A 115,343-nucleotide genomic window follows, 5' to 3' on the forward strand; every position below is an offset into this window, starting at 1 on the left:
AATAAACCCAAACCAACATGGCATTGCGCGCAGCGCCTTCCGGCGCCATGTCCGCCATGAGCGCCTGGCAGCGTTCGCCCTTCCCACGTTCAGCCAGCCCATACAACAAGATGCCATACAGTGTTTGATCTGACGGTGCCAGCGGGAATCGCTCAAGGAGCAGGTCGCATACCGTGTCATAAGATTGTTGAGCCAGCAAAAACTGAAGTTCAACCTTCTGGAATCGCTTCATGCTGTCCGGCCGTGCGCGCCCAAGTACCACAGACGCGGAATCGTACAGCACGCGCGCGCTGTCAATGTCCATAGCGCAGAACTTCTCTATCAAGCTGACCAGCGTCGCCGCGAGATTCATCGCCACGCCATCAGCCATGTCCTGAACAATGCTTCGCTGCAAAATGCGAGTAGCCATCGCCTGCGCATCGTCAAGCTTGCCCAACTCAGTCACAATACGCAGATAATCAATACATACACACAACGGGATGCTGTTCTGTGCGCTGGCCAGCCACGCCTCGTGATCGCGATAAGCCCGCTTGATGTGCTGCAGGGCATCCTGCCATTGCCCACAGGCCATCGCCAACCGGGCACGTTCGACGCAAACCAGGCGCATTCCCGTGCCATCTTCCTCCGCGGTAGCCAGCCAGGCCTGTCCATCTTGTTGCTGCGGCGCTTGCCGGCATGCCTTCGCCATCAGCAGTGCAGCCGCATGCTCGCGGCGCTCTTTCTCTCCGATTGTGGCAACTGCCAGCGTACCCGCGGCAAGCACCTCGTCCCAACGAGCACTCGCCGCAAGCGCCCAAGCTCGAAACAAGGCATACAGTCCTTCGTCGGCCCGTATGCCATGCGTCCAGCGCCGAAATAACCGCCAGGCGGCATCCGCATCCGACAAGCCCTCATAACAGCGCAACAGCAGGCTTGTGATGGTGGTATCAGGCACAGGGTGCCAGCAATCGAGTCGAGCAAGCGTTTCCCGTGCTTGCATCCATTGCAGATCATCGATATATACACGTGCAACGGCCAACTGCAAGGGCTGGCACAAACGCTCATGAAGTGGTGACACGACGGCGCGCGCTGCGTCATGGCAGGCCAGCGCCTGCGCAAAACTCCCTCGCTGGCGCAAGCCCTCGACCGTCTCGACGGCGGCTGAAACAAATGCCATCGCCCCGGCATTATCACGCAACGCTGCCGATGCCACCGTCGCGCAAACCTCGCTGGCCTCGTCAAAGCGGCTGAGCTGCAGCAGCACACGCACGTAATCCAGCTTATCGCCTGGGGACATGGCTTGCCATGTCGGGTAAGCCCAAGAGAAATAGCAGAGTGATTTTTCCCATTGACTCTGCGCCAGCGCAAGCCTTGCCTGCTCGAGCATCCAGGCCTGTTCTTCAGCGAAGCTGGGCCGCAAAACGGACAATGCGTGCTCTGCTCGCGCGAAATCACCCTGTACACGCAGTGCTCGAACGTGATCCAAAGAGTCTGAAACTGTATGCTCGGCTTCAATCGACACGCAGGCGTCTGCCGCCTGTTCGCGCGCGGCGTGCCGAAATCCGCGAGTACTGCCAGCACCATCCTGATCGATATCCAGGACGTCCTGCGCCTGAGTCACTCCGGGAAATTTTTCCAGTATCTGAAGGTGTTCGGATATCAACGCACGCGCGGACGCATCGGTACTGTTCGCCTCGTCTCTGGGAAGCACATTCAGGAACCAGGGGCCAATCGCATAGGCCCTGGTTTCCGGGCTGACCAACTGCGTATAGACCAGGGCTGTAGAGGCGATACCCAGGATTGCCTTGGGCCGCGCCAGGCAGATCAACGGTTCGACTGGAAAATCCGTTTCCTGGAAAATAACGAATGGTTGGCTGCCATTTGTCACGCCGTCAATACGTCGCCTGAACGCCTGATACAGGGTTCGCCGATCTTTGTGATGCATTTTTATGAACACACGTGCGTTAAGACGGCTGCTTGCCAGTGCCAGCATGTTGACAAGCACATCGCAAAATGTCTCATCATTCACAGGATATCGTTGGCTCACGAACAGAATGTCGTTGCCGCCGATATCGTAATGATTTACCAATTGCCGTGTCCGATCGTCGATGGTCAAGCCGCCCGCATGAAGAAAAAATCGGGTCGCAATCCGATAGTTGAATACGCCATTGAGCAGCTCGGGAAAAGCAGCATAAACTCGATCGAAATCTCTAAAATAGCTCAGGGCCGGCAATAAGCTTCGGTAGCCAGGTACACAGCGCATGACCCCGCGTCGCCATGCTGCCCATACCGGGGCCGTATCATCGACAGCCGATAGGTTATGTCCGCGCGCATCAAGCTTGTAGGTCGCGGTCCCCTCCTCCACCAGACACATAGTGCAACCACGCTGCTTTGCAAGCGTTGCCAGTACAGCATAGTGCCGCTCGAAACTGAGCAGAAACACAGATCGAGGAGCTACCGTTCGAAGCAGGGTCTTGTAGATCCGTTTCATCACCGAAAGCTTCTTCAAGGCGATCCGATTGGGGGTTCTCGGAATCCTGACACGTGACACAGCACTGAACAGTTCTTTGTTCACTTGCTGTTCTATCAAGACGGGCATGTTCAAGTTTGCAGACGTATACAGAACAGCCAAATAGTTGCCCGCCAGCTTCTCGAAACGGATCAAGGCCTGAACCTGGCGCAATTGACCCACATGCGATACGACGAACAAGTTGTCGGCCGGGGTGTCTGCCGTACCGCGCAGGCCGCCATGCTTATTCCAGGCAGTGGCGGCTCGCCTGGTCAGTGTGCCAAACTGGACAGCAGCGCGTTGTGCCCACCGTACAAACCTATCCATGATTCATTCCTGTAATGGCGAAGGACCTGCCCACAACGCGCAAGCTTTTCAATGGATGTCTCAGAAAAACAGCAGGAAAAGCGAGGGCCAGTTTTGTTATGGAACAGCGAGCGGGTAGCACCCTGAGTTCGTTTTTTGGCTGCATCAAACGATGCTTCACGGTTTCCAGGCCGAACGCGGGATGTTGAACGTTCTCACGCAGCCAACGGCTGCAGGCTGCGGGCGGCCGCATGAAATCCACCTGCTCCGCTTGGACGATCAACCCACTATCCTGAAAATACTGATCATGACTACCCTCACTGGCATAGCCGCTCAACAAGTAAACGTTTTTTCTCAGAAGCAGGGCCTCGATGGCCGCGGAGCTCGATATACTCAAGCAAGAATCCACGATCTCCAACACACTGTTGACAGGCGCTTCAGTGAACGACATATTCACAGGCTTGCCGATATCGGCAATGATGCGGCAGAGCGCCTCGGGCACCTGCCTTGACCCTGGTTCGGCGGACCGCCCCTTGATCAAAAACATGCGATGCGGATTGCGCTCTGCGATGAGAATCAGATCTTGTGCCAGCCGCTGCCGTTCCTTCCTTCGGCATGGCACATACAACTGTTCGAAGAAGGCTGTCGATGGTAGAATGCCCACCACATCCTTTGCAGAACTGTTGTCAACCTGTCCTCCTGCGTGCGCTTCCAGCCAGGCCGCTCCGTACACAATCCCATTGTTCTGCAAGCCCAGCGCATGACAAACACGCCGGTATATGCCTGCATCCATTTCTGAATTGAGAAGCACGATATCGCATCCGGCGCGGGTAATGAACGCATCGAGCTGGCTGTCCATAACGATGCCGGGAAACAAAGCGACGGCTTTGATGCGGTCAGCCTTTCGACGCACCCGATCCAGCAGAGCATTCAAGTCTCGTCCGCCACAGCTGAAAACAATGACATCATGGACGGCAAGTGCGCGGCAGAGTGCATCAGCATCTTTCCAAGCTTGTAGATCAAAGCGCTTTGTCTTGCCAAAACGCTTGTCGTCATTCAGCGCCTGGCACAGAAACCGGGTCGCCTTTTCCTGCGCATACGTTCGAAAGACAACCGCAACCTGACACTGGTTCATGCCTGGACGTCCCCGTTCCGCAATTGAGCTCCCTTCTTGATGTCGCGGGCCGCATAGCGTCCCAGTAATCTATCGTAGTCCTCTGCGCTGAACGCTCCGGTGCCGGGCCGTTTGACCCATAGATTTTCCTCCGTGAGTAGTTCTCCGGCACGTATGTCTCTGTCTGCCACGACAGAGGCAAAGGCGAATTTGATGGTGGCCGCCTCTTCGGGCAGCGGCTGCTTCTCCCCGCCTCTGGCCAGGAATATCGCTTGCGACCCGCGAATCAACTGGGCCAACGCGGCAGGGTCCATCGAGCAAGCGATATCTGGACCTGGGCGGCACATATCGTCGGTAAAGTGGCGCTCCACAATGCTGGCCCCCAACGCAACAGCGGCGAGACAGGCATAATTGTCCACAGTATGATCGGACAAACCCACAACAGCGTCAGGAAAAGCTTCCGCCAGACGCTGAAGGGCGCCAAGCCGAACCAGATGATAGGGTGTAGGATAGACATTCGTGCAATGCAGCAGCGCAAAGGGCACATTGGCGGCGCGAAGTATCTGCACCGACTTTCCCACGCTGGCCAGATCGTTCATCCCTGTCGACAGGATAATCGGCTTGCCGAACGAGGCAACCAGCCGCAGCAAGGGATAATTACTGCACTCCCCTGAACCAATCTTGTACGCCGGGACGCCCATGCGCTGTAGCCTGTAGGCGGCCGCGCGCGAAAAAGGCGTGCTGATGAAAATCAGCCCTTTCGCTTGCGCATATTTCATCAACGCGGTTTCGTCCGCTTCGCTCAATGCGCAGCGCGCCATGATGTCAAAAATAGAAACTTCGGCATTGCCGGGCACAACGTCGCGTGCCTCCACCGACATTTCATCTTCGACAATATGCGTTTGGTGCTTGATCACCTCTGCGCCCGCCCGCTGCGCGGCGTCAACCATGGCAATGGCCGCGTCGAGACTGCCCTCATGATTGATACCAATTTCGGCGATCACCAAGGGTTCATGCGCCGGCCCCACTGGCCTGCCCTGAATGCTGAAGGATGGAAGCATGTGTTACCTCCCCGCCAGCATATGCGCGATGAACAAGTCTTGCTCTGTATCGATATCGAGAGATCTGGAGACAGGCATTTCAAAAAATTCCAGTTTAGGTACAAAAAATGTACGAGCCGACAATAACGCCGACATCTTGTTGATATACAGCGCGCCATTCACTCTGTACGCAGCAGGCAGGTGTTGACGCGGCACCTCCATCGCTGACAAGTCATCCAAGGGCACCAGACCTTTGTCGTGCGAGTGTCGGATAAAGGTTTTGTAGGGATGGTGCTCGCAGGGGCATACGGAAACCACGGAGTTCGCATCAGCGCGACGGCGCAGCTCAATGGCATCGGCCACATCCCTGGCAGTGCGTAGCGGGCTGGTTGGCTGCAGCAGCACACACTCGCCATCTTGTATGCCTACGGTCTCCAACGCATGACACACCACATCAATGGATTTGGCTGTGTCGCTTGCCAGCAGTCCAGGTCGCCACACTACACGGGCGCCCTGCCGTATGGCCTCGCAGGCAATTTCATGTCCATCGGTGGACACCACCACCTCATCCACCACGCCCGACTCGAACGCCGCCCGGATCGCGTGTTGCAGCAACGTATACGGCCCGACTTTGCGTAGATTTTTACGCTTTAGTCCCTTCGAGCCCGCCCTGGCGGTAATGACGGCAAGCACTGTCATGCTGAGTCCTGTAGCATCGTCTGGTGCATGAGATTCGCATGGTAGGCCGGTGCGGCCAGCGGTTTGGCGAAATCCACAAAGGACTTCTGAACAGGCGTGCGCCAGAACGAATCCGTAGTGATCGCTTGCTTGAATTTTCTCACGCTGTCCCCGTCCCCAAACCAGGCCGAAGGCGCGCAACGCTTGAGGTGCTTGACCTTGTCTATGCCCTCCAGAATCGCTTCAATGCGATAGTCTGTGCTGACAATGGCGCCAATGCGCGATCGCCTATGTTGCCGGGTGCCGACATTCACAGCGGGCACACCATAGAAAGGCGCCTCTCTGACGCCGGCGCTGGAGTTGCCCACGATGTAAAGCGCATGCTTTAGAAACGTAAGAAAGTATTCAAATCTGATTGATGGGAAAATTCGGAAACGGTCGCAGTTTCGGTACCCGTGCAACGTATCGAGTATTTCCTGGCTGCCAAGATCATTGTTGGGATAAATCACAATGTACCGATCCCCGGATCTGGATAAGGCCTCGAAGAACCAGCGCGCATAGTCTTGTATGTGTGAACGCTCGGTAGTTACCGGATGAAAAATAGCCAAGGCATAGGCGTCGAATCCTACGTTGTAGCGCGCCTTTGCATCACACAGGGAAGGCAGATCGGCCGCGCTCATGGCATCCAGGTCCGGCGAACCGATGATATAGATATGATGCGCGTCCTCACCCATCTGTATCAAACGGGTACGCGCCTCTTCGTTCGCAACCATGTGAAGATGAGACAGCTTGGTCACCGAATGCCTGATAAGGTCATCCACAGTGCCCGATAGCTCGCCGCCTTCTATATGACACACCAGAATACCCGTCAGGGCGCCCACGGTTGCGCCCGCCAATGCCTCAATACGATCACCATGAACAACAATCAGGTCGGGCTGTACCTCGTCAACCAGCCTGGACAGCATAGAAACCGTGTTTCCCAGCACAGAACTCATGGGCTCGCCTGCATACTGGTTACTGAACAGATATACGTGTTCAAACTGTTCTCGCCTGACTTCCAGATAAGTGGCGCCATACAGCTTCAGCATGTGCATTCCCGTCACCGCAACATGAAGCTCCATGTCGGCACGGCCTTCAACAAACCGCATGAGCTTCTTCAGCTTGCCGAAATCGGCACGCGTCCCCGTGAGGAACAGAATCTTCTTCATAAGACCTTCAATCAAGAATAAATCGTGTTTGCGCCATGAGCGCCTTCTGTTCCAGGCGCCGGGCCACCTGGACACGCGCCGTGCGAATCCTGTATTGCCAGAGACGTATGGCTCGCATCTGTCATCGGAACAAGATGCCGCGCATCAAGACATGCAGCTTGCCCAACTGGCGATGCACCACGCTTATGGGCCATAACCACAACCGGCCGCTGCGCTCCACGGCCATTCGCGTTGCCACAATGCGGTGCAGGACTGCCTCGCACGAGGTGACACCTTGCAGCTCCCAGTCCCAGTACAACGGATATCTCAGGAGCACGCCCGCCACCAGCGCATCGATCGAAAGTACTTTTCGTCGACGCGCGATTGCGATCTTATCGTCGGTCAGCCCCCACCCTGCGTAAAACGCGCGTCCGTATACTGTCACTTGTTTGCCGCGCAACAGCGCATCGAATCCGCTCAGCGATGTCATGGTGTGCACAGCGTCACAAGCCTCGATACAAGCGACAACACTGCGATCCCGCTCAATATGATCTGCGTAGCTGCCGGCTGCGCTCATGGATATCTTGCCCGGACGATTGCCCGCCATTACATCTGGGTGTGGCTTGTAGACGATCCAGGCATCGGGATGGCTACGCCTCACAGCCTGCAACAATGCCAGGTTGGTATTGATTTCATCACAGCCGGCTGACACTGATGCGTCGTTTTCAACCTGGCCGGGTACCAGAATGACGACTCGACCTTGCGTATTCCAGCGGACAGGATCCCGGCGACCTGTGTTGTACTTGGACAAGCCGTGCGCAACAATGAATTCACGCACGCGCTTGGCACGCGCCAGCTCCGCGGACGAAAACACCGCCTCGTTGAGTATCAGCTCAAGGTCTGACTCCCGGCAGGGATCAAAATAGATGCCTGACTGATCCAGCACCAACGACAACGGTCGCACAAAATCGGAACCCAGACCGACGGATCGGACGAATCCGTCCTCTACGCGGATCGTACTGGCTCCTGTACGCTTTGCCAGCGCCTCCACCCCCGCTGGCGCTTGCAGGCCCCAGTATGCGATATCGTCATTGGCCGAAGGCATCAAGGCGGCAGCCCTCGCTGCATTCGGTGCGAAAGCAACTCCGCCAGTCGCGAACGATAGCATCGGCGCCAGCTGGCATGCCTTCCAGCGCCGAAAGCCAACACATATCAAGCGCCGCCCTGCTTGCTGCGATGCCGCGCTGCGCTGGCGTATCAACCATTCAATGGCGTCGAACACCGTCCCGCGGCGGCCCGTGACAGGATCCAGATAGCGGGTGTAATGAATATAAGCGGCCGCGAACAGCGCTCTCACGCTGCGCTGCCGCGTGCGCCGCTGGTATAGCTGGCGGTCATCCGTGACACCCCATCCGCCATACCAGGGCATTCCGAAGCATGACACCTGCTTTCCAAGCATCAGCGCCTCAAACCCAAGCTGAGACGTGACGACATACACCCGATCCACGTAGTCCAGCAGCACAAGGGGGTTCACATTTCCACGTATCACCAACGTTCGGTCATCATCCAGAATCGTGTCGAAGTAGCCCTTCTTGCGTCCTGAAATCACCTCCGGGTGCGTCTTGATGCATAGGAGTGCACCGGGGTTCTCCTGACGCGCCGCCTGCAGCATGCTGGCGAATGTTGCCGCCGAGCCAGCGCCCAGCGCTATACTCGAATCCCCCAGGGTTTGATCGACCACAAGAACCCGACGACGGCGATCACTATCTCGTTTGGGCAATGCCCATGGAATGTCCGCTGCTCCATCGTTGTATTTGCTCAGCCGATATTCACGAATCAATGCCATCGCACGACTCACCTGACCATCAATACCTTCGAGCACGTCAGTGGACGACTGAAGCAGCGTTTCCAGATCGGATGGCCGACTGCTGTCGTAGTAGATGCCCGTGCCATCAACCACCATGGAGATGGGGGGAAAACGTGGGCCGGTTCCGAAAGCACGCAGAAACCCGTCTTCCAGGCTCAGATAGGGCAGTCGACACTTGGCCGCCAAGGCTTGAGCCTGCCTGCTCGACGGACGCATGCCCCACCCCGCCACCGCGGTCATTCGGGAGTTTCGCCGCCAAAGCCAAGAGCGACAATGCCTGACAGGCTGACCAAGAAAAACATCAAGAAACGGAATGCGCAAAATTCCTTTGGACAGAACACCTATCATTTACTTTTTCTCGTCCATGGTTTGATAGGCGCGAATGCCAGCCTCGATATCATCGTACTGAGCAATCTGCCCGTGCTCGAGCAGCAATACGGTGTCGCACATATTCCTGACCTGCCCCATGCTGTGGGTTACAAGTATCAACCTGGCCTTGTCCATGCGTTGGCGAAATGCATGATCAGCCTTGCTGCGAAAACTGGCATCCCCAACCGACAGCGCCTCATCCACAAGGTAGTAATCGAACTCAAATGCCAGACTCAGGCCAAAGGCAATTCTGCTGCGCATGCCCGAAGAATACGTCTTGACGGGCAAATCAAAATAGTCGCCAATGTCGGCAAAGGCCTGAACGTAGCTCACCAGATTTCGTATTTCATCTGTGCGCTTACCCTGCACACGACACACAAACTTGATGTTTTCCCTTCCGGTCAACGAGCCCTGCAGGCCGCTTCCCAGCCCCACCGGCCAGGATATCCGTTTGTCGGTGAGCACCTGCCCGCTATCGGGCACATCCAGCCCGCACAACAGGCGCATCAATGTACTTTTACCCGCTCCGTTCTTTCCGATCAGTGCAATGTTGCGATTTTCTGGCACCGTAAACGACAGCCCTCGAAAAACGAACCGGCGCCCTCCCCGAGGACACAGATAAGACTTGACAACATTGCGCAGCACAATCATAGAGCGAGCAATCCACGTCGCTGTATGCGGTACAGCATCAGTGCCGTCCATAGCGCCAGCAGCGAGACGGCCGCGGCATATCCCAACCCTATGCCGGTGACCTCCGGATAGTGCTGAAAAACCGATGCACGCAAACTGTCGATAACATGTACAAAGGGATTCCAGGTCAGCCACGGCAAGAAGTGCGCCGGCACAGCCCAAACTGGAAACACGACACCGGAAATCAGATACAGAAGCATAAAGCTCAACTTGATGAATGTTTTTAAGTTCGGCATGACATGGACAGCCATGCAACAGATCATCCCCAGGGCAAACGAAAGTGCGACGCCCACGGCAAGCGAGGCCATCCATCTCAGCGGGCGATGCACCGCGATCTCGTAGTCCAGCCATATCCCCATCGCCGCGAGCGTAATCAGGTATACGCATGAAAACAGTGCAAGTTCAACCACTGCCCGCGCCACGAAGGTGTCGAAAGGCTTTATGTTCGGATAGGCGAACAGAGCTTGATTGGCAGAGACCGCTTCCATCAGTTTGAGTACGATGTTGCGCATCAGAAAAAACGGCACGACGCCCGAAAGCAGGAACACCGGATAGTCCATCGCGGGTGCATGAATATCCCGAACCAGGGAAACCAGCGAAACCATCATCAGCACATGCGCCATCGGCTCAAACACCATCCAGAACGCGCCCATTCGGCGCGCACCGAACCGCGTCTGCAGCTCGCGCAATATCAGCGCGAAGATGACACACATCATAATGGCCCCCGAAGATCGTTTAGCAGCAACCATCGCTTAGAATCCGTTCAGGTTTTGGCCTAGTACCATTACCTGCACAATGGGCGCGATCAGCTTCTGGAATTCGTGTGTGCTGGCGTGGGTGACATACACGGCGTCTTCAGGCATGATCTGAAACTGTCTTGCAAGAAAGAATGCTGCCGGGTTCCTCATATCCAGTCTGAACACCGTCGCCCGAGGCTTTTCGTCTTGGCCCGCTTCCAGTCTGAACACAAATACTCCGCGTGGATCAGCCGTCCTCTCGTTCAACCAGCCCACGGCGCCCAGCGCTTCAAGCAAACTGGGATTATCCGAAGGCAAATCCATCAAACCGGGCCGTCCCACCGCGCCCATTGCAACGAAACGCTTGCGCGCCCGTTCGACGATGATTTCGGAACGTGCTGGCACAGGCTGGTTCTCTCCGGCCAGCAGCGCTGAGTAGCTGAAACTGTGCGCAGCATCCCCGGTTCGCAAAACCACTGTCGTCAAATGCGGCTCTAGTGTTACGCCACCGGCCATATTGATCGCGTCGAGCAAAGTCAGCGGCCCTTGCAAGGTAGAGAATCTACCCGGAGCGTGGACAGCTCCCGCCACCAGCACAGAACCAGAAAGATCGCCTTCAAGTTGCACCCGCACTTGTGGATCGCTGGCCAATCTACGAACTCGCTCGCGTATGGCGTGCTCAACCTGAAACAGTGTGAGGCCTGCAACCGGTGGTCGCCCCACGTAGGGGAGTGAAATTCTCCCCTGCGCATCAACGCGCACGCGATCAAATACTGTTCCGCCTTGCGACAATGGCGCAAAAAGCCCGCCCTCAGCCGCGCTGTCAGATATCGTCACGGTCAACACATCACCTGGAATCAGTCGCACCTCTCCTACAGCAGTAGGCGATACACGTTGAGAAGGTGCTGCATTGGGCATACGCATATAGCGGCCGATCGTCTCGGCAGACAGTGAAACCAGGGTATAGCCCGAGCCAACGCCGGAGCCTGCCTCGGCCTGCGCAACGATATGATGTGCAGCAGGGCCGGCACCAGACAGAACACTGCCGCAACCCGACTGGCTTATGGCAGTGCATAACCACAGTGAGGGCCACAGAATCCTGCGCGCAACGCCTATCCTGCGCGCCCTCCCCATCAAGAAACGGCAAGCCGCACGTGTTGCGGACGGCCAGCTAACAACAAACAACAAAACCAGCCGGCTAATCACGATGATCCTCGACGGCAGCAACAACAAAACGCACAACGCCATAGGCCAGGAGCAAACAGACAAAGATCGTGAACAAGTCATGCAGTCTGGCGGGATAAAGGGGTTCTTCAGGCGTGTTGGGTGAAACAACCACAATCAGGCTTCGTATCTTTCTTCCCGCCTCGATACGCGCAGTACTCGCAGCAATGGTTGCTGCCTTGTAGCCCTCTTCAGCCATCTGGAGTTCATGCCTAAGATCCCGATACTGATCGGCGATCACATTCAAAGCGTCTCCCTTTGGCGATTCCGACGAAAGTATCGTCTTCTCCGCATGGATCTGCCGGTCAAGGGCCTGAATGCGGCGCTGCTGCTGCTGCACTTGAGGCGTGTTGTCGTCCAGCGCGCCGCGCAGGGTGTTAAGCGTGGCGTAGGCTTTGGCCCTGTCTGTTTCCAGCAGGTTAATAATTGACGCCCGGGACTCGGCAACCGCCTGCCCATCCAGCAAACCGTGAAGACTCTGAAAGGCCACCAGCGCTTGCCGCCCCTGGTCATAGCGATGGCGCGAATGCTTGAGCTCTGACTGCGCGAAGACCACTTGTGCGTGTACCAATGCCTGCGACAACCTATCCATGAAACGTTCGCTTTCTTTCAGAATCACATGCATTGTTTTTTCCGCGAACGCTGGCGTGAGCGCCTGCACCGTCACCGTCAGCAATCCCGTCGTCTCGTCATAGTGAGCACGAACCATGCGTCTGTAGAAGCGCAGGGTTCTTTCCCTTGCATCGTCGTGGTTGATCCAGATGAGCGGGTCGCGGCGTTGTGCTGCAAAGTGCGCGCGCCATTGCAGTTTGTCTTCAAGCACCGCGAGCATATCGTTCGAAACGATATGCTCGCGCAGGTAGAGCGTTTCGCTGCGTAAAGCGGGGCCTGCGCCAACGGCCACCGCTGGCGCCAGGCCAGCAAACTTGCCGACACTGTCGGTACCCGCCTGCAGAACCACAATCTGCGCACTACTCACATAGCGATCCACACTGAGTACAGCGTAGTACAGCACTGCTGCTATCGTCGGCAGCACAACCATGCACCACGAAAGACGCTCGAATCTGAACAGTTGTTTGAGGGCCATAGAATATTCAAGGACGCCTGCCCATGCGCATCGCGAACGCATATCCGTCACGAGCAGACCGGACGCCATCGTATAGTGCGACGTCATGCCACAAAGGTCCGAACTGGGCCGTAAATACCGCACTGTCACACCGAACTTGACGGCACATCAGATGCGTTAATAGCGCGGTCATTTCATCGTCAAGGTAGTGTGGCCAATGCCGACAAGCGCTGACACGGCATCATCGAAATCCACACACCACACCACAGAGAAAACATGGGAAAACGCGTCGCGGTAGTCGGGCTATCTTTTCGGCTGCCAGGTACAAGTGCCGAACATTATTGGTCCGATCTGCTCGCCGGCAAGAATCTCATCACTCAAGTCGATACACAGCGATGGTTGCCCGACACTTATTTGCATCCCGGAAAATCCCATCCCGGCACGTCCTACACCTTTGCGGCAGGCTCCATCACCGACGCCCTGGCGTTCGATGCCGATTTCTTTGGCATATCGCCGCGCGAAGCCGCCTTTATGGACCCTCAGCAGCGCTTGCTTCTGGAGATGTCCTGGGAAGCAATCGAACATGCAGGCATACCGGCTGACCAGCTTCAAGGCAGTGATTGTGGCGTGCACATTGGTCTTTCGTCGGTAGACTATCTGCATCGCCTTGTCGACGACCCAGGCCTGGCGGATGCATCCATATCCACCGGCAATACTGCCAGCATTGCGGCGAATCGAATCTCCTATTACTTCGATTTGCGTGGTCCGAGCATGGCCATCGATACCGCGTGTTCGTCTTCACTGGTTGCTTTCCACCAGGCTTGCCAAGCCATACGCAGCGAGGAAACCCGTTTTGCCATTGCAGGCGGAATCAGCCTGCACTTTCACCCGTTTGGCTTCGTAGGCTTTTCCAAAGCCACCATGCTGTCACCCAGCGGGAAAAGCCATGTGTTTGATGAACGATGCGATGGTTATGTTCGTGCCGAAGGAGGCGGCGTCTTTCTACTGAAGAATTATGCACAGGCGCTCGCGGACGGCGATCGAATCCTGGCAGTCGTTGCCGCATCAGGCGTCAACACGGATGGCCGAAAGAACGGTTTGACAGTACCCAGATGCACCGCCCAGACGGAGCTCATGCGCCAGACAATAGCCCAGGCGGGTCTCACAGCGGACGAGCTGGACTACGTGGAAGCGCACGGAACCGGAACGCCCGTCGGAGACCCCATAGAAGCGCGTGCGATCGGCATGGCTTTGGGGCAGCCGCGTGCTGCGGGGCCGTTACCAATAGGTTCGGTAAAGAGCAATATGGGGCACCTGGAAACCGCTTCTGGCGTTGCCGGGCTCGTCAAAGCCATTCATAGCCTGCAACACCGCATGGTGCCAGCCACCATCGGCATCGAGCAGCCCAATCCCAACCTTTTGCTTGCCGACTGGAATATAGAACTCGTCACGCGCAATATGCTGCTTAAACCGGAAGGCACACTAAACATAGGCGTGAATTCATTCGGCTTTGGTGGCGCCAATGCCCACGTTATTCTGCAAAGCGCTGAACAGCGCCATGCGCCTGCGCAAGACACACTCAAGAATGAGCATACGTGCTGCCCCCTGATTGTCTCTTCCAGAACCAAACACGGCCTCAAGGCGAACGCATCGGCACTGGCTTCATACTTGCGCAGACATCCCGGTTTGAATATTCATGATGTGGCTTGGCACAGCGCGTTCCGGCGCACATGGCATGAACACAGGGCGATCGTCGCGGCACAGAGCAGCGCAGAGGCTGCGATTGCGCTGGAAAGCATTGCACAAGACGATGATCAACCCAACGCCACGATAGACACCGCTCTGGAAAACGCAAGCGGACCCGTATTCGTCTATTCCGGCAACGGCTCGCAATGGGAAGGTATGGGCGTGGCGCTGTTGCAGCATCCGGTCTTCTCCGACGCCATCGATGAGGTAGACCGTCATTTTCAAGCACGCACAGGCTATTCCCTGCGCAATGACCTTTTTGTCTGCTGCGAGCCGAGCCGCTATGCGCATACAGACGCAGCGCAACCCGCCCTCTTCGCGCTGCAAGTAGGCATCACCCTGATGCTGCGGGCAAACGGCATTGTGCCGCTGGCGGTGGTTGGCCACAGTGTCGGAGAAGTCGCGGCTGCCTGGGCTTGCGGAGCGCTGTCTCTGGAACAAGCGGTCGACGTCATCGTGCACCGCAGTCGTCAACAGGAAACCACGAAAGGTCTGGGCCGGATGACTGCGGTTGGCCTGGGCGCGCGTGAAATGGCCGCATTGCTGGAAACACTGGGGCCAGACCTACAGGTGTGCATCGCATGCGAAAACAGCCCTCATGGCTGCACGCTGGCCGGTCCGCTGACTGCGCTGGAGGCCGTCGAGCAACACCTGGCCGCGCGTAATATACGCAGCCGACAACTGGATCTGGACTACGCCTTCCACAGCCCTGCGATGGACGCCACCGAGCAAGCCTTGTTGCATGCGCTGTCCGAACTGACTCCGGGGCCAGCCCAAACAACCATGATATCCACTGTGACGGGTGCGCCGATTCAAGGCACAGCGCTGCACAACACTTATTGGTGGCACAATATTCGACATCCTGTAAGGTTCGAGCAGGCAATAGGCAGGCTGTTGGATCAGACAGCTAACCTTTTTGTCGAGATAGGACCTCATCCTGTTCTTTCTGGCTATATACGCGAAGCGCTCGCGGCCAGAGACCAACAAGGACGCATCATTGCCACCCTCAAGCGGCTCGACGGACGGCCGGAACTGATACAGAACGCCGCTCACAGAGTGTTGTTGGCCGGCACCGCCGAAAACTGGAAGGCCTTTCGCTCTCCTGCGGGAAAGTTCACAGACCTGCCCACCTACGTTTGGCAAAAGCACGAATACTGGCACCCTACTTCAGTTGAATCACCGCAGAGGCTCTTCCGACGCAAAGTGCATTACTTGCTCGGCTATCCCAGCGCGCATCAAGACAACCAATGGGAAAACCAGCTCGACACCCTTCTTTATCCCACACTGAGCGACCATTCCATTGGCGGCGCCGTTCTGTTCCCCGCGGCCGGCTACACAGAAGTCTTTATCGCCGCTGGGTTGCAGACATGTCCGGGCGAATACGTCGAGCTTGAAGACCTGTCCATCAGCACCCCTCTGCTACTGTCGACTGAACCCTCGATACGCATACGTACATGCCTGGACAGCACGGATGGCCGGTTAACGCTCGAAGGCAGGCCGCTTGCCGAGGCCAAGCCCTGGACGCTACATGCCTCGGCACGCTTACGGGTCGAACCCAGCAATCAATTGCTTCAAAATCGAACAGCCTCCCTTCCAACGCGCGAGGCGGATGGCACGGGGCACGAACACTACGCCCTTGCCGAGGCAATCGGTTTGGCATACGGCTCCGCCTACCAGACCATAGACAAATTCTGGTTTGAGGGTAACGACAGCGCCATAGCGTCGTTGACCATGCCTGCCAGCATCATTGAAGAGGTAAGCGCCGGACAAGTACACCCAGCGCAACTGGACGCCGCCTTTCAGCTAGTCGTTCAGCTGTGCAAGAATGATCCTGACATTCCGCCAGGCATGGCGATGTTGCCCATCACTATCGAGCGCGCAGCATGGCGTGCAGGATGTGACGGGCCTGCGTATGCGCGGGCGTCCATTGTCTCTCGCCATGCCCGTTCGGTGCAGGCGCAGCTGAGCCTGCATGATCGCAAAGGCGGGCCTATCATCGTGCTCACTGGCGTGAGATTCCGCCGTGCACGGCTAGGCAAGGCGGCCAGTGCATCATTTCGCTTTCTGGACTATGTTGCAACGCCTCGACCATTGGCGCACTGTGTGGCATCGCCAAACGCCGTCATTGAGCGTGCTCCTGGATCACAGGCAGCCCACAGAAACCTGGTCGATGGCGACGCCTTGCAGGCTTCGCTGAAAGAATTTTCCCTGCAGGCCCGAAGCACAGGCATATTGTCACGCTATACCAAAGAGCTGAATCCGTTGCTGGGTTGTCTTGTGATCAGCTACGCGCGCCAAGCCCTGCTGAAACTGTCGGACAACAGTGGACAGCTGGATCTCGACACTATCGCAACGCTGCGGCAAACGGGACCGGAAGCAAGCCTGTTGTTGGATTTTCTGCAGGAGCAGCTCATCCAGGACAGCGCCCTCTGTGTCGGCAACACAGGCTGGAGACTCATATCATCACAAGAAGAGGCGTCACCAGACGATCTTTGGCGAACCCTGCTGCGTGACTATCCAGAATACACCCTGCCCATATTCGCCGTTGGTCGTTGTGGCATGCACATCGAACGGATACTGCGCGGCATCGGGCGGTGGGCAGATGGTTGCCCCAGCGAAGCATCCTGTGGCGCAATCTCGCGGCAGTTGCTGGGCACCAGGCTGCATGCAGACATAGCTGCCTTGTTGCGTCATGCCGTTGCGTCCGCTCAGGCCGCTTTGCCATTGGGTCAACGGCTAGGCATACTGGAAATCAGCGCACATGCGCCATGGTTCGGCCAGGGATGCTGCGCCAGCATCGATTTCGGAAGCGCCGATTACACGTTTGCCAGCACCCGCCAGGATGCCATTGATACCGCACACGGCCTGCTCGATGCTTTTCCGGACGCCAACACGGTGCTGATCGAGACTGGCGCATCCTCGCCCTACCCTCAAACGGGGAAGGCGAATCTCGTCATTTTGCTGGGAGACTTCCCTACCCGCTCAGAACTGCATGCAGCGCTGGATTACGTTCGCGACAACATCGCAGCAGATGGAGAAGTCATCATCGCATCACTGCCCCCTTCGACATGGTGCGATTTTATCTGGGGAGCATTGGACAGGACGCGAGGCAAATGGGAGGCATGCCTGCACCCCTACGTTGCCTGGGAAGCCGCCTTGGCGCAGCGCGGATTCACGTGCAGGCCTGAACATCAACTGTCAGATAGCGCAGAGTGCGGCCCCTATATCATTTCAGCGCACCTTCTTGAGACCTCGCCACAGACGCAACAAACACTCGGGCACGAACCACGCGCTTCTGCCTCAACAAGCCTAGCCGACAACGCCGAAACCTGGGCGTTGGTAACCGATGCTGGTGGCATATCTCGTCGACTGGCTGAACTGCTTCGTAACCAGTTGGCCGCGCCGTATCGGCATGTTCAACTGATTTGCCATGACGACCACACGGCAGTGGCGGACGCGCTGAGCAACGCCCACAAGTATTATCCCCTGCGCCATGTGATCATGCTGGCCGGCCTGAGCGCCAATCAGAACCCGCATACGTTGCCAGCAGGTGCTGCGTTGCTTGCACAACAGACAAAGCGCTGCGCATTGGCGGCAGGCGCTGTACGCGCTTGCGATCAGATAGGCGCCCGGACAGACATATGGCTGATCACCGCAGGCGCAACCGCCTGCTTCATGCCGCCGACAGGACGAGTGCAGGATATTGTCACCACGGTTCCATTCGACGACGCCGCATTATGGGGCTATGCGCGCAGCCTGATGAACGAGACCCGGCACTGCACACTGCGCGCCATTGATCTCCCCTCGCAGTGGCCAGACAGGCTGGAGACGACTGCCGCGCGGCTTCTGGCGGAGTTCAGCGCAGATGACAACGAGCAGGAGATCATGCTCACCGGCCATGGCGGACGCCTGGCGCCACGCCTGCGCGAGCAACCAGGGCCGTGCACACCTCCAACAACTGCTCATCAGAGCCCTACCGCACATGCCTCATCGGTGACGGGATTGCGGCTAGGCTTCGAGCACGCAGGCCAGCTCCGCACGCTGCGCTGGGAAACCGTCAGCCTTGCCCACCCCGCTTCCGATGAAATCGAGGTCGCGGTAGAAGCCACTGGCCTGAACTTTCGCGACGTCATGTATGCGATGGGAATGTTGTCAGACGAAGCTGTGGAGAATGGCTATGCCGGACCATCGCTCGGGCTTGAATTCGCCGGCCGTGTGTTGCGCACAGGCGATTCAGTCAAAGGGTTCGCACCAGGAGACCGCGTGCTGGGATTTGGCGCCCACAGCTTCGGCACGCATACCGTGGCAAAGGCGTTCGCGGCCGTGCCGATTCCGGACGGCATGACTGCGGAAGCGGCCGCCACCATCCCCAGCACCTTTTTTACCGCGTATTATGCCTTGCGTCACCTTGCCCGCCTTGAGCCGGGCGAGCGGCTGCTTATCCATGGCGCCGCAGGCGGTGTAGGCCTCGCAGCCATACAGATCGCCCAGCATGTTGGCGCCGAAATTCATGCGACTGCGGGGTCTGAAGAAAAGCGTGATTTTCTTAAACTGTTGGGCATTCAGCATATCTACGACTCTCGCTCATTGTCATTTGCAGACCAGATTCTCGCCGCCACGGCGGGCGCAGGTGTGGATGTTGTGCTGAACTCCCTGGCCGGGGAGGCTATCAATCGCAACCTGCGCGTTCTGAAACCATTGGGTCGCTTCCTGGAACTGGGCAAGCGCGATTTCTACGAGAACACCCGCATTGGGCTGCGTCCATTTCGAAACAATATCAGCTACTTCGGCATCGACGCCGATCAGTTGATGTGTCTTCATCCCGCGCTGACACGCAGCCTGTTCAAACAGATGATGCAGCTGTTCCAAACAGGAACGCTTGCGCCACTCCCGCTGCGCAGCTTCGATGCCAATCAAGTGGTAGATGCTTTCCGGTATATGCAACAGGCACGTCAGATCGGAAAAGTCGTTGTGACCTACTACCAGCCCATACACGCGCCGCTGCGCGGCGCCGCAAGCCAAGGCGATACATTGTCGCTTTGCTCGGCGGCGAGCTATCTGGTTACCGGTGGCCTGGGCGGGTTTGGGCTTCGCACCGCGCAATGGTTGGCCGAGAAAGGCGCCCGTCATTTAATCCTGTTGAGCCGCCGTGGCACTAACGCGGACGAAGCGCAAACAGCCATGGCCGAGTTGACAGCACGCGGGGTCAACGTGCTTGCGTTAGCCTGCGACATCACCGATCGCCGCGCACTCGAAGCGGTGATCGAACAAACCAACGCCACAATGCCACCGTTGAAAGGTATCGTGCACGCGGCAGCCGTCTTCGAGGATGGTCTGGCGGAAACCATGACCCCTGAACAGATCGAACGTGTGCTGGCACCCAAAATTCTGGGCGCACTCCATCTTCATGAGCTTACCTTGACAACGCCACTGGATTTTTTTGTTCTTTATGCTTCGGCCACCTCGCTGTTCGGCAATCCCGGTCAAAGCAATTATGTTGCGGCCAACACCTGGCTCGAAGCTATGGCGGGATATCGGCGGCACCAGGGGCTTCCGGCGCTGTGCGTTCGCTGGGGCGCGATCAGTGATGCCGGTTTTCTCGCCCGCAATGAGAAAATCAAAGACGCCTTGTTGAACCGCATGGGTGGTACCGCCTTGCCATCATCCCGAGCATTGGAAATCCTGTCGAGCCTGCTGCAGGCCGACCGCTCTGGATTGGCTGTCATCGATATGGATTGGCGTCGCGTACAGCGCTACCTGCCCGTTGCCAGTACGCCGAAGTTCAGTGACTATGCCCGGCGCCATCAACATAGCTGGCAAGAAGCGCCTGACCAGGAACATCTTTCAGAACTGATCGCCTCAATGGACGACGCCGAACTGCTGCACTATGTTCAGGAAGCCGTAACCCAGGAGTTCGGAGACATCCTGCGTCTGCCCGCGACGCGCATCGATATCCATCGGTCAATTTTTGATATGGGCCTGGATTCCCTGCTTGGCGTCGAGTTGACACTGGCCCTGGAAACTCGATTTGGCGTGCGCATACCGGCCATGACCCTGGGCGAAACGCCGACGATTTCCGCCTTGTCCAAACGTTTGGCCGCCTTGCTGCGCGGTAACGGCAATGAGCCGGACAACGCCGACGCTTTGCTACAACATACAAGCCATCTATTGCAGCAGCACGGCGATGGTTTGCAAGACGAGGAAAGACAGCAATTGACGGACAACCTGACGTCTGCGCTGACCGACACTTCTCAACGCATCATTCAGTAACACCATGCCGTCTGACGCCTCAAATTCTTTTGGCATTAGTGCGCAATTGAAGAACAAACTGATTCAGAAATCACTTCAACGCAGGCTCAAAAGCCAGACACAGAACCTTTCGGATCACGGCATGCACGCAAGCCATCGCTTGCCCAGCCACGATCACGATCCGGCTTGGCGCAGTCCTGCACCTTCCATCGGTATACCCGCGGCGTACTACAGCTTCAGCGAAATGCCGGCATACCAGCAACTGCGCATCATGCACGAAAGCGGCATGCGCCTGAAACTCGCAAACCCATTTTTCAAGGTGCACGAAGGCCTGGGAAGCGGTGAAACCGTCATCAATGGGCGTACGCTCATCAATTTTGCCTGCTACGATTATCTCGGCATGTCTGCCGATCACTGCGTGCAGACGGCAGCAAAGTCCGCCATCGACCGCTACGGAACCTCTGTGTCGGCAAGCCGTATTGTTGCTGGTGAACGCCCTGTTCACCGTGAACTTGAAGGCGCACTGGCCGCAATCTACGACACTGAAGACGCCATCGTTTTTGTGAGCGGTCATGCCACCAATGTCTCCGTGATCGGTCACTTGTTCGGGCCACGCGATCTGATACTGCACGACGAGTTCATCCACAACAGCGTGTTGATGGGTATCAAGCTGTCAGGCGCTCAGCGTCTGCCTTTTTCGCACAACGACTGGCAAGAAGTCGACCAGGTGCTGCAACGCCAGCGCCAGCAGTTCGAACGGGTTCTGATCGTGATCGAAGGCCTGTACAGCATGGATGGCGACATTCCCGACCTGCCACGGTTTGTGGATATCAAAAGAAAGCATTGCACTTTCCTCATGGTCGATGAGGCGCACTCGTTCGGTGTACTGGGTGAAGAGGGGCATGGCATACGTACGCATTACGGTCTTAACGGCAGCGATATTGATATATGGATGGGCTCTTTAAGCAAAACACTTGCAGGTTGCGGCGGTTATATTGCGGGATCCACGGCATTGGTTGAACATCTGAAGTTTCTTGCGCCCGGCTTTCTGTACAGTGTCGGGATGGCGCCCCCGTTGGCTGCCGCATCGCTCGCGGCTTTGCAACGAATGAAGGAAGTGCCGGAACGTATCGTGCGACTGAAGAAAAACAGCCGGAGTTTCCTGGAACGGGCCAAGGCAATTGGCGTGAACACCGGGCTGAGCGAAGGCCTCGCGGTCATACCAGTGATCACTGGCAACACCCTACAAGCCGTCAGGCTTTCTGATGCACTTTACCAGCAAGGCATCAATGTTCAACCCATCTTTTACCCTGCTGTGCCAGAAGCATCCGCCAGACTCAGATTCTTCATGAGCTGTCTGCACACTCAGGCCCAAATAGACTTCACCATTCAGACGCTCAAGTCTGCCATGCAGGCCATATAGTCAGCTGGATCTGATGCCGGCTGCGGCCAGAAATGCAGTCGACAATTGATGGGCACTTAGATCCGTCACAGTTCTCGCCAGGTTAGCGCTACGACGAGCACGCAGCGGCTCGTTGGTCCAGCAAAAATAATCTGTGCTTTGCTCAGGCTGACCAAGCCGCGCATACACTGTTGGCATGATAGGCACATGATCCCCAAACACGCATAACGCCGCCGCCTCGCGCTGCCCCGCCAGTGCCTGAGACACCGTTTTGATCATGCGATCCGCGTTAGCGATATGACGGGCATAGGCAACGAGATCCCGGCATCCATCAGGCAGGCGTTCAGAAAAATAACTGAACGACTCTGTCTGGTCGACGGCTTCCCACTGCAATGGTCCATGATTCTCCATGGTGATGGCGTAAATGAACAGCGGCTGCCTGCGCGCGTGGCCCAACAACGCCACTATTTTCTGCGCCACCGCCTGATCAGATATATAAGAGCCGAAACGCGGTGCGTGGGCAAAGGCATCCAGGGAAAGAAATTGCTGAAAACCCATTGCCGGCATGGCTTTGGATCGGCGATAGAAGGTAGGTGCGTAGGGGTGTACGCAAATGGTCCTGTAGCCAAGCTCGCTGAGAAATGTGGCAAGCGTGGGAACAAGATGCTGCGCAAGACGACGATAAGGATTGTATTGGTGAGCTTTCAACAAGACAGGATCAATGCCGGACAGCACTGCATATTCGGTGCGCACCGTGTTCGCGCCCCATGCAGGCACGTGCAATCGACCCGACAAAAGTGATTGCGCGCGGCATTGGTCAAAGGATTGCAGAATATCTTGCCGCACTGTTGGAAACGTACGCCGCAAGTCAAAGAAAGACTCGCACTGCAAAAACACGATATCCGGCAACTGCGCGTCAGGCCCGGTATTATCGGCGTACACCGTCCCCTTTCCCGCTCGAACATGAAAAGGCGCTTGCGCACTCAACACCAGTGGCTTTCTTTCTTCCTGCCGATAGCGCCACCAACAATACAATAGCCCCAGCGCCGACTGATCCCGATTTGCATCAAATGTCAGACCGACAGGCCGTCTTCCTGCCAGCCAAAGCAGGCCTGCCCCACTGCCCATCAGGGAACATGCCAGCAGCAGTGATCCTGCCATCCAGCAGGGCAGGTACGCCAGTGTCGTTGACGATACGCCTTCACATAGCCATTGCGGCGTTGCGGATGGCTCGAGATGGAGTCCCGCAAACAGCATCAACAGGTACCCTGCTGCGCCCAGCAGGGCGTTGCGCACGCCAAAAAATGGCAAATACAAGCGCGGGTGCCTGATGGCATCCGAGAAGTATTCAAAATCGGTATAAATAAATGGCTCGCGCAGGGTAGCGATCTTGACCTTGCCGATGATGATGAGCAGCAGCAAAAACCCAAGGAGGTTGGCGATACCCAGCCATGGTCGCTGGAAAACAAACAGGACCAATCCAAAGCCCATAAACCAAATGCCCAGATGTGCCAGCGTTGCCTGCCATCCACGCCGCCAGGGTCGCTGTGGACGAGGCTGCGCAGCCATCTCCAAGATGAATGTGCACAGCAACCCCGTCAGGCAAGGCAGCCAGACCTGATCCCACATGCCGTTAACCGCCGTAACCCAGACGCCGCAGTATCCAACCCGACAGCGTTGGAGGCAGCGCCCCGAGCAGCCAGCACCCCAGGGCCAGGGGGAACGGAAAAGTGATGCGCGCCCGGTTGGCATGCAAACTGAGCCTTATTCTCTGTGCGGCTTTGTCCGCCGACCAGAGGAATGGCTTAGGTCCAACCATCGCATGGCACATCGGAGATTCGACATAACCCGGCATGATGACACTCACCCTGATGCCCTCCGGCTTCAACCAGTCGCGCAAACCCTCACCGTATGCCCGGATCGCAGCCTTGCTGGCGCTATAGGAAGGAGCAATAGGCAAGCCACGATAGCCGGCCAGTGAACTCATCAGTGCGATCTGGCCCGATCCCTGAGCCCGCATGGTTGGCAATACAGCTTGCACAGTGGCCAGCGCCGCCTTAACATTGACATCCAGAAGGTATTGGATATCTGCCCAGGTTTCGCCTCGTCGATGCTCGCCACCCTGGATGTTGACCCCCGCATTGACGATGACCAGATCCAGGGTGACCTTGCGCGAGATATCGTGCAGCCAGGCGATCAGCGCCTCGGTATCCCTTACATCCAGACTTTGGGTAATGACTGTGCTGCCCTTCCGTTCACATAAGCAAGCAAGCCTGCTCAGGCGTTCGGGATCGCGCCCGTGCAACACCAAGGTGATGCCCGGTGCGGCATAGGCCAGCGCCAAGGCATTGCCGATGCCGCCCGATGCCCCCGTAATCAGGACGGCCTGGATAGCGGCGGTGCTCATGTCAATTGCTCCACGGCAGAGCGTTGTGCCATTAAGCGACCAAGCGAATTTTCAACCGCCATCTCAATGCCCTCGTTGGAATAGAATCCACCATTGACTTGCGTGGTGTGTATCACCACATTGCGAAAGCAATGAAACAGGGCCATGTCTGGCGGCTGATGTTCCCGCCAGAACCTATCCAGCCCGCCCTGGAAGGTGAGCCCTGGCATACGGTAGATCGCCGCACCCAGGGCAATCAACGGCCTGGCGTGCCATAGGGCTGACCCTCCCACGGTGCTGTTGACAGTGACGACCGCTGTGGCATGACTCAATAGCGTAGGCAGATGGCCGCTCTCAAGAAACACTACCCTGTCGCGGATATCAAAAGACTGCGCCAATGCGCGGGTCGTGATTTCATGGCGAGCAAGCCCAGGATCCAAGGGATGATTCTTCACGACCAGCATGGTGTCTGCCGGGGCGTGCAAGGCAAACGATTTCATGGCTTGCGCCAGGAGATCGGCCATATTCTGGAAACCGGAATGCAATCGTATCTGACTATCGCTATCGAGTTGCAAAGGCAGAAGATAAAAGCGGCGGCCATCACGCAGCAAATTGGCAATGACGCTGGCGTCTACAGACCTTCGACGCACCATGCGCAGGCCACGACACGCATAGGCACGATATTCGTCCCAGGCGGCATAAGGAGAATGACCCACGTAATGAGGATAACGCCAGCGATTGACCAGGTTGCATAGTTGATACGCAATATCGTGCCAGGCTCTATTCCTGAAAGACGAAGCAAATGTACGCCCATTCCGGTAGCCAGGCACCTTTCCGCCCAGTTCGCGATACCAATCAGGATCCGCAGGCAACTGTGAGTTGGCATTGACGCCCTCGCGCTCCAGCGTTACCCAGTACGGCCGAAAATACCCTTCTTCATAAACATGCGTTCGTATACCGCTTTGTTGGGCCTGAACAATGGCCGGCCTGTGCACAGGGCGCTGGTCACCGAAGAGTACGATATCCGTGACAGCGTGACGGCGGAAATGATCTTGGTAAAACGTACTGAATGCGTTGATGGGTTCAGTGCAGGACGCGGCGTTCCCCGCACGCCATTGCGCCGTGTCGCCCATATTGAAATTGATGCGGGCCACGTGCTGGCCATGTGATTTAAGCCGACGGCCCAGTCGGGAAAAGAAGGGAGAACATACCCCCTGGAGAAACAGAAACGAACGCGCCATCAAGTATCGCTGAAATCTGCCGCACTGCTCGCCAACCTTGATCTGGCGGCACAGGCAGCCAGCCGCGACAGGCAGGACAGATACAAGTAGACATTAAAGATACATATTGTATCAAACAGCGAGGCTCGCGCGTTCGACCATGCCTTTTGCCCATCGATCAGCGACTACCGGCGAGGCGACGCAGCAGGCATGCTCGGTGACCACGCGCACAGCCCTTTCGAGCAATTGAATATCGGCTTCGTGCTGCCGGGCCACATGAGGGTCTTCAAAGAAAATAACGCGGTGGCAACGTTGCTCGAGAACGAGTTCTGCAATTTGCGCATCACCGCCCAAGGGGCCGCTTAGATAGGGTTGTACCCACTGCGTTTCGCGTGGCCAGCCCTTGGACCATGCAAGTTCATTCAGGCGCCCGCCGGTCGTGCCGGTAGCGACCCGCGCAGCGAAAAGTGAGAGCATATCGAAATGCCGGTCGGCAAAGTCTACCATCTGATCCTTGAGCGCATCGTGTGCGATCAGGGCCAATGTCTGGCCGGAGACTTCGAAAACATCCTGTACCGATGGATCTGGCTGGTATCCGCGATGGATGCGTTCGATTTCGACCCATTCCACCGCCCCCATCAACGTTGAAACAAAGGGCCTGCCATGCGTAATACATTGCCGCTTCAGGGCCAGGGCTTCGGGGAAAATGGAAGAAGGATCAACCGGATCGATGAGATAGATGGCGCCATCAAACGGCACCGTCCCGTCTCGCCCCTCTGTGACGCGGGCAACAAGCTTCATTAACCCGCCTTCGCGACCATAGGGGTAGCGTATAAGGCCCGCATGCCCAGACAGCAGCCCAGATCGCGCGATTGCGTCGTAGGTTCGGCCCACCGTATAGAGTTCCATGCCGAGCTCGCGTATGCCCGCCGCAGAGCGTTTCAGCCACTTGAACAGCGTGGCATCCTCGCCTTCGTGATGGAGCCTGTTGGCGGCGAGCCCAAAACGAAGCGTTGCGTCGTCCTTCACGCAATCAAACCGTGAAGGATTCGCCGCAACCGCAGCTGGCTTTTTCGTTGGGATTGGAAAAGCGGAAACCCTCGTTCAGGCCTTCGCGCCCGTAGTCGACTTGTGTGCCATCCAGAAACGGCAGGTTTTTGGGATCCACAAATACCTTGACCCCGTGCTGCTCGTATACGAGATCGTTTCCGTTTGCGTCGTCGACATAATCCAGCTTGTACGAAAGGCCCGAGCAGCCTGTCATGCGCACGCCCAGACGCAGGCCAATGCCGCTGCCCCGTTTCTCGATATAGCGGCTGACATGTTCGGCCGCCCTTTGCGTAAGCGTAATAGCCATGATTAATCCTGATGCTTGCTTCTGTAATCCTGAACCGCAGCCTTGATGGCGTCTTCGGCCAGAATGGAACAGTGAATTTTTACTGGCGGCAGGGCCAGTTCCTGTGCAATATGTGTGTTCTGGATGCCCAATGCCTGATCCAGCGTCTTGCCCTTGATCCATTCGCTGACCAATGAGCCGGATGCGATCGCACACCCACATCCGTAGGTTTTGAACCGTGTATCACTGATGATACCCGATTCGTCAACCTTGATTTGCAGACGAGTGACCTCGCCCAGCGCTGGCGAACCTACCAGCCCGGTGCCGACCGACAGGTCGGACTGATCGAACCCGCCTACGTTGCGTGGATTCTGATAATGATCCTGCACTTTTTCGCTATAAACCATATTGCTGTACTGCCCTTTGCCCTAATGTGCGGCCCACTGTACGGAATTCAAGTCTATACCCTGCTGCGCCATTTCCCATAGCGGTGATAAATCACGCAGTTGGGTGACGCTTTCGCTGATGACGCTGATGGCTAAAGCGACGTCGTCGGCGGTGGTATAACGCCCCAGAGACAATCTGAGCGAACTGTGGGCAAGCGCATCGCTGCGCCCCAGCGCCCGCAATACATAGGAGGGCTCCATACTTGCGGACGTGCAGGCGGATCCGCTTGAGACCGCGAGTTCGCGCAGCGACATCAGCAAGGCTTCGCCTTCAACATAATCGAAACTCATATTCAAATTATGAGGCACCCGATGTGTCATGCTGCCATTCACATAGACATCAGGCAAAGCTGACAAACCTTTCAGCAGTTGATCTCGCAAGCCCCCGATCCGTTTATTTTCCGCATCCATCTCAAGCCCGGCAAGGCGAAAGGCTTCTCCCATGCCGACAATCTGGTGGGTGGCCAACGTTCCCGAACGAAGGCCTCTTTCGTGGCCGCCGCCATGTATCTGCGCCGTGAGCCTGACACGAGGCTTGCGACGCACATAAAGCGCACCGACGCCTTTGGGGCCATATGTTTTGTGTGCGGAGAACGACATGACATCGACGTTCAGCGACTGCAAGTCGATGCTTACCTTGCCGGTAGCCTGCGCGGCGTCGACATGAAAAGCAACCCCCTTTTCCTTGCAAATGGCACCTATGGCTGCAATATCCTGAATGACGCCAATTTCGTTGTTGACCAGCATGACTGACGCCGCAACCGTATCGGGCCGCAAGGCAGCTCGAAACACATCGAGATCGAGCATGCCATCTTCACTTACATCAAGAAAGGTGACTTCATATCCCTGGCGCGCCAGCTCATGACACGTATCCAGCACTGCCTTATGCTCAGTCTTGACCGTGACAAGATGCTTGCCGCGTGTCTGGTTGGCATCGGCCAATCCTTTCAGCGCAAGGTTGTTGGATTCGGTTGCGCCGGATGTCCAGATGATTTCCCGGGGATCGGCATTGACCAGGCCGGCGACGTTAACACGGGCCTGCTCCACGGCCTCTTCGGCTTCCCACCCCCAAGCATGGCTGTTGGAAGCTGGATTGCCAAAATGCTCGTATAGCCATGGAGTCATTTTATCGACAACGCGCGGATCCACGGGGGTGGTCGCGGAATAATCAAAATAAACGGGACGGATTGCCATCTGGGATGCTCCTGTAAAACCGCTAAGCCCGCATCGGCCCCATCAAGGCAACTTCGGATGCCTGCCCCAGCGGCGCTGTCCGTGCCTGATTTGCTTCCTGCAATTGGCGCATACGCTGCTGGTCCACGAGATCCTGAAGGGACACCGAATCGAGATAATCTACCATTTTACGATTAAGGTTGGCCCATAGCTCATGGGTCATGCATTTTCCGGTAGCGCCATTGCGCCCGATGTTGCAGTTTTCCTTGCCCCCGCAACTGGTGGCGTCCATCGGCTCGTCAACGGCAAAAATGACGTCGGCCACCGTAATATTGCGTGCTAGGCGCGCCAGGGAATAGCCACCGCCCGGCCCGCGCATGCTATCCACAAGCTTGTGGCGACGCAGCTTGCCGAACAGTTGCTCGAGATAGGATAAAGAAATGTTCTGGCGCTTGCTGACTGCTGCCAGCGTAACAGGCCCACTATGCTGCCTGAGCGCCAGATCGATCATGGCGGTGACCGCAAAACGTCCTTTGGTGGTTAATCGCATGGTGTTTCCTTGCCGGTGACATGAACAAAGGCCGGGATACCAAACCCGCAGGGGCTGAGCGAGAGCGAAAATCCTCAGTCTTTAATACCCGACCAATTAAGTCGAGTTTAACAAATTCCCGACTAAAAAGCTAAGGAATTAGACCGAAAAAAAACCGCGCCGCTCAGTTCACGGCACGGTTTTTTATGCTTGAAGCGATCTGGGAGAATTAGGCAGCTTGATACTGAAGCGCGCGTTTGCGCACAAGTTCAAGCACCCCCTGACAGGCGTCTTCGAGATAATCGAGCACCTTCCCGAAGCCTTCGGGGCCCCCATAATAAGGATCGGGTACGGTTGCCTCTTCGAATTCGTTGGCAAAGCGCATCAGCAGCATCAGTTTGTGCTGATAAACCTTGGGACATTGCTGCTGCAATGCGGAAAGGTTTTCCCAATCCATGGCCAGAATGAGATCGAACTCTCGAAAATCCTCGGGAGTGATCTGCCTGGCCATGCAATCGGAAATCTCGTAGCCACGCTTGCGCGCGGCTGCCTGCGCTCTCGCATCCGGAGCTTCGCCGATATGGAAGCTGTGGGTGCCAGCGGAGTCGACGCCAATTACGCCAGAGAGCCCTGAATCTTCCACCATATGGCGGAAAACGCCCTCTGCGCTCGGCGAGCGACAGATATTACCCATGCAAACGAAAAGTACCTTAGTCATAATAGGCGAGAGTGTGAGGGAAAACCCGTTGCAAGGCAAGACTTTTTGCAATGCCCAAAAATATCCGCGAGCGACAGTTGACAATGCAAGAAAGCCAGGCCTGTAAACGATTTAGCGCCGGAAAATGGCTGCCTTCAAGACAGAGAAAAAACAGGCGAAAAATGCTTGCAGGGCCACTATTCATGCAATGCAACATAGCCTTGTAGCAGTGCAATAAGACCCCAAAACATAATGGTAAACCCTAGTACCAGGTAATGCAATATATAAAGCCGATGCGTGCCTGGCCCGCCTTGCGGGTTTATTAAAAAAAGCCAAGATGTTGGTGTTTACCAACATTTTTTGGACATTTTTAAGAAAAATAACAGCAAGACCGATACCTGATCAGACTTTCCCAGGTATGGTCAGTTCCCTGCTCATGAAAGCAAGGCTTTTTCCTTGAGCCTGTTCAGCGCATCTCGCGCCGCAGCCGCCTGCTCGAACTCGAGATTCTTGGCGTGATCCATCATCAATTTGGAAAGACGGCGCATTTCCCTGGCCAAAGACTTGTCGTCCCGCAGCACCTCCGCAGGAATATCGTCCTCGACTGCAGTTGGCCGCGGTGCGCCCATGACACCATCAATCAATTCGCGCACCGCCTTGTTGACCCCACGCGCAGTAATGCCATGCTCAGCATTAAAAGCCAATTGTTTTGCGCGCCTTCTTTCTGTTTCGTCCATGGCGCGACGCATTGAATCGGTAATACGGTCAGCATAGAGAATAGCGTGTCCATTAATATTGCGCGCGGCACGGCCTATGGTTTGAATAAGGCTGCGCTCAGATCGCAAAAAACCTTCCTTATCGGCGTCCAGAATGGCGACCAGCGATACCTCAGGAATATCCAGCCCCTCGCGCAGCAGATTAATCCCGACCAGCACATCGAATACCCCCAGGCGCAGATCTCGAATAATCTCCACGCGCTCCACGGTGTCAATATCGGAATGCAAGTAGCGAACCTTAACCCCGCTTTCGGCAAGATAATCGGTCAGGTCCTCGGACATTCGCTTGGTCAGGGTGGTCACGAGAATCCGCTCGCCAGCGCCGACACGGAGCTTGATTTCTCCCAGTAGATCATCCACCTGCGTCTGCGCCGGACGCACCTCGACAACCGGATCAACCAGGCCTGTGGGGCGCACGACCTGCTCTACCACATTATCCGCATGCTCTTTTTCGTAATTGGCGGGCGTGGCAGATACAAATATGCACTGTCGCATGCGGTGCTCGAACTCCTCCAGTTGCAAAGGCCGATTATCCATGGCCGAGGGCAACCGGAAACCGAATTGCACCAGCGTGGATTTGCGTGAGCGATCCCCGCGATACATGGCGCTCAACTGCCCCATCGTTACGTGGCTTTCGTCGATGAACATCAGGGCATCCGCGGGCAGATAATCGATCAGTGTCGGCGGCGGCTCGCCGGGCGCCGCGCCGGAAAGATGGCGGGAATAGTTTTCAATACCCTTGCAGAACCCCAGTTCCTGCAGCATTTCAAGGTCGAAGCGGGTACGCTGCTCCAGCCGCTGCGCCTCCACCAGCTTGCCTTCCTGCGTCAGGAGCAAGAGGCGCTCACGCAGCTCATCCTTAATGGTTTCGATGGCGCGCAGTACGGTTTCACGCGGCGTGACGTAATGCGAGCTGGGAAAGACGGTAAAACGCGGCACTTTCTGGCGCACTTTCCCCGTCAGGGGATCGAACATTTCGAGCGATTCGATTTCGTCATCAAACATGGTAATGCGAACAGCCAGTTCCGCATGCTCAGCCGGAAAGACATCCACCACCTCGCCACGCGCGCGAAAATTCCCGCGGGCAAACTCGACGTCGTTGCGCTCGTATTGCATCGCCACCAGGCGGCCCAAGAGCTCCTGGCGCGGAATGCGGTCGCCCGTACGCAGCGTCAGCACCATGGCATGGTAGTCACCCGGATTGCCAATGCCATAGATACAGGAAACGGTGCCAACAATAACGGTGTCACGCCGCTCCAGCAGGCTTTTGGTTGCCGACAGGCGCATCTGTTCGATATGCTCGTTGATGGACGAGTCTTTCTCGATGAACAGATCGCGCGCGGCCACGTACGCCTCGGGCTGATAGTAATCGTAGTAGGAAACAAAATACTCGACAGCGTTGCGCGGGAAGAATTCGCGCATTTCGGCATACAGCTGGGCCGCCAGCGTTTTGTTGGGCGCCAGGACGATGGCCGGACGGCCGCATTGCGCGATCACGTTGGCCATGGTGTATGTCTTGCCCGACCCCGTCACCCCCAGCAAGGTCTGGTACATCAGCCCATCTTCAATACCTTCTATGAGAGCATTGATGGCTTCCGGCTGGTCGCCGGCGGGCGGATACGGCCGATAAAGCTTAAATGGGCTGTTCGGGTATTCAATAAAACCGGGAGCGGGTGCATTCATGCCGGGCCTGTTACTGGACACTTGAAGGTTAAGCCCTTTATTATCACACTATTGTCAAAAGTTTCTCTTACCACACGTTTCCTTCCCCCATGACTTCTCTTTTCGAATCCGTCGAGCTCGCACCGCGCGACCCCATTCTTGGCCTTAACGAGCAATACAGCGCAGATACCCGCAGTCACAAGGTCAATCTCGGTGTTGGCGTTTACTACGATGACGACGGGCGCATCCCCTTGCTCGACGCCGTACGCAAGGCTGAAGAAGCCCGCGTTCAGGCTCATGCGGCGCGCGGCTACCTGCCCATTGACGGCATCCCCGGCTACAACACGGGCGCGCAGGCCCTGTTGCTGGGCAAAGACTCTCCCCTGTCCAGCTCCGGCCGCGTACTCACGGCCCAGAGCCTGGGCGGCACAGGCGCGCTCAAGCTGGGGGCAGATTTCCTCAAGCGCCTGCTGCCCAATGCCAAGGTTGTCATCAGCAATCCCAGCTGGGAAAACCATCGCGCCTTGTTCGAGGCGGCTGGCTTTACCGTCGACACCTATCCCTACTACGATGCCAGCACGCATGGCCTTGATTTTGCGGGCATGCTCGAGGGCCTCAAAGCCCTGCCGGCAAAGACAATTGTCGTGCTTCACGCATGCTGCCACAATCCTACGGGGGTGGATCCCACGCTTGAGCAATGGGAACAGATTGCCGATATTGTCCGCGAACGTAACCTGGTGCCATTCCTGGATATCGCCTATCAGGGCTTTGGCGATGGCCTCGAAGAAGACGCAGCCGTGGTTCGCCTGTTTGCCGCGCGCGACGTCACCATGCTGATCAGTTCGTCTTTCTCCAAGTCGTTCTCGCTGTACGGCGAACGTGTTGGCGCCCTCACGCTGGTATGCTCGTCTCGCGAAGAGTCCAGCCGCGTCCTGAGCCAGCTCAAGCGCGTTATCCGTACCAATTACTCCAATCCTCCCACGCATGGCGGCATGATCGTATCGTCGGTGCTCAACACGCCCGAGCTCTTTCAGCGCTGGACAGACGAATTGGCGGGCATGCGTAACCGCATTCGCAGCATGCGTACTCAACTGGTCGAAAAACTCAAGGCCAATGGGGTGCAGCAGAATTTTGACTTTGTGCTCTCACAGCGCGGCATGTTTTCGTATTCTGGCCTTACCTCCGCGCAGGTCGACCGTCTACGCGACGAACATGGCGTCTACGCGGTAAGCAGCGGGCGAATCTGCGTGGCTGCACTGAACAGCCACAATATCGATGGCGTTGCCAAGGCCATTGCTGCCGTTATGTGATGCAGCCACAGGCCATGTCCGGCAGCGTCTTCCGCGACCAGGCTTGATCTTTTCCGCAAATTGTTGCAGAATCCAGACTGTATATAAATACAGTCTGGATCATCATGGCCGTTAAGCTCACAGCACGTCAGCAGCAAATACTCGATCTCATCCGCAGCGACATCGCGCGCACAGGCTTTCCGCCCACCCGCGCCGAAATCGCCCGCACGCTGGGCTTCAAGTCTGCCAATGCCGCCGAAGACCATCTCAAGGCGCTTGCCCGCAAAGGCGCCATCGAGCTCACGGCAGGTGCCTCCCGAGGCATACGACTAACAGACACCATCTCCGGCACGCCCTACCCTCAGTCTCAAGCACTGCCCGCTCTCTCTCAACTGCTGGTACCGCTTGTCGGTCGGGTCGCTGCTGGCAACCCCATACTCGCGGCCGAGCATGTAGAGCGCGAAATCGGCATCGAGCCCGCCTTGTTTAGCCAAGTTCCCGACTATCTCCTGCGCGTGCATGGTTCCAGCATGCGAGACGCAGGCATCCTCGATGGCGACCTGTTGGCTGTACGCAAATCGCCCGAAGCGCGCAATGGGCAGATTGTTGTCGCCCGGCTGGGCGACGATGTCACCGTCAAGCGCTTCGCACGCCATGGCCAACGCATCGAATTGCTTCCTGAAAACCCCGATTTCCAGCCTATCATCGTCACGCCTGAAGACGACTTCTCACTTGAAGGCATCGCGGTCGGGCTAATCCGCAGCACGCCACTGCATTAGGCATCTACGCCAGGCGCTGCACAAAGCACTGCCCCCATGTTGGGATTACCAGCATGGGGGCAGTGTTTTTTTGTACCGCAGTTCAAAAGTGTTGACTTGTCAGCTACCGGAGCCTGCCACGCCCAAGACTTCTTGAGCGTGGCCGCTCTTGGCTGATTAATGCCTTAAACCATCAGAGGTTTCGCCCGGATTTTTTGCAGTGGCCACCGCCTCTGCCGCCAAGCGAGCCACTTCTTCGTCTGACAGCGGCGTAGGCATGTTCTGCAATGCTACTTCAAGCACCCGATCTATCCAACGCACTGGGATAATTTCCAGTTGATTCTTGACGTTGTCAGGAATCTCGGCGAGATCTTTCACGTTTTCCTCGGGAATCATCACGGTCTTGATGCCACCGCGATGCGCGGCCAGGAGTTTTTCCTTGAGGCCACCGATACCCAACACTTCACCGCGCAGCGTGATTTCGCCTGTCATGGCGACGTCGGCACGTACGGGGATTCCGGTGAGTGCCGATACCATAGCCGTGGTGATGGCGATACCGGCAGATGGTCCGTCTTTTGGGGTTGCCCCTTCAGGAAAGTGCACGTGCAGATCGCGTTTCTCGAATGAGGTGTTGACGATACCCCATTTCTGGGCGCGAGCCCGCACCACCGTGCGCGCAGCCTCGACCGACTCTTTCATGACATCACCCAGGGAGCCGGTGCGAAGCACCACACCCTTGCCAGGCATATCAGCAACCTCGATCGTGAGCAGATCGCCGCCGACTTCCGTCCAGGCCAAGCCGGTAACCTGGCCAATCTTGTTTTCTTTCTCGGCATGGCCGAAATTGAAACGGCGCACACCCAGGAAATCATCAAGGTTCTCAGACGTAACGACGACATTCTCGATAACCTGAGCGGGCGCGGCCTTGCGGCCCTTGGCAACGCCCGTCGCGTTCTTGCCAAGCAGCTTCTTGACAACTTTGCGGCAGATCTTGCTGATCTCGCGCTCGAGCGCACGGACACCGGCCTCGCGGGTGTAATAACGCACGATGTCGCGAATCGCGGACTCTTCGATCGTAAGCTCGCCATCCTGCACGCCGTTGTTCTTCATGAGCTTGGGCAACAGGTGGTCGAAGGCAATGTGTACTTTCTCGTCTTCGGTGTAACCAGAGAGCCGGATAACCTCCATACGGTCAAGCAAGGCCGGCGGAATGTTCAAGGTATTGCTGGTTGCCACAAACATGACATCGGAGAGGTCGAAATCCACCTCGATATAGTGATCCTGGAAGGTATGGTTTTGTTCGGGATCCAATACCTCCAGCAGCGCCGACGATGGATCGCCCCGGAAATCCGCGCCAATCTTGTCGATTTCGTCGAGCAGGAACAGCGGATTGCGCACCGACACCTTGGCCATGTTCTGCAGAATCTTGCCAGGCATGGACCCGATATACGTACGACGGTGACCGCGTATCTCGGCTTCGTCCCGAACGCCCCCCAGAGCCATGCGCACAAACTTGCGGTTGGTGGCACGCGCGATGGACTGCCCCAATGACGTTTTACCCACGCCAGGAGGGCCTACGAGACAGAGGATGGGCGCCTTGAGCTTTTCGACCCGTTGCTGCACCGCCAGATACTCGACAATGCGTTCCTTGACCTTTTCGAGGCCATAGTGATCGGCGTCCAGCACCTGTTCGGCATTTGGTATGGAGTTGTTGATGCGGCTCTTTTTGCGCCAGGGCAAGCCAATGAGCGTATCAATGTAATTGCGCACTACCGTAGCCTCGGCGGACATCGGAGACATCAGCTTGAGCTTCTTGAGTTCGGAGTCAGCCTTCTTGCGGGCGTCCTTGGGCAGATGCGCAGCTTCGATTTTCTTTTCGAGCTCTTCGATATCGGCGCCGTCTTCGCCTTCGCCCAATTCTTTCTGGATGGCCTTGACCTGCTCATTCAGGTAATAATCGCGCTGGCTTTTTTCCATCTGCTTTTTGACTCGGCCGCGAATCCGCTTTTCGACCTGCAGAATGTCTATTTCGGATTCGAGCTGCGACAGCAGCTGCTCAAGCCGCGCGGACGTGCCGGTAATTTCGAGCATCTGCTGCTTTTGCTCGAGCTTGAGCGGCAAGTGTGCGGCAATGGTGTCCGCAAGGCGGCCAGCGTTATCAATACCCGTAAGTGAGGTGAGGATTTCTTGCGGGATTTTTTTGTTGAGCTTGACGTACTGCTCGAACTGCGCCACAACTGCCCGGCGCAAAGCTTCGGATTCGGCCCCTTCTTCGGTTTCGGGCTCGACGGCGGAAACAACCGCCATGAAATGAGTATCAGCATCTGCGACACTCTTGATGCGGGCGCGCTGCACCCCTTCGACCAACACCTTGACGGTGCCGTCGGGCAGTTTCAGCATCTGCAAAATACTGGCGGCGCAACCGATCTCATAAAGATCATCGGGGCTGGGATCATCCTTGCTGGCAGACTTCTGAGCGACCAGCATAATGTTGTTGCCGCCTTCCATCGCCAGCTCGAGAGCCTTGATGGATCGCGGACGACCAACAAACAGGGGAATCACCATGTGCGGAAATACCACCACATCGCGCAAAGGCAGCAGTGGGAGGTCCGTGGGTTCAGCAGAAAGAATCTGGCTCGCAGACATAGTAATTTCCTTAAAATTTACCTTGAGATAAAAAAGGGAAGCCGAGGCCTCCCTTTTCAGCTCTACCTGTAGGTATAAATAGAGGCGATTGCCAGGTTTTCAAGGTTAAGCATACATGGCTGCTTGCAAAAAGACGATGCGCGTAAATCCTAGGCCGCAGCGTCTTTAAGCTTTTTGGCTGGCGTCGACTGCCGTGAGCCTGGTTCGGCCTCGTCCTCATAAATGAGAATAGGCGTGCCTTGCCCGGTAACGGCGTTTTCGTCCAACACTACCCGTTTGACATCCTTCTGGGAAGGAAGTTCGTACATTGTTCCCAGCAAGGCCTGTTCCACGATGGAACGCAACCCCCGCGCGCCGGTGCGACGCTTGATTGCGCGCTTGGCAATGGCGGCCAGGGCACCAGGCCGGACATCGAGTTCGACTTCTTCCATTTCAAACAGTTTCTGAAACTGCTTGATCAGGGAGTTCTTGGGTTCGGTCAGGATGCGAACAAGGGTGTCTTCCTGGAGCTCTTCCAGGGTTGCGACGACCGGCAGGCGACCGACCAGCTCGGGGATCAAGCCGAACTTGATGAGGTCTTCGGGTTCGACTTCGGCGAAGAGCTCCCCAACCCCGCGCTCTGTCTTGGCCCGTACCGAGGCGGAAAACCCAATGCCGGATCGCTCAGTGCGATCGCGGATGATTTTTTCGAGCCCGTCGAAGGCACCGCCAACAATAAACAGGATATTGGTGGTGTCGACCTGCACGAAGTCTTGGTTTGGATGTTTGCGACCGCCCTGGGGAGGCACGGAGGCAACGGTTCCCTCGATAAGCTTGAGCAGCGCCTGCTGTACGCCCTCTCCGGAAACATCCCGGGTAATGGAGGGATTGTCGGCCTTGCGCGAGATCTTGTCGATCTCATCAATGTAAATAATGGCACGCTGGGCTTTTTCGACGTCGTAATTGCAATTTTGCAGCAGTTTCTGAACGATGTTCTCGACGTCTTCGCCGACGTAGCCTGCTTCGGTAAGCGTGGTGGCATCAGCCATGACGAAGGGAACGTCCAGCATGCGGGCCAAGGTTTGCGCAAGCAGCGTCTTGCCGGAGCCGGTTGGCCCGATCAGCAGAATATTGCTCTTGGAAAGTTCGACATCGTCGCCCTTGATTTGCCCGTAGCGTATGCGCTTGTAGTGGTTGTAGACCGCGACGGCGAGATTGCGCTTGGGCATATCCTGTCCGATCACGTATCCATCAAGAAATGTCTTGATTTCCTGCGGCGTGGGCAGTTCGTTGCGTATGGCGTCGCGCGCGGCTTCCTGGCTTTCTTCGATGATGATGTCGTTGCACAAATCGATGCACTCATCACAGATGAATACCGAGGGCCCGGCAATGAGCTTGCGAACCTCATGCTGGCTTTTATTGCAGAATGAGCAGCGCAAGGTCTTTTCGTCCGCCGATCCTTTTTTTTCGGGCATAAAACTCTTTCAGTCCAGTGGACAGGGCATGCACAATGCTGCCTGTCGAGTAATCACGACGGAACGTGATCCACATTCCGTCGACCTTCTGGCCCCTTACGCCTCGTCGGTGCGCGAGACCAGTACTTTGTCTACTAAACCATACGATACCGCATCTTCGGCCGACATGAAATTGTCACGCTCTGTATCAACAGCAATGCGCTCCACGGGTTGGCCAGTATTCTTGGCCAGGATCTCGTTGAGACGTTCGCGAAGACTGAGGATCTCGCGCGCCTGAATCTGGATATCCGACGCCTGCCCCTGCGTACCACCCGAAGGCTGGTGGATCATGATGCGGGAATTTGGCAAGGTATAACGCTTGCCCTTGGTGCCTGCGGACAGCAGAAAAGCGCCCATACTGGCAGCCAGCCCCGTGCACAAGGTAGAGACATCAGGCTTGACGAACTGCATGGTGTCGTAAATGGCCATGCCCGCATACACCGATCCGCCCGGCGAATTGATGTACAGAGAAATGTCTTTTTCCGGATTTTCTGATTCCAGAAACAAAAGCTGCGCGACAACGAGGTTGGCGGACTGGTCGTTGACCGGCCCGACAAAGAAAATGACGCGTTCACGCAGCAGCCGGGAATAAATGTCGTAGGACCGTTCGCCACGGCCCGACTGCTCGATCACGATGGGCACATAGCCCAACCCCGTCGGGGTTACCGAATCCCCGCCATACATGGATGCGTAAAAATCGGTAAATCGCGATGTCGTCATTTAGTTGGTCCCCATGAGTTCGTCGAAAGCGACGTCTTCGTCCGTAACCTTGGCATTGGCGATAACGTGAGCGACCACGTTGTCTTCGAGCACAATGGCTTCGATTTCGGCACGGCGCTGACGGTCGGAAAGATAGTAAGCAACAACCTGCGCGGGCTGTTCGTAGTTCTGGGCGAACTCTTCGATGCGTGCGCGAACCTGCTCTGGCTTGGCTTGCAGGTCGGCGGTCTGGACGAGTTCGGACACAAGCAAGCCAAGGCGCACGCGGCGCTCGGATTCCGCGGTGAACGCTTCGACCGGAATGGGCACCGAATCAGCGTTGGGCACGCCACGCTGCTTGAGCTCTTCGCGGGCGGCGACAACACGGCCTTGCGCATCGTTCTCGACCAGGGCCTTGGGCACATCGAAGGTGCTGGCGGCGGCCAGGGCGTCCATGACGCTGCCCTTGGTGCGGGCCTGTACCCGGGACTTGATCTCGCGCTCGATGTTGGCGCGGATATCGGCGAGCAGCTTTTCGACATCGCCTTCAGCCTGGCCGAGTGACTTGGCAAACTCTGCATTGACTTCAGGCAGCACGGCTTCTGCAACTTCGGTGACCGTGATGTTGAATTCAGCGGTTTTGCCAGCGACTTCCTTGCTGCCGTATTCTTCGGGGAAGGTCAGCGGAAAGGTCTTGGTATCGCCGGCCTTCAGGCCACGAACCGCTGTTTCGAATTCGGGCAGCATGCGGCCCTGACCAAGCACGAAGGGGAATTTTTCAGCGGTGCCACCTTCGAAGGCGACGCCATCGATGGTGCCGACAAAATCCAGCGTGACGCGGTCATCGTCTTCGGCGGCACGGTCTTCGCGCGGCTCGTAGGCGGCGCGCTGCTTGCGCAGAATATCCAGCGTGCGCTGCACATCGGCATCGGTGACATCGGCCTTGGCGCGCTTGACTTCGAGCGCGGACAGGTCGGGCACCTGCACTTCGGGATAGACCTCGAATGTGGCGGAGAAAGCCATGGTGCCTTCGTCAACGCCCTCAGACTTGGGTTCGAGGTTAGGCGTACCAGCGACGCGCAGCTTGGCCTGCTCGATGACCTTGTCCAGCGTACGGCCGACTTCGGCATTGATGACATCGTAACGAATGCCTGGCCCATGGCTGCGCTCGATCATGGAGAGCGGCGCTTTGCCGGGACGAAAGCCCTGGACCTTGGCAGTACGGGCGACGCGCTTCAGTTGTGCCTGGACTTGTTTTTCAATATCGGCGATAGAAATCGCGAGATCAACACGGCGTTCCAGGCCGGACAGAATTTCAACCTCGGGCTGCATTAGGGACCTATATAAATGAGAAATTGAAGAAGTAAACGGGACATTTTACCGGAAACTCGGATCGCACATCGGAGCCGGCCATCGAAAGCGAAGGACGCTGATGGCCCAGGACCAGGATCGGCGCTCTGGACACCGGGCAAAAGCAGGCGGGCGGGCGCTTTGCGCAAATTGCAGCCTGATAAAAAATAGTTATAATGGCAGGCTACCCCCAGCGAACGTGGCGGAATTGGTAGACGCACCAGATTTAGGTTCTGGCGCCGCAAGGTGTGAGAGTTCGAGTCTCTCCGTTCGCACCATGGGCTGGCTTGAATGACTCGGCAGGATCACCTCGATCTTCTTGTTCGAGCGGATGTAGGCATAGGCATCGGATGCGAGCACAGGCATTTTTGGCGTGCCTTAGTTTTGGCGCGCCTTAGTGCTTGAGCGCTTCGACACCATGATACATCGCCCTTTTTTTCCTCACTGGCCCGACTCTTTCACAACGATCTCTATGCTTTGATAGTACGCAGCCAGATCTTCGATGTCAGCGTCCGATAAATTGCCCGCCACCATGTTCATCATCTCGTTGGTGCGGGTTCCGGACTTGAAATCTTTCAATGCTTTAACAAGATAAATCTCGCTCTGGCCTGCGAGATTAGGTGCCTCAGGCAAGGTTGCCATGCCATGTGGGCCATGGCATACGGCACACTGCACTGATTTGGCTCGGCCTGCGGACACATCGGCCGCGGCCACCAAAGTCGCCGTGCCTGATGTGCCCAGAGCCAATGCAAACAGCACCATCGCCCGGAAGAAAGGCCTACTTGTCTCCATACGAGATTCTATAGATTGCGCCGGCATAATCGTCGGACACGAGCAGCGAGCCGTCGGGCAGCATCGCAACATCGACAGGGCGGCCCAGATATTCATTATTGGACGTCAGCCAGCCGTCAGCGAAAACTTCGGTCTGGTCAGCCGTACCGTCTTCCTTCAGGCTTGTAAACATGATTCGGGCGCCTATAGGCGTCGTGCGATTCCATGACCCATGCTCGGCCACAAAAACCCCACCCTGATACTGTGCCGGAAACATCTTACCCGTATAGAACGTCATGCCAAGATCAGCCGCGTGCGCAGCCATCTCGACCTGTGGAAACACGGCATCAACGGCGGGCTCATCATCTTTATACTCAACGGTGCGTACGTCTCCCCCACCATAATGCGGAAATCCAAAGTTCTGACCGATTTTGGTCGCACGGTTGAGTTCGCCTGGAGGAGTGTCGTCACCCATGCCGTCAACCTGATTGTCAGTGAACCACAACGTGCCGTCCGCCGGATTGAAGTCCTGGCCGACCGAATTGCGAACGCCGTACGCGTACACTTCGCGGTTTTTGCCGTCCCTATCCATACGAACAATTCCCATCATGCCGTACTTGTTGTACACCTCGATCTTTTCTTTAGGCGGTACGTTGTAAGGGTTGCCCATGGTGATATACAGCTTGTTGTCCGGGCCTATGCGACACGTACGGGCACCGTGATTAAAGCTTTCTTCTTCTACGGGGATAAGTTCTCCCTGGGGCACGACAACGTCAGCAGCAACGTCCGGACCGCCATAGAAAAATTCCGCAGCGGGATAGGCCAAGACCCGATTGTGCTCGACACTGTACAAAATACCGTCGCGCGAGAAGCAAACCCCATTAGGGACTTTCATGCTGACGGATGGCGCGAAACGAGTCACGGAATCTGCGACCCGAACTTTTGCACTATCCGTAACCGCCCACATTTTCGTTTTTCGGGTTCCCACAAAGACCACCCCTGTCGAGGGGCCGACTGCCATGTGGCGGGCGTCAGGAACTATCGCATACAAGCTGATCTTAAATCCGTCAGGCAATTTGACGTGTTCCAGATTGCGGGTCAATGCCTCTTGCCTGGCACCGGTTTGGGGCACAGACTCGAGTTCGAGAGGCGTGCCCGTAACTTCCATATTCAACAGCTTATTCACATTATTTTCTGCGGCATGGACCCCATACGACAAAGCAAAGCAGACCATACCCACAGCAAGGGACGAAACGCGTTTAGTCGCATTCATTTTATGTCTCCAGTTAGCTTGTTTTACTTGCCTTCCTGGTCGACAGGGCGGCATACAAATACTACTGCGATTCACCCTGCCTGAGTGCAATTTGCCGTCTGAATGCGGCCGGAGATTTGCTGTCGCAGCCTCAGGCTGCCCGGCATAGGCCAAACGGCCTATGTCCGGTTTGGCCTATGCGCGTGACAAACGATCACGGATAGCGCGGGCGTGGCTCACGTGCTTTGAGCAGGACAGCAGACGGCGAACAAGTCTCAGGACTGGCAGGTTTGCTCACCCGCCGGCCTGCGATCCTCTATAATTCTCCCTCTCGGGCAGGCCGGCCTACCTTCGAGCCTCCCGCTCGATCAAGAATGCTTGACTGTCGCATGCGTCTTTACGTATGAGTCGCCCGTGCCATTTTGGCTGGCCAATCGCGCGAAAACAGGGCCGACGCAGGGCCATTACAGCGACACTCCTGGGGGGAGTTCTTCAGAATGGCCGTGGCTCCCTGATCATCCTTTGATTTTGTTATTTATTGTCCATTAACGTAAAACCACTGAGCCTATGCGCATGCCCCCGTTCGCACGACAGATCATGGTTTTCGCGCCGCGGCGCGACAGCAGCGCCCGCGACGCCTTTTGTACGCGGCACACATGAATCCTCACCTGAGCACTCTGCAACCCTACCCCTTTGCCAAACTCCGGGCCTTGCTCGCCCAGGCACAGTCGCCTGCCGCGCATCTGGCGCCCATCAACCTGTCCATTGGCGAACCCAAGCACGCCACCCCGCCCTTTATCGCAACGGCGCTGCAACAGGCCACGGGAGGGTTGTCGACCTACCCGCCGACCAAGGGCGATCCCGCGCTGCGAACCGCCATTGCCGACTGGATTGCACGCCGTTACAGTATTGCGCGGCCCGACCCTGACACCCAGGTGCTGCCCGTGCTGGGCTCCCGCGAGGCGCTGTTTTCGTTCGCACAGGTAGTCGTTGACCCCGGGGCCGAAGGCGTCGTCGTCTGCCCGAATCCGTTTTACCAGATCTACGAAGGCGCCGCGCTGCTGGCCGGTGCCCGGCCCTATTTCATCAATGCGCAAGCAGAACGGGGTTTTGGTTACGACTGGCTTTCTGTTCCCGCCGAAGTCTGGCGCAAAACCCAATTGGTGTTTATCTGCTCGCCCGGCAATCCCGCGGGCAACATCATGTCGCTGGACGACTGGCGCACCCTGTTTTCGCTTTCGGACGAACATGGGTTTGCCATAGCCTCCGACGAGTGCTATTCCGAAATCTACTTTGACGAATCCAACAGGCCGCTGGGTGGCTTGCAGGCGGCAACGCTTCTTGGCCGGCCTGATTTTCGCAATCTCGTCTGCTTCTCCAGCCTGTCCAAGCGCTCCAATGTGCCCGGCTTGCGCTCGGGCTTCGTCGCTGGCGATGCCCGGCTCATTGAACACTACCTGCTCTACCGCACCTACCACGGCAGTGCGATGAGTGCCGTCGTCTCCGACGCCAGCATCGCCGCCTGGCAGGACGAAGCCCATGTGGTCGAGAACCGCAGGCTGTATCGAGAAAAATTCGAAGCAGTACTGCCTGTGCTTGGTCCCTTGATGGGCACCGGCTGGCCTGATGCGTCATTCTATCTTTGGGCACAAACACCAGGCAGCGATACGGATTTCGTGCGAGACCTCTATGGCGCCACTGGGGTCACGGCATTGCCCGGCAGTTTTCTGGCGCGCAGTGCCCACGGCGTGAACCCCGGCGCAGGCCGCATACGCATCGCGCTCGTCGCGCCTAAGGCTCACTGCATCGAAGCGGCCCAGCGCATCGCACAATTCCTGAATAAAGCCTGACGCGAAAAACCGCTCCGCAAGGCGCGCCATATTTGTTATCGTTCCGGTACTGGCAAAGCGAGTTGCCGGCCCCTTCTTTTTCAATTGCAACACATCACATCAAGACATCCATGACGACAGACCTGCAACCAACCATAGAACAGGCATGGGACAACCGTGCCCAGCTCTCGCCAACCTCAGGCCACGACGACATTTATGCCGCAGTACAGGCAACACTCGCCGGCCTGGACGCAGGCAGCTTGCGTGTGGCCGAAAAAACCGGCGGCCACTGGGTGGTTCATCAATGGATAAAGAAGGCCGTACTCTTATCGTTCCGTCTTGAAAACAACGCAATCCTGGGCCAGGCGCCCCTACAGTTCTACGACAAGGTTCCCACCAAGTTTGATCACTACGATGCAAAGGCCTTTGCCGAGGGCGGATTTCGCGTCGTACCGCCTGCCGTGGCACGCCGTGGCGCCTACATCGGACGCAATGTGGTGCTGATGCCGTCTTATGTCAATGTCGGCGCCTATGTCGACGAAGGAAGCATGATTGACACCTGGGCGACCGTGGGCTCCTGCGCCCAGATCGGCAAGAATGTCCACCTGTCCGGCGGCGTCGGAATAGGCGGGGTGCTGGAGCCTCTTCAGGCCAACCCCACCATCATCGAAGACAACTGCTTTATTGGCGCCCGCTCCGAGGTTGTCGAAGGCGTCATTGTCGAAGAAAACTCGGTGCTGGCCATGGGCGTCTTTCTGTCGCAAAGCACCAAGATTTTCGACCGCTCCACTGGCGAAATCACTTATGGCCGCATTCCTTCGGGATCCGTTGTCGTACCCGGCTCGCTGCCGTCGGCTGATGGCAGCCATAGCCTGGCCTGCGCAGTCATCGTCAAGCGTGTGGATGCGCAAACCCGTGCCAAGACCAGCATCAATGATTTGCTGAGGGCTTGATGTCGACGTCTTCTGTGCTGGCGCTTGCGCGCGATCTTATCTCCCGGCCCTCGGTTACGCCTGAGGACTATGGTTGTCAGCAAGCGCTCGCCGAGCGTCTGCAAGCAGCTGGTTTCGACTGCGAACACCTGATGTTCGGCAACGTCGCCAATCTGTGGGCACGACGAGGTACGACCGGCCCCCTGCTCGTATTTGCGGGCCACACAGACGTCGTGCCGACCGGCCCGCTGGAGCGCTGGGACAGCGATCCTTTTATTCCTACCGAACGGGATGGCAAGCTTTATGGGCGCGGCGCCGCCGACATGAAAAGCTCGATTGCGGCCTTTGTGGTCGCGGCGGAGGAATTCGTCGCATCCCGCCCTGATCACCAAGGCTCCATCGGTTTGTTGATCACTGCCGACGAAGAAGGCCCGTCCGTGGACGGCACCGTCAAAGTATGCCAAACCTTGGCCGAACGAGGGATAACGCTTGATTATTGCATCGTTGGGGAACCCACCTCGGTAGACCACCTGGGCGACACCGTCAAGAATGGCCGACGCGGATCCCTGTCAGGAAAACTCATCATCAAAGGAAAACAAGGACACGTCGCCTACCCGCATCTGGCCCGCAATCCCATACATCTGGCCGGGCCTGCGCTGGTGGCGTTGACTGCCGCACACTGGGATGACGGCAACGAGTACTTCCCTCCGACCACGTTCCAGATATCCAATCTGCACGCGGGCACAGGCGCAACCAATGTGGTGCCCGGCATTGCGGAACTGGACTTCAATTTCCGATTCTCCACCGCCAGCACACCGGACGCCCTGAAAGCCCGCGTGACGGATATCCTGGACACGCATGGCCTGGACTACGACCTGCACTGGACACTGGGGGGCGAGCCTTTCCTGACGCCACGCGGCGAACTGAGCACCGCAATGGCGGAGGCGATACGCGCCGAAACCGGCATCGACACGCAACTGTCCACCACCGGCGGCACTTCCGATGGGCGATTTATCGCCAAAATGTGTCCGCAAGTCATTGAATTCGGCCCCATCAATGCCAGCATTCATCAGGTGAACGAACATATCCTGCTTGATACCCTGGATCCGCTCAAGAACATCTACCGGCGCACGCTGGAACAGCTCCTGCCCTCGCGCTGACTGGAGAACGCATGTACGAATCCGCCAATACCGAGCTTTCTACGCTGCGCGACCTGATGCGCTATTCGGTCAGCCAGTTCAACGCTTCGCAACTCTCTTTCGGGCATGGCAGTGACAATGCGTGGGATGAGGCTGCCTATTTGCTGCTGCATACGCTGCATTTGCCGCTGGATACGCTCGAACCCTATCTCGATGCGCGCGTGCTGCCCGAGGAGCGCGAGCGATATCTGAGGCTGCTTGAACGACGCATCACCGAGCGCATACCCGCCGCCTACCTGACAGGCGAGGCCTGGTTGCAGGGCCACCGCTTTGTGGTAGACCCACGCGTGATTATTCCGCGCTCTCCCATCTCGGAGCTGCTGACCGACAGCCTGGCGCCCTGGGTTGCGGATCCCGATGACATTGATTTTGTGCTTGATTTGTGTACCGGCTCGGGCTGCCTGGCCATTCTGGCCGCGCTCGCCTTTCCCAACGCCCAGGTCGATGCGGTAGATGTTTCCGAACACGCACTAGAGATCGCCGACCAGAATATCGAGCTTTCCGGGCTGGACGGACGAGTCACCACGCATTGCAGCGACCTTTTCGACCAACTGCCACAGTGTGAGTACAAGCTGATCGTCTGTAACCCACCCTACGTCAATAATCAATCCATGGAGCGGCTGCCACTCGAGTACCGTCACGAACCCACCGAGGCCCTGGCCGGCGGCGACGACGGCATGGATTTGATACGCCGTTTGCTCGAAGAAGCGCCAGCCTTCCTCGCGCCCGAGGGTATGCTTGTGCTGGAGATTGGCAACGAGTATCAGAATTTCATCGCCGCCTTTCCTGACCTGGATCCTGTGTGGCTCAGCACTGAAAACACCGAAGACCAGATACTACTGCTGACCAGGGAGCAATTGACGCCGTGATACGTGCTGCAGGACTCACCTTGCGCCGCGGCGTCAAGGTTTTGCTGGATGAAGCGGATTTTGTGGTGAACCCTGGCGAGCGCGTGGGCATCGTCGGAAAAAACGGCGCTGGAAAATCCACGCTGTTTGCGCTGCTTCAGCATCGGCTTGATGCGGATGCCGGTTCCCTGGACATACCGCCCGGTTGGCGCATTGCCAGCGTCGAACAGGAAATCAGCGACAACGCAATGCCAGCCCGCGAGTTCGTGATCGACGGGGACACGCATTTGCGTGCACTGCAAGCCGAGCGCGCAGAAACGCCGGATACCGACGGACAACGCATCGCTGAACTGGAAACCGCACTGATCGAAGCCGATGCGTGGAGCGCGCCATCGCGGGCGGAGCAACTGCTTGCAGGACTGGGTTTCGCGCCCGAGCAGTGGATGCAGCCGGTACGCAGTTTTTCCGGCGGATGGCAGATGAGGCTGGCACTGGCGCGGGCGCTGATGGCGCCTTCCGATCTTCTGCTGCTTGATGAGCCGACCAACCACCTGGATCTGGACGCCATGCTCTGGCTGGAGCGCTGGCTGGGCGCCTACCAGGGTACGGTACTCCTGATTTCGCACGACACCGAATTTCTCGATGCCGTGGCGCGCAGCATTCTGCACTTTGACCAGAGCAAGCTTGTGCGCTATCGCGGCGGCTATCAGGATTTTCTCACGCAGCGCGCGGAGCGCCTGCGGCAGACCCGTATGGCCTGGGACAGGCAAACCCGTGAAACAGCGCGCCTGCAGAGCTTCATCGACCGATTCAAGGCCAAGGCGACCAAAGCCAAACAGGCGCAAAGCCGAGTCAAGGCACTGGCACGCATGGAAACGCTGGCACCCTTGCAGGCCGAGGCTGGGATCGACATACGCATCCCCGAACCACTCAGCATGCCTGATCCCCTCTTGACTCTGGACAAGGTAACAACGGGCTATCGGGACGAAGCCGAACAGGCCCTGCCCATTCTGAAGCACGTGGAACTCATGGTTCGCGGCGGCAGTCGCATCGGCGTTCTGGGCGTGAACGGCGCCGGAAAAAGCACATTGATCAAAACGCTTGCGGGAGAGCTTGCGCCGCTTGCGGGGGAACGTCTGGCCTCAAAAGGACTGGAAATCGGCTATTTCGCCCAGCATCAGCTCGATATGCTGGATACGGACTCCACCCCATTGCAACATCTTGCGCGCCTCGCCCCGCAGGCGCGCGAGCAAGAGTTACGCAACTATTTGGGCAGCTTTGGTTTCAGCGGCGACACGGTCAACAGCCGTATCGCCCCGATGTCAGGAGGAGAAAAAGCCAGACTGGCACTATCGTTAATCGTCTGGCAAAAGCCCAACCTGTTGCTGCTGGATGAACCCAGCAATCATCTGGACGTCGATACCCGCGAAGCGCTGGCCACGGCATTGGCGGAATTTTCTGGCAGTGTGCTGCTGGTTTCACATGATCGGCATCTGCTGCGAACCACTGTAGACAGTTTCTGGGTGGTTGCCGATGGGAAAGTATCCGAGTTCGACGGCGATCTCGAAGACTACCGGGACTGGCTGGCCAGCCGCAACGCCACTGTGCGTGCCGAGGCACGGGCGGAAGCACGCCAGGACGCGACAGACGCCAGTGGGATACCGCTGGATCGCAAGCAGCAGCGTCGCCTGGAGGCCGAGACACGCCAACGGCTGGCCGTCCAGCGAAAACCCCTGGAAGCAAAACTAGGCAAGCTCGAAACCGACATGGAGCGCACCCGCACGCGATTGACGACGCTGGATGCAACCATTGCTGATGCCAGCCTCTACGCTGATGAACGGCGCTCGGAGCGCCAGCAAGTGATGGCAGAGCACGGGGAGCTCAGCAAGCGCATGGCCAGCCTGGAGGAGCAATGGCTCGAACTCCAACTGGCGCTCGAGGAAATCGGCTAGCCTGCGCGCCGGGCGAAATCAGCCGAGTCAGCCGGCCAGCACGTCCAGCTTGGCCACACCCAGCGCCAGCGTTTTAGTGCCAACGTCGCGAAACTGGATTTGGGCCTGGGCATCCTGGCCAGCGCCGCTCAGTCCGATAACTGTACCGTCACCGAACTTGGGATGCCTCACGCCCGTGCCGATACGGAACTGCTTGTCGCCGACAATCACGCCACTGGTTTGCATGCGTGGCATGCGGGGCGCGATGCTTCCGCTATCAGGGCGATTGTAGGCATCGCCACGCCGAAATGCGCCGCTCCAGGTGTTCTCGCGAACAGGTGTGCGGCCTTCCTTGGGCGTGAGCCATTTAAGATGTTCGTCGGGGATTTCATCCAGAAATCGCGAGCGCATTGCATAGCGTGTTTGCCCATGCAGCATGCGGCTTTGGGCCAGTGTCAGATACAGGCGCTCGCGGGCACGGGTAATGGCCACATACATGAGCCTGCGTTCTTCTTCGAGCCCGGCCGCCTCAAGCAGGCTGTTCTCATGGGGAAACAATCCATCTTCGACACCTGTGATGAAAACGGAATCGAACTCCAACCCTTTGGCCGAATGCACGGTCATGAGCTGTATGGCGTCCTGCCCGGCCTGGGCCTGGTTGTCGCCCGCCTCCAGCGAGGCATGCGTCAGGAACGCTGCAAGTGGAGACATAGGGCCTACTTCAACCGCAGGCTGCCCTGTGGACGCCGAGATCGCTGCAATAGCGGGAGCTGTCTCCGACGAGCGCTCCGAGGCGGTAAACGGCATATTCCCGGCCGCCGCATTCGCAGCTGAACCGAAAGAACCGCTCGGGTCGGGTATTCTGCCTGCCGGCAAACCGTCGAAGTTTTCCTCAGCTGTAAAGGCCGCCGCGGCGTTGACCAACTCCTGCAGGTTTTCCAGACGTTCGGCCCCTTCCCTGTCGTTCTGATAATGCGCCAGCAAGCCGCTATGATGGATGACGTGCTCGACCATTTCGGGAAGTGTCAGAATCTGGGCCTCATGCGCCATTTGCTGGACCAGTTCGGCAAACTTGGCCAGATTGCTGCCCCCTTTTCCCGACATCAATGGCACGGCACGAAACAGGCTTGTGTTCTGTTGCCGGGCAACGTCCGCCAGTTGTTCGAGCGTACGCGCGCCGATGCCGCGTGTAGGAAAATTGACTACGCGCAACCAGGACGTGTCATCGTGCGGATTGTCCATTAAACGCAGATAAGCCAGCGCGTGCTTGACTTCCTGACGTTCAAAGAAACGCAGGCCGCCGTAGACTTTGTAGGGTATCCCTGCAGAAAACAAGGCATGTTCGATAATGCGCGACTGTGCATTGCTGCGATATAGCACAGCGATTTCGCGACGCAGCCGCCCGTCGTTGATGAGCGCCTTGATCTCGTCGAGTATCCATTGCGCCTCGAGCTGATCCGAGGGCTGCTCGACAACACGCACAGGCTCGCCCTCGCCTTGCTCCGTCCAGAGGTTCTTGCCTAGACGCGCCGTATTGTGAGCGATCAGCGCATTGGCCGAATCAAGAATATGGCCATAGGAACGATAGTTCTGTTCAAGCCGGATGACATTCCCTTGGGCGTAATCGCGTTCGAAATCGGCCATATTGCCGACATTGGCGCCACGGAAAGCATAGATGGACTGATCGTCGTCGCCAACCGCAAACACCGCTGCACCGTCGCCTGCCAAAAGCTTCAACCAACGATACTGCAGCGCATTGGTGTCTTGAAACTCATCCACCAGGATATGCTGAAAGCGACGCTGATAATGCTCGCGAATGGGCGCATTGCGCTGCAACAGCTCATAGGCTCGCAGCAGCAGCTCGGCAAAGTCTACAACGCCTTCGCGCTCGCACTGCTCCTGATAGAGGACATAAATGTCAATCATGCGACGCCGGTAGGCATCCCAGGCCTCGACATCGCCTGGCCGAAGGCCTTCTTCCTTGGCGCCATTGATGAAACGCTGAACATCGCGCGGCGGAAACTTGTCGTTGTCTATGCCTGCACCCTTGATCAGGCGCTTGATGGCCGCCAATTGATCGGCACTGTCGAGGATCTGGAAGGTCTGGGGAAGACCTGCATCGCGGTAATGGGCGCGCAACAATCGGTTGCAGAGGCCATGGAATGTGCCCACCCACATTCCACGCGTGTTGATGGGCAGCAACGCAGAAAGGCGCGTGAGCATCTCACGCGCCGACTTGTTTGTGAACGTGACCGCCATCAGGCCGTAGGGACTCGCCTGACTGGTTTGAATCAGCCAGGCCATCCGGGTGGTAAGCACCCTGGTTTTGCCGCTACCTGCGCCAGCGAGCACCAGCGCATGTTGGGGAGGTAGCGTTACTGCGACTTGTTGTTGCGGATTAAGACTTTCTATCATGCCGCGTAGCGGCGCAGCCGATACGCGAACTGCTCGAGGCTTTCAATGCCACTTTGCTGGGCACGCTGACACCAGGCTTGAAGATCGGCCAGCAGCTGCTCGCTACTGGCACTGGAGCTTTCCCAGACCCGGGCCAGGTCGCGACGCATCTGCACCAGGGTAGACAGCGACTGGTTATGCGCCAGAACCGAATCAACCTCTGCGCGCTGCTCGGGCTCGAGCGCATCGTCGCTTCGGCACAACCAACCCTTGCAGCGACGCAATACAGAGTAATTGCAGTTCGGGCTGCCTTTCTGACGAGTAGGCTTGAGCCGAGCAAGCTCCTCGGACGCAGCATGACGCACCATGTCGGCATAGCGGGCCAGGATCTCGTAGCGATGCGTGATCACGCCTTGCAGCGTGCTGGCATCCACCGCCGTCTTGGCAGGCTCAAGCTTGAGCTTGGGCGCCAGCTTCTTGACCTTGGCCAGACCCAATGCGCGCAGGATCTGGATATAGCACCAGCCCAAGTCGAACTCATACCACTTGGTGGAGAATTTGGCCGACGTGCCATAGGCATGGTGGTTATTGTGCAGCTCTTCGCCGCCAATAATGATGCCCCATGGAGATACGTTGGTGCTGGTGTCCGGGCTGGCATAGTTGCGATAACCCCATGCATGGCCCAGACCGTTGACGACACCGGCCGCCCAGAAGGGAATCCATGCCATCTGTACGGCCCAGATCGTCAGGCCAATGGCGCCAAACAGGGCGACGTCGATCACCAACATGATCAGGACGCCCAGCAGGCTGTGGCGCGTATAGACGTTGCGCTCCATCCAGTCGTCTGGCGTGCCATGGCCATAGCGCTTGAGCGTTTCGGGATTGGTGGCTTCGTCGCGATAGAGTTCGGCGCCGCGAAAGAATACCTTGCTCAGCCCAAAGACCATGGGCGAATGAGGATCCCCTTCGCGCTCCACCTTGGCGTGATGCTTGCGATGAATGGCTACCCACTCCTTCGTGACCATGCCCGTGGTGAGCCACAGCCAGAACCGGAAGAAATGCATGACGATGGGATGCAGGTCGAGCCCGCGATGCGCCTGGCTGCGGTGCAGGAATATAGTTACCGCGGCGATCGTGATGTGGGTAAGCACTAATGCGACCACAACAAGCTGCCACCACGAAAGGTGGAGAATGCCGCCAGCCACGAAATTAAGTATTTGGTTCATAAACCTTTTAAAGGCCTCATGTTATGACTAGAAAAGTTTAGCCCACTTGCCTCTCTTATGACAGGGAAATTTCAAATTAGTTTTAATATAAATCAAGGTTGTAACGGTAATCGCTCAAGAACTGCAGCAAAAAATCCATCTGTGCCATGGAGATCGGGACGCATCCTGAGGAACGGACCTTCGAGCGTTAGTTTTTTACAACGATCTGTTGCTATTTTGCACGCATCAAGCTGAATAAAGCCGGGATTTTCTTTTAAAAATCGCTCTACCTGCACTTCGTTCTCTTCGGGCAGGATGCTGCAGGTAGCATAAATCAGCTTGCCGCCCGGCGCGACACAAGCCGCTGCCTGCCGCAAAATGCTGGTCTGGGTATCGCGCAAGGTGTCGAGCGAACCCGGATGCTGCCGCCACTTCAGGTCGGGATTGCGACGCAGCGTGCCCAAACCGCTGCAAGGCGCATCCACCAATACGCGATGCGCCTTGCCACGCAGTCGCTTGACGCGCTGGTCATTGTCCGGGTCGATGACAACGGGAACAATGTTGGACAGCCCGCTGCGCGCAAAGCGCGGCTTGGCGCGGGCAAGGCGCGCGGCAGACACATCGAACGCATACAAGCGCCCCGTGGATCGCATCAAGGCACCGATCAGCAACGTCTTGCCGCCCGCGCCGGCACAATAGTCGATAATCATTTCGCCGCGCTTGGGGGCCACCAGCGCTGACAATATCTGGCTGCCTTCGTCCTGTACTTCGATCAGGCCTTTTTCGAACTGGGGCCAGCGATTGATGGCAGGCCGCCCCTTCAGGCGGATACCCCAGGGTGAATAAAGCGTGGGTTGCGGGTCGTAACGGGCGGCAGGCCCCTCCCGAAGCTGAGCGAGGATATCGTCCCTCTCCGCCTTGAACGGGTTCACCCTGATATCCAGTGAGGCGGGTTGGTTAAGCGCAGCAATCAGGCTGTCGCTGTCTTCCAGCGTCGACAACCGCTCATCCAGCCAATCCGGCACGCTGTGCCGTATGGGACGCGGCAGGCTCCCGGTATCGATGCTGAGGACATGATCCAGCCATTGCCGCTCGTTTTCTTCCAGGCCAGCATCCAGGACGGTGCGCTCCAGGACGGACGCCAGACCCAATACCGCCAGGCGCCGGGCGGCAGGGCCAAATCCGCTTTCGGCATATTGCCGATAGCGCCGTAGATGGCGCAACACATCAAAAACGGCTTCGGCCACTTCGCCGCGGTCACGCATCCCCAACTTGGGATGCGCCCTGAACCAGTGTGACAACACCGCATCGGCAGGGTATTCCCACTGAAGCGCTTCGCCCAGCACACTGCGCACCTGCTCAATACGCGCCGCACCCACGTTATACGGCCGACTGGCTGGCGCTTTTTCGGCGTCATTGCCCTGGCGACGGTTCACCTGCCTGCTATTTGACCCGGTACCCCTCTGGGGGCCCGCCGGCCGGCCAGAATGCGCCTGCCTGTTCCCGCGCGCAGCGCCTGCCTCGCCCGAACGGGCTCCGCCCTTGCGGGACTGCTGTTTATCACTCATTGAAATTCTTCCGATGAAACAACGCCCGCAGGCGTGAGAACGAAGGCGCGGCTGGCGACATCGCGAACGCGGACGCGCTGCATGGCATCCAGTTCAACCCTGCCCTCGATCAGCCAGCGTACCACGTCTGTGTAAAGGCGGTGCTCGACCCGCAACAGGCGTTCGGCGAGCTTGTCCGGCGTATCCTGGGCAAGCACGGGCACCATGCCTTGCGCCACGATGGGGCCGTGATCCAGCACCGGCGTAACAAAGTGTACAGTGCAGCCATGCCATTGCACCCCGGTGGCCAGCGCCTGCTGATGCGTGTGCAGCCCTGGAAAGGCGGGCAACAGCGAGGGATGTATGTTGATGAGGCGGCCATTGAACTGCTCGACAAAACCTGGCGTCAGCACCCGCATGAACCCGGCGAGCAAGACATAGTCCGGCTGCCTTGCCTCGATCGTGTCGGCCAGCGCCGCATCGAATGCCTCACGCGTTGTATAGTCCCTGTGCGGCACGACAACCGTTTCGATATCATGCGCCCGCGCCCAGGCCAACCCGGGCGCATCGGCCTTGTTGGAGACAACAGCGCAGACCTGCGCTGCACACCCCTGACGTCGGGCCGTGTTCACCGTATTGACGATGGCTTGCATATTGGATCCCCGGCCTGAAATAAGCACCACAAGGCGGCAACCGGGATTAATTTGAGCGTCCAAGACGATATTTCCTGAGTAAATCAAGACAAAATTGTAAACTCTCGGCTGTGAATAGCCCTTTGACCATCTACCGCACCCTGCCCCGATACAACACGTCCTGTCCCAGTGCCGTGACCATCGGCAATTTTGACGGCGTCCATCGCGGACACCAGGCGATCCTGCATCGCGTACGCGACGAGGCCGGCAAGCGGGGGCTGGCGCCGACGGTCATGACCTTCGACCCGCATCCCCGTGCCTACTTCGCCCAGCGTGGCCAACGGCCTGAACTGATCCCCACCCAGGTCAGCAGCCTTCGGGACAAGCTGACGGACCTCGCTTCGCATGGGATCAGCCAGATCGCGCTGGAACGCTTCAACCAGCGTCTGGCCGACATGTCTGCTGAAGACTTCATCGCGCAATTGCTGGTTCGCGGCCTGGCGACACGCTGGCTGCTGGTCGGCGAGGACTTTCGTTACGGCCACAAGCGCAGCGGCGACATCGCACTGCTGCGCGCCGCCGGCCAGCGCTTTGGTTTCGAGGTGGAAACCATTGCCGATATCGAAGATGATCATGGCCACCGGATTTCGAGCTCGGAGCTGCGCACAGCGCTTGCCGTGGGCCAGTTGCGCCATGCCGAACATCTGCTGGGGCATCGGTACCGCATCACCGGCCATGTCATCCATGGCCAGAAACTGGGCCGCAGCATAGGCTACCCGACCCTCAATCTCAGGGCCCCCGCCCGTTGCGCACTGCGTTCGGGCGTATACGTGGTGCGCGCCCACGGCCTGGGATCCAGCCCTATCAATGGCGTAGCCAGCCTGGGCGTGCGCCCCACCGTGATGCACGACGGGCGCCTGATGCTGGAGACCCATTTGTTCGACTGCCAGCTGGACGCTTACGGTAAACTCACGTCTATTGAATTTCTCGAGTACCTGCGGGACGAAGAGAAATTCCCTGACCTTCCCACAATGATCGCCGCCATCGACAACGATGCGCAAAGCGCTCGCGACTATTTCGCCCTCCATGGACTATAGAAACACCCTGAACCTGCCTGACACCCCTTTTCCCATGCGGGGAGATCTCGCCAAACGCGAACCCGGCTGGATAGCCGAATGGGAAGAAAACAAGGTATATGCCGCCATTCGCGCGGCAAGCAAGGGGCGCACAAAGTTCGTGCTGCATGATGGGCCGCCTTATGCGAATGGCGACATTCACATTGGTCATGCCGTGAACAAGGTGTTGAAGGACATCATCGTCAAGAGCCGCAATATGGCAGGCTATGATGCTGTCTATGTGCCGGGCTGGGATTGCCATGGCATGCCGATCGAAATCCAGATCGAAAAAAAATACGGCAAGCACCTGCCCGTTGCGGAAGTCCAATCCAAGGCACGCGCATACGCGCTCGAGCAGATCGACCGCCAGCGCAAGGATTTCAAGCGCCTGGGCGTCTTGGCGGACTGGGAACGTCCCTATCTCACCATGAATTACAGCAACGAGGCCGACGAGCTGCGTGTGCTGGCACGCATCATTGAAAAAGGATTCGTCTTCCGTGGCCTCAAGCCGGTCAATTGGTGTTTTGACTGCGGCTCCGCGCTGGCCGAAGCCGAAGTCGAGTACGCGGATCGCAAGGATCCCTCCATCCACACTGCCTTCGGCTTTGGCGACAAGACAAGGCTGGCCGAGGTATTCGGCCTGCCGGAGGTTGACGATGGCGCGATCGCCATCTGGACGACAACCCCCTGGACCATCCCGGCCAACCAGGCACTCAACCTGCATCCCGAGCATGATTACTCATTGGTCAGGCTCGACCAGCCCCGCGCCACAGGCTCGTTGCTGCTGCTCGCCACAGAGCGCGTCAAGCCTTGCCTTGAAGAATGGAAGCTCTCTGGCCAGGTGATTGCAACCGTCAAGGGCGAAGCCCTGTCAGGGCTCGAATTCAAGCATCCGTTGTACGACGCGCACGAGGGGTACCGCCGCCTGTCGCCTGTCTACCTCGGCGATTACGTCACGCTGGATACCGGAACCGGCGTTGTGCATTCGGCACCCGCCTATGGGGTCGAAGACTTTATTTCCTGCAAACAGCATGGATTGCAGGACGATGACATCATCAACCCCGTCATGGGCGATGGCCGCTATGTCGACAGTCTGCCTCTTTTTGGTGGGCTCAACATCTGGAAGGCCAACCCGCTCATCGTCGAAGCCCTCAAGCTTGCAGGCAACCTGCTGCACACCGAAATGGTCGCGCACAGCTATATGCATTGCTGGCGCCATAAAACCCCCGTCATTTATCGCGCAACCAGCCAGTGGTTCGCAGGCATGGATCGCGAGCCGGTAACCGGCGAGCGCACACTGCGCGAGACCGCACTCGAAGGCGTGGACAACACCGCGTTCTATCCCGCCTGGGGCCGCGCACGCCTGCATGCCATGATTGCGAACCGTCCTGACTGGACGCTGTCGCGCCAGCGCCAGTGGGGTGTACCCATGGCCTTTTTCGTGCATAAAGAAACTGGGGAACTGCACCCGCGCACAGTGGAGCTGCTCGAAGCGGTTGCCCAGCGCGTCGAACAGCACGGCATCGAAGCCTGGCAATCGCTGGATCCAGCAGAGTTGCTCGGCGATGAGGCCGGCCAGTACGAAAAGAACCGCGACACGCTGGATGTATGGTTTGATTCCGGCAGCACACACGCCACCGTACTGGGCGGCAAGAACCATGATCTGCATGGTTCGCATGCCGATGCGCTGCAATGGCCGGCCGACCTCTACCTGGAAGGATCGGATCAGCATCGCGGCTGGTTTCATTCCTCGCTGCTCACCAGTTGCATGCTCTACGGACGCCCTCCCTACAAGGCATTGCTGACTCACGGGTTTGTCGTGGATGGACAAGGCCGCAAGATGAGCAAATCGGTTGGCAATGTGATCGCACCACAAAAGGTTTCGGATTCCCTCGGAGCGGAGATCCTGCGGCTCTGGACCGCGTCCACCGATTATTCCGGCGAGCTTTCCATTTCCGACGAAATTCTCAAACGAGTGGTCGAGGGGTATCGGCGCATTCGCAATACCCTCAAGTTCCTGCTGGGCAATCTGCATGATTTCAACCCGGACCAAGATGCCATCGCGATTGAAGACCTGCTCGAGATAGATCGCTACGCGATCTGCATGACGGCAGAAATGCAGGCAGAGGTCCTCGATTGCTTCTCGCGCTACGAATTTCATCCCGCCGTCGCACGTCTGCAGATCTTCTGTTCAGAAGATCTGGGCGCCTTCTATCTGGACGTGCTGAAGGATAGGCTTTACACCGCAGGTAAAACCAGCGTGGCGCGGCGCTCCGCGCAAACCGCTATCCATCACATCACGCATAGCCTGCTCAAGCTGATGGCACCGGTGCTTTCCTTCACTGCCGAGGAAGCCTGGAAAAACCTTCATCCCGGTAAAGAAATCACTACGATTTTCACGGAGCTTTTCCACGAGTTGCCCCCGCTGCGGGACAATCAGCCCCTGACAGCCAAATGGAAACGTTTGCGTGAAATCCGGGCGGAAGCCATGCGCCGCATCGAAGAGGTCCGTACACGAGGTGATATTGGTTCGTCACTGGCCGCCGAAATCGATATTCATGCCAATGGCGACGACTTCGACCTGCTTGCCAGCCTCGAAGACGACCTGCGGTTCGTTCTGATTGTGTCGCGTGCGACGGTGCATCGTGCCGTTGGGGCGTTGCGGATTGATGTTCATCCAACCCAGGCCCAGAAATGCGAGCGTTGCTGGCATCATCGCGCGGATGTCGGCGTCGACAAAGAACACCCGACACTCTGCGGGCGCTGTGTCGAAAACCTCTTCGGACAAGGTGAGCCGCGCCAGTATGCCTGAGACCGAACACGATCGAGACACGTTGTCTGCGCCGTCCCGAGCATCCCGCAACACGGCGGCGCAGGGGATGCAACGGGATTCAACGCCGTCGGGATCTGCCGGCTCGCAACGCAGAACGCGGCTTTTTCTGGGATGGCTGCTCTGCGCGCTGATCATCATCATTCTGGATCAAGTGGTAAAAGTCTATTTCGACTCTACACTGGCCTACGGTGAGCGCTGGCACGTATTGCCGTTTTTTGACTTTACGCTGCTTTACAATCCAGGTGCGGCATTCAGCTTTCTGGCGGGCGGAGAAGGCTGGCAACGCTGGCTCTTCACTGCAATTGCCCTGGTTGCAACGGGGCTTATCCTGCATTTGCTGCGCCGCAATCCCGGCCAGTTGCTTTTCTGCGCGTCGCTGTCGTGCATCCTGGGCGGCGCCGTCGGCAACCTGATTGACCGCATCCTGCACGGCCATGTTATTGATTTTCTGTTATTTTATTGGCGTGAGTGGTATTTTCCCGCATTCAACATCGCGGATATTGCCATAAGCTGCGGCGCTATCCTGCTGGTGCTTGACGAACTCCTGCGCATGCGACGCGAACGCCGCAACGCACCCACATAATCCTGACTTTTCCTGCGCTCGAGGCGCATGTTTACATGGCGGAACTCGCAAATAAACGTATTGTATTGGGACTCACCGGCGGCATAGCCTGCTACAAGGTGGCCGAATTCCTGCGTCGCGCCCAGGATGAGGGGGTGACGGTAGATGTTGTCATGACCGACGCCGCCACTCGCTTCATCACCCCGGTCACCATGCAGGCGCTGTCCGGGCGGCCAGTCTTTCTGGACACATGGGACAATCGCGTACCCAACAATATGGCGCACATCAATCTGACGCGTGGCGCAGATGCCATCGTCGTCGCGCCCGCCAGCACTGATTTCCTCGCCAAACTGGCCCACGGCATGGCCGACGACCTGCTGTCCACGCTCTGCCTTGCCAAAGGGCTGTGTCCCTTGCTGGTCGCACCTGCCATGAACCGTGAAATGTGGCTGCATCCCGCCACGCAACGCAATGTGGCGCTATTGAAGTCCGATGGCGTCACCCTGCTGGGGCCGGCGGAAGGCGACCAGGCCTGCGGAGAAACCGGCAGCGGCCGCATGCTCGAGCCGCTGGAGTTACTCGAAGAACTCATTGCCTTTTTCCAACCCAAGCGGCTTGCCGGCAAGCGCATCGTCGTCACAGCGGGGCCAACCTCCGAAGACATCGATCCGGTACGCGTGATTACGAACCGCTCCTCCGGAAAAATGGGCTATGCCATCGCTCGGGCTGCTCGCGAAGCGGGTGCCGACGTTGTGTTGATCTCCGGCCCCACCGCACTGCCGCCCCCTTTTGGCATGCCGTGCATTGCGGTCCGAAGCGCCCGGCAAATGCACACGGCGGTAATGAATGAAGTCCAGGCAGCCGATATCTTCATCTCGGTTGCCGCGGTGGCCGACTGGCATGTCGCCAACGCCAGCACGCACAAACTCAAGAAGCAGGCTGGCCAAGCCCCTGCCCTCGAGTTCGCTCCCAACCCCGATATCCTTGCCGAAGTGGCCGCCATGCCGAACGGCCCCTGGTGTGTTGGCTTTGCGGCAGAAACCGACAAACTCAGGGAGCATGCCCAGGCAAAACGCCAGCGCAAAGGCGTACCCCTGCTCGTGGGCAATCTCGCGCAGATGGCCATGGATGCCGATGACACCGCGCTTGTTCTCTTTGACGACAAGGGTGAAGAATCGCTTCCCGCCCAACCCAAGCTGCAGGCTGCGCGACAACTGGTTCAGGCCATTGCCGCCAGGCTTCCACGCGCCGACGCACCCTGACAAACCCTATTCATGAACCAATACCTTGATCCTTTGTTGGCCTTTGTCGAGGCCAACCACGACTATGCGGGGCCGGTGCTCGCGCTGCTGACCCTGGGAGAATCCCTGCTGGTCATCGGCATTATCATCCCTGCATCGGTTGTCATGCTGGTCATGGGTGGTCTGATAGGCAGCGGCATGGTGGAAGCCGCCCCTGTGTTGCTTTGGGGGATTGCGGGCGCAATCGTTGGGGATGCCATCTCGTACTTTATCGGCCGCTGGCTGGGCCCCACGCTGCTGCACACCTGGCCACTGAACCGGCAGCGCCGCGCCGTGGCGCGCGCCCGGCTGCTGTTCATGCGCCACGGATCCCTGGCCGTATTTGCCGGACGTTTTCTCGGACCCTTGCGTTCGATTACACCCACCCTGGCGGGCATGATGAAGATGCGACAATCTCGCTTCCTGCTGGCCAACGTTGCCTCGGCCATTGCATGGCTGCCCTTGATGCTGCTGCCCGGCTATCTGACCGGACGCGGCATGCAGTCTGTAGACGACAGCCATTTCGGCATTGTGCTGGCAGGTGTGCTTTCCATCGTGTTGGCTGTGTGGGTCGCCAGAGCAATGATACGCAGGCGCCGACAAAGCCAGGAACCCTGATGGGGGGCCGCCGGTCACGCCACCACATTCACCCACACACTGAAAGAGTTGTAATCGTGAGAAAGATAGCGCTGAAAATCCTTGACCCCCGCATGAATGATTACCTGCCCGCCTATGCCACCAGCGGCTCGGCCGGGTTGGATTTACGGGCCTGCATGGATGAGCCGCTTCACCTTGCGGCTGGCGCGACAGAGCTCGTGCCTACCGGGCTCTCCATCCATATCGCGGATCCGGCCTACGCGGCGATGATACTGCCGCGCTCTGGGCTGGGACATAAGCACGGCATTGTGCTTGGGAATCTCGTAGGGCTGATCGATTCGGATTACCAGGGCCCGCTGATGGTTTCCGCATGGAACCGCGGAAGTGAACCGTTTGTGCTGGAACCCATGGAAAGACTGGCGCAACTGATTATCGTACCGGTGCAGCAGGTGGAATTCGACATCGTCGATGAGTTTGCGGACTCTACCCGCGGCACGGGTGGTTTCGGAAGCACGGGCCGCGCTTAGACCGCTTCTTCTTCGCCCAGGTAAGCCGCTCTCACTTTCGGATCGTCCAGCAAGCCGGCAGACGGCCCTTCGAGGATGATTTGCCCGGACTCCATCACATACGCGCGCTGGCTGATTTCCAGCGCCAGCCTGGCATTTTGCTCGATCAGCAAAATGGTGACCCCTTCAGCGTGGATGGTACGCACAACCTCAAAGATTTTTTCGACCATGAGCGGTGCCAGGCCCATCGAAGGCTCATCCAGCAACAAGAGGCGCGGGCGGGAAATCATGGCCCGCCCCATTGCCAGCATCTGCTGCTCACCACCCGACAAGGTGCCTGCCGACTGGTGCCGACGCTCGGCAAGACGCGGGAACAATTCGAAAACATGCTCTGTATCTCGCCTGACGGCGGCCTGATCCTTGCGTGTGTAGCCGCCCATGGCAAGGTTTTCAGCAATCGTGAGTTGGCCAAAGATCCCGCGCCCTTCCGGCACCATGACCAGACCCTTGCGTACCAGTTGATAGGGCTGGCCGCCGGCTATCGATACCCCATCGTAAAGAATATCGCCACCAGCCATCGGGACCAGCCCGCATACGGCGCGCAACGTCGTGCTCTTGCCGGCGCCATTGGCGCCAATCAGACTGACGAGCTCTCCTTTTTCAACCAGCAAATTGAGCCCACGCACGGCGCGTATGCCGCCATAGGCCACTTCCAGCTGGCGTACATCCAGCAAGGTTTCCTTGGCACTCATTGCAGTTCCTTGTCGTCGTTGGACGCATCCGATGCAGACCCAGTGGGCGCCACGGCAGCATCGCCGCCAGGAACCGTTGCGTGATTCCCTGCCCCGGCGCCCAGATAGGCCTCGATCACCCGTGGGTTTCGCTGTACATCCGCGGGCTTGCCTTCGGCCAGCACCTTGCCATAGTCCAGCACCAGAACGCGGTTGCAAAGCCCCATGACCAGCTTCATGTCATGTTCGATGAGCAGGACTGTAATGCCGTCGTCGCGGATTTTTTCTATAAGGCGGCGCAGCACCATTGTTTCTGATGCATTCATCCCGGCAGCGGGCTCGTCCAGCGCCAGAAGCGAGGGCTCAGTCGCCAAGGCACGGGCGATCTCGAGACGACGCTGGTCGCCATACGGCAGCGCACTTGCCAGATGGTTGGCACGGTGCCCGATACCGACATAATCCAGCAGTTCGTGGGCCTGTTGCTGAATCGCCCGCTCTTCCTCGCGTGTGGCGCGATTGCGCGTGATCGCGCCGAACACGCCCGCGTGCGTGCGAATATGTCGGCCTATCATCACGTTCTCTATCGCGCTCAAATTGCTGAACAGCCGGATGTTCTGAAAGGTTCGGGCAATGCCCGCGATGGCGATCTCATGAGGTTTGAGCCGCGTAAGCTGATGCCCCATGAAGTTGCACGTACCGGACTCCGGGATATACAGGCTGGTCAGCACATTGAAGAGTGTCGTCTTGCCCGCACCATTGGGCCCGATCAGCCCATAGATGTCCCCCTTGCAAATGGAAAAACTCACATCGGACAGGGCTTGAAGGCCTCCGAATCGCTTGCTGAGCTTGCTGGCGACCAGCAACAGATCAGGCATGGAACGGGCATCCGCGTTGACCGTTGCAGGTTGTGTGCTCATGCCTGCTCCTCGCTGGTGCCGGCGAGCTCACGGCGTCGCAGTGCCGACGGCCACAAGCCTGCAGGCCGGAAGATCATGACCAGCACGAGCGCGAAACCAAACATCAGCATGCGTATGCCTTCGGGATCCAGCAATACCTCGCCAAACACTGTTTGCTGCAAGGGCACGACGATGGCTCGCAACAGTTCCGGAAATACGGATAACAACACGGCGCCAAGAATGACGCCCGGGATATGGCCCATGCCGCCCAGCACCACCATGCACAGCACGATGATGGATTCGCTCAGGCTGAAGCTTTCGGGGCTGACAAAGCCCTGCATCGAAGCGAACATCGCCCCGGCGACACCGCCAAAGCTGGCGCCCATGGAGAACGCAAGCAGTTTGATATTGCGTGTGTTGATGCCCATCGCCTTGGCGGCAATCTCATCTTCGCGCACGGCTTCCCAGGCTCTGCCAATACGTGAATTCTGGAGCCGTACGCACATGACCACGATCACCAGCACGAACAGTAGCAACAGGTAGTAGTACTTTTCAGGGCCTGTAATCCGGAAACCGAACAGCTCCTGGGTTCGTCCAAACATGAACTGCCCTACGGAAAAAGTATCCACCCGATTGATACCCTGTGGCCCGTTGGTGATGTTGATGGGTGCATCCAGATTGTTCAGAAAAATGCGGACGATCTCCCCAAAGCCAAGTGTGACAATGGCGAGGTAATCTCCGCGAAGTTTGAGCGTGGGCGCACCCAGCAAGGCGCCGAACAGGGCCGCCAACATTACACCGATCGGCAACACAATCCAGAAAGGCAGGTGCAGCCCGAAATGGGGCGAGGCGAGCAGCGCCCATACATAGGCGCCCACTGCATAGAACGCGATGTAGCCCAGATCAAGCAGGCCCGCAAAACCCACCACGATATTGAGCCCCAGCGCCAACATGACATAGATCAGCGCAAAATTGAGGGTTCGTATCCAGCTTTGCCCTGCCATGCCCAACAGAAAAGGCAGGACAGCCAGCACAATACCGAACAGGAAAATTCCGAGCCAGACCCTGGCTGGCGTGCCGCGGCGTTCTGTCGTGTCATGAGTCATGCGCGATCTCCTACCCGTTCACCCATCAGGCCTGACGGCCGGAAGACCAACACAAGTATCAGCACAATGAACGAAAAGACATCCTGATAGTTGCTGCCAAAAACGCCGTTGGTGAGATCGCCGATATACCCTGCCCCTAGCGCTTCGATGATGCCCAGCAACAGGCCGCCCAGCATTGCGCCGCCCAGGTTGCCGATGCCACCCAGCACTGCAGCGGTAAACGCCTTGAGCCCCAGCATAAAGCCCATGGTGTATTGCGCGACCCCGTAGTAGGTTGTGACCATGACGCCGGCAACGGCCGCCAGCGCAGAGCCGATCAGGAAGGCGGCGGAAATCACGGTATTGATGTTGACGCCCATCAGGCCCGCCACTTCACGGTTCTGCGCCGTGGCGCGCATGGCCGTACCCAAACGGGTACGATGCACGACAAGCAGCAACCCCGCCATAATGCCTGTGGCAGACAGAATGATGATGATCTGCAACAAGCTGATGCGGGCGCCCCCCATCTGGAAAATATCCGGCTCGATGATATGCGGAAAGCTCAGATAGTTGCGCCCCCATATCATCATGGCCAGATTCTGGATGATGATGGACACCCCGATTGCCGTAATCAGCGCCGCCAGTCGCGGTGCGCGGCGTAAAGGCCGATACGCATAGCGTTCTGCAATCCAACCCACCGCCATGCAGGCAGGGATGGACAGCAACAGCGCCGCCCCGACTGCCATCCAGGCTGGCATGGCGCCCGCGTCACCGCCGACAAAACTGACAACCAGCGTTGTGGCAAGCATGGCGCCGATCATGACAACATCCCCGTGCGCGAAGTTGATCAGCCCTATGATTCCATAGACCATGGTATAGCCCAGGGCGACCAGCGCATACACACTGCCTACGGTAATGCCATTAATTAGCTGTTGTAATAGGATGTCCATAACTTATGACCCGGTGAGTGGGCCGGCCCCAGCCGGCCCGTAATAGAAAGCACCCTGTCAGTTGGCGCTGCTCACCATGGTCTTGACCATTTCCCATTTGCCATCCTTGACTTCATAGATGGTGACCGAGATCTCTTTCAGATCGCCATTCTCGTCATAGGCAACGTTGTCACTCGTCGCGCCCGAGCGTTCCAGCGATGCGAGTTTGGGCAAGTATTTTTCCGGCTTGGCCGAGCCGGCTTCCTTCATGGCGGTGATCATGTTCCAGGCGCCGTCATAAGCATATGGCGCGTAGACGCCAGGATTCTGTTTGAAGCGGGCCTTGTAGGCGGACTCGAATGCTTCGCCCTTGGCCATTTGCTTGAGCGGCACGCCGGCCAGCGAGGCGTATGTACCATTGGCAGCGTCGCCGGCGAGTTTCAGGAAAGTCTCGCTGCGCGTCATCTCGCCCGAGACCAGTGGCGCATCGATGCCCAGCCTGACCATCTGCCGACGCATCGGACCTGATTGCGCATCCAGACCGCCAAAGAAAATGGCATCTGGCTTTTTCTCTTTGATGTTGGTGAGAATGGCTGTGAAATCGTTGGCCTTGTCCGTCGTGTATTCGCGGGCAATGATTTCGCCGCCGTTCGCCTTGACGGCATTGGCCACCTGATCGGCCAGCCCCTGGCCGTAGGCGGTGCGATCATCGATCAGCGCAATTCTTTTGGCGCCCAGGTCTTTGACGATAAATTCGCCATCGGCTGCGCCTTGCTGCGTATCGCTGGTCATCATGCGAAAGGTCGTGTCGTAGCCCTGCTGCGTGTACTCGGGCGAGGTCGCCATGGCAATTTGCGGCAGGCCTGCATCGTTGTACACGCGCGAGGCGGGAATGGTCGTGCCCGAGTTGAAGTGCCCAAGCACGCCGCTCACGCCGTCGTCCACGATTTGCTGGGCTACCTGTACCGCTGTACGGGGGTCGGCCTGATCGTCGCGTGAGACCAGCTCAAACTTGGCTGTCTTGCCGTCGAGCTGGATATTCTGCGTGTTGGCCTCTTCGAGCGCCAGCGTGAGGCCATTCTTCATGTCCTCGCCATAGTGAGATTGCGGGCCAGTCAGTGGCGCGGCAAAACCGAGGCGGACGACCTCCGTATCCGCGGCGCTTGCTGCGCCAGCAATCAGGCCAGTTGCAATGGCCGCCGCTGCGGCCATGAGCTTGAATCCAGTGGTGGATTGCATAAGAATCTCCGTTATGTTGTTTGAAAATTTTGTTGCGATGTGAGCTGTTTGCTCACAATCGCAACAAAGGTACTGCAGATAAAGCGTGATCCCTTATCTTGAAACAACTGCCTGAGTCCTAGCTTCTGCCCCCCGGCTTTCAGCAAGCTGCTCAGCCTATCATCATGAGGCTGGCATTCCCGCCTGCCGCCGTTGTGTTGATGCTGACCGAAACCTCACGCAACAGACGCTCCATCCTGTACGTCTGGCCTGCGGCAATATCTTCGCTGGTCAATCCCTGCACAGAAACAATCGGCCCTGGCCGCGCGGCTACCGTGCGATTGAGTTCGCCCAGCGCATCGCCATCGCCCTCGAACAGGACGGCTTGATAGTCGCCTGACGCGATGTCGTCTTCGGCCACCCATTGCACCTGCTCGCGCGCAACATCGCCAAGACTTGCCACCCAACCGCGCGCGGCGCCTGTATCCAGAAGCTTCATCACATTTTTCGTGCTGGCGCAGGCCTCATACTGGGCGCGCATACCTGCCTGTGTGGCCGCGATGCACAAGACGCTGCCGCGTGGCGCCGTCCTGTACAGATTGTTCTCTCCGGTGGGACCGGGCAGCGCAATGGACGCGGCCGGCTCACCGTTGGCCGCAATGCCAGCCGGCAGGCCATCTGGATGCCTGCTTAGCAGGCGCAGCAAATACAAGGGCCCGCCCGCCTTGGGGCCCGTGCCCGACAGGCCCTCCCCGCCAAAAGGCTGCACACCCACGACCGCACCGACAACATTTCTGTTGACGTAGATATTCCCGGCGTGAATGCGTTCGGATACTCTCGCAACCGTTTCATCCAGACGCGTGTGCACACCGAACGTCAATCCATAACCCGAGGCATTGATTGCATCGATGATCTGATCCAGGCTGTCTCGGCGATAGCGCACAATATGTAGCACAGGGCCAAACACCTCTTTCTTGAGTTGCTGCGGCTGATCGAGTTCGATCAGGGTTGGCGCCACGAAGGTGCCGTGGCGACATTCCTCGCCCAGCGCCACCTGATCCACAGGATGTCCCGCGTCGCGCATGGATTGTATATGGCTTTGTATGCCTGCCAAAGCCTCCGCGTCAATCACCGGCCCCACATCGGTGCTCAGCCGATCAGGGTTTCCGACGCGAAGCTCCTGCAGTGCGCCGCGCAACATCTCGAGCACGTGGTCGGCGCAATCCTCCTGAACGCACAACAAGCGCAATGCAGAACAGCGCTGTCCCGCCGAGTCGAATGCAGACGCCAGCACATCGGCGACGACCTGCTCCGCAAGCGCGGAGGAATCCACAATCATGGCGTTTAACCCGCCGGTTTCCGCAATCAAAGGAATGGGGCGTCCCGAGTCGTCGAGCCGCTCGGCCAGTTGACGAGAGATCAGATGCGCAACACTGGTCGATCCGGTAAACAGCACACCACGCACAATCGGACTGGCCACCAGGGCAGCCCCCACGGTCTCCCCCCGCCCCGGCAACAGTTGCACAGCGCCAGCAGGGATGCCTGCCCGATGCATGGCCGACACGGCTGCAGCGGCAATCAAACATGTCTGCTCTGCGGGTTTGGCCAGCACGGTATTGCCGGCCGCCAAGGCAGCCGACACCTGCCCGGTAAAAATGGCCAAGGGAAAATTCCAGGGGCTGATGCACAGCACCGGGCCAAGCGGCCGGTGGCTGTCGTTGGAAAAATCGCGCTCGATCTGCCCGGCGTAGTAACGCAGGAAATCCACCGCTTCACGCACCTCGGCGATCGCATTGGGCAGTGATTTGCCAGCCTCGCGCACGATGAGCCCCAGCAACAGCTGCATCTCATCTTCCAGTATTTGGGCGGTGCGCAGCAGACAGCGCGCCCGATCGGCCACCGGCGTGGCTGCCCAAATAGGGGCTGCGTGCGCGGCTGCATTCAGCGCATTGCTGACGTCCGCATCGCTGGCTTCAATCACGTGCCCCACGACGTCGCGGTGATTGGCCGGATTGCGTACGGATTGAGCCTTGTCTTGCTGCCAGTCAACCTTTTGTTCGGCGAGCATAGGCATGGCATGCCAGGCCTGTGACGTGCCACCGAGCAATGCGGACGCCAGTGAGCCCAGGCGATGCTCGTTGCTCAAGTCTATGCCGGCAGAGTTTTCCCGGCCGTCCGCTTGCAGATACAAGCCACGAGGCAGCGGTATTTTGTCGTGCGGTGCGCCCAGTGGCTCTACACGTTCCGCCGCGGCGACCGGATCGGCAATCAAGGTATCCACGGAAATGTCCTCGTCGCCAATCTGGTTGACGAACGAGGTATTGGCGCCATTCTCGAGCAGGCGGCGCACAAGATAGGCCAACAGGGTTTCGTGGGAACCCACCGGTGCGTAGATGCGGCACGGACGGTTCAGCCCGCCATCCGACACAGGCCCGGTCACATGCTCGTACAGCGATTCACCCATGCCATGCAGACACTGGAATTCGTATTGGCCCGGGTAGTAGTTTTCTCCGGCCATATAAAAGATCGAAGCCAATGTGTGGGCGTTATGCGTGGCAAATTGCGGATAGACTGCCTGAGGCGCGGCCAGCAGTTTTCGGGCGCAGGCCAGGTAGGAAACATCCGTATGGATTTTACGGGTGAACACGGGATAGCCTTCCAGGCCGTCGACCTGCGCCCGCTTGATTTCGGTATCCCAGTACGCGCCTTTGACCAGGCGAACCATGATGCGATGCCTGCTGCGCGCAGCCAGATCAATCAAGTAGTCGATCACAAAGGGTGCGCGTTTCTGGTAGGCCTGCACCACGAATCCAATACCGTTCCAGCCTGCCAGGTCAGCATCAAAACACAGCGCCTCAAGCAGATCCAGTGACAACTCCAGTCGGTCGGCTTCTTCGGCGTCAATGTTCAGACCGATGTCGTAATGACGGGCCAATCGGGTCAGTTCAAGCAGACGCGGCAACAATTCTGCCATGGCGCGGTCGCGCTGCGCACGCGAATAACGCGGATGCAGCGCCGACAGCTTGATGGAAATGCCCGGACCTTCGTAAATGCCGCGACGTTGCGCCGCCTTGCCAATCGCATGGATGGACTGCTCATAAGCATTGTAATAACGCTGCGCATCCGCCGCCGTGGTGGCCGCCTCGCCCAGCATATCGTAAGAGTAGCGAAAGCCCTTCTCTTCATGCTTGCGGCTGTTTGCCAAGGCCGATGAAATTGTCTGGCCTGCCACAAACTGCTCGCCCATCATGCGCATCGCGATATTGACGCCCTTGCGTATCAGCGGCTCTCCGCCCTTTCCTATCATGCGTGTCAGGGCGCGTGACAAAGATTGCTCGCTGTTGACAGCGACCAGCCGTCCGGTGACCAAAAGCCCCCAGGTTGCCGCATTGACGAACAGGGATGAGGACTCGCCCATGTGGGACCGCCAGTCGCCTTGCGCGATCTTGTCGCGGATCAACGCATCCCGTGTCGCTCTATCTGGAATGCGCAACAATGCCTCTGCCAGGCACATCAGCGCAACACCTTCCTGGCTGGACAAGGAAAATTCCTGAATCAGGCTTTCCACCACGCCGCTCTTGCGCTTGCCCCGCACAGTCTGCACCAATTTGCTCGCGAGCGCATGGACATCTTTGGGTTGCGCATTGCGTGCCTTGTCGATCAGGAGCGGGAGACACTCTGTTTCAGGCCGGCGATAGGCGGACGTGATGGCAGCACGCAGCACAGACTGAGGCTGAACATCCTGGACAAACTCATAAAAGGGAGGAGAGACATCGGGCGCGGCAACTTCTTGACCAGCATCCGACGCATCCGTATCAAAGTACGAAATTTCGGCAGGCAACTGCCCGCGCTCGATCGCATCGATGTAGGCATAAAGCGCCTGCTTGTGCAGCCAATGCGGCGTGCATCCGAGACGCGTTGCCGCTACGCGCAGGCGTTCGCGCAATGATTCATCTACCTTGACCCCAAGCGTCGTCGTAGCCATAGTGTATTCGTATGCTCCACCGTAAAAGTGCAACCCGAATGGTTGCCCACTATCAAGATGCGAATACTAAACGGGTTATACCCTCAAGACCACTCAGGTTAACCCTTAATCAAAACAAGCCTGAAAAGGTACAACCCACACGGTCACCCACGTGCGCACCCCTTGACCCGCACTTGCGCCCGCGACTCGGCTGCAGGGCTCGCGTTCATGGCCTGAATGGCCTTGCCTTCAATCGCCGACGCGATCAACCCTGACATGGCAGCCAGCGCCTCTTGATGACCGTGAACCAGTGAAGAAACACCTTCGCCTACCGGCACGACCACCTGCACCTGACACAACAACGCCTGGCGACCCGATATATTGACCGGGCGCAGGCGCCAGGTAGCCTCCAGGACAGCATGCCGACCGTACAGCGACTCAAATCGCTGAACGCGCATATCGACCTTCCATAGCCCCAGGCTCGCAGGAACAGACTTGGCAGGCAGCTCGATGACATTAAGCCTGCGGGACAAATCGTCGGCAAGGGCCGCACGCAGCTCTTCGGACAGCGTTGAGGCCCACAGATAGGCGTTGAGCGGCGTCACCTGGGTCGAATCAGGGTCTGTCAGCACGATCTGCGGCCTGTCCACTTGCTCTGGCACGCTGACGGTGTCAACGCTGATGGCATAGCCAGGCGTCGCCTGGCTCGCGCCGGTTGCCCGCTTAACCTCTGAGCTGTCCGACCCGTGCGCCTCAAGCGGGCCTGCCGATGGCATCAGCGAATAATAGTGACTTTCCGACATACCGGCGCACGCTGCAAGCAAGACGCATAACGAGAGAGCTGCCAGGGCATTGATACGCTTCATGGATTTCCCTACGGTGTGATGAATGCAGGATCTTGGGCCCGGCCGCGAACCACCGAAGACGGATGCGTCTGCAAATAATCGGCCAGCGCGCGCAATGAGCGAGCAGCGTTGCTCAATTCCTTCATGGTGCCTTCCAAATTATTCGTCATGGTGGAGTCCTGCCCCAACAGGTGATTGACACTTTCAAGCGACTTCTGCGCCGACTTCAGCATAGAGGTTGCCTGAGGCGCCAATTCGCCCTCTATGCGATCGAACACTTTGTTCAGCGCCTCCAGGCTGTCACGCAGCTCCACACCGATGTCGGCAAAGGGAATCTGGTCAAACTTGTTGACGATGCTGCTGATCTGCTGCTGGAGCTGATCAAAGTTGCCTGCGATGGTCGGCACGACCAGGGGTTCCGTTTCTGGATCGAAAGGGACGGGATCCGACTTGGGGAAGAAATCAAGCGCAACGTACTGCTGTCCGGTCAGCAAGTTTGCAGGCCTGATCTGTGCCCGCAAACCTTTGTCTATCATGGGGCCGAGCAATCGGATGGCAGCGGTGCGGCCCCCCTCAGTGCCCCGCGCCGCCCTGTCGTACAGCCGGCCAAAGCGCAGGGGATAGAGCTCGACCTCCACTCGCGCAAAGAAATGGCCGCTGTCATTGTCGTAATCCACGTTAACGTTGGATACCTTGCCCAGCTCCAACCCACGAAAGTCGACAGGCGCGCCAACCTTCAGCCCGCGCACCGACTGCAGAAAATGCAGCGCTATCACAAAGGGCGGGCCATCCGGATCGGCCATGGCGGCCTCGCGGGTGCCGGCAAGCCGAAACCGGCTGTTGGCCTTTGCGGGCTCAGTATCGTCGGGGCCTGCAGACTCAAACGCGATCCCGCCCGCCACTATGGACACAAAGGAGCCGGTCTCAACCTTGAACCCATCCGCATCCAGAGAAAGATTGATGCCACTCGCGTTCCAGAACCGAGCGTCCTCCGTCACGAACTTGTCATAAGGCGCATCCACAAACACCTGCACGTTGACCGCTCTCCCGCTCTGGTCGAGCGAGTATCCGATAATCTGGCCAACCTGTATGCGCCTGAAGTAAACGGGCGAGCCGATCTCCAGCGACCCAAGGTCGACCGCTCTCAAGGTGAAACGTGTTCCCGGACGCGAGCTGCTGATTTCCGGCGGTTGCTCCAGCCCCTTGAACTCATACACGGCTTCATCTTCATTCTCAGGGGTTTCTGCCGTGTCAACGCTGATATAGGCACCCGAAATCAGCGTGTTCAGGCCGGTCACGCCGGTGAAACCGAGCCGCGGCCGAACTACCCAGAAACGGCTGCCAGAGCGGGCAATGTAATCTGCGCTTTCACGATCGATTTCCGCGCTGACCAGCGCATTCTTTCGATCCTTCGATACTTTGATGCCCGTCACCGTGCCAATGACGACTTCTTTATAACGAACCTTGGTCTGCCCAACCTCCAGCCCATCAGCCGATTCAAAGCTGATGGTGACAGTGGGGCCAGCGTGAAGCCAATCCCGGAACAGCAACGAGGCGCCCACAATCGCCGCAATCAGCGGCACCAACCATATCCAGGACACACGGGCCTGTCGGCGGCTTTTCACGACCGGACGCGCAACGTCTGGGGCAGATGTGGATTCCGGCTTGTTATCTTGTTCTGTCATGGTTTCAGTGTTGCTCCGGTATTCCAACCGATGCAGGCTTATCCTTCTGGCATACCTGGGCGGCGGAACGATAGCAAGCGTTGTGCCTAACATCGGGCCGCCTATCCCAGCCCATGCGCGGATCATAGCTGTGCGCTGCCAGCATGGTCAAAATAACGACCATGCCGAAGCTGGCCGCCGCCGGACCGGCGATCACCTGCGAAATCCCCGGAAAATTGGCCATTGCGGACATCAGAATCACGACAAAGACATCCAGCATAGACCAGTGGCCAATAAAATTGACGAATTCATACAACCGCGTTCGCGAACGTTGCATGTCACGACCTTCCCAGCGAGTGCGCAGCATCAGCAACATCAGCACCATAAGTTTGGTGATCGGCACGACAATACTGGCCACGAACACGATAATGGCAAGATCGGGAGAACCTAGCTGCCACAGCTCCAGTACGCCGCCCAGTATGGTGTGGGAACTATCCTCTGTCAGCGCGCGTATGCGCATAATAGGCAAGAGATTGGCGGGCAGATAGAAAATGGCCGCGGCAATCAGAAAAGCCCACACGCGCGCGCGCATTCGAGGTTGACGGCGATACAGCCGCGCGCTGCAACGGCTGCAGGACGCCGGCTCGTCGGGGTCGTCGGGGGCCCATGCCTGGACATAGCCGCAGCTGGGGCAAGCCGCAGCCAGCTCAGCGGGTGTGCCGGCTGGCAGAGCGGACACGGGTACCAGGCCTGCGTCCTCGGCAAAATGCCAGATGCGGTGCGTGGACACGCGCGACATGGCGGTAAAAAGAAAGGCCAAGCCGGCAAACGCCCAGATGGCTGGGCCTACGCTGATCAAGGCAAGCCCCGAAAACTTCACCATGGCCACGAAAATACCCAGCATCAGCACAGGCACCATACTCCAGGCACTGGCAACATGGAGCAGCCGCATGCCCAAAGAAAAATCGCCAGGGAGATGGCCTGAGCGTACCGCCAGCAATGCCCATAACGTCACCAGCAGCTGCGTCAGCGGCATCCAGAAACTGAACAGGCCGGTCATGATCGCGACGACCTGGTGTCCCTGCTGCCAAGTGAGCCATAACGCGCCGGGCAACGAGGCATCAACCTGCATGCCGCTGATGACGAGACGAGCGATCGGGTAATAGTTGGCGATGGCAAACAAGATAACACCCGTAGCCACGAGCGCTATCCAGCTATCCAGGCCTAGCCGGCTTTGACGATAAAGTTCCGCCTGACAGCACGAACACGACGCGACCGCCCCTGCTTCCAGGGGCGTACGTTCATGCAGCGTAGCGCACTGCTCGCAAGCGATCAGCGGACTGCCCGCCATCAATCGACAAGCTCGGGTTCCGGACGCGAAGATGAAGAGTTGGTTCGACCGGGCTTGCCCGAATCATCGGGAAAAGTCAGCTCGACCTTACCCTCGGCATCCAGCCCGACCTCGACATGCCCGCCGTCTACCAGGCGCCCGAACAACAACTCGTCCGCCAGGGCGCGTCGGATGGTGTCCTGGATAAGCCGCTGCATCGGACGCGCGCCCATGGTTGGATCGAAACCTTCTTTGGCAAGATGATCGCGCAGCGCCTGCGAAAACACGACCTCGACGCGCTTCTCGTGCAACTGATCCTCAAGCTGCATCAGGAACTTGTCGACCACGCGCAAGATGATGTCCCGCGACAATGGCGTAAAACCGATGATGGCATCCAGGCGATTGCGGAATTCGGGTGAGAACAGTCGTTTGATGTCGGCCATTTCGTCACCCGTTTTGGTTGGGGTGGCAAATCCGATGGTGGCCCGGTTCAGCGCATCGGCACCTGCGTTTGTCGTCATAACAATGATGACATTGCGGAAATCCGACTTGCGCCCGTTGTTGTCTGTAAGCGTGCCGTGGTCCATCACCTGAAGCAAGATATTGTAGACGTCAGGGTGGGCCTTTTCGATTTCGTCGAGCAGCAACACGCAGTGCGGCTGCTTGCTGACTGCTTCGGTCAGCAAGCCCCCTTGGTCGTAGCCAACGTATCCCGGCGGCGCACCGATCAGGCGCGAGACCGTGTGACGCTCCATATACTCGGACATATCGAACCGCAGCAACTCGATACCCAGCACGAACGCCAACTGGCGGGCAACTTCCGTCTTGCCGACCCCGGTTGGCCCGGAGAACAGGAAAGATCCGATGGGCTTGTCCGGGCGTCCCAAGCCTGAGCGCGCCATCTTGATGGCAGCAGCAAGCGCTTCGATGGCAGGATCCTGCCCAAACACGACAGTTTTCAGATCGCGATCCAGCGTCGCCAGCTTGTTGCGGTCGTCATGCGATACCGACTGGGGCGGAATGCGCGCAATCTTGGCGACGGTGGCCTGGATCTCGGGTTTGCCTATGGTTTTCTTCTGGCGCGACCGGGGCAGCAGACGCTGTGCGGCGCCAGCCTCATCAATAACGTCGATGGCTTTGTCAGGAAGAAAACGATCGTTGATATACCGCGCGGCAAGCTCGGCGGCTGCGGTAATGGCGGCGCTTGAATACCGCACGCCATGGTGAGCCTCGAAATGGCCCTTGAGCCCACGCAGGATCTGGACGGTTTGTTGAACCGTGGGCTCTGGCACATCGATTTTCTGGAATCGGCGCGACAGCGCGTGATCCTTCTCGAAAATGCCGCGATACTCGTTGTAGGTAGTCGCGCCCAGGCACTTGAGTTGCCCGGAAGACAGCGCCGGCTTGAGCAGGTTGGACGCATCCAGGGTTCCGCCCGAGGCCGAGCCGGCCCCGATCAAGGTATGGATCTCGTCAATGAAAAGCACCGCGTTGCTATTGTCCTTCAGGGATTTGAGCACGCCCTTGAGACGCTGCTCGAAATCGCCGCGATATTTGGTTCCTGCCAGCAAGGCGCCCATGTCCAGCGCATAGACTTCAGCCTGCTTGAGAATGTCCGGCACATCGCCCTTGGTAATACGCCATGCCAGGCCTTCGGCAATGGCCGTTTTGCCGACGCCTGCTTCGCCAACCAGCAGGGGGTTGTTCTTGCGACGGCGACACAATACCTGAATGACACGCTCAACCTCATGCTCGCGGCCGATCAGCGGATCAATGCGCCCGCGCCTGGCTTCGGAATTGAGGTCGGTCGCGTACAGCTCAAGCGGTGACTTCTGCTGATCCGACTTGGGCTCGTTTTCGCTGGCCTGAGCCTTGGCAGGTTCGACGGGCGGTTCGTCTGCCTGCTTTGTGATGCCGTGCGACAAATAGTTGACGACATCCAGCCGGCTGACCCCTTGCTGCTGCAAGAAAAACACCGCATGGGAATCCTTTTCGCCATACATCGCGACGAGCACGTTGGCGCCGGTCACCGTATTCTTGTTGGAGTTGCCCGACGACACATGCATGATCGCGCGCTGGATCACACGCTGAAAGCCCAGCGTGGGCTGGGTGTCGACTTCTTCCTGACCGGGAAAGATAGGCGTGTTTTCCTTGATGAATTTACGCAGTTCCTGTCGCAGGATGTCGATATTGGCTGAGCACGCACGGAGCACTTCCGCCGCCGCCGCATTGTCCAGCAACGATAGCAGCAGATGTTCCACGGTAATGAATTCATGTCGAGCGCTGCGGGCCTCAACAAATGCCATGTGCAGGCTGACTTCAAGTTCTTCAGAGATCACGCTTCCTCCATACTTATCGGAGCGGACAACAATTCGATAAATCCTATTCTATGACTAAATCGACGTTGCGTATCAATATTAATGAAAGGCCGTTGCGCAAAGGGGTTGAACACGGGCCGTTTCCTGCAAGAGCGAGGTCCGGAAAACCGGACGAAAAATAGATCAGGCATCCGGTGCGGGTTCCATGACACACTGCAGTGGATGCTGGCGCGCATGCGCCATCTGCCTCACCATTTCGACACGCGTGGCGGCAATATCGCGCGTGTAGATGCCGCATACGCCCCGGCCTTCGTGATGCACCTTGAGCATAATGCGCGCGGCTTCGTTTTCATCTTTACCGAAAATGCGCTGGAGAACAACCACTACAAATTCCATGGGGGTGTAGTCGTCATTGAGCAGCACGACCTGATACATCGGTGGCGGCGCGACCTTGGCCGGAAGCCGTTCCAGAACTGTAGCGCGTTGATTTTCGGTATGTGTAGCCATGAGTAAATACTAGTGGTTTCCATAGTTGACTAGGCATGGTCTAGTGCTCATCATCATAATATTCTGAGCGCCTGGAAGTTCTACACATGCCAGAATCCGCAGGCTAAAGGTAACCCTTGTAGTCGAGTTTCAATTTAACACTATTGTCGAGAGGCAGTCCGCATGTCTGATTCAACCGCAACCTCCGAGCCCGGGGATACCCAGAAGCTGACCGGAACGGTCAAGTGGTTCAATGATGCCAAAGGGTTCGGCTTCATCACCCCGGATAACGGTGGTGAGGATCTTTTCGCTCACTTTTCCTCCATTCAGATGAATGGCTTCAAGACCCTCAAAGAAGGCCAGAAAGTCGCATTTGAAATCGCGCAAGGACCCAAAGGCAAGCAAGCACTTAATATTACGGCAGCTTGATATTTTTCAAGGGCGTCCACCACCCATTTTTGCTTTAATAACAATGTATAACGATTATCCAACCTCAGGGCTTCTTAGCCCTGTTTTTTTTTCTGCACGACGTAAACTGCAGATAATCGCCGGGTTTCTGGCGGGGCTGGCGGCCTTTCCGGCCATGGGACAGGCCATGCTTCTACCAACGACGCAGTTGCTTGTCGGTGGCCAGTCAGTTCAGGCGGAAGTCGCCGCCACGGAGCAAAGCCGCAGCTATGGATTGATGAATCGCAGCGCACTGCCGGACAACCATGGCATGCTGTTCGTCTTCGAGCATCCCGGCAACGTTTGCTTCTGGATGAAGGATACGCTGATTCCGCTATCCATTGCGTTTATCGATGAGCAGGGAAAAATCACCAATATCGAGAACATGCAGCCGCAATCACTGACATCGCACTGCCCTGTGAGGCCGATCCGCTACGCCCTGGAAATGGAACAAGGATGGTTCTCAGCCCGACAGATCGGCCCGGGCACGGTCGTGGAGAATCTGCCCAGGCCTTGAATCGTTTCAGACTTTTTCGAGAATAACGGCGATGCCTTGGCCAACACCAATACACATGGTGCACAAGGCGTAGCGGCCGCCGCCGCGATGCAGTTGATGGACCGCGGTCAGGGCCAGGCGCGCACCGCTGGCACCCAGGGGATGGCCCAAGGCGATGGCCCCACCATTGGGGTTGACACGCGGATCGTCGTCCGCCACGCCCAGCATCCGCATGACAGCCAACCCCTGGGCGGCAAACGCTTCGTTCAGCTCAATGACGTCCATCTGATCAATACTCAGGCCGGCCAGCGCCAGCACCTTTTGCGCCGCGGGCGCGGGGCCTATGCCCATGATGCGGGGCTCCACCCCTGCCATCGCCATGGCGACCACGCGAGCGCGCGGCGTGAGGCCGTGCCTGGCCGCAGCCTCTTCGGAAGCGACCAGCATGGCGCATGCGCCATCGTTCACGCCTGAGGCGTTTCCAGCCGTAACCGTGCCATCTGCACGAACAATAGGCTTGAGCCGCGCCAAAGCTTCGGAGGTAGTTTCACGGGGATGCTCGTCGCGATCGACCACAACCGGATCGCCCTTGCGCTGAGGAATATGAACAGGCGTGATTTCGTCCGCAAAGTAGCCCGCCTGCTGTGCGGCCGCAGTCTTGCGCTGGCTGGCCAACGCAAAGGCGTCCTGGTCTTCGCGGCTGACCTTGAACTGATCGGCCACGTTTTCTGCCGTTTCGGGCATGGAATCGACCCCATAGTGTTCCTTGAGCTGGCGATTGACGAAACGCCAGCCTATGGTGGTGTCGTAAATGGCGGCGCTGCGCGAAAACGCTGCATCGGCTTTGCCCATCACAAAAGGCGCACGAGACATGCTTTCAACGCCGCCCGCCAATATCAGACCGGCGTCACCCGCGCGAATCGCCCGGGCAGCCGACCCGACGGCATCCAGCCCGGAACCACACAAGCGATTGATCGTTGCGCCAGGCACGTCAACAGGCAATCCGGCCAGCAAGACGGCCATGCGCGCAACGTTGCGGTTGTCTTCACCTGCCTGATTGGCACAACCCATCAGGGCGTCGTCCAGCGACGCCCAGTCTACCCCAGGGTTGCGCTGCGCCAGCGCCTTGATGGGGATGGCGGCCAGATCGTCGGTGCGCACAGGCGCCAGTGCGCCGCCATAGCGGCCAAAAGGAGTGCGAATCGCGTCGCAGATGAATGCTTGTCTCGTCATGAAGAATTCCAGCGGCCTGTCGACCGTAACGGTAGTAAGTAATATGGTAGCGCAACCGATATGACGCCAATCCTGGCCCGGACAGAGCGTCCGCACAACGGGCGGTTTTTAGACACGGGATGCGCTCAAGGGCTGTTCTTGTTTCGTAGTGCCCGCGAAAAAGGCCAGCAATCCTCTGACAGAAGCGCTGGCCTTGTGAATGTGCCTGCTTATTCAGGAGGCATACCGATTCGGGACGAATGCCCGATGATTAACCCAGGTTGCTTGCGGCAAACTCCCAGTTGACCAGGTTCCAAAAGCTCTCGAGGTACTTGGGACGGGCATTGCGATAGTCAATGTAATAGGCGTGTTCCCAGACATCACAGGTCAGCAGCGGAACATCGGATGTTGTCAGCGGCGTGGCTGCGTTGCTGGTGTTGACGATATCCAGGGAGCCATCTGTCTTCTTGACGAGCCAGGTCCAGCCTGAACCAAAATTGCCGGCGGCAGAGGCGTTGAAAGCGGACTTGAAGTCCTCGACACTGCCCCACTTGGCCTTGATGCCCTCGAGCAGCGCGCCGGTGGGCTCACCGCCACCATTGGGCGACATACAGTTCCAGTAAAAAGTGTGGTTCCAGACCTGAGCGGCGTTGTTGAATACCCCGCCGGAAGCCTTCTTGATGATGTCCTCGAGCGAAGACGATTCGAACTCGGTACCTTCGATCTGCTTGTTCAGGTTGGTCACGTATGCCTGATGGTGCTTGCCGTAGTGGTATTCGAGCGTTTCCTTGGAAATGGTGGGAGCCAGAGCATCAAGCGCATAGGGAAGCTGGGGAAGCGTAAAAGCCATGTTCAATTCCTTCTAAAAAGCGATACAGGGTACCGAAAAAAAACGATCAGGCGTGTCCCGCCGAGCAACACGGAAATCGCCGCAACGTTCTGTAGCGGCGTTAAAGCAAGCCGTGTGCCTGGAGAACCCGCACCTGCAGCCCGCCTTTGCCCAGTTCGATGCCAAGCGGGTCACCAATCTTTAAGTCTAACGCATTTTTTACAATAATCCCGTCTTGCGTACGCACTATTGCATAGCCACGGTCAAGGATGTTGCGCGGGTCAAGCGCTCGCAGGGTCTGCGTGACTGCAGCCACACGATGCCCGCGCTGATCAAGCAGGCGCCGCATGCTGGCGGCCAGCGCGATGTGCTGACGTTCGAGCTGAGCCCGCATCCCATCCACAGCCGGAAGATTGCGCGCCAGCCGACTGGTCGCGGCGTTCAGCCGGGCCACTCTGACCGCTTGCGGCTGTGTGGCCGCGCGGGCCATCCGGTTGCACAGGCCCTGCAGCTTCTCCGCCTGTTGGCGCAAACGCTGCTGCGGCGAGACGAGCGAGGCAACCGTGCGGTCGAGACGCAACGATGCCAGCTCCAGCAGCCGTGCCTGCCGGACAACCAGCGCGCGGGTGGTGCCGCTCAGTTGCTCTAGGCAGGCGGCGCGGCTGCGGCAGCAAAGTTCAGCGGCGGCCGTCGGTGTTGGCGCACGTACATCAGCCACGAAATCAGCAATGGTGAAGTCTGTTTCGTGCCCGACGCCGCTGACAACCGGTATCGGGCTGGCTGCAATGACACGTGCCAATGCCTCGTCGTTGAAACTCCATAAGTCCTCGAGGCTGCCCCCACCACGCACCAGCAGCAGTGTTTCGACCTCTGCGCGCGCAATCGCGTCGCGCAGCGCCTGGCACAACTGCCCCGCGGCAGCCGGACCCTGTACTGGCGCCGGGTAAATAATGACTTGCACGTGCGGCGCGCGGCGGGCCAACGCCGACAATACATCCCGCAAGGCAGCAGCGGCCAGCGAGGTCACTACGCCAACCTTGCGCGGCATGGCAGGCAACGACCGCTTGCGTTCCTGTGCAAACAGGCCTTCGGCGGACAGCTTTTCCTTGAGCGCCAGAAACGCCTGATGCAAGTCGCCCCGCCCCGCGCGACGCAAGGCCTCTACCTGTACTTGATAATCTCCACGCGGTTCGTAAAGGGTGACGCTCACCCTGAATTCGCATTTCTCCCCCACCTTGGGCACAAAACCTACCGCCTGCGCCCGCCCTCTGAACATGACGGCACGCACCATCGCGCCTTCGTCCTTGATCGAAAAATACCAATGGCCGGACGCCGCCTGCGTGAAATTGGAGATTTCCCCACTTATCCAGACACGGGCGAACGCGCCCTGCAACAACTCACCCACTCGCCGATTCAGTTGCGTGACGGTCCAGACTTCCTGTTCTGGCTGCATCGTCTCTGTACGCGGAAACTCGTCATTTACCATCATTCTGTCCACAGAGAAATTGTTCCTGTCAAATTGTTGAAATATCAATCTAATTCAAGCACATGATTAACTTTTGCTTTAATTTGCAGCCCTAACCTATTGATAATTAAAAATATACCAAAAAGTTCCGTATTGAGTCCAAATTAGCCACCGAACCTCAAGCGCCGATGAACAGTGGATGTTGAGGAAGTTTTACACAGAATTATCCACAGATTCTGTGGATACCGTCGCCAAAGCCTTCACTGACGCCAATTCGAGTGCTGTCAATCAGCATAGATAAGCCTTACCGCCGATCGAACGCTCAAAGTCAGCCGGGCATGCGCTTTGCGAGCGCTCTCCGAACACCTACCAACGGCGTAGGCCAATGTATGTAACAGTGATTGTAGTCCCAGCCATCAGCAAGTTGCGGCGGCAAGCGGGTAAAATGCGCCCTTGGCTGAACACTTTCCCGCTGGCGGAGGCGATCTTGCTCGACATCATTCACGCGGCCGGCTGGCCGATATGGCTGCTGGTGGCCACCTCTGTTCTGGGTATGGCGCTGATCATTGAGCGGTTCATGTCTCTGCGTGCCAGTGTGGTCTTTCCCAGACGGTTGCCTGGTCAGGCCCTGGACATGCTGCGCCAAGGACAGATCAACAGCGAAGCCCTCACCAGGCTCTCGGATCAGGCGCCGCTCGGCCACGTGCTGGCCGAGATCCTGATGAATCGCGATGAAAGCAATGCCTACCGCGTCGCAGCGGCCGAAGACGCCGGAAAAGACGTTGCGTATCAGCTCAATCGCTACCTGCCGGCACTGGCCACCATCGCCGTGGTCGCCCCGCTGATGGGGCTGTTCGGCACCGTCGTTGGCATGATAGAAATCTTTGCCTCCTACACGCCTCAGGGGGGCGATCCGTCGCAATTGGCGCGCGGCATTTCCATCGCCTTGTACAACACTGGCTTCGGCATCATTATTGCCATTCCGGCGCTGATTTTTCACCGCTATTTCCGCTCCCGCGTGGACCATTATCTGCATCGCATGGAACGGGAGGCAAGCGCGCTGAACCGCATCATCAATCGGGGGGCGGGACGATGAATTTCCGGCGCGGGCGCGACGACGATGATATCGAGATAAACCTGATCCCATTGATCGATGTCCTGCTGGTCATTCTCATCTTTCTTGCGGCCACGACTTCCTTCACGCATTACAACCAGATGAAGCTTCAGTTGCCGCAAGCCAGCGCCGACGCCTTAACGCCCGACGCTCTCAACCTGGCCATCAGCCAGGAAGGCCTGTACGCACTCAATGGGCAATTGCTCTCCGACACCGACGCGCGCGAGATCGCCGACGCGCTGCGCGCCGCGGCGTCTGGGCACAAAGATGCCGTACTTGTCATCAATGCCGATAGTCAGGCCAGCCACGGCGCGGTGGTGCGGGCCATGGAAGCGGCACGCCTGGCCGGTCTGTCGCGGGTCAACTTTGCCACCCAAGCCCCGCAATGATAGGGTTGTCCGCATGAAGCTGCCTGTTTTCCTGCATACAGCGCTGCAAAACTCCTGGCAACGCAAGGGGCTGCTCAGCACATTGCTGTTGCCGTTCTCGCTGCTGACTCGGTGCGTGATCGCGCGTAAGCGCGCTGCTTATCAAAAACATCCCGAGCGCGTCTATCGCACGACCGTCCCCGTCGTGGTCGTTGGTAATCTGTACGTAGGCGGCACCGGAAAAACGCCTGTTGTCATCGCGCTCGTGCAGGCTCTGCGCGCCCATGGGTGGACCCCGGGCGTCGTCAGCCGCGGTTACGGCGCGCAGTTGGGAGATCACGCGCGGACGGCACGCAGAGATGCCGATCCGCGCCTGTTTGGCGACGAACCGTCGCTGATCACCCTGCTCACGGCTGCGCCTGTTGCGGTACACCCCAACCGCCCACGGGCGCTGCGCGCCCTGCAGCGGGCGTTTCCGGAAGTCGATGTGGTCATTTCCGATGACGGCCTCCAGCACCTGGCGCTGGGCAGAGATATCCAGATTGTCGTTCAGGATGGACGCGGCCTAGGCAACGGTCGCGTACTGCCTGCCGGTCCGCTGCGGGAACCACCTGAGCGCCTGCGAGAGGTGAACGTGGTCATTACCAACCTGACGCCAGGCGAGGCTGCGCCGGCCGCAGACATGTCGCCCGCACAACACGTTGTCATGCGTCTGCTGCCACAGTCCGTGGAACATCTGCAGACTGGACGGATTGTGGCGTGGCCAGCGTGGCTTGCAGAGCACGGCCAGGAGACCATCGCCGCTCTGGCGGCCATCGGCAGGCCAGAACGTTTTTTTACCATGCTCAGGCACGCGGGCCTGACACTGGCCACAGCGCAATCACTTCCCGACCACGATGCTTACACCGGCGCCTCGCCGTTCGACAGGTTTGACGCCAAAACGCTTGTGCTCATCACCGCCAAAGATGCGGTGAAATGCCGGCGATTCAATGATGATCGCCTTTGGGTGGTGCATGCCACCGCCCAGTTTTCTCCTGCGGATTGGGCCGACCAGGTCAGCCATGCACTGCGAAACGTCGCGTCCCCCGCGCCCAGGGATTAAACTCTGCCTTTAACCATTCACACTCTGGAGCCACGCATGGAAACCCGCCTGCTAGAAATCCTGGTCTGCCCGCTATGCAAAGGCCCATTGCAGCATGATCGCGACAACCATGAGCTCATCTGCCGCCCGGACAAACTGGCCTTTCCCATTCGGGATGGCATACCCGTCATGCTGCCAGATGAGGCGCGGATCATTACGCCCCCCAACGCCGATACAGAGGGCAAAAAGGCCGCCCAAGGCTCGACCGCCGACGCAGCCGATGAAAACGGCGACATGAACCCATCATGAGCTTTATCGCCGTTATTCCGGCCCGAATCGCGTCGACCCGTCTTGCCAATAAGCCCCTGCAGGACATCGCCGGCAAACCCATGGTGATTCGGACTGCCGAACAGGCCGCGCGCTCTGGCGCATCACGCGTTATCGTCGCCACAGATGACAATCGCATCCTGCAAGCCGCCGTTCAGCACGGTATCGAAGCGCTGCTCACCCGGTCGGACCACCCTACCGGCACCGACCGTCTGGCTGAAGTCTGTGAGCAACTGGCCTTGCCCGCACAAGCCATTGTGGTCAATGTTCAGGGCGACGAACCGCTGATGGATCCGGGCATCATCGACCAGGTTGCACACCTGCTGCAGGCAACCCCCGACGCGGCGATTGCAACCTGCGCCGCGCCCATACACAGCGCCGATACGCTGTTCAATCCGAATGCAGTCAAGGTGGTGTGCTCTGCCGATGATCGCGCGCTCTACTTCTCGCGCGCCCCCATACCCTGGGCGCGCGATGCGCTGGCCGACGGCAACAAAGTATTGGCACCAGGCTTGCCAGCGCTGCACCATATCGGCCTGTATGCCTATCGTGCGGGTTTTCTGACCCTGTTCCCCTCCTTGCCGATAGGTCCGCTGGAAACCTATGAATCACTGGAGCAATTGCGTGCGCTCGAGAACGGCCACAGCATTGCCGTGTACACGACCAAAGCCTTGCCGGCAGCGGGCGTTGATACCGAACAAGACCTGCAGCGAGTACGTCAGGTGTTCGCAAATCGGTTATAAAGCCATGTTCGGTTCGGACCCTGCGATCCGACAGGCTCATGCAGACATTGCTGCATTGCGGCATAATTCCAACTTAAAAAAACGACACCCCCAGGAGAAAATCACATGCGACTGATATTGCTCGGTCCGCCCGGTGCGGGCAAAGGCACTCAAGCTGCGTTCATCACAAAAAAATATGGCATTCCCCAGATTTCGACGGGCGACATGCTGCGCGCGGCCGTGAAAGCAGGCACGCCACTGGGGCTTGAGGCCAAAAAAATCATGGATACTGGCGGCCTCGTGTCGGACGATATCATCATTGGTCTGGTCAAAGACCGCCTGCAACAGCCCGATTGCGAAAAAGGCTATCTCTTCGACGGGTTTCCTCGCACCATCCCGCAAGCCGACGCCCTCCGGCAGGCCAATGTGGGGCTGGATTATGTGGTCGAGATCTCGGTTCCAGAAGAAAACATCATCGAACGCATGAGCGGTCGCCGCGTTCACCCTGCCAGCGGCCGCAGCTATCACACCAAGTTCAACCCGCCCAAGACACCTGATGTCGACGATGTTACGGGCGACCCTCTGGTTCAACGCGACGATGATCGCGAAGAAACGGTGCGTCACCGCCTGTCGGTGTATCGCGACCAGACACGGCCACTGGTGGATTACTACTCCCAATGGGCAGCGTCGGACGAACCCGGCGCGCCCGCCTATCGGCAGTTGTCAGGCCTGGGCTCGGTCGATGAAATTCAGGCACGCATCTTCCAGGCATTGACATCCTGAACATGCCACCCGGGAAAGGTACCCCGCGGTGGCTCCCATAGATAAAACAGAGGCAAACATGGAAATCAAAGACAAGGTATTCATTGTTACGGGTGGCGCGTCCGGCCTGGGCGCGGGCACGGCCCGCATGCTGGTGGCGGAGGGCGCCAAGGTCGTCCTTGCGGACGTTCAGGACGAAGCGGGCGAAGCACTGGCTGCCGAGCTCGGGCAAACCTATATTCACTGCGACGTAACACAAGAAGCAGACGGCCAGACGGCAGTGGCAGCAGCGCTCAAGGCGGGCAAGCTGTTTGGCCTGGTCAACTGCGCAGGGGTCGCGCCGGCGACACGCACAGTCGGTCGCAACGGGCCGCACCCGCTGGATATGTTCCAGAAAGTGGTCATGATCAATCTCGTGGGCACCTTCAACATGGCCCGCCTGGCCGCCCAGGCCATGAGCGAGAACGCCCCGGAACCTACGGGCGAGCGCGGCGTGCTGATTAACACCGCATCGGTCGCCGCCTATGACGGCCAGATCGGCCAGGCGGCTTATGCGTCCTCCAAGGCAGGTGTTGTTGGCCTGACGCTGCCGTTGGCCCGCGATCTGTCCAAACTGGGCATACGCTGCGTGACCATCGCACCCGGCATTTTCGGCACGCCCATGGTGTTCGGCATGCCGCAAGAAGTCCAGGACAGCCTTGCGGCCAGCATTCCCTTCCCATCCCGCCTCGGTCGCCCAGAAGACTACGCCAAACTGGTCAATAGCATCATCACTAACGAGATGATCAATGGCGAAACCATTCGCCTGGACGGCGCCATTCGCATGGCGCCAAAATAAAGCCAGCATCAATGAGCCTGTTTAGGTCGGCCGCCACGGTCAGCAGCTTCACGCTGGTTTCGCGCATAACCGGCCTGTTCCGGGATATCCTGATCGCCGGCGTGTTCGGCGCAGGTCCGCTGACCGATGCATTCTGGGTGGCCTTCCGTATACCCAACCTTCTGCGCCGCCTGTTTGCCGAGGGCGCATTTTCTCAGGCATTCGTTCCCATCCTGGGCCAGGTGCGGACAGAGCGCGACCATCAAGCCGTGCGCATACTGCTGGATCGTGTTGCCCTGCTGCTTACGTTTGCGCTGATGCTGGTCACCCTGGCAGGCATGGTCGGCGCGCCCTGGGTGGTCAGCGCCATGGCCAGCGGGATGCGTACCGCCGAACGGCAGCCCGAATTCCTCGCTGCTGTCTGGATGACGCGGCTGATGTTCCCCTATATCGTCTGCATGTCGCTGGTCGCTTTGGCGTCGGGGGTGCTCAACACCTGGAGCCGCTTCGCCGTACCCGCGTTCACGCCAGTGCTGCTCAATCTGTCGATGATTGGCTCGGCGCTGCTGCTGACGCCGCTGTTCGATACGCCCATCTACGCGCTGGCGGCTGGCGTCATGCTGGGCGGCGGCGCCCAACTGACGGTCCAGTGGGTTGCGCTGGCCCGGTTGGGCCTGCTTCCCCGATACTCGCTGCGGCTGCGCGAAGCATGGCAGGATCCGCTCGTGCAGCGCATCATGCGCCAGATGCTGCCGGCAATATTGGGCGTGTCGGTCGCCCAGATTTCCCTGCTCATTAACACCAATATTGCTACCTGGCTTACGCCAGGGAGCGTAACCTGGCTATCCTTTGCCGACAGGCTGATGGAGTTTCCCACCGCATTGCTTGGTGTGGCCCTGGGAACCGTGCTGCTGCCCAGCCTGTCCGCAGCGCACGCCCGTCAGGATCATCAGGCCTACAGCGCACTATTGGATTGGGGACTGCGGCTGGTACTGTTGCTGGGCTTGCCCGCAGCCCTTGGGCTTGCCCTGCTGTCAGATGGCCTGGTCGCCACGCTGTTCAACTACGGCGCGTTCACCAGCCACGACGTGGGGCAAACACAGCTTGCCGTGGCGGCCTACTCCGTCGGGCTGCTGGGCCTGCTGGGCATAAAGATCCTGGCGCCTGGCTTCTATGCCAAGCAAGACATCCGCACACCCGTCAAGATCGCCCTGATGGTGCTGGTGCTGACGCAACTGTTCAACTTGATTTTCGTACCCCTCTTTGCCCACGCCGGCCTGGCCTTGTCCATCGGGCTGGGAGCCACCGTCAATGCCCTGTGCCTGGCATTTCTGCTCAAGCGCGGCGGGCTCTATCAACCATCGCCGGGCTGGCTGGCATTTATCCTGCGAATGCTGCCCGCGGTGCTTGCAGTGGCCGGAATGCTTTGGTTTGCAGGTCAGCATCTTGACTGGGTAGCGCTGGGCGCGCGGCCAGGCGTGCGCGCGCTCTGGCTTGCCACCGTTGTCATTGGCGCCGCCATACTGTATTTTTCCTTGCTTTTCCTGTGTGGTTTTCGGCGCAGCGACTTTACAAGACGGTATAAATAACCTAGAATAGCGGTCTTTGCCGAATTAAACCTTTACACACGGATAACGCAAAACATGGCCAATTCCGCCCAAGCCCGTAAACGCGCGCGCCAGTCGGTGCAGCGCAACAAGCACAATGCCAGCCTGCGCTCCATGCTACGCACATCGATCAAGCGCGTACGCCAGGCTATCGCCACCGGCGACAAAGCTGCAGCTGCCGAAGTATTCCAGAAAACCACGAGCATCATTGATCGCGTGGCCGACAAGAACATCATCCACAAAAACAAGGCTGCTCGTCATAAAAGCCGTCTTGCCGCCGCAGTCAAAGCAATCGCCTGATACTGCGCGTAAGGGTTAGATCGGCAAAATACTGTCCGGGCTCGGCCCGGAACAAAAAAAGGGACGCTTGCAGCGTCCTTTTTTTGTTGCTGCGGTATAGTTCATTCGGATGACTCGCCTCTTTTACCTAAAATCACATGGCGAAGCATCCCTTAAATGACAATATATAGCGAGGCACAAATGACATCGGCAAAACCCGCGTTGCTCCAGTTGATTCCCTTGAGTTTGCCTGAGGCTGCGCGACGCTTGTCCACGCATTTCGATGTGATCGAAGGCTGGAACACAGAAGACAGAGAGCACGCCATCAAGACCCGCAGCCAAGATGTTTCCGTGCTAGTTACCAGCGCCATGACTGCTACGCCTGCGACGCTGATCGATCACTTTCCTGCCCTGAAAGCCATCTGCAGCTTTGGCGTTGGATACGACTCTATCGACGTACGCCATGCACAGCAGCAAGGCATCCAGGTCAGTAACACGCCTGATGTACTCAACGATTGTGTCGCGGACGAAGCCATGGGCTTGATGCTGACCACAGCCCGCAGGCTGAGCCAGGCAGAACGCTATGTACGTGCCAACCTCTGGGGCTCGAGCACGGGCTTTCCACTTGGCACAAAAGTGAGTCACAAAAAACTGGGTATCGTTGGCCTGGGCCGCATCGGCCAGGCGATTGCCCGGCGTGCCGCAGGCTTCGACATGGATATCCGCTACCATAACCGCCGGCAACGTGACGACACCCGTTTGACCTATGAGCCTTCGTTAAAGCGATTGGCGGAGTGGGCTGATTTCCTGGTGATCGCCACGGTAGGCGGAGACAGCACGCGCAAGTTGATTGATGCGGACATCATCAAGGCACTTGGCCCCACAGGCATCCTGATCAATATTTCCCGCGGCTCAGTGATCGACGAAACCGCCCTCACGCAGGCGCTGAGCAATGGGGAACTGGGCGGCGCGGGGCTAGACGTCTATGAAAACGAACCCAAGGTTCCGGAAGCCCTCAAGTCCCTGGACAACGTCGTGCTCGTGCCGCATATCGGCAGCGCCACCATCGAAACCCGCAGAGCCATGGGCGAGCTGGTGCTGGACAATGTGGATGCATACGCAACCAGCGGTCGAGTTCTGACACCGATTCAGGCCTTAGCCTGAATCGGCAGTTCAGCCCAGCCAGGGAACAACAGCCATGAGTGCTCACGAACAGAACGATAGCGCGCCCTCCTCTACCGCAGCAGACATGGCTCCTGACACACACAGCCTCGATGCGAGTAATCCGTCAGGCGAAGACAAGCTCCCCAAAGTAGCGTTACCTGTGCCCACCGGCGCCGAGCGCCGAGAGATCGCGCTCCTTATCTTGGCAACGATTGCACTTGTCTTTGCCTTGCAGTGGGCGCGCGATTTTTTCATACCGCTAGTCTTTGGCATTTTTGTTTCGTACACCCTCAATCCCATTGTTTCCTGGCTCGAGCGTGCGCGCATTCCCCGGGTGATCGGCGTGAGCCTGGTCATGCTCGCGCTGCTGGCTTCGGCGGCGACCCTTGCCACGACCGTCTATAAGGAAGCCCAATCCATCGTTGATGAGCTGCCTTTGGTCACCTACAAAATCACGCAGGCAATGCGCGAGGTACGCGGCGGCGAACTGGGATCGCTGGAAAAGTTACAGCACATGGCCGACGAGTTGCGCAAAGCCGCAAGCGCCGAGCCCGCGTCCTTGCCCGACCAGAATAGCGGAACGGTTAACCAGCCCGTACCCGCGGTGATCGTCAAACAGGCCGAATTTAACCTTCATGACTGGCTCTGGGCCGGCTCGCTGGGAGCGGCCAGCTTTATGGGCCAACTGATCATGGTGTTGTTCCTGGTCTTTTTCGCGCTCCTGTCTGGCGACACATTCAAGCGCAAGCTGGTCAAGCTGACGGGTCCGTCGCTGACCAGCAAGAAGATCACCGTGCATATTCTGGATGACATCAACATGTCGATTCAGAAATACATGTTCATGCTGCTGGTCACCAACGTGCTGCTCGGCCTGCTGTCATGGGTTTCCCTGTACCTGATCGGCCTGGACAACCCTGGCGCCTGGGCGATCGCCATCGGGCTGCTGCACATCATTCCCTATTTTGGGGTTGTCATCGCGGCGGCGGCCGTTGGGTTGGCCGCCTTCCTGCAGTTTGAGTCGTTCTCCCTGATGCTGCTGGTTGTAGCCGTCACGATAGGGATTGCCTCGCTGGTCGGCACTTTGGTGACGACCTGGATGACAGGCCGGATTGCCAAGATGAACGCGACCGCCGTGTTTGTTGCCCTGCTTTTTGGAGGATGGCTGTGGGGCGTATGGGGCATGCTGCTCTGTGTCCCCATTATCGTGGTGTTAAAAGTGATTGCCGAGCGCATCGAAGGGATGCAATCCGTCGCCGAGCTGCTTGGCGACTAACACGCCGCCAAGGCTCTCCGCCGCGCTGCCCTGGCAATATCGACGCAAGACACTCGACATCTTGCTCAGGGTGCTGCCTGCCGCCCGTCGGCGGCGGTCAACAGGCGCTCGCCGAGAAAGTCCAGAAAAGACCGCACAGCCGGCACCATGCCGCGGCGCGAACTGAATACTGCGTGAACAATCCCTGGTGCGGTTGACCATTCTCGCAACGGTTCGATCAAGCGACCATCGGCCAGTTCTTCGACACACATGTAATCGGGTAACAGCCCCAAACCTACGCCGCCCAGAATAGCGAACTTCAAGGTCAGCATGTCATCCGCGATGAAATGCGGTCGATGCGCAAGCTTATACTGGGCGCCATTAGGACCGTACAACGTCCAGATCGCCCTGCCTTCGTTGGCGGACATCGCCACCGAATCAAGCAAAGTGAGGTCCGCAGGGCGCTCTGGATGGCCTTGGCGATGCAGTAGGCCTGGACTGGCAACCAGCAGTGCTTGCGACATGCCGAGCCGCTTGACGACCAGGCTGCCACTGTCAGCGAGCGAAGGCCGCACGCGCAAGGCGATATCCACGCCCTCTTCGACAACATCCACCACCCGGTTGTTGACCTGCATGTGTATCTGCACATAGGGATAAAGCTTCATGTAATCGGGCAACAGAGGGCCCACGACCGTCTGCGCCACGGTCACCGGGCAAACGACACGAACGAGCCCCCGGGGTTCAGTCTGCATCTGGGCGACGGCTGCTGTCGCCGCCTGAGCCTCATCACAAATGGCAGTGCAATGACGGTAAAACAGCTCGCCCGCCGTCGTCAGCGACAGCTTGCGCGTGGTTCGTTGCAGCAACCTCACCCCAAGCTCTTCTTCCAATCGGGCGACTCTTCGCGAAAGCCGCGACTTTGGAATGCCCAGTGCTCGACCCGCCGCCGCAAAGCTCCCCTGATTGACGACTTCTGCGAAGTACATCATATCGTTAAGGTCGTACATAAATAAGGACTCTCAATTAGTATCAAAAACAGGACAATCTATCGCATTTGCAGCGTCTTATCAATCACATAGCATCAATGCACAATGACAGCGTTCCAGTGACAAACACAACGGAGTAAAAATGAAACTGCTTCACATCGACTCAAGCATCAATGGCGCGCAATCCATCTCTCGAACCCTGACCCGAGACATTGTTTCGCAATGGTCAGCCAACAATCCGAACACGCAAGTTGATTACCTGGACTTGGCCGTGGACACGCCCCTGCATTTTTCCGCAGACTCCTTGGGCATTCGCCAGCCCCCGGGCAGCCATCCTCAGAGCAACGCCCAGCAGCAGGAAAACACGCTGTCGGAAACCCTGGTCAGCCAGTTTCTGGATTCGGACGTGGTGGTCATCGGCGCGCCACTCTATAATTTTTCGATTCCCAGCCAGCTCAAAGCCTGGATAGACCGGATCGCACAAGCCGGCCGTACGTTCCGCTATACAGAAAACGGCCCGATCGGGCTGGCGGGCGACAAGACCGCGATCATCGCCTTGAGTCGTGGCGGCGTGTATTCGTCCAGCGAGGCCGGGCAGGCCATGGAGCACCAAGAGTCTTACCTGAAAACCATACTGGGTTTTTTTGGCGTGACAGATATACGTGTTGTTCGTGCCGAGGGCACCAACCTGGGGGCAGACGCCCTGGCTGCGGCCATGAATACGGCAGCAACGCGCATTGCCGAGATTACAGCCGAGCCCGCGCTTGCTCAATCTCAAGCTGCCTGAACCCTAGCGCTTGTCTTTAAGCCAATGGCCAAGCTTCGAGGCTTTGGTACTGAGGTAATGCTCATTGTAGGGATTACGGTTGACCTGTAGCGGCAAGCGCTCGGCAACCGTAATCCCCAGTTTTTCCATCGCGGCAACCTTGCGAGGATTGTTGGTCATCAAACGCAGCGAAGTGATGCCACAATGATCCAGCATGGGCTTGCATAAGTCATAACGACGCATATCGGCCGGAAACCCCAAACGCACATTGGCTTCGACCGTGTCTGCGCCCTCATCCTGCAGGCGATAGGCGCGTATTTTGTTGACCAGTCCGATTCCCCGCCCTTCCTGGCGCAGATAAAGCAGTGCTCCCCGCCCTTCACTGGCGATCGCCTGCATCGCTGCCTCCAGCTGCGCACCACAGTCGCAGCGTTGGCTGAACAGTGCATCACCCGTAAGACATTCGGAATGTACGCGCGCCAATACGGGCTTGCCGTCGGCGACGTCGCCCAACGACAGCAAGAGATGTTCTTTGGCGGTCGCCGGATCGACAAAAATATGGATCTGGAACGTCGCCCATGGCGTTGGCAGATTGCTGGACGCAATGTAGTCCAGCGTATAGCCGGCAACCCTGTCGCCGACCGCCGCCGCTTGTTGATGATTGATGAGATCGGATTCTTCGCCAGTAATGGGCGGCATAGACTACACCTCGGATGGAAAGCGCAAAAACTGGATCGTGCTGCGCCCGCGTCGGTATATCGCCGCAGGATGCGGCAACGCGTCCACCCGTATCATACTTCGATGAGGCGCCGAACGGGATTCGTGCCGTGCATCCGGTGATTCGGAGGCACGGCCTGAAGCCCTCCGCTAGACCTTGACGCCCAGGTATTTTTCTATCACAGACTTGTCGCTTTGCAGGGCTTCTGGCGTGCCTTCGAATACCATATGCCCGTTATTGAGCAGATAGCAGCGGTCAGCCAATGAAAGCGCTGCCCGAACGTTCTGCTCCACAATGACCACTGTATGGCCACTGCCGGCCAGTTTTCGGCACACCTCGATGAGGTTCTGAACAATCAGCGGCGCCAGGCCTTCGAAGGGCTCATCCAGCATGATGAGATTGGCGTTGCGTATCATCGCCCTGGCAATGGCCAGCATCTGCTGTTCGCCTCCGGAAAGCTGTTTGCCACGATTGCGGCGGCGTTCAGCCAGTCGTGGAAAGGTCTCGTAAATTTCCTCCAGCGTTCTTGCCGGCTTAGCCGTCATGGCAGCCAACTGCAGATTCTCCTGCACGGTAATGGCGCCGAAGATGCGGCGCTCCTCCGGAACCAATTGAATGCCTCGGCGGGCAAGCTGAAACGGCGGGAGATGTTGCACCTCTTCGCCGTTGTGGCGAATAACGCCACTCTTGGGCTGCACCATGCCCATCAGCGACTTGAGCGTCGTGCTCTTGCCCGCCCCGTTGCGCCCCAGCAGAGCGACCACCTCATTCTCTTCGACGCGCATGGAAACGTCGAACAGAATGTGAGAGTCTCCGTAGAAGCTGTTTATTTTGTCGACTTCAAGCAGGCTCATGCTCGTCCATCCCTCCGAGATAGGCAGTCTGCACTGCCGGGTTCGTCCGGATTTCGTCCGGGATTCCTTCTGCCAGCTTGCGGCCTTCATACAGTACGGTAATACGCTCCGCCAATTCGAACATGGCATCCATATCGTGCTCCACGATCACCATGCTGCGACCCTTGCGTACCGACTTGAGCAAGGCCACAACGTGCACGCGCTCCTCTGGTCCAAGACCGGCCAGCGGCTCGTCGAACAGCAGAACATTCGCGCCGGTCGCCAAGGCGAGGCCGATTTCCAGCCGGCGCTTTTCGCCGTACGAAAGCTCCGACACGAGCGTATCAGCCTGGCGCGTAAGATCAACCAGCTCAACGGCGGCGTTCACCTGCTCATCCAATTCAGGCGAGTGATGCAGCCCACGCAGCATGTCTGGTCGGAATTTGCCGCGACGGCGAGCAAGCACAGGAATCATGACGTTCTGCCGCACAGACAGGGCTTCAAATAACTGATTGATCTGATAGCTTTTGCTCATGCCCAACTGACACACCGCAGTCACACCAATGCCCGTGATCTCCTGCCCCCTGAAAAACACATTCCCACTCGTGGTTGGCAATTCTCCTGCCAACATGGCAAAGAAGGTCGACTTGCCGGCGCCATTCGGACCAATCACCCCGCGCATCTCGCCCTCAGACAGCGAGAATGTCACGTCGCTCACTGCCTTCAAGCCACCATACTGTTTACTGATGCCCCGCGCCTCCAGTACAGGCTGGTCCGATTTTCCGCCATCGATGGGTGCTACGACATCAAGCGCTGCAATCGCCCTATCGTCGGCCTCCTCATCGATAACCTTGGTCGAGTTGCGGCGACGGATGTTCCAGTCCAGCACACCGCCTGCAACGCCGTGACGGAACACGGTGACCAGCACAACGAACACAATGCCTAGTATCAGTTTCCAGTAAGCACCGATATTCGAGATCTGCTGCAGGCCTTCGTACAGATACAGCCAGATCGTTGCACCAATAATGGGGCCCAGCAGGGTTCCGGCACCGCCCATCACCGTCTGGATCACCAGTTGAGCCGACGTATCCAGCGCAAAGGCATCAGGCGGCATGTAGGACTGGAACACACCCAGCAATCCACCCGCCAGACCGCCATAGGCCGCGGCAATCACGAACACAGAAAGCTTGTATCCGTTAATGGCATGCCCCAACGCCAGCGCGCGTCTGGGATTGCCGCGAATGGCCTTGAGCACCGCGCCGAATGGCGAGCGTACAATGCGCCGGGCGACAACGTAACCAACAAAGAAGAAAAGCGCCACAAACCAGTACATCGACCAACCGCTGGAAATACGTATGGTCATGAATCCCAGCGCAACCTCAGGCGGAGGTACGCCGGCAATACCGTTCTCTCCCCCTGTATAGGCTTTGAAAGCGGAGTTTTCGAGAAAGTAGAACATCTCGCCAAAGGCCAGCGTGCTCATGGCAAAGTAGATGCCTGTACGCCTCAGGGTAAGATAGCCGATCACCAGCCCTGCCACGGCAGACACGACGACGCCTATCAACAAGGCAAGCAGCATATGCGGCACAATACCCGACGTGAGTAAATAGGCAGACACAAAGCCACCCGTGCCGTAGAACGCAGCCTGACCGAACGACAGCAGTCCGGTATAACCGAACAGCAGATCGAACCCCAGGCCGAACAGGCCCCAGATCAGAATACGTGTCAGCAAGTCTGCGCTCATGCCAAGATACGGCAGAACAAAAGGCGCGGCCAGCAGACAGGCGCCGACAACGAGCTCGGGAAGCTGCCTGCGCGCAAATGACGGTGTGTGCGTGCTCATTCGCGACCCTCCTGTCCCATCAGGCCTTGGGGCCGGAAAATCAGAACCAGCGCCATCACCACAAACAGCATGACATGCGAGTATGCAGGGTTGAACATGGAAGTAAGACTCAGGATTTCGCCCGCGATGATGCCGCCTATGATGGCTCCCGGGAAAGAGCCGACGCCGCCGATCACGACAACGACAAAGGAATCGACCAGGACACGGTGCCCCATGTCAGGCGACAGCGTAACAATAGGAGAATCGATGACGCCGGCATAGCCGGCCGCCATCGCGCCAATACCGAACACAAGCAGGAAAGTGCGTTTGACGTTAATGCCCAGCACGTTAACCATTTGCGCATCTTCGATGCCTGCGCGAACGATCAGGCCCAGACTGGTCCGATACAACACAAAATACAGCAAGGCCAGTGTTGCCGCGGCAATGCCTAGCGCCTGCAGCCGATACAAGGGATAGATGAGCGAACCAATATGGGCAATGCCCTGCCCCCAGGTTGGCGTCGGCACCGACAGGCTGATGCCGCCATAGATCGAACGTACGATTTCGACAAGGATGATGCCGATGCCGAACGTCACCAGGATCTGGTCTTCCGCGGGGCGGCTGTAATACATGCGCATCAGGCCGCGCTCAACCACGAGCCCGACCACTAATGCAACCAGCGACCCCACCACGATGGCAATCAGGAATGACTCTGTCACTCCGTACGCCGTATAGCCCGCGTAGGCGCCCACGACAAACAGGGCGCCATGCGCGAAGTTAACCACGCCGAGCGTGCCGTAAATGATAGTCAGGCCGGTGCTGGTCAGGGCCAATAACAGCCCCATTGCCAGCCCGTTGAACAGCTGAGATAAGAACAACGACATGCTCGGCATTCAAGCTTCCTCCTTATAGTTATATGCCCGTCAGCAACATCGCCTGATCAGACATAATCCCCAAGCTTGCAGCCCAGCACGCCCAGATCGGGCAATGCAGACTTGCCGTCCACGACCTCAACGATTTCGAAGTAGTCATCGTCATTCGCCATGTCGGCTTTCTTCTTGCCGCGCACAATCGGAAAGTTGATGACGCCCTGATGATCGCCTGCGCGAAAGGTGACGTCGCCGACCGGGCCCTGACGGACTTCACCCGCCTCGTAAGCCTTGATGACATCCGGCGGATAAAAGGAACCGGCCCGCTCGCACGCATCCGCCCACAGCACGGTGGTCAGATAAGCGATATAGGCAGAGTCACGCGGCTTTGCGTTGAACTTCTTCTCGAAGGCCGCCACGAAATCCTTGGCAATCGGATACTTGTCCTGCAGCGTCCACCAAAAACCTGTGGCGCCATAAACACCCTGCATGATGTCTGCCCCGATTTCCTTTTCCAGGAAGGCTGACATATACGGCACAACGATCTGCATCTTGTCCAGCAAGCCGAATTGCTTGGCCTGTTTGATGGAGTTTGCCGCATCGGCGCCGTACGCAATCACGACCAAGGTATCTGCATCGCTGTTGGCAATGTTGATCAGGAACGAGCTGTAGTCTTTTGCCCCCAATGGGTGCACCTGTTCGCCTACGGTGGTCCAGCCTTCCTTCTCGGTAAATTCCTTCATCGAATCAAAGGTGGTGTGACCATAGGTGTAGTCAGGCACAAGATAAATTGCCTTGCGGTCCTTGCCCAGGTTTTTCGCCAGTACCGGCGCAATGGCCTTGCAGGCGGGATAGGCGTAGTAACACAAGCGAAAACCGTAACGCTGGCAATCAACACCCGTGGTTTCGTTGGAGCCGCTGATGGCGGGCAGATAAATCGTGCGTTCGCGGTCACACACCTTTTGCAACGCAATGGCCACGGCACTGCTGGTGCTGCCAGAAACCATCATGGCCTTGTTGTCGTGGATAAAGCGACTGGCAGATTGAACCGCCGTGTTGGGCTTGGTTTCCGCATCGGCAACGCCAAACTTCACCGTCTTGCCCAGCACACCTTTTTTGGTCAGCGGAGAAATTTTCTTGACTTCTTCCGCGCCGGCATTCAGTTGCTCGACGGCCAGCTCATAGCCTTTCTGTTGATCGGCACCCTGCGCGGAATAGGGACCGGTAATATCCAATGTAAGCCCGATGAATACCGTATCACCCTCAACACCCGCCGGAAAGTTGCCAACTGGTTTCTTTTCTTCTGCCGCCAGCGCAGCAGCACCGGGTAGCAACATACTGCCTGCCGCGCCCGCTACGCCCATCTTCAGCAGTGCGCGACGATCCAGCGCAGTTTCGCCGAACCCGTTTGTTTTCTTGTCATCCATCCTAATCTCCTTATATACCTGTTTATGTATTGCCTGGCTTCTGTCTAGATTGAGTGCCGATCTATGTCGGCTTGGCCCCGCGTTCAGACGCCGCCGCTTTTCGCCAGATTGCGCCAACGCTGGTTTTTGCTTGGGTATATAAGAAATACGATTTGAAACTTACGTAAAACTTACGATCCATCATTCATTGGGCTACCACCATTCAAAGGAGAGTCAAAAACCTTACTTGCATACAGTCAAAAAATGAAATGTAATAGAACTTACAATATACGTATCCCATGCAGCCGCTTGTAACATCGCATTACCCATTCATGGCACATTCGGACACCACCATGCGCGTTTTAATGCGTACATCTCTTGCGATTGTCCTCTTGCTGTCGGGAGGATCATCACTCGCCAGTTCCCCGCCAACGTGGCCGGTCAGCCCCTCACGCATGGAGCTCTCAACCCCGTACGGCACCTTGCATGTCAATGCCAGCGAATACGTTTACGAATCCCGTCTCTTCATCGACAACACCGAAGTCACGCCGGCCATTCGCGGCATTCTGAATATCACTTACGCATTCAAGCGTCCAAAGGCGTTGGTGGCGCTGGTTTCCATCGACAATGGCAGCAGCGACTGCCCCGTTGTGTATCGATGGATCATTCTCGACAAGGCCGGCTATACGGTCTCACCGGAATTTGGCTCTTGCTCCGAAAACATCAAGGTGTCCGCCACCGGCCAGCTTCTGACGCTGCGCACACCTAGTTCGCAAAAGCCGGATAAAATCGACATATATACCTACGACGGCAAAACGGTCCGGCGTTCCACCACTCCGAAATAAGCAGACGAAACCAAAACTTGACTACTTCCAGCAACGACACTACGGGCGGCCCAGGCAAACAGCCTTGGGGTTTTCTTCACCCAGAATGCCATGGCCGGAACGCGCTAATGTTCTTTAGCTGGGATCTTGCGCGCGCCATCGAAGAACAATTCCAGCTGCATGAGCATTTTTCGCTGGAGGTTCGTCTGGCGGAGGCGCAAAAGGCCGTAGACCGCCTGCTCAATCAGTATGTGCAGATTCAGGCCAATCCGGGTGCCTTCGAAGGCCAAAGCATTACCCTGAGCCTGGAGGTGGACGAAGACAGCCCAGAAACGCCGGTTCTCGCCCTGCACACGTCAGCCCATCTCGAACAGCTTATTCTTGAGGTCCAGGCCGAACAGGCGCCCCGCAGCGTCAACTAGTACTTTTTTGGAATATGACTACACCACACAGCAAGGTCAGGGTGTGGGATCTGCCCACCCGTGTTTTTCACTGGGCGCTTGTCGCCTGTATTATCGGCGCCTACGTGACAGTGAAGTTGGGCGGACTGTGGATGGATTGGCATACGCGATTTGGTCTCGCGGTGCTGGCGCTGATCATATTCCGCCTCATATGGGGTGTGGTCGGCCCCCGTTACGCGCGTTTCTCCCAATTCGTGCGGGGGCCGCGCACAGTGCTGGCATATCTGCGTGGCCGGCTTTCCCCTGTCGCAGGCCACAATCCGCTTGGCGCTTTTTCCGTCATAGCGCTTTTGCTGATCATCGGCACGCAAGCGGGCAGCGGCCTGTTCGCCAACGACGATGTCATGACCAGCGGCCCCCTGGCCTACCTGGACAATGCCTGGTCCAGCCGTCTTACCTGGCTGCACAATATCAATGAGTGGATCATCATCGCCGTCGTGGCGTTACATGTCTGCGCCATCCTGTGGTATCGCATTGTCTTGAAGAAAAACCTGGTGCGGGCCATGGTGCTTGGCGATATGCAGATCGATGCCACAAGTGACTGGCCGGCTGATGGAATCAAGCACGCGCAAGACAACTGGGGCGTACGCCTTGCCGCGCTGCTTCTCTTTGCTGCCATCTGCGCAGCAGTCTGGTGGCTGACAACCCTCGCCCCGACGGGTGATTACTCTTTTATGTAGTCACAGATCAGTCATCTTCCAGACATAAACTGAGTGCCATAACGAGCGCAGGCCGGATGTTAGAATTCAGGCTATTTTCCTTTCTCCGAACAGCCATGAAAATCACTCAGCAAATCAGCCAACTCAACGCCCTTTCACCACTCGATGGCCGCTATGCTGCAAAAGGCCTGGTCTTGCGGGAAACACTTTCGGAAGCCGCCTTCATGGCTCACCGGGTAGAGGTTGAAATCGCGTGGCTCATCGAACTGTCCGATGCCGGGCTGCCGGAACTCACCCCTTTTTCGGCCGAAGGGCGCGCCACGCTCAAAAATCTGGTCGACACGTTCTCCGAAGACGATGCCGCCCGCATCAAAGAAATCGAGAAAACAACCAACCATGATGTCAAGGCCGTCGAGTACTGGCTCAAGGAGCAGGTCGCCGGCAACGCCGAACTCGCCGCAGCGGCAGAATTCATACATTTTGCCTGCACCTCCGAAGACATCAACAACACTGCGCATGCACTGATGCTCACGCGCGCCAGGGCGGATTTCATCACTCCGAGTCTGCGACAGCTCTACGAACAACTCAGATCGCTTGCGCACCAGTTCGCGGAGCAACCCATGCTGTCGCGGACCCACGGCCAGCCAGCCAGTCCCACGACACTGGGCAAAGAGTTCGCCAACGTGGCAGCGCGCCTGAATCACGCCATTGCCGCAATCGAAGCCGTCCAGCCTCTGGCAAAGATGAACGGCGCTACAGGCAACTACAATGCGCACCTTGCCGCTTATCCAGAAGTGGACTGGACAGCCTTCAGCGCTGGCGTACTTTCCAACCTCGGGTTGACGCAAAACCCCTACTCCATCCAGATTGAACCCCACGACTGGATGGCGGCGCTGTTCGATGCCATCGCCCGAGCCAACACAATCATCCTGGATCTCGACCGCGACATCTGGGGCTACATTTCGCTGGGCTACTTCAAGCAGCGCCTGAAAGAAGGTGAGGTCGGCTCTTCGACCATGCCACACAAAGTCAATCCCATCGATTTTGAAAACTCCGAAGGCAATCTGGGCCTGGCCAACGCCATGCTGCGCCACCTTTCCGAAAAGCTGCCGATATCGCGCTGGCAACGCGATCTCACCGACTCCACAGTACTGCGCAACCTGGGAGTTGCGCTTGGCTACTGTGCCGTCGCCTACGACGCCTGCCTACGTGGCCTGGGCAAGCTTGAACTGAATGCAGCGGCCATTGACGAAGACATAGACAATTGCTGGGAAGTGCTGGCCGAACCCGTACAAACTGTCATGCGACGCTACGGTCTTCCTCAGCCCTACGAGCAACTCAAGGCCCTGACGCGGGGCAAAGGCATTAATCGCGAAGGCCTTACGGAATTCATCACCGGCCTGGATTTGCCCTCCGAACCCAAGGCGCGACTCTTGGCCATGACGCCGCGCAGCTACATCGGGCTGGCGGCAGAGCTGGCTCGCGCTATCTGACCTTTTCACGGGAAACCGCAAGCGTCCTCAACTGAGCGGTCTCCAATTTTGTACGCCCTGGAGGTAAAAATGAAGAAACGTATCGCTCTGTTTGCCACGGCAGCAGTCGTCACCCTGGCCTGTATGCCCGCAGGCGCGCAATTCAAAGATGCCGATGCCGCGATTGATTATCGCGAAGCAGCCATGACATTGCTGGGCTCGCACTTTGGCCGTATGGCGCCTGTCGCCAAAAAAGAGGCGCCTTACGACAAAGACGCCATCAAGGCCAATGTCGCCATTCTCAACACGCTGGCGACTTTACCCTGGGCGGGCTTTGGCGAAGGCACGGAAGGCGGCGATGCGAAGGATGAAATCTGGAGCGATCCCGAAGGCTTCAAACAAGCAGAGGACAAGTTTCACGCTGGAATGAAAAAGCTCACAGCCGCTGCGGATGCCGGTGATTTTGATGCCTTCCGCGTTGCTTTTGGCGAAGTCGGCAAGAGCTGCAAATCCTGCCACGACTCCTATCGCGAAAAAGATTAATACCTTCTTAGCGATTTGCGCATCACATAAAAACGTTCTATACTAGCTCTCTTTTCTGAGAAGGGCTGTTAGCTCAGTTGGTAGAGCAGCGGACTCTTAATCCGTAGGTCGGGCGTTCGAGCCGCCCACAGCCCACCAGCAATATCAAACACTTACGCCAATCCTTCGGGGTTGGCGTTTTTGTTTTTCTGGTCGAGTATCAGACAGCGGCTAATATCCCGATGCTGTAGCGACACATCCAGCCGATACCTGATGAGTCGTGAACCAGTCACGTCACACCATATCGGGCTTTGCGCTGTCCTGCAATGGCGAAGCTTATTTAATGCACAGGGCTAACAGGCTCAATGAACAGATCTGCACTGACGTGAAACCGCCCCACTAAAGCGGCAATCTGACGAGCATTAAGCATTCGGCGTCCGGAAAGAATTTCGGACACTACGCCCTGGCTCCCTATTTCCGGTAAATCAGTCTGCGTCAGGCCGTGCTGTTCCATGAAAAACCGCAACATCTCGCGCGGAGAGGCCACTGGCAATGCATGGTTCTTATCGTCATAATCAGCAATCAGGCCGCTGATCAGCCCAAACAAGCCGGACAGTTCCTCCCCCTCTCCCGCCAACCCGCTGTCAACCAAGCCATCGGCGAGGGCGACCATGCGGTCGTAATCTGTCTCGTTTTGAATGGGGCCTATCCCTGTTACGTCTTGCAGGGCAGCCCAGCTTGCTCGAATGTCATTTAGTTTCATTTTCTCCAAGCTCCCTTGTCATATTCAGCATGCGTCAACACATGCTTGATGTAAGCCATCTGATGTACGGAATGCAAAAAAGCGATCAGACGATATTTGTTACCGCCAATATTAAATACATATAAATCCCCGACCCTGTCCACGCTCCCAAACTGCTGACGCAAAGCATTAAAGCTACTAAACACATGCAGCTCCATCGCTCTACGCCACGCCTGTAATGGCACTCTTGCATCTGGATGCTTAGCGGCGAATTCGACCAGGCGGCGGTTTGTTATGACTCTCATGACACAATTATCTCAAAATGAGATTTGAGAGACAAGTCATTCTTTCAGATGATTCTCGATCCCTCAGCTTAACCCTGTAGCGTCTTTTGCCGGGGCTGCTTTGGCATAGAAATTCATCTCCCAACGGTTTGCCTAGAGTAGAAAACAATGCACGCGGCCTGGGCGAAAAGATCGATCACGCAAGGAGGCGCTGAAAAATGAAGAAGGAACAGGAACGCGGATTTTTTGACAAATACTTTTCTACTGGCATCCGACCCGTATGCCCAAAGTGCGGCCACCAGGGTTTTATGGTGCTGCATGACGACGCCGTGGTGAATTCGGACAAAGCGATTGCCATCGTCGCGTGCGCATCGAAAGGCTGTCACGCCGCGATTGGCGTCCTTCCGGCCAGCGCAGTGTGGGCATAGGCATCAGGCCTTATAGACGATCTGATCCCGTTCCTGCCCACTGGATACGCAATATCCGGACTCCAGCCATACGAGCTCGCGCTTGATTGACCTGCCATCTTTCAAGTCCATGAGATAACCGTGAAACGTGGGTTCGCCGGCTTCCGATTCCCGACGCAACTGAATAAAGGCAACATGTCCTGATTTCGTTACGTAGATATCCAAACATGTGATGATCTTTCTCATGTTATTTCTCTCGGCAATATATAAATTTCTTTTAGGAATAAACTATATTGTGCATTGCAACATTAGAAATGTCCATGTTCGCCAGGCGCACCGAGTGAAAAAGACAACAGCTTTTTGTATGACAGTTGGGCAACGAAAATTTGACCGCATCACTGGATGCTTGTCATCGTCGTCGTAAGCCTGGCTGAAGATCAGGGCCCGCAGCAACACCGTCGCCGTTCGGTTTTTATTATTAATCTACGCTGTCAAGGCTATGTGATAAGACTCATCGCATGTCGTGCGCATGCACCGGTTTTAACCACGTCCATTCTTTTTTGACGGGTTGCGTGCGCAGTAGATCAGGACAAGCCTAGACCACGCGCTTGACCCGGTCTGCCAGCATGCGGTCCTCAATCAGGCCGACGATTTCATCATTTTTGGCGCGCGCCTGCTCCCGCATTAGAAACCACCGCTCTCGTGCCCTGAATCGCTCGGAGAAATTGCAACCTCTCTCCGAGACTCTCAATAGCTCAAGCAATTGTTTCTCGGACGCTTTCAGCCTGGCAAATTCCTGTAAAGCAAGCGAAACCTTATGCTCCCATTGCCCCATGTCGCTCCCCGTTCGACAAAAACAACTGTTGCCAAATTGTTTGAATGTAGGAGAATAAACATAGTGTGAAGCGCTAGTCAATTAAAAAACTATTGGCGTTATTACAATGAAAGATTGATTACAGACAGTCTGCGTTACATTGAGCGGTCCCAGCCCCGAAGCATTTACACGACACTTTTGTGACTTAATACCAATTGCAGGCTTTAGCCGCCCTTTCCCAAGGGAATCAGGGCTGTATCCTGCTATACTTTTTTTGCCCCACAACTTCCAGAATTTCTCATGAAACTCATCGGTTCGCTCACAAGCCCTTACGTTCGCAAAGTGCGAGTTGTAATGGCCGAAAAAAAACTCGACTACGAATTCGTACTCGAAAATGTGTGGGCCGAGGATACCCGGATACAGAGTCATAACCCACTGGGCAAGATTCCCTGTCTCCTCATGGATGACAATGGGAGCCTGTTTGATTCCCGCGTCATCGTCGAGTATCTCGATACCCTTTCTCCGGTCGGCAGGCTAATACCGCAGCCAGGCCGCGACCGCGCGGCCGTCAAGTGCTGGGAAGCCATCGCCGACGGCGTACTCGACGCCGCGGTTGCCATCAATATAGAAAAAAACCGCAGGCCTGAGCATTTGCGCAGCGAACAATGGATAGAGCGGCAATTGGGCAAGATTAGCGCCGGGCTGCACTCTATGGATGCCAGCCTTGGCGATCAGCCTTTCTGCATGGGTATCAATTTCGGACTGGCCGATGTAGCGGTCGGTTGTGCCCTGGGCTATCTGGATCTGCGCGTTCCTGATATGGATTGGCGTGCCCAGCATGCAAATCTTCGCCGTCTCAACGAAAAGCTGCAGGAGCGCCCTTCTTTCAGCGCAACGCGGCCTCCGGAAGGCTGACGCCAGCAAGGCCTTGGCCCCTGTGCGCCAAATTTGGCGCCGCACGCCTTGCGACGCCGCCACCTCAGCCCAAGGACATCTGTTGCCAGCCCTTGAACAGCATGTACACAGAGAGTGCGAACAACAAGCAGGCGAACAAGCGTCTCAGGGTCGCCACAGGCAATCTATGCGTGCAGCGCGCACCCAAAGGTGCCGTCACGACACTCATTGCTGATAAAACAACGAGCGCAGGCCAATAAATATAGCCCACCATGCCCGGCTGGCCTCCAACCTGCTGAAAACCGGAATAGATATAGCCCGCGCTGTTTGCGATGGCTATGAAAAACCCCAGCGCCGCCGAGGTTGCGACGGCATTGCGCATGGAGATATTGCCGCGCACCATGAAAGGAACGGATAAAAAGCCGCCACCGGCGCCTAAAAACCCTGACACAAATCCTATCGCAGCACCCACGCCAAAGGTGGCGCTGCGGGCCGGCATGGTCCTGCCTGGCCCTGGTGGTTTCCCCTTCAACATCCTGTAGGCGGAATACCCTACGAACAGAGCAAAAAAAAGCGACAGCCAAACACCACTGATGTGCGAAAACACCGCACCGCCCGATAACAGGCCACCTGCGACCAGTCCGGGCCCCATGACAGAGACAATATCCCAGCGGATTGCGCCCTGCCTATGGTGGGCCCGCATGCTGGAGATTGAGGTAAACACGATTGTCGCCATGGCGGTGGCAATCGCTGCGTGCACAACCAGTTCTTTGGGCACCCCATAGACGGGAAATAGCATGGCCAGAAACGGCACGAGCATCATGCCGCCTCCAATGCCCAACAGTCCAGCGGCAAAGCCGACAGTGGCGCCCAGGACGACCAGGCAAAAGATGAAAACAGGATCCATGGAATGGGCGCGCTATCGTTAGTGGACGAAGTACAAAAAAGGCTCTGGGTCAGACGATAATGCCGCCGCCAAGACACACGTCGCCGTCATACAGCACGGCAGACTGGCCCGGCGTGACTGCCCACTGGTCTTGATCAAAATTCAGGAAAAAACCGGCCTGCTGCGCCTGTTTCAGTTCGCACTGCGCATCCGACTGGCGATAGCGGGTCTTGGCCGAGTACCTGCCCGCTGCCGGCTCAACACCTGCCACCCAACTTGCATCCTGCGCCTGCAGATTGGCCTGGAGCAGCCACGGGTGGTCATGCCCCTGAACAACATAGAGCGTATTGCTATCAAGATCCTTGCGGGCGGTGTACCAGGCATCCGCCGTGCCGTCGTCTCGTTGGCGGCCCTTGACGCCGCCTATGCCCAGGCCCTTGCGCTGCCCCAGCGTGTAGAAGGCCAATCCTTGATGCTCACCGACCACGTCGCCCTCGGGTGTCTTGATCGGGCCCGGATGTGTCGGTAGATAGCGATTGAGGAATTCACGGAAAGGCCGTTCACCTATAAAACAGATGCCGGTGGAATCCTTTTTGCCGGCATTGGGCAGGCCCAGAGACTGCGCAATCTTCCTGACCTCGGTCTTGCGTAGTTCGCCAAGAGGAAACAAGGTGCGCGCTAATTGCGCCTGACTTAGTCTGTGCAAAAAATAACTCTGGTCCTTACTTTGATCCAGCGCCTTGAGCAGCTGATATTGCGGCCCAGCCGCACCTTCCAGGCACCGTACACGCGCGTAGTGTCCCGTGGCGATGCGTTCCGCGCCCAAGAGCATGGCATGGTCGAGAAACGCCTTGAACTTGATCTCGGCGTTGCAGAGAACATCGGGATTTGGCGTACGACCTGCCGAATACTCGCGCAAAAAATCGGCAAAGACGCGATCTTTGTACTCCGCCGCAAAATTGACGGCCTCGATGTCAACGCCGATGACGTCGGCCACACTGGCGGCGTCCAGCCAATCCTGCCTGCTGGAGCAATACGCCGAGTCGTCATCGTCTTCCCAGTTCTTCATGAACAGGCCGAGTACATCGTAGCCCTGTTCCTTCAGCAGCCACGCAGTCACCGACGAGTCCACGCCGCCCGACATGCCAACGACGACACGCCCTTTTGTTGCTCTAGTATTTGCCATAACACTATTGTAGACGGACGCCAGGCATCCCTTGCTTCAGGCCCCTGGCCGCGACAGCGCTTCGTCCACCACCTCTATCCAGTGGCGCACCGGTGTTTGCGTCCCGCTTTGCAAATGCGTCACACAGCCAATATTGGACGAGACAATACAGGAAGGCTGCACCTGATCTATCGCCTCCAGCTTGCGATCCCTCAACTGCGTGGCAAGCTCGGGCTGCGTCACGGAATACGTGCCGGCCGAGCCGCAGCACAGGTGCGAATCCGTGAAGGGCTTGAGATTAAAGCCCAAATCAGACAACAAGCGCTCGTTCACGCCGCGCAGGCCTTGCCAGTGCTGAAGCGTGCAAGGCGGATGAAACGCCACGCTGTCTGGCAGCGACGTCATGGCAGCCTTGAGCTGAGACGCATAGGGGGCCAGCACTTCGGATATATCGCGAACCTTGTCCACCACTTTCAGCGCCTTGGCGGCGTAATCCGGATCATGTCTAAGATGATGGGCATATTCCCGTATCATCGCGCCGCATCCCGAGGCATTGATGACGATGGCCTCAATGTTTTCGCGCTCCAGCATGGGCAGCCATGCATCGATGTTGCGGCGCATTTGTGCCAGCGCCGCTTCTTGCGCATCGAGGTGAAAATTGATCGCGCCGCAGCATCCGGACGCGGGCACATCCTGCACGCCAATACCCACGGCATCCAGCACACGCAGCGTTGCCGCATCAATACTGGGCATCATGTCTGGCTGAACACACCCGCGCGGCATCAACACCTGTCGCGCATGGCGCCGTCCGTTGCCTGGCAGTGCGCCTGCCGGTCTTTGCGCGGGAATCTTGTTACGCAACACCGGCGGGAGCAAGGGCTTGACCAAGCGCCCGAGTCGAAGCGCCGGTCCGAACAGACGTGACGTAAGCAGTCGACGCAACGTGCCACGCATCAGCCGCTGCGACAGAGGGCGCTCGACACGCTCATCCACCAGAGCCCGGCCTATGTCGACCAATGCACCATATTCCACGCCTGAGGGACAAGTGGTTTCACAGTTGCGGCAGGTCAGGCAACGATCCAGATGCGTCTGCGTGGCACTGGTGACCTCGGCCCCCTCGAGTACCTGCTTGATCAGATAGATGCGTCCGCGTGGACTGTCGAGTTCGTTGCCCAACACTTGATAGGTCGGGCAGGTCGCCAGACAAAACCCGCAATGCACGCAGCGTCGCAGAATTTCATCGGCGTCGTTGCCGACGTCAGTATCACGTGCCCATGTTGCCAAGTTTGTTTGCACGATTACGCCTCAAAATTCGGGAAACAGGCGACCAGGATTGAAAATCCCAGCCGGATCCAGCTCCTGCTTCAGTCGCTGGTTGATATTGCGAAGCGCAGGCTGCAACGGATGGAATACTGGCACATCCAGAGGGCGCGTAGCATAGCGATACAAGGTGGCATGTCCGCCACTGCGCGCCACGCGCTCACGCAACGTGCGCGCTCCATCCGCTGTCAGCGACGCCTCATCTGCGGCGACCCAACGCAGGCCGCCGTTCCACTCTATCAGCGTGGCACCCAATCCCAGGGGTTCCACCTGTGGCGGAACGGCGACTCGCCACAAGGGCTTATGCTGAAAAAAAGCATCTGTCTGATCACGCAGCCCCACCCATAAGGCATCTGCCTGGTCTGCAGCGATGACTTCGCCGCCGACCTGTTGCAGACCATTGGCAACGGCCGGCTCGCTGCCTGACAATCGCACATGCAGGCTGCCGCTGCGACGGCCTTGTTCCTGCAGCCAGCGTGTTGCGGAAATTGGCAGAGGCTTGCTGCGCCATTGTGAAAACAAAGCCAGAGCTTCGCTTTCACTGGTCTCAAGCACGCAGGTTGTTTCCAACTGCGGCCGCGGGGCGATCTTGAGAGAAACCTCGATCAGTGCCCCGAAAATTCCCATGGAACCTGCCAGCAAGCGAGAAATGTCGTAACCGGCGACATTCTTCATGACTTCGCCGCCAAACGCAAGGATTTTCCCCGAGGAGTCCAGCAGGCGCGTGCCCAGTACGAAGTCGCGCAAACTCCCGGCCGCCATTCGGCGTGGACCCGATAGTCCGGTGGCCACCATTCCACCGACCGTGGATTCGGCCGCAAAGCGTGGTGGCTCAAACGCCAGCATCTGTCCTTCCGCTTCGAGTGCCGCTTCGATGTCACTTAGCCGGGTGCCCGCTTTCGCAGTGATCACGAGTTCGGAGGGCTGGTAGTTGATGATGCCCTGGTAGCCAGAGAGGTCCAGCACCGCCGTGCCGGGAAGGCCGGTCGGCAACGGTTCGCCATAAAACTGCCGGGTGCCTCCCCCGCGTATATAGAGCGGTCGCTCCGCACCACTTGCTGTCATGACCTGCTGACAAAGCTCAGATAAATCAAAATCCATGTGAAGGCCCTTAGAAACGTGGCAGGTCCGGAAAGCGGATTTCTCCGGCATGCACGTGCATTTTTCCGTATTCGGCGCAGCGTGCGAGCGTCGGTACCACTTTCTCTGGATTGAGCAGGCAATAGGGATCAAATGCCCGCTTGAAGGCCAGAAAGAAATCCAGTTCCTGGCGGGAGAACTGCACACACATCTGATTGATTTTCTCGATGCCTACGCCATGCTCGCCGGTAATCGTCCCGCCCACCTGCACACACAGCTCCAGGATGGCCGCCCCGAACTTCTCGGCACGCTCGACCTCGCCCGGCTTGTTGGAATCGAACAGTATCAGCGGGTGCAGATTTCCATCGCCAGCGTGAAACACGTTGGCGCAACGCAAACCGAATTCATCCTCCATTTCTTCTATTGCATTGAGCACACGCGCAAGATGACGCCGCGGAATCGTACCATCCATGCAATAGTAGTCGGGCGAAATGCGGCCCGCTGCGGGAAATGCATTCTTGCGGCCCGCCCAGAATGCAAGCCGTTCCTGCTCACTGCTCGAGACCTGCAGACGGGAGGCGCCGGCAGCGCGAAACACGGCTTCCATACGGGCGATCTCGTGCTCAACCTCCTGCTCCGTGCCGTCGGACTCGCATAGCAGCAAGGCATCCGCATCAAGGTCGTATCCAGCGTTGACGAACGGCTCGACCATATGCACAGCCCGCTTGTCCATCATTTCGAGTCCCGCGGGAATGATGCCTGCAGCAATCACATTGGCCACAGCCGCGCCCGCCGATTCAACGCTGGGAAAGCTGGCCATGATGACGCGTGCGCACGCCGGCGTGGGAATAAGCTTGACCGTCACTTCGGTGACAAGGCCCAGCATGCCTTCCGAACCTATGAAGGCTGCCAGCAAATCAAGCCCGGGGCTGTCGGGCGCCTCGGATCCCAGTTCGACGACATCCCCATCAATGGTCACGACCCGCACACGCAGTACATTGTGCACGGTCAAGCCGTATTTCAGGCAATGCACGCCGCCCGAATTCTCGGCAATATTGCCGCCGATCGTACAGGCGATCTGGCTGGAGGGGTCTGGCGCGTAATACAGCCCGTAGGGCGCTGCCGCCTCGGAAATCGCAAGATTGCGCACGCCGGGCTCGACGATGGCCGTCGCCGTATCGGGATCGATTTTTCGAATCTGGTTAAGTTTGCTCAGCCCGAGCAAAATACCTTGCGTATGCGGCATGGCGCCGCCCGAAAGACCGGTACCTGCGCCGCGCGCCACGACAGGAATATTAAAGGCCTTGCACGCCTGCAACACGGCAACGACCTGAGCTTCATTCTCGGGAAGAATGACAACAGGCGGCACCGCGCGATATAGAGAAAGGCCATCGCATTCGTAAGGCTTGGTATCTTCAACCTTTGACAGAATGCAATGCGCAGGCACATGTGCGCGCAGCCTGCCCAGCAGGCCAGCAAAATCCGGCGTTGTCTGGAACGCTGGACTTATCAATGTTTCAGTCATTGTCTCTCTTCTACGCTACACCCGATGGGCGTTGAACAATCAGGCTGGAGGAATAATCTTTCCCGGGTTGAGTATGTTATGGGGATCGAAGGCCTGTTTAAGACTAGTCATCAAATCCAGTGCATCCTGGCCATGTTCTGCCAGCATGAACTCCATTTTATGCAGCCCCACGCCATGTTCTCCGGTACACGTGCCATCCATGCCGATGGCACGCTCGACCAGACGGCGATTGATGCGCTCGGATTCTTCCCATTCGGCAGGATTATTCGGGTCGAGCAGCATCAATACATGGAAATTGCCATCGCCGACATGGCCAACAATGGTATAGGGGAAGCTGGCCGCATCGAGTTCCGCCGCCGTCTCGGAAACGCAATCCGCCAGCCTGGAAATGGGCACGCAGACATCGGTGGTGCTGGAGCGGCAACCGGGGCGCAATTGCAAGCCGGCAAAATAGGCATTGTGCCGCGCTGTCCAGAGACGGCTGCGATCCTCGGGCTGATCCGCCCACTCGAAATCCATGCCACCGTTATCGCGGGTAATGCTCTGCACAACCTCGGCCTGTTCGCGAACCCCCGCCGCGCTGCCGTGAAACTCAAACAACAAGAGGGGGGATTCCGTCAGCGACAGCTTGCTGTAGGCATTGGTTGCCTTGACCGCCCAGGCATCCATGAACTCAACCCGGGCAACCGGCACGCCCATTTGAATGATTTGGATTACGCTGCGCACGGCCGCATCCAGCGAGGGGAAGTTGCAAATGGCCGCGGAAATCGCCTCTGGCTGGGGATACAGACGTACCGTAACCTCGGTGATGATGCCCAGCGTTCCTTCGCACCCGACAAAGATGCGGGTCAAATCGTAACCAGCCGATGACTTGCGAGCCCGGTTCGCGGTTTCAATGACCCGTCCGTCTGCCGTCACAACTTTGAGGGACATGACGTTTTCGCGCATGGTGCCGTAGCGAACCGCATTGGTGCCAGAAGCGCGGGTGGCGGCCATGCCGCCCAGGCTGGCATCCGCCCCCGGATCGATAGGAAAGAAAAGGCCTGTATTGCGGATTTCCTCGTTGAGCTGCTTGCGGGTAACCCCCGCCTGCACCGTCGCGGTGAAATCCTCGTCGTTGACTGCGACGACCTGGTTCATGCCGGACACATCCAGGCTGATCCCGCCCTGCACGGCCAGCAAATGCCCCTCGAGTGAAGATCCCGCGCCATAGGGGATCAGCGGGACGCTATGCTGATGGCAATGACGCGCCACCCAGACGACGTCTTCCGTGCTCTGGGCAAAAACGACACCATCCGGCACCATGGGGGGATAGGGGGACTCATCTCGGCCGTGATGCTCACAGACGGCCCCGGCCGTCGAAAAACGGTCGCCGAATTGGTTTGCCAGCGCATCCAGAAAGCCTGGGGGAATTTCCCGACGCAGGCTTTGCACATGAGCGGGGGCATTCATTTGTAATCTCCTTTTGCAGGGGGATTAGCCCCCAAGGCGATGGTAACGCCTTTCAGGCGGTTGTGCCGATCAGGACATTTGCTGATTGCGCGCACGCCTGACGTCGATTCCGTACTGCCAGCGCCAGGCGTTCGAGCACCTGAACGGTCGAATCCCAACCGATACAGCCATCGGTAATACTCTGCCCGTAGGCAAGCGGCTGTCCGGCCACCAGGTCCTGCCGCCCATCGACGAGATGGCTTTCTATCATGACACCAAACAAGCATTGGCTGCCCGCTTCGAGCTGCGAAGAAATATCTTCCAGCACCAAAGGCTGATTCCGGTAATCTTTGTTGCTGTTGGCATGGCTGGCATCCACCATGATGCGCGGATTCAGGCCAGATTTGGTTAGCAACTGGCAGGCAGCGTCTACGTTGGCGGCATCGTAGTTGGGCGTTTTGCCGCCACGCAGAATGATATGGCAGTCATTATTGCCAACCGTGGACACAATGGCAGAATGGCCACCCTTGGTCACAGACAGGAAATGATGCGGCTGGGAAGCCGCCTTGATGGCATCAATGGCTATTTTTGTATTGCCGTCGGTTCCGTTTTTGAAGCCGACCGGGCAAGAAAGCCCCGACGCCAGCTCTCGGTGCACCTGGCTTTCGGTTGTGCGAGCGCCAATCGCGCCCCAAGATACCAGATCCGCAATATATTGCGGCGTGATCATATCGAGAAACTCACAACCCGCGGGCAACCCCAGTGCGTTGACGTCGATAAGCACTTCGCGGGCCGTGCGCAGGCCCTGATTGATATTGAAACTGCCGTCCAGCCCCGGATCGTTGATCAAGCCCTTCCAGCCCACTGTCGTGCGAGGTTTCTCGAAATACACCCGCATGATGATCTCGAGTTCGCCCTTGAAGCGTTCGCGCTGCACGACTAAATGACGTGCGTAATCGAGCGCGGCTGCCGGGTTATGAATGGAACATGGCCCTACGACAACCACCAGACGATCATCCTTGCCTTCGAGGATGTGATGCACGGCGCGGCGCGTGTCATGAACAGTCGTGGAAATTTCCGTGGTGCATGGAAATTCGCGCATGACATGGGCGGGAGGGCTTAGTTCTTTGATTTCGCGAATTCGTAAATCATCAGTGTTGTGCGACACGATTTAACTCCAGAGTGTGTTACCAGCCAGCGCGCGGAACAAAAAAGCCGCCTAGCGAAGCTGGCGGCTTTTTGGGAATCTTGCTTTTTTACTGCGTACGACGCTTCCCTTCCTCCACCAGCGGTTTCGGAAAAGCAAAATAAAAAAAGAAAAATGGGACGGCGTTGTACATAGTCAGCAAATCCTAGCACAGGAATCCGCTGTTTGCCAAGAGGAATTCCCTGATCTGCAACGCAGCTTATAACAATACGCCAATAATCCAGCGACGGTTTTCCAGCCTTGCCGTGATATTCATCTTTGCAGTCACGGCGCAACAGGTCTGAAACTTGCTGGAAAAACAATCGTGTAGCGGCATATTTACCAGCGGGCCGCGGATTATCCAATTTATGCAATTGATTTTTACGTGTCGATAATTGCGTTTATCTGCCCGCGATATAAGGAAAAATCGATTTGAACTCAAATTATTATGTAGTGTATGATTTTCCTCGTTACCATTTCGTGGCTAATGATCATTGGCGTATGTATCGTCCGTTATGTCAACGTCACCGGCCTCTTGGCATTTGAGGCTTGCAGCCAGGTCACCACGTATCATGCAGCCCATTACAGAAAAAGGAAGGACACTGATGAACAAGTTCCGCAGAACTACCCTCCTCGCCCTCGCCGCCTTTGCTGTCGGAGGCGTTTCCGCCCACGCAGGCGCAGCCACACTGCAAGAAATCAAAGACAGGGGCGTCGTCCGTATCGCCGTGGCGAACGAGATTCCCTACGGCTATATGGATATGGATGGCACTGCCAAAGGTCCCGGTCCGGACACCGCCAAACACA

Annotated in this window: 99 protein-coding genes and 2 tRNA genes (2 of these 101 cut by a window edge); 39 read left to right on the forward strand and 62 right to left on the reverse strand. The window is 57.7% G+C overall.

The annotated features are described in order from the left end of the window. The 10 genes from ERE07_RS11415 to ERE07_RS11460 form a co-directional block, all read right to left on the reverse strand. A protein-coding gene (locus tag ERE07_RS11415) for an alpha-2,8-polysialyltransferase family protein (protein WP_130008962.1) crosses the window boundary here: on the reverse strand, positions 1-2,815 show its 5' portion. It extends 800 nt beyond the left edge of the window; the window shows 2,815 of its 3,615 coding nt (coding positions 1-2,815); its start codon is at positions 2,813-2,815; the stop codon falls past the left edge of the window. Then, positions 2,808-3,929, reverse strand: coding sequence for a DUF6716 putative glycosyltransferase (locus tag ERE07_RS11420; RefSeq protein ID WP_130008963.1), 1,122 nt, complete (start codon positions 3,927-3,929; stop codon positions 2,808-2,810). The genes ERE07_RS11415 and ERE07_RS11420 overlap by 8 nt, the downstream gene beginning before the upstream one ends. Further along, positions 3,926-4,969, reverse strand: a complete 1,044-nt coding sequence (locus tag ERE07_RS11425) for an N-acetylneuraminate synthase family protein (RefSeq protein WP_130008964.1) — start codon at positions 4,967-4,969, stop codon at positions 3,926-3,928. The genes ERE07_RS11420 and ERE07_RS11425 overlap by 4 nt, the downstream gene beginning before the upstream one ends. A 3-nt stretch (positions 4,970-4,972) precedes the next feature. Continuing rightward, on the reverse strand, positions 4,973-5,647 hold the full coding sequence (locus ERE07_RS11430; RefSeq protein WP_130008965.1) for an acylneuraminate cytidylyltransferase family protein: 675 nt from the start codon (positions 5,645-5,647) through the stop codon (positions 4,973-4,975). After that, positions 5,644-6,834, reverse strand: a complete 1,191-nt coding sequence (gene neuC, locus ERE07_RS11435; RefSeq protein ID WP_130008966.1) for a UDP-N-acetylglucosamine 2-epimerase — start codon at positions 6,832-6,834, stop codon at positions 5,644-5,646. The genes ERE07_RS11430 and neuC overlap by 4 nt, the downstream gene beginning before the upstream one ends. 121 nt (positions 6,835-6,955) lie before the next feature. Further along, positions 6,956-8,920 (reverse strand): capsular polysaccharide biosynthesis protein, encoded by a 1,965-nt coding sequence (locus ERE07_RS11440; protein ID WP_245153660.1) that lies wholly within the window; start codon positions 8,918-8,920, stop codon positions 6,956-6,958. 108 nt (positions 8,921-9,028) lie between these two features. Next, a complete protein-coding gene (locus ERE07_RS11445; protein ID WP_130008968.1) occupies positions 9,029-9,700 on the reverse strand; it encodes an ABC transporter ATP-binding protein in 672 nt (223 codons plus the stop codon). Beyond that, positions 9,697-10,488 carry an ABC transporter permease gene (locus ERE07_RS11450; protein WP_130008969.1) on the reverse strand — a complete coding sequence of 264 codons (792 nt, stop codon included), beginning with the start codon at positions 10,486-10,488 and terminating at the stop codon, positions 9,697-9,699. Before ERE07_RS11450 ends, ERE07_RS11445 begins: the two co-directional genes overlap by 4 nt. 3 nt (positions 10,489-10,491) lie before the next feature. After that, positions 10,492-11,682, reverse strand: coding sequence for a polysaccharide biosynthesis/export family protein (locus ERE07_RS11455; protein WP_245153662.1), 1,191 nt, complete (start codon positions 11,680-11,682; stop codon positions 10,492-10,494). Continuing rightward, the gene (locus ERE07_RS11460; protein ID WP_130008970.1) at positions 11,675-12,787 is read right to left on the reverse strand and encodes a KpsE/RkpR family capsule polysaccharide export protein; all 1,113 of its coding nucleotides are present in this window, start codon (positions 12,785-12,787) and stop codon (positions 11,675-11,677) included. The genes ERE07_RS11455 and ERE07_RS11460 overlap by 8 nt, the downstream gene beginning before the upstream one ends. A 255-nt stretch (positions 12,788-13,042) precedes the next feature. Here ERE07_RS11460 and ERE07_RS11465 point away from each other — a divergent pair, with 255 nt between their 5' ends. Both ERE07_RS11465 and ERE07_RS11470 read left to right on the forward strand, forming a co-directional pair. After that, positions 13,043-20,782, forward strand: a complete 7,740-nt coding sequence (locus tag ERE07_RS11465; RefSeq protein WP_130008971.1) for a type I polyketide synthase — start codon at positions 13,043-13,045, stop codon at positions 20,780-20,782. Between the two features lie 4 nt (positions 20,783-20,786). Then, positions 20,787-22,184, forward strand: a complete 1,398-nt coding sequence (locus tag ERE07_RS11470; RefSeq protein ID WP_130008972.1) for an aminotransferase class I/II-fold pyridoxal phosphate-dependent enzyme — start codon at positions 20,787-20,789, stop codon at positions 22,182-22,184. Here ERE07_RS11470 and ERE07_RS11475 read toward each other — a convergent pair whose 3' ends face one another. The 10 genes from ERE07_RS11475 to uvrB form a co-directional block, all read right to left on the reverse strand. After that, a complete protein-coding gene (locus ERE07_RS11475) occupies positions 22,185-23,792 on the reverse strand; it encodes an LTA synthase family protein (RefSeq protein ID WP_167670854.1) in 1,608 nt (535 codons plus the stop codon). It abuts the gene before it with no gap. Between the two features lie 4 nt (positions 23,793-23,796). Then, a complete protein-coding gene (locus tag ERE07_RS11480) occupies positions 23,797-24,570 on the reverse strand; it encodes an SDR family NAD(P)-dependent oxidoreductase (protein WP_130008974.1) in 774 nt (257 codons plus the stop codon). Next, entirely contained in the window at positions 24,567-25,790 is a 1,224-nt protein-coding gene (locus tag ERE07_RS11485; protein WP_130008975.1) for a capsule biosynthesis protein, read from the reverse strand. The genes ERE07_RS11480 and ERE07_RS11485 overlap by 4 nt, the downstream gene beginning before the upstream one ends. A 111-nt stretch (positions 25,791-25,901) precedes the next feature. Continuing rightward, positions 25,902-26,798: a methylglyoxal synthase gene (locus ERE07_RS11490; protein ID WP_130008976.1), complete on the reverse strand. Its 897-nt coding sequence runs from the start codon at positions 26,796-26,798 to the stop codon at positions 25,902-25,904. Positions 26,799-26,802: 4 nt separating this feature from the next. Further along, on the reverse strand, positions 26,803-27,126 hold the full coding sequence (gene iscA, locus ERE07_RS11495; RefSeq protein WP_130008977.1) for an iron-sulfur cluster assembly protein IscA: 324 nt from the start codon (positions 27,124-27,126) through the stop codon (positions 26,803-26,805). A 2-nt stretch (positions 27,127-27,128) separates the two neighbouring features. Then, positions 27,129-27,512, reverse strand: coding sequence for a Fe-S cluster assembly scaffold IscU (gene iscU / locus ERE07_RS11500; RefSeq protein WP_130008978.1), 384 nt, complete (start codon positions 27,510-27,512; stop codon positions 27,129-27,131). A gap of 21 nt (positions 27,513-27,533) precedes the next feature. After that, on the reverse strand, positions 27,534-28,745 hold the full coding sequence (locus ERE07_RS11505) for an IscS subfamily cysteine desulfurase (RefSeq protein WP_130008979.1): 1,212 nt from the start codon (positions 28,743-28,745) through the stop codon (positions 27,534-27,536). 22 nt (positions 28,746-28,767) lie between these two features. Beyond that, entirely contained in the window at positions 28,768-29,274 is a 507-nt protein-coding gene (locus ERE07_RS11510; protein WP_130008980.1) for a Fe-S cluster assembly transcription factor, read from the reverse strand. 208 nt (positions 29,275-29,482) lie between these two features. Further along, positions 29,483-29,974 (reverse strand): low molecular weight protein-tyrosine-phosphatase, encoded by a 492-nt coding sequence (locus ERE07_RS11515; RefSeq protein ID WP_130009093.1) that lies wholly within the window; start codon positions 29,972-29,974, stop codon positions 29,483-29,485. Between the two features lie 410 nt (positions 29,975-30,384). Further along, positions 30,385-32,409 (reverse strand): excinuclease ABC subunit UvrB, encoded by a 2,025-nt coding sequence (gene uvrB / locus ERE07_RS11520; RefSeq protein ID WP_130008981.1) that lies wholly within the window; start codon positions 32,407-32,409, stop codon positions 30,385-30,387. 89 nt (positions 32,410-32,498) lie between these two features. Here uvrB and ERE07_RS11525 point away from each other — a divergent pair, with 89 nt between their 5' ends. Beyond that, positions 32,499-33,698: an amino acid aminotransferase gene (locus tag ERE07_RS11525; protein WP_130008982.1), complete on the forward strand. Its 1,200-nt coding sequence runs from the start codon at positions 32,499-32,501 to the stop codon at positions 33,696-33,698. A 104-nt stretch (positions 33,699-33,802) separates the two neighbouring features. After that, a complete protein-coding gene (lexA, locus tag ERE07_RS11530; protein ID WP_130008983.1) occupies positions 33,803-34,456 on the forward strand; it encodes a transcriptional repressor LexA in 654 nt (217 codons plus the stop codon). Positions 34,457-34,612: 156 nt separating this feature from the next. On the opposite strand, the gene lon is transcribed toward lexA, so the two are convergent. From lon to tig, 4 genes are all read right to left on the reverse strand, one after another. Further along, complete coding sequence (lon, locus tag ERE07_RS11535) at positions 34,613-37,081, reverse strand: endopeptidase La (protein ID WP_130008984.1); 2,469 nt, start codon at positions 37,079-37,081, stop codon at positions 34,613-34,615. A gap of 149 nt (positions 37,082-37,230) precedes the next feature. After that, complete coding sequence (gene clpX, locus ERE07_RS11540; RefSeq protein ID WP_130008985.1) at positions 37,231-38,535, reverse strand: ATP-dependent Clp protease ATP-binding subunit ClpX; 1,305 nt, start codon at positions 38,533-38,535, stop codon at positions 37,231-37,233. Between the two features lie 96 nt (positions 38,536-38,631). Further along, on the reverse strand, positions 38,632-39,294 hold the full coding sequence (gene clpP, locus ERE07_RS11545) for an ATP-dependent Clp endopeptidase proteolytic subunit ClpP (protein ID WP_130008986.1): 663 nt from the start codon (positions 39,292-39,294) through the stop codon (positions 38,632-38,634). Further along, positions 39,295-40,605, reverse strand: coding sequence for a trigger factor (tig, locus tag ERE07_RS11550; RefSeq protein ID WP_130008987.1), 1,311 nt, complete (start codon positions 40,603-40,605; stop codon positions 39,295-39,297). 211 nt (positions 40,606-40,816) lie between these two features. Between tig and ERE07_RS11555 the strand changes: the two genes are divergently transcribed. Beyond that, positions 40,817-40,901: transfer RNA gene (locus ERE07_RS11555), tRNA-Leu, on the forward strand. Positions 40,902-41,064: 163 nt separating this feature from the next. On the opposite strand, the gene ERE07_RS11560 is transcribed toward ERE07_RS11555, so the two are convergent. Next, positions 41,065-41,415, reverse strand: coding sequence for a c-type cytochrome (locus ERE07_RS11560; protein ID WP_425330976.1), 351 nt, complete (start codon positions 41,413-41,415; stop codon positions 41,065-41,067). Beyond that, positions 41,402-42,667: a PQQ-dependent sugar dehydrogenase gene (locus ERE07_RS11565; RefSeq protein ID WP_130008988.1), complete on the reverse strand. Its 1,266-nt coding sequence runs from the start codon at positions 42,665-42,667 to the stop codon at positions 41,402-41,404. The genes ERE07_RS11560 and ERE07_RS11565 overlap by 14 nt, the downstream gene beginning before the upstream one ends. A gap of 635 nt (positions 42,668-43,302) precedes the next feature. Here ERE07_RS11565 and dapC point away from each other — a divergent pair. From dapC to ERE07_RS11590, 5 genes are all read left to right on the forward strand, one after another. After that, positions 43,303-44,496, forward strand: a complete 1,194-nt coding sequence (gene dapC / locus ERE07_RS11570) for a succinyldiaminopimelate transaminase (RefSeq protein ID WP_130008989.1) — start codon at positions 43,303-43,305, stop codon at positions 44,494-44,496. Between the two features lie 110 nt (positions 44,497-44,606). Beyond that, complete coding sequence (gene dapD / locus ERE07_RS11575; RefSeq protein WP_130008990.1) at positions 44,607-45,428, forward strand: 2,3,4,5-tetrahydropyridine-2,6-dicarboxylate N-succinyltransferase; 822 nt, start codon at positions 44,607-44,609, stop codon at positions 45,426-45,428. Then, on the forward strand, positions 45,428-46,567 hold the full coding sequence (gene dapE / locus ERE07_RS11580; protein ID WP_130008991.1) for a succinyl-diaminopimelate desuccinylase: 1,140 nt from the start codon (positions 45,428-45,430) through the stop codon (positions 46,565-46,567). Before dapD ends, dapE begins: the two co-directional genes overlap by 1 nt. Positions 46,568-46,578: 11 nt before the next feature. Beyond that, entirely contained in the window at positions 46,579-47,475 is an 897-nt protein-coding gene (gene prmB / locus ERE07_RS11585; RefSeq protein ID WP_130008992.1) for a 50S ribosomal protein L3 N(5)-glutamine methyltransferase, read from the forward strand. Next, complete coding sequence (locus ERE07_RS11590) at positions 47,472-49,406, forward strand: ABC-F family ATP-binding cassette domain-containing protein (RefSeq protein WP_130008993.1); 1,935 nt, start codon at positions 47,472-47,474, stop codon at positions 49,404-49,406. Before prmB ends, ERE07_RS11590 begins: the two co-directional genes overlap by 4 nt. Before the next feature lie 27 nt (positions 49,407-49,433). Here the strand turns inward: ERE07_RS11590 and ERE07_RS11595 are convergent, their stop codons facing one another. From ERE07_RS11595 to purN, 4 genes are all read right to left on the reverse strand, one after another. Further along, the gene (locus tag ERE07_RS11595) at positions 49,434-51,800 is read right to left on the reverse strand and encodes a UvrD-helicase domain-containing protein (protein ID WP_130008994.1); all 2,367 of its coding nucleotides are present in this window, start codon (positions 51,798-51,800) and stop codon (positions 49,434-49,436) included. After that, complete coding sequence (locus ERE07_RS11600; protein ID WP_130008995.1) at positions 51,797-53,005, reverse strand: DesA family fatty acid desaturase; 1,209 nt, start codon at positions 53,003-53,005, stop codon at positions 51,797-51,799. The genes ERE07_RS11595 and ERE07_RS11600 overlap by 4 nt, the downstream gene beginning before the upstream one ends. A 92-nt stretch (positions 53,006-53,097) precedes the next feature. After that, positions 53,098-54,330: an RsmB/NOP family class I SAM-dependent RNA methyltransferase gene (locus ERE07_RS11605; protein ID WP_209021138.1), complete on the reverse strand. Its 1,233-nt coding sequence runs from the start codon at positions 54,328-54,330 to the stop codon at positions 53,098-53,100. A gap of 218 nt (positions 54,331-54,548) precedes the next feature. Next, entirely contained in the window at positions 54,549-55,247 is a 699-nt protein-coding gene (purN, locus tag ERE07_RS11610) for a phosphoribosylglycinamide formyltransferase (RefSeq protein WP_130008997.1), read from the reverse strand. Between the two features lie 47 nt (positions 55,248-55,294). Between purN and ERE07_RS11615 the strand changes: the two genes are divergently transcribed. From ERE07_RS11615 to dut, 6 genes are all read left to right on the forward strand, one after another. Next, the gene (locus tag ERE07_RS11615) at positions 55,295-56,260 is read left to right on the forward strand and encodes a bifunctional riboflavin kinase/FAD synthetase (RefSeq protein WP_130008998.1); all 966 of its coding nucleotides are present in this window, start codon (positions 55,295-55,297) and stop codon (positions 56,258-56,260) included. Continuing rightward, positions 56,250-59,090 (forward strand): isoleucine--tRNA ligase, encoded by a 2,841-nt coding sequence (gene ileS, locus ERE07_RS11620; protein WP_130009095.1) that lies wholly within the window; start codon positions 56,250-56,252, stop codon positions 59,088-59,090. The genes ERE07_RS11615 and ileS overlap by 11 nt, the downstream gene beginning before the upstream one ends. 67 nt (positions 59,091-59,157) lie before the next feature. After that, complete coding sequence (lspA, locus tag ERE07_RS11625) at positions 59,158-59,694, forward strand: signal peptidase II (RefSeq protein WP_130009096.1); 537 nt, start codon at positions 59,158-59,160, stop codon at positions 59,692-59,694. A gap of 35 nt (positions 59,695-59,729) precedes the next feature. Then, positions 59,730-60,935: a bifunctional phosphopantothenoylcysteine decarboxylase/phosphopantothenate--cysteine ligase CoaBC gene (coaBC, locus tag ERE07_RS11630; RefSeq protein ID WP_130008999.1), complete on the forward strand. Its 1,206-nt coding sequence runs from the start codon at positions 59,730-59,732 to the stop codon at positions 60,933-60,935. A gap of 12 nt (positions 60,936-60,947) precedes the next feature. Continuing rightward, positions 60,948-61,571: a DedA family protein gene (locus ERE07_RS11635; RefSeq protein ID WP_130009000.1), complete on the forward strand. Its 624-nt coding sequence runs from the start codon at positions 60,948-60,950 to the stop codon at positions 61,569-61,571. Between the two features lie 56 nt (positions 61,572-61,627). Further along, positions 61,628-62,077 (forward strand): dUTP diphosphatase, encoded by a 450-nt coding sequence (dut, locus tag ERE07_RS11640; RefSeq protein WP_130009001.1) that lies wholly within the window; start codon positions 61,628-61,630, stop codon positions 62,075-62,077. On the opposite strand, the gene ERE07_RS11645 is transcribed toward dut, so the two are convergent. The 11 genes from ERE07_RS11645 to clpS all read right to left on the reverse strand — a co-directional run bounded on the left by ERE07_RS11645 (position 62,074) and on the right by clpS (position 77,543). Next, entirely contained in the window at positions 62,074-62,808 is a 735-nt protein-coding gene (locus ERE07_RS11645; protein WP_130009002.1) for an ABC transporter ATP-binding protein, read from the reverse strand. The genes dut and ERE07_RS11645 overlap by 4 nt on opposite strands. Then, entirely contained in the window at positions 62,805-63,704 is a 900-nt protein-coding gene (locus ERE07_RS11650) for an ABC transporter ATP-binding protein (protein WP_425330977.1), read from the reverse strand. The genes ERE07_RS11645 and ERE07_RS11650 overlap by 4 nt, the downstream gene beginning before the upstream one ends. Further along, positions 63,701-64,789, reverse strand: a complete 1,089-nt coding sequence (locus ERE07_RS11655; RefSeq protein WP_130009003.1) for an ABC transporter permease subunit — start codon at positions 64,787-64,789, stop codon at positions 63,701-63,703. The genes ERE07_RS11650 and ERE07_RS11655 overlap by 4 nt, the downstream gene beginning before the upstream one ends. Continuing rightward, positions 64,786-65,718 carry a branched-chain amino acid ABC transporter permease gene (locus tag ERE07_RS11660; protein WP_130009004.1) on the reverse strand — a complete coding sequence of 311 codons (933 nt, stop codon included), beginning with the start codon at positions 65,716-65,718 and terminating at the stop codon, positions 64,786-64,788. Before ERE07_RS11660 ends, ERE07_RS11655 begins: the two co-directional genes overlap by 4 nt. A 57-nt stretch (positions 65,719-65,775) precedes the next feature. Next, complete coding sequence (locus ERE07_RS11665; RefSeq protein WP_130009005.1) at positions 65,776-66,936, reverse strand: branched-chain amino acid ABC transporter substrate-binding protein; 1,161 nt, start codon at positions 66,934-66,936, stop codon at positions 65,776-65,778. Positions 66,937-67,087: 151 nt separating this feature from the next. Beyond that, positions 67,088-70,900, reverse strand: a complete 3,813-nt coding sequence (gene putA / locus ERE07_RS11670; RefSeq protein ID WP_130009006.1) for a trifunctional transcriptional regulator/proline dehydrogenase/L-glutamate gamma-semialdehyde dehydrogenase — start codon at positions 70,898-70,900, stop codon at positions 67,088-67,090. 143 nt (positions 70,901-71,043) lie between these two features. Then, positions 71,044-71,745, reverse strand: coding sequence for a PqiC family protein (locus tag ERE07_RS11675; RefSeq protein ID WP_130009007.1), 702 nt, complete (start codon positions 71,743-71,745; stop codon positions 71,044-71,046). A gap of 8 nt (positions 71,746-71,753) precedes the next feature. Beyond that, positions 71,754-73,409, reverse strand: coding sequence for a PqiB family protein (locus ERE07_RS11680; RefSeq protein ID WP_130009008.1), 1,656 nt, complete (start codon positions 73,407-73,409; stop codon positions 71,754-71,756). 4 nt (positions 73,410-73,413) lie between these two features. After that, positions 73,414-74,739 (reverse strand): paraquat-inducible protein A, encoded by a 1,326-nt coding sequence (locus ERE07_RS11685; protein ID WP_130009009.1) that lies wholly within the window; start codon positions 74,737-74,739, stop codon positions 73,414-73,416. Next, on the reverse strand, positions 74,739-77,057 hold the full coding sequence (gene clpA, locus ERE07_RS11690; RefSeq protein WP_130009010.1) for an ATP-dependent Clp protease ATP-binding subunit ClpA: 2,319 nt from the start codon (positions 77,055-77,057) through the stop codon (positions 74,739-74,741). Before clpA ends, ERE07_RS11685 begins: the two co-directional genes overlap by 1 nt. Positions 77,058-77,219: 162 nt before the next feature. Continuing rightward, positions 77,220-77,543: an ATP-dependent Clp protease adapter ClpS gene (gene clpS / locus ERE07_RS11695; RefSeq protein WP_130009011.1), complete on the reverse strand. Its 324-nt coding sequence runs from the start codon at positions 77,541-77,543 to the stop codon at positions 77,220-77,222. Between the two features lie 162 nt (positions 77,544-77,705). Between clpS and ERE07_RS11700 the strand changes: the two genes are divergently transcribed. Then, positions 77,706-77,951 carry a cold-shock protein gene (locus ERE07_RS11700; RefSeq protein ID WP_130009012.1) on the forward strand — a complete coding sequence of 82 codons (246 nt, stop codon included), beginning with the start codon at positions 77,706-77,708 and terminating at the stop codon, positions 77,949-77,951. 166 nt (positions 77,952-78,117) lie between these two features. After that, entirely contained in the window at positions 78,118-78,486 is a 369-nt protein-coding gene (locus ERE07_RS11705; protein WP_245153666.1) for a DUF192 domain-containing protein, read from the forward strand. Between the two features lie 6 nt (positions 78,487-78,492). On the opposite strand, the gene pcaF is transcribed toward ERE07_RS11705, so the two are convergent. From pcaF to xseA, 3 genes are all read right to left on the reverse strand, one after another. Next, complete coding sequence (gene pcaF, locus ERE07_RS11710; RefSeq protein ID WP_130009013.1) at positions 78,493-79,698, reverse strand: 3-oxoadipyl-CoA thiolase; 1,206 nt, start codon at positions 79,696-79,698, stop codon at positions 78,493-78,495. Between the two features lie 250 nt (positions 79,699-79,948). Then, positions 79,949-80,527, reverse strand: a complete 579-nt coding sequence (gene sodB / locus ERE07_RS11715; RefSeq protein WP_130009014.1) for a superoxide dismutase [Fe] — start codon at positions 80,525-80,527, stop codon at positions 79,949-79,951. A gap of 100 nt (positions 80,528-80,627) precedes the next feature. Then, entirely contained in the window at positions 80,628-81,959 is a 1,332-nt protein-coding gene (gene xseA, locus ERE07_RS11720; RefSeq protein ID WP_130009098.1) for an exodeoxyribonuclease VII large subunit, read from the reverse strand. Positions 81,960-82,458: 499 nt separating this feature from the next. On the opposite strand from xseA, the gene ERE07_RS11725 reads away from it, so the two are divergent. The 11 genes from ERE07_RS11725 to ERE07_RS11775 all read left to right on the forward strand — a co-directional run bounded on the left by ERE07_RS11725 (position 82,459) and on the right by ERE07_RS11775 (position 91,485). Next, on the forward strand, positions 82,459-83,067 hold the full coding sequence (locus tag ERE07_RS11725; RefSeq protein ID WP_130009099.1) for a MotA/TolQ/ExbB proton channel family protein: 609 nt from the start codon (positions 82,459-82,461) through the stop codon (positions 83,065-83,067). Further along, on the forward strand, positions 83,064-83,474 hold the full coding sequence (locus ERE07_RS11730) for an ExbD/TolR family protein (protein WP_130009015.1): 411 nt from the start codon (positions 83,064-83,066) through the stop codon (positions 83,472-83,474). The genes ERE07_RS11725 and ERE07_RS11730 overlap by 4 nt, the downstream gene beginning before the upstream one ends. Positions 83,475-83,487: 13 nt before the next feature. Beyond that, positions 83,488-84,555: a tetraacyldisaccharide 4'-kinase gene (gene lpxK / locus ERE07_RS11735; RefSeq protein ID WP_130009016.1), complete on the forward strand. Its 1,068-nt coding sequence runs from the start codon at positions 83,488-83,490 to the stop codon at positions 84,553-84,555. A gap of 36 nt (positions 84,556-84,591) precedes the next feature. After that, positions 84,592-84,843 (forward strand): Trm112 family protein, encoded by a 252-nt coding sequence (locus ERE07_RS11740; RefSeq protein ID WP_130009017.1) that lies wholly within the window; start codon positions 84,592-84,594, stop codon positions 84,841-84,843. Next, the gene (gene kdsB / locus ERE07_RS11745; protein ID WP_130009018.1) at positions 84,840-85,604 is read left to right on the forward strand and encodes a 3-deoxy-manno-octulosonate cytidylyltransferase; all 765 of its coding nucleotides are present in this window, start codon (positions 84,840-84,842) and stop codon (positions 85,602-85,604) included. Before ERE07_RS11740 ends, kdsB begins: the two co-directional genes overlap by 4 nt. A 105-nt stretch (positions 85,605-85,709) precedes the next feature. Beyond that, positions 85,710-86,366, forward strand: a complete 657-nt coding sequence (gene adk / locus ERE07_RS11750; protein WP_130009019.1) for an adenylate kinase — start codon at positions 85,710-85,712, stop codon at positions 86,364-86,366. Between the two features lie 58 nt (positions 86,367-86,424). Continuing rightward, positions 86,425-87,183 carry a 3-hydroxyacyl-CoA dehydrogenase gene (locus tag ERE07_RS11755; protein ID WP_130009020.1) on the forward strand — a complete coding sequence of 253 codons (759 nt, stop codon included), beginning with the start codon at positions 86,425-86,427 and terminating at the stop codon, positions 87,181-87,183. Positions 87,184-87,194: 11 nt separating this feature from the next. Further along, positions 87,195-88,751 (forward strand): murein biosynthesis integral membrane protein MurJ, encoded by a 1,557-nt coding sequence (murJ, locus tag ERE07_RS11760; RefSeq protein ID WP_130009021.1) that lies wholly within the window; start codon positions 87,195-87,197, stop codon positions 88,749-88,751. A 54-nt stretch (positions 88,752-88,805) separates the two neighbouring features. Next, complete coding sequence (rpsT, locus tag ERE07_RS11765) at positions 88,806-89,069, forward strand: 30S ribosomal protein S20 (protein ID WP_130009022.1); 264 nt, start codon at positions 88,806-88,808, stop codon at positions 89,067-89,069. A 180-nt stretch (positions 89,070-89,249) separates the two neighbouring features. Beyond that, entirely contained in the window at positions 89,250-90,212 is a 963-nt protein-coding gene (locus ERE07_RS11770; RefSeq protein WP_130009100.1) for a 2-hydroxyacid dehydrogenase, read from the forward strand. 34 nt (positions 90,213-90,246) lie between these two features. After that, positions 90,247-91,485 carry an AI-2E family transporter gene (locus tag ERE07_RS11775; RefSeq protein ID WP_245153669.1) on the forward strand — a complete coding sequence of 413 codons (1,239 nt, stop codon included), beginning with the start codon at positions 90,247-90,249 and terminating at the stop codon, positions 91,483-91,485. 65 nt (positions 91,486-91,550) lie between these two features. Here the strand turns inward: ERE07_RS11775 and ERE07_RS11780 are convergent, their stop codons facing one another. Beyond that, positions 91,551-92,471: a LysR substrate-binding domain-containing protein gene (locus ERE07_RS11780; protein WP_130009023.1), complete on the reverse strand. Its 921-nt coding sequence runs from the start codon at positions 92,469-92,471 to the stop codon at positions 91,551-91,553. Positions 92,472-92,592: 121 nt separating this feature from the next. Here ERE07_RS11780 and ERE07_RS11785 point away from each other — a divergent pair, with 121 nt between their 5' ends. Then, on the forward strand, positions 92,593-93,237 hold the full coding sequence (locus ERE07_RS11785; protein WP_130009024.1) for an FMN-dependent NADH-azoreductase: 645 nt from the start codon (positions 92,593-92,595) through the stop codon (positions 93,235-93,237). A gap of 3 nt (positions 93,238-93,240) precedes the next feature. Here the strand turns inward: ERE07_RS11785 and ribA are convergent, their stop codons facing one another. The 5 genes from ribA to ERE07_RS11810 all read right to left on the reverse strand — a co-directional run bounded on the left by ribA (position 93,241) and on the right by ERE07_RS11810 (position 98,885). Continuing rightward, positions 93,241-93,915, reverse strand: a complete 675-nt coding sequence (gene ribA / locus ERE07_RS11790) for a GTP cyclohydrolase II (protein ID WP_130009025.1) — start codon at positions 93,913-93,915, stop codon at positions 93,241-93,243. A gap of 168 nt (positions 93,916-94,083) precedes the next feature. After that, positions 94,084-94,788 (reverse strand): ABC transporter ATP-binding protein, encoded by a 705-nt coding sequence (locus ERE07_RS11795; protein ID WP_130009026.1) that lies wholly within the window; start codon positions 94,786-94,788, stop codon positions 94,084-94,086. Continuing rightward, positions 94,775-96,610: a branched-chain amino acid ABC transporter ATP-binding protein/permease gene (locus ERE07_RS11800; RefSeq protein WP_130009027.1), complete on the reverse strand. Its 1,836-nt coding sequence runs from the start codon at positions 96,608-96,610 to the stop codon at positions 94,775-94,777. The genes ERE07_RS11795 and ERE07_RS11800 overlap by 14 nt, the downstream gene beginning before the upstream one ends. Beyond that, positions 96,607-97,473, reverse strand: coding sequence for a branched-chain amino acid ABC transporter permease (locus ERE07_RS11805; protein ID WP_245153671.1), 867 nt, complete (start codon positions 97,471-97,473; stop codon positions 96,607-96,609). The genes ERE07_RS11800 and ERE07_RS11805 overlap by 4 nt, the downstream gene beginning before the upstream one ends. Positions 97,474-97,529: 56 nt before the next feature. After that, a complete protein-coding gene (locus tag ERE07_RS11810; RefSeq protein ID WP_130009029.1) occupies positions 97,530-98,885 on the reverse strand; it encodes a substrate-binding protein in 1,356 nt (451 codons plus the stop codon). A 344-nt stretch (positions 98,886-99,229) separates the two neighbouring features. Here ERE07_RS11810 and ERE07_RS11815 point away from each other — a divergent pair, with 344 nt between their 5' ends. From ERE07_RS11815 to ERE07_RS11840, 6 genes are all read left to right on the forward strand, one after another. Next, entirely contained in the window at positions 99,230-99,709 is a 480-nt protein-coding gene (locus ERE07_RS11815; RefSeq protein WP_245153673.1) for a hypothetical protein, read from the forward strand. A gap of 107 nt (positions 99,710-99,816) precedes the next feature. Further along, entirely contained in the window at positions 99,817-100,110 is a 294-nt protein-coding gene (locus tag ERE07_RS11820; RefSeq protein ID WP_245153674.1) for a hypothetical protein, read from the forward strand. Between the two features lie 14 nt (positions 100,111-100,124). Further along, a complete protein-coding gene (locus ERE07_RS11825) occupies positions 100,125-100,829 on the forward strand; it encodes a cytochrome b/b6 domain-containing protein (protein WP_130009031.1) in 705 nt (234 codons plus the stop codon). 95 nt (positions 100,830-100,924) lie between these two features. Further along, positions 100,925-102,301: an adenylosuccinate lyase gene (gene purB / locus ERE07_RS11830; protein ID WP_130009032.1), complete on the forward strand. Its 1,377-nt coding sequence runs from the start codon at positions 100,925-100,927 to the stop codon at positions 102,299-102,301. A 69-nt stretch (positions 102,302-102,370) separates the two neighbouring features. Continuing rightward, positions 102,371-102,823 carry a c-type cytochrome gene (locus ERE07_RS11835; RefSeq protein WP_130009033.1) on the forward strand — a complete coding sequence of 151 codons (453 nt, stop codon included), beginning with the start codon at positions 102,371-102,373 and terminating at the stop codon, positions 102,821-102,823. Between the two features lie 62 nt (positions 102,824-102,885). Then, positions 102,886-102,961: transfer RNA gene (locus ERE07_RS11840), tRNA-Lys, on the forward strand. Positions 102,962-103,142: 181 nt separating this feature from the next. Here ERE07_RS11840 and ERE07_RS11845 read toward each other — a convergent pair. Continuing rightward, the gene (locus tag ERE07_RS11845; protein ID WP_130009034.1) at positions 103,143-103,565 is read right to left on the reverse strand and encodes a helix-turn-helix domain-containing protein; all 423 of its coding nucleotides are present in this window, start codon (positions 103,563-103,565) and stop codon (positions 103,143-103,145) included. After that, positions 103,562-103,849 (reverse strand): type II toxin-antitoxin system HigB family toxin, encoded by a 288-nt coding sequence (locus ERE07_RS11850; RefSeq protein ID WP_130009035.1) that lies wholly within the window; start codon positions 103,847-103,849, stop codon positions 103,562-103,564. Before ERE07_RS11850 ends, ERE07_RS11845 begins: the two co-directional genes overlap by 4 nt. Positions 103,850-104,046: 197 nt before the next feature. On the opposite strand from ERE07_RS11850, the gene ERE07_RS11855 reads away from it, so the two are divergent. After that, positions 104,047-104,256, forward strand: coding sequence for a hypothetical protein (locus tag ERE07_RS11855; protein WP_130009036.1), 210 nt, complete (start codon positions 104,047-104,049; stop codon positions 104,254-104,256). A gap of 3 nt (positions 104,257-104,259) precedes the next feature. On the opposite strand, the gene ERE07_RS11860 is transcribed toward ERE07_RS11855, so the two are convergent. Then, on the reverse strand, positions 104,260-104,481 hold the full coding sequence (locus tag ERE07_RS11860; protein WP_130009037.1) for a hypothetical protein: 222 nt from the start codon (positions 104,479-104,481) through the stop codon (positions 104,260-104,262). Positions 104,482-104,830: 349 nt separating this feature from the next. Further along, complete coding sequence (locus ERE07_RS11865; RefSeq protein ID WP_130009038.1) at positions 104,831-105,070, reverse strand: hypothetical protein; 240 nt, start codon at positions 105,068-105,070, stop codon at positions 104,831-104,833. A gap of 279 nt (positions 105,071-105,349) precedes the next feature. On the opposite strand from ERE07_RS11865, the gene ERE07_RS11870 reads away from it, so the two are divergent. Further along, positions 105,350-105,964: a glutathione S-transferase N-terminal domain-containing protein gene (locus ERE07_RS11870; protein ID WP_130009039.1), complete on the forward strand. Its 615-nt coding sequence runs from the start codon at positions 105,350-105,352 to the stop codon at positions 105,962-105,964. 64 nt (positions 105,965-106,028) lie between these two features. On the opposite strand, the gene ERE07_RS11875 is transcribed toward ERE07_RS11870, so the two are convergent. The 8 genes from ERE07_RS11875 to ERE07_RS21695 are packed head-to-tail and all read right to left on the reverse strand — an operon-like array spanning position 106,029 to position 114,910. Beyond that, entirely contained in the window at positions 106,029-106,850 is an 822-nt protein-coding gene (locus ERE07_RS11875; RefSeq protein WP_130009040.1) for a sulfite exporter TauE/SafE family protein, read from the reverse strand. A gap of 49 nt (positions 106,851-106,899) precedes the next feature. Next, on the reverse strand, positions 106,900-108,015 hold the full coding sequence (gene mnmA / locus ERE07_RS11880; protein ID WP_130009041.1) for a tRNA 2-thiouridine(34) synthase MnmA: 1,116 nt from the start codon (positions 108,013-108,015) through the stop codon (positions 106,900-106,902). A 36-nt stretch (positions 108,016-108,051) separates the two neighbouring features. After that, complete coding sequence (gene glcF, locus ERE07_RS11885; protein WP_130009042.1) at positions 108,052-109,290, reverse strand: glycolate oxidase subunit GlcF; 1,239 nt, start codon at positions 109,288-109,290, stop codon at positions 108,052-108,054. 9 nt (positions 109,291-109,299) lie between these two features. Next, positions 109,300-110,415: a glycolate oxidase subunit GlcE gene (gene glcE / locus ERE07_RS11890; RefSeq protein WP_130009043.1), complete on the reverse strand. Its 1,116-nt coding sequence runs from the start codon at positions 110,413-110,415 to the stop codon at positions 109,300-109,302. Positions 110,416-110,425: 10 nt separating this feature from the next. Then, positions 110,426-111,919, reverse strand: a complete 1,494-nt coding sequence (locus ERE07_RS11895; protein ID WP_130009044.1) for an FAD-linked oxidase C-terminal domain-containing protein — start codon at positions 111,917-111,919, stop codon at positions 110,426-110,428. 39 nt (positions 111,920-111,958) lie between these two features. Next, a complete protein-coding gene (locus ERE07_RS11900) occupies positions 111,959-113,371 on the reverse strand; it encodes an FAD-binding oxidoreductase (RefSeq protein WP_130009045.1) in 1,413 nt (470 codons plus the stop codon). 52 nt (positions 113,372-113,423) lie between these two features. Continuing rightward, entirely contained in the window at positions 113,424-114,518 is a 1,095-nt protein-coding gene (aroG, locus tag ERE07_RS11905) for a 3-deoxy-7-phosphoheptulonate synthase AroG (protein ID WP_130009046.1), read from the reverse strand. Beyond that, the gene (locus tag ERE07_RS21695) at positions 114,470-114,910 is read right to left on the reverse strand and encodes a hypothetical protein (protein WP_167670860.1); all 441 of its coding nucleotides are present in this window, start codon (positions 114,908-114,910) and stop codon (positions 114,470-114,472) included. The genes aroG and ERE07_RS21695 overlap by 49 nt, the downstream gene beginning before the upstream one ends. A gap of 231 nt (positions 114,911-115,141) precedes the next feature. Here ERE07_RS21695 and ehuB point away from each other — a divergent pair, with 231 nt between their 5' ends. Continuing rightward, a protein-coding gene (ehuB, locus tag ERE07_RS11910; protein ID WP_130009047.1) for an ectoine/hydroxyectoine ABC transporter substrate-binding protein EhuB crosses the window boundary here: on the forward strand, positions 115,142-115,343 show its 5' portion. The gene runs 656 nt beyond the window's last position; only the first 202 of its 858 coding nucleotides appear in the window; it begins with the start codon at positions 115,142-115,144; its stop codon lies off the right edge, out of view.

Source organism: Allopusillimonas ginsengisoli (assembly GCF_004153455.1).
GTDB lineage: Bacteria > Pseudomonadota > Gammaproteobacteria > Burkholderiales > Burkholderiaceae_B > Allopusillimonas > Allopusillimonas ginsengisoli.

Bases quoted from the DNA above. Each gene is read 5' to 3' on its own strand.
- ERE07_RS11420 (WP_130008963.1), bottom strand. From the start codon at position 3,929: ATGAACCAGTGTCAGGTTGCGGTTGTCTTTCGAACGTATGCGCAGGAA.
- ERE07_RS11425 (WP_130008964.1), bottom strand. From the start codon at position 4,969: ATGCTTCCATCCTTCAGCATTCAGGGCAGGCCAGTGGGGCCGGCGCAT.
- ERE07_RS11430 (WP_130008965.1), bottom strand. From the start codon at position 5,647: ATGACAGTGCTTGCCGTCATTACCGCCAGGGCGGGCTCGAAGGGACTA.
- neuC (WP_130008966.1), bottom strand. From the start codon at position 6,834: ATGAAGAAGATTCTGTTCCTCACGGGGACGCGTGCCGATTTCGGCAAG.
- ERE07_RS11440 (WP_245153660.1), bottom strand. From the start codon at position 8,920: ATGACCGCGGTGGCGGGGTGGGGCATGCGTCCGTCGAGCAGGCAGGCT.
- ERE07_RS11445 (WP_130008968.1), bottom strand. From the start codon at position 9,700: ATGATTGTGCTGCGCAATGTTGTCAAGTCTTATCTGTGTCCTCGGGGA.
- ERE07_RS11450 (WP_130008969.1), bottom strand. From the start codon at position 10,488: ATGGTTGCTGCTAAACGATCTTCGGGGGCCATTATGATGTGTGTCATC.
- ERE07_RS11460 (WP_130008970.1), bottom strand. From the start codon at position 12,787: ATGGCCCTCAAACAACTGTTCAGATTCGAGCGTCTTTCGTGGTGCATG.
- ERE07_RS11465 (WP_130008971.1), top strand. From the start codon at position 13,043: ATGGGAAAACGCGTCGCGGTAGTCGGGCTATCTTTTCGGCTGCCAGGT.
- ERE07_RS11470 (WP_130008972.1), top strand. From the start codon at position 20,787: ATGCCGTCTGACGCCTCAAATTCTTTTGGCATTAGTGCGCAATTGAAG.
- ERE07_RS11475 (WP_167670854.1), bottom strand. From the start codon at position 23,792: ATGTGGGATCAGGTCTGGCTGCCTTGCCTGACGGGGTTGCTGTGCACA.
- ERE07_RS11480 (WP_130008974.1), bottom strand. From the start codon at position 24,570: ATGAGCACCGCCGCTATCCAGGCCGTCCTGATTACGGGGGCATCGGGC.
- ERE07_RS11485 (WP_130008975.1), bottom strand. From the start codon at position 25,790: ATGGCGCGTTCGTTTCTGTTTCTCCAGGGGGTATGTTCTCCCTTCTTT.
- iscA (WP_130008977.1), bottom strand. From the start codon at position 27,126: ATGGCTATTACGCTTACGCAAAGGGCGGCCGAACATGTCAGCCGCTAT.
- iscU (WP_130008978.1), bottom strand. From the start codon at position 27,512: ATGGTTTATAGCGAAAAAGTGCAGGATCATTATCAGAATCCACGCAAC.
- ERE07_RS11505 (WP_130008979.1), bottom strand. From the start codon at position 28,745: ATGGCAATCCGTCCCGTTTATTTTGATTATTCCGCGACCACCCCCGTG.
- ERE07_RS11510 (WP_130008980.1), bottom strand. From the start codon at position 29,274: ATGCGATTAACCACCAAAGGACGTTTTGCGGTCACCGCCATGATCGAT.
- uvrB (WP_130008981.1), bottom strand. From the start codon at position 32,409: ATGAATGCACCCGCTCCCGGTTTTATTGAATACCCGAACAGCCCATTT.
- ERE07_RS11525 (WP_130008982.1), top strand. From the start codon at position 32,499: ATGACTTCTCTTTTCGAATCCGTCGAGCTCGCACCGCGCGACCCCATT.
- lexA (WP_130008983.1), top strand. From the start codon at position 33,803: ATGGCCGTTAAGCTCACAGCACGTCAGCAGCAAATACTCGATCTCATC.
- lon (WP_130008984.1), bottom strand. From the start codon at position 37,081: ATGTCTGCGAGCCAGATTCTTTCTGCTGAACCCACGGACCTCCCACTG.
- clpX (WP_130008985.1), bottom strand. From the start codon at position 38,535: ATGCCCGAAAAAAAAGGATCGGCGGACGAAAAGACCTTGCGCTGCTCA.
- clpP (WP_130008986.1), bottom strand. From the start codon at position 39,294: ATGACGACATCGCGATTTACCGATTTTTACGCATCCATGTATGGCGGG.
- tig (WP_130008987.1), bottom strand. From the start codon at position 40,605: ATGCAGCCCGAGGTTGAAATTCTGTCCGGCCTGGAACGCCGTGTTGAT.
- ERE07_RS11560 (WP_425330976.1), bottom strand. From the start codon at position 41,415: ATGGAGACAAGTAGGCCTTTCTTCCGGGCGATGGTGCTGTTTGCATTG.
- ERE07_RS11565 (WP_130008988.1), bottom strand. From the start codon at position 42,667: ATGAATGCGACTAAACGCGTTTCGTCCCTTGCTGTGGGTATGGTCTGC.
- dapC (WP_130008989.1), top strand. From the start codon at position 43,303: ATGAATCCTCACCTGAGCACTCTGCAACCCTACCCCTTTGCCAAACTC.
- dapD (WP_130008990.1), top strand. From the start codon at position 44,607: ATGACGACAGACCTGCAACCAACCATAGAACAGGCATGGGACAACCGT.
- dapE (WP_130008991.1), top strand. From the start codon at position 45,428: ATGTCGACGTCTTCTGTGCTGGCGCTTGCGCGCGATCTTATCTCCCGG.
- prmB (WP_130008992.1), top strand. From the start codon at position 46,579: ATGTACGAATCCGCCAATACCGAGCTTTCTACGCTGCGCGACCTGATG.
- ERE07_RS11595 (WP_130008994.1), bottom strand. From the start codon at position 51,800: ATGATAGAAAGTCTTAATCCGCAACAACAAGTCGCAGTAACGCTACCT.
- ERE07_RS11600 (WP_130008995.1), bottom strand. From the start codon at position 53,005: ATGAACCAAATACTTAATTTCGTGGCTGGCGGCATTCTCCACCTTTCG.
- ileS (WP_130009095.1), top strand. From the start codon at position 56,250: ATGGACTATAGAAACACCCTGAACCTGCCTGACACCCCTTTTCCCATG.
- lspA (WP_130009096.1), top strand. From the start codon at position 59,158: ATGCAACGGGATTCAACGCCGTCGGGATCTGCCGGCTCGCAACGCAGA.
- coaBC (WP_130008999.1), top strand. From the start codon at position 59,730: ATGGCGGAACTCGCAAATAAACGTATTGTATTGGGACTCACCGGCGGC.
- ERE07_RS11635 (WP_130009000.1), top strand. From the start codon at position 60,948: ATGAACCAATACCTTGATCCTTTGTTGGCCTTTGTCGAGGCCAACCAC.
- ERE07_RS11645 (WP_130009002.1), bottom strand. From the start codon at position 62,808: ATGAGTGCCAAGGAAACCTTGCTGGATGTACGCCAGCTGGAAGTGGCC.
- ERE07_RS11650 (WP_425330977.1), bottom strand. From the start codon at position 63,704: ATGAGCACACAACCTGCAACGGTCAACGCGGATGCCCGTTCCATGCCT.
- ERE07_RS11655 (WP_130009003.1), bottom strand. From the start codon at position 64,789: ATGACTCATGACACGACAGAACGCCGCGGCACGCCAGCCAGGGTCTGG.
- ERE07_RS11660 (WP_130009004.1), bottom strand. From the start codon at position 65,718: ATGGACATCCTATTACAACAGCTAATTAATGGCATTACCGTAGGCAGT.
- ERE07_RS11665 (WP_130009005.1), bottom strand. From the start codon at position 66,936: ATGCAATCCACCACTGGATTCAAGCTCATGGCCGCAGCGGCGGCCATT.
- putA (WP_130009006.1), bottom strand. From the start codon at position 70,900: ATGGCTACGACGACGCTTGGGGTCAAGGTAGATGAATCATTGCGCGAA.
- ERE07_RS11675 (WP_130009007.1), bottom strand. From the start codon at position 71,745: ATGAAGCGTATCAATGCCCTGGCAGCTCTCTCGTTATGCGTCTTGCTT.
- ERE07_RS11680 (WP_130009008.1), bottom strand. From the start codon at position 73,409: ATGACAGAACAAGATAACAAGCCGGAATCCACATCTGCCCCAGACGTT.
- ERE07_RS11685 (WP_130009009.1), bottom strand. From the start codon at position 74,739: ATGGCGGGCAGTCCGCTGATCGCTTGCGAGCAGTGCGCTACGCTGCAT.
- clpS (WP_130009011.1), bottom strand. From the start codon at position 77,543: ATGGCTACACATACCGAAAATCAACGCGCTACAGTTCTGGAACGGCTT.
- ERE07_RS11700 (WP_130009012.1), top strand. From the start codon at position 77,706: ATGTCTGATTCAACCGCAACCTCCGAGCCCGGGGATACCCAGAAGCTG.
- ERE07_RS11705 (WP_245153666.1), top strand. From the start codon at position 78,118: ATGCTTCTACCAACGACGCAGTTGCTTGTCGGTGGCCAGTCAGTTCAG.
- pcaF (WP_130009013.1), bottom strand. From the start codon at position 79,698: ATGACGAGACAAGCATTCATCTGCGACGCGATTCGCACTCCTTTTGGC.
- sodB (WP_130009014.1), bottom strand. From the start codon at position 80,527: ATGGCTTTTACGCTTCCCCAGCTTCCCTATGCGCTTGATGCTCTGGCT.
- xseA (WP_130009098.1), bottom strand. From the start codon at position 81,959: ATGCAGCCAGAACAGGAAGTCTGGACCGTCACGCAACTGAATCGGCGA.
- ERE07_RS11730 (WP_130009015.1), top strand. From the start codon at position 83,064: ATGAATTTCCGGCGCGGGCGCGACGACGATGATATCGAGATAAACCTG.
- lpxK (WP_130009016.1), top strand. From the start codon at position 83,488: ATGAAGCTGCCTGTTTTCCTGCATACAGCGCTGCAAAACTCCTGGCAA.
- ERE07_RS11740 (WP_130009017.1), top strand. From the start codon at position 84,592: ATGGAAACCCGCCTGCTAGAAATCCTGGTCTGCCCGCTATGCAAAGGC.
- kdsB (WP_130009018.1), top strand. From the start codon at position 84,840: ATGAGCTTTATCGCCGTTATTCCGGCCCGAATCGCGTCGACCCGTCTT.
- adk (WP_130009019.1), top strand. From the start codon at position 85,710: ATGCGACTGATATTGCTCGGTCCGCCCGGTGCGGGCAAAGGCACTCAA.
- ERE07_RS11755 (WP_130009020.1), top strand. From the start codon at position 86,425: ATGGAAATCAAAGACAAGGTATTCATTGTTACGGGTGGCGCGTCCGGC.
- murJ (WP_130009021.1), top strand. From the start codon at position 87,195: ATGAGCCTGTTTAGGTCGGCCGCCACGGTCAGCAGCTTCACGCTGGTT.
- rpsT (WP_130009022.1), top strand. From the start codon at position 88,806: ATGGCCAATTCCGCCCAAGCCCGTAAACGCGCGCGCCAGTCGGTGCAG.
- ERE07_RS11770 (WP_130009100.1), top strand. From the start codon at position 89,250: ATGACATCGGCAAAACCCGCGTTGCTCCAGTTGATTCCCTTGAGTTTG.
- ERE07_RS11775 (WP_245153669.1), top strand. From the start codon at position 90,247: ATGAGTGCTCACGAACAGAACGATAGCGCGCCCTCCTCTACCGCAGCA.
- ERE07_RS11780 (WP_130009023.1), bottom strand. From the start codon at position 92,471: ATGTACGACCTTAACGATATGATGTACTTCGCAGAAGTCGTCAATCAG.
- ERE07_RS11785 (WP_130009024.1), top strand. From the start codon at position 92,593: ATGAAACTGCTTCACATCGACTCAAGCATCAATGGCGCGCAATCCATC.
- ribA (WP_130009025.1), bottom strand. From the start codon at position 93,915: ATGCCGCCCATTACTGGCGAAGAATCCGATCTCATCAATCATCAACAA.
- ERE07_RS11795 (WP_130009026.1), bottom strand. From the start codon at position 94,788: ATGAGCCTGCTTGAAGTCGACAAAATAAACAGCTTCTACGGAGACTCT.
- ERE07_RS11800 (WP_130009027.1), bottom strand. From the start codon at position 96,610: ATGAGCACGCACACACCGTCATTTGCGCGCAGGCAGCTTCCCGAGCTC.
- ERE07_RS11805 (WP_245153671.1), bottom strand. From the start codon at position 97,473: ATGTCGTTGTTCTTATCTCAGCTGTTCAACGGGCTGGCAATGGGGCTG.
- ERE07_RS11810 (WP_130009029.1), bottom strand. From the start codon at position 98,885: ATGGATGACAAGAAAACAAACGGGTTCGGCGAAACTGCGCTGGATCGT.
- ERE07_RS11815 (WP_245153673.1), top strand. From the start codon at position 99,230: ATGCGTACATCTCTTGCGATTGTCCTCTTGCTGTCGGGAGGATCATCA.
- ERE07_RS11820 (WP_245153674.1), top strand. From the start codon at position 99,817: ATGTTCTTTAGCTGGGATCTTGCGCGCGCCATCGAAGAACAATTCCAG.
- ERE07_RS11825 (WP_130009031.1), top strand. From the start codon at position 100,125: ATGACTACACCACACAGCAAGGTCAGGGTGTGGGATCTGCCCACCCGT.
- purB (WP_130009032.1), top strand. From the start codon at position 100,925: ATGAAAATCACTCAGCAAATCAGCCAACTCAACGCCCTTTCACCACTC.
- ERE07_RS11835 (WP_130009033.1), top strand. From the start codon at position 102,371: ATGAAGAAACGTATCGCTCTGTTTGCCACGGCAGCAGTCGTCACCCTG.
- ERE07_RS11845 (WP_130009034.1), bottom strand. From the start codon at position 103,565: ATGAAACTAAATGACATTCGAGCAAGCTGGGCTGCCCTGCAAGACGTA.
- ERE07_RS11850 (WP_130009035.1), bottom strand. From the start codon at position 103,849: ATGAGAGTCATAACAAACCGCCGCCTGGTCGAATTCGCCGCTAAGCAT.
- ERE07_RS11855 (WP_130009036.1), top strand. From the start codon at position 104,047: ATGAAGAAGGAACAGGAACGCGGATTTTTTGACAAATACTTTTCTACT.
- ERE07_RS11860 (WP_130009037.1), bottom strand. From the start codon at position 104,481: ATGAGAAAGATCATCACATGTTTGGATATCTACGTAACGAAATCAGGA.
- ERE07_RS11865 (WP_130009038.1), bottom strand. From the start codon at position 105,070: ATGGGGCAATGGGAGCATAAGGTTTCGCTTGCTTTACAGGAATTTGCC.
- ERE07_RS11870 (WP_130009039.1), top strand. From the start codon at position 105,350: ATGAAACTCATCGGTTCGCTCACAAGCCCTTACGTTCGCAAAGTGCGA.
- ERE07_RS11875 (WP_130009040.1), bottom strand. From the start codon at position 106,850: ATGGATCCTGTTTTCATCTTTTGCCTGGTCGTCCTGGGCGCCACTGTC.
- mnmA (WP_130009041.1), bottom strand. From the start codon at position 108,015: ATGGCAAATACTAGAGCAACAAAAGGGCGTGTCGTCGTTGGCATGTCG.
- glcE (WP_130009043.1), bottom strand. From the start codon at position 110,415: ATGGATTTTGATTTATCTGAGCTTTGTCAGCAGGTCATGACAGCAAGT.
- ERE07_RS11895 (WP_130009044.1), bottom strand. From the start codon at position 111,919: ATGACTGAAACATTGATAAGTCCAGCGTTCCAGACAACGCCGGATTTT.
- ERE07_RS11900 (WP_130009045.1), bottom strand. From the start codon at position 113,371: ATGAATGCCCCCGCTCATGTGCAAAGCCTGCGTCGGGAAATTCCCCCA.